Below are 115,343 nucleotides of genomic sequence, written 5' to 3'. Positions count from 1 at the left end.
TGATATTGTGCACTTAATCGTTGCCAAGCAAACTTTTCACAGCCCAATATCCAGCAGTGGTGCTTGCGAGTTTCCATAATTATAGTGGCAAAGGTCACTAACGCTTGCGCATTACCCATCATCCTTAACATCAACTTGTGCAAATCATCGATAACAATTAACTGTGCTGGTAGTTGATTTATAGCAATGATGATGTCCGTAATGCTGGTGTCGGTCATTGCTGCGGGTGGTTGCATGTCAAAGCAGTAGCATACATTTGCAATAGCATCGCTGGCATTTAGTGGTGCTTGGTAAAAGCTCATTATTACCCCTTTTTCGGGCAACGGTTTAACTTTAGATGTTGAAGCATCTTGTTGTTGTGTGTTGATGCTTGCTAATAATGAGGGGATCTGACCTAAAAATGCAGATAAACCTGCGCCTGCTGGTGCCACAATGGCGCTAATTTCACCATGGTGGTTACGCCATAAATTAATCACGTCAGTGATTTGTTTTATTTGCGATTCGCGAGCAATAAAATCTTCTGAAGTGTAAATGAAATGCGAAGATAGGGTTTCATTAACGGTTTTTTCACTTATTTGCGATTGATATTGGTTTGCTATGGTTTTGAGTGAAACAAGCCCTTTCTGTGCGTCATCAGATTCAGTTTTAAGGGTAGCTTTAGGTGCAAAAAAAGTATTGACCCATTGACTCAATCGGTTAAAAAAACGCAAGTTAATGTCCATTTACACTCTCTTTTTTACTTTGTTTTTAACGATTTATTTTATCTTAACATGAAGCTAACAAAATCGGTATTTGGCGCATCATTCTTAGTGGCTATCTGACCAAAGCTTATTAGCTTAATCATGCAAACAGTCTAAATCGCACGAATATTAGTCAAGGCTAAATCAGAACGCTTGATCTACGTTAATATTTTGATAAAAACCTATTCGAAAGTGCTATTTATCTATTGTCGGACTAATCCTTTATCGTATACTCAGAAAAATATACAGTCTAATTTTTCAAGTGAGAGTGATGAAGTTTCGTTTCCTTTTTGCCTGCACCTTATTATGTGCTACAGCGCTCAATAGCGCGGTATCTTCTGCTGCTCAAGCAGTGCAAAATAAACCCCAACAAGAATTAGCATCGGGTAGCGCGATGCTGGTCGATTTAGCCACCAATGAAGTGCTGTATGCCAGCAACCCTCATCAACCTGTTCCTATCGCTTCGGTAACAAAATTAATGGCAGCAATGGTGACATTGGATGCCAAGCTCCCATTAGATGAAAAAATATCAGTTAAAATTACCGACTCGCCAGTGATGCGTAATATTTATTCGCGGGTGCGTTTAGGCAGTGTTGTTACTCGTGAAACCATGCTGTTGTTAACGTTAATGTCGTCTGAAAACCGCGCGGCCACCTCTCTTGCACATCACTATCCTGGCGGATTTAAGGCTTTTGTGCGCGCAATGAATGACAAAGCGACTGCTTTAGGTATGAGTCAGACACATTATGTTGAACCAACAGGTTTGTCGCCAGATAACGTATCAAGTGCTAACGATCTCATTTTATTACTTAAAGAAAGCCAAACATATCCGTTATTAGGTAAGCTGAGCTCGACCACTAAAAAGCATGTTAACTTTGAGTCGCCACGTTATGCGTTGGACTTTCAAAATACCAACAAACTTGTGTTTAAAAATAATTGGAATATAGCCTTAACTAAAACCGGTTTTACAAATAAGGCGGGGCACTGCTTGGTGATGTTAACCGAAATGAACAAACGAAAAGTCGCATTTGTGGTACTAGACTCATTTGGTAAATATACTCATATGGCGGACGCGAATCGATTAAAAAATTGGCTTGAAACCGGGCGGACTACACCCATCCCAGCATCAGCTAAAGCCTATAAAAAACAACGTCAGGCGACTCAGCACAACAGCATTTAATTGCAAAAGCTGACTAGGACCCGTTGATGTTTGCTGATTGAACCTCTGAAAGATAAACAGCCCTAGTATTAAAGCCCATTTACTTATATTGAATGGGCTTTTTTATTGATACGTTTTTTATATTGGTATTAACGAGCAGTAGGTACCAAAAAGTACCTACTTTTTTATCAATAGCGAAAGCCTTACACTATCGCCATTAATAGGTTGTGAGGTATCAATATGTTGAACATGGATTTTAGCCAGCGAGTGGTGATTAACACTGCAGAACTTGAATGGCAAAATAGCCCTGCAACGGGAGTTGTGCGCAAGCGTCTTGCTCGTGAAGAGGCTGAGCGTGGCCATGCAACCAGCATTGTTAAATATGAAGCTGGCGCTAAATTTAATGCACACCCCCACCCATTAGGCGAAGAGATTTTAGTGCTCGATGGGGTGTTTTCTGACGAAACCGGTGACTATCCCGCAGGGACCTATTTGCGTAATCCTGAAGGGTTTGAACATGCACCGTTTAGTATTGAAGGTTGCACATTGTTAGTGAAGTTACATCAGTTTCAATCTACTGACTCGCAACAAGTGGCTATAAATACCAATGAAACACAGTGGTTGCAAGGGCAGGGGAAGCTACAAGTTATGCCGCTGCATGAGCATGGTACCGAGTCGACTGCATTAGTGAAGTGGCCCGCAGGCACAAATTTTCAACCACATCGTCATTTTGGCGGCGAAGAAATCTATGTCATAAGCGGAGAGTTTATCGACGAGCTTGGTCGTTATCCTGCGGGAACCTGGATCCGCAGCCCGCATTTAAGTCAGCATAATCCGTATGTTGAACAAGACACGGTAATTCTGGTCAAAGTGGGGCATCTGTAAGCTCACTTTTTATTATCCTGATATTTGTTTTTATTGTAGTTGTCGATGTGTTTAGTCCATGCGCCTTGTCTGGCGCATTTTAATTCTGGCTCAATGTCATTAATTTCTATACGATTAAATTATTAAGCAGTTTTACAAAACTAAATCAACTTAACCTGTCATATTCTATTTTTAGCGTCACTCTTTAAGGATAAAAAGTGCACAGTGATGTTTCTTTAACGCGGTTTAAACAGTTTCCACGTTTAATGTGGATATTGTTGTTTGGTTCGTTTATTACCCGCGGAAGTTATTTCATGGTATGGCCATTTTTGGCTGTCATCTTGTATGAAAAATTCGCCTTAAGCGCAACTGAAGTTGGCCTGGTACTGTCTTGTGCAGCATTTATTGCAGTGTTCACTAGTTTTATTGGTAGTGCATTATCAGACCGAATTGGTCGTCAAAAGCTAATGTACCTTACTGGTATTTTATACATTATTTCATTTTCATTATTGGCCGAAGTTGATTCTGTCAGCGGTTACGCCATTGTGATGACCCTATGCTCAATTGCCACCTCATTATGGCGACCGCTTACCTCAGCTACCATCGGCGATATTATTGACGCCCCCCAAACACGTGAGTTGGCGATGCAGTCTTTATATTTTATCGTGAATGTTGGCTGTGCTGTGGGACCTATGCTAGGTGTGTGGTTAGGTTTAACGGGTCAGCAGTCAAGTTTTTACATTACTGCGGTTGCATTTGCTGTGTTGATTTTGTTGTTATATTGGGGGTTTGCACACCAAGCTAAACAACGCGTTAATTGCACTATTGAGCAAGTGCCAGATGAGCTTATTCCTGCCATGGGAGACCCTGTCGTAGCCGTTAAACGTAAACCTGCACATGTGAGTCGCCAACAAGTTGTCGCAATATTATTACAAGATAAGTTACTACAATGCCTTATTTTGGCCAATATATTGTGTATGTTTATTTATGCACAAATGGACAGTTCGTTAATTCAATATCTCACCCGTGCTAATGCTCCAAATTTATTGCAGCTCATTTCAGCAATGATTTTTACCAATGCGTTAGTGATTGTGTCGACTCAATTTTTATTACTGCGTTTAATGGCGGGTTACAGTTTAATTCATCGTATTCAGTTTGGGTTAGTGCTGTTAATGGCTTCACAAGTTTGGTTAGCCTATAACCCAATCGATTTATTTTGGGGATGGATTGGTGCCATTGTGATAATGAGCTTAGCGGAAACTATTTTATTCCCCACTATGAATGTACATATCGATCGTCTTGCTCCTAAACATTTACGAGGTGCTTATTTTGGCGCGTCGTCATTTTACGAAGTGGGTTTTGCCATTGCACCATTGGGCGGCGGGATCATACTCGATCATCTTGGTGGCTATTGGTTGTTTATCATTGGCGCAATATTGTCGCTGGTGGTGATTTATTTGTACGGTATCTTGGAAACGTTACCGCGGCCAGATTTTGCAGCTATGAAGCTGAAATAATATTGCGCGTTAATAGCTTGGTGTTCATTTGGGCAAACACATTGCCTATTACAGTAAATTGAAACAATTGGCCTCAACCGCTCAGCTTATCAATATTTGCTAATTTAACTGTATCACCTGCTTATTAAGTCTTTTTCACTATTGAAACTGCCGCTATTTTGTTATTGTTTTACTTATTATTTTGGCAAAGTAGAGTAAGGTTTATGGCTGTAATATCAATAAGTGAATTTATAACATCGTTAGACGAACGAGCTGATGAACTGCGTTTTGAAGAGACAATGGCATTGATTGATGCGCATTACGATTTTACCCCAAGCGCTTTTAAAAATGGTGATCAACTAAATGATGCTGGGCAAAACTCTGGCTCTTGTAAAGTGTTCGCATTTGGACAAATCCAACAATTAACACAACAACAAACGTTAATATTATTTGGCCAGCATTATCGTGATGTTGTGGCCACGCCTCAGGGCGGCGATCATCAAAATATTCGCCAGTTTATGCAACACGGTTGGGACGGTGTCTTGTTTTCACAATTGGCATTGAAACAAAAGTAGCAATGATACGCGAACATTAATAATCAATAATATACTTAGAGTCGACAAGCGCGCTGTATACGACTACCTTTGCATCCATATCAACCATATCGTTAAAAGTATTTGGTTTTTTAACGATAAGGTATATCGCTGGTTTAATTTTGTAATCAGCGCATATTTAATCGTAAAGGAATTTATCTTATGAATCGTCATATCATCCCATTGATTATTATCAGCACCTTATTGGTGTGCTCTTCAGGTTACAGTTTCGCAAAAGACAACGACTCGCAGGGTAATAGTGGTAAGAATAAATCTGACAAACATGAAAAAAAGCATGATAAAAAAAATGATCACGAACATGAAGAGAGTTATCAAACCTATTTTAGTAACGATCGCCAAGTCATTATTAATAATTACTATTATACCAACCGTGATGCTAAGCATTGTCCACCAGGCTTAGCCAAAAAAAATAACCGCTGCCAACCACCGGGCATTGCTAAGCAATGGCGCAAAGGTTACTCATTACCTGCTGATGTTGTTTACTACGATGTACCATCTGCGCTTACTGTTCAGCTAGGTCGTACACCAGAAGGACAAAAGATTGTCCGTGTTGGTACTGATTTGCTATTGATTAGCATTGGTACGGGTATGGTGATTGATGCAATACAAGACCTTAATGATATTTTTTAATATTTGAACGGCAAAAGTGAGTGAGCTAGGCTTTTTACAGATAGCTTACATCGCTAAACAATTTTTAGTTGGGCCAACTATTGGCTTTACTGCATCCAGACTTCACCTCTTTACCAAAGGTTCATAAAAGCGTTTGCTTAGTGAGCTAAGCTTTTTATCTGAGTCACCCCGCCATATTAGTATCGTACAATCTAGAGTATCTATATCTGGCTTATCTTCTGTATTTTTAATCATGGACAGAATCTACAGTGTTGATGTGTTAAGCCTCTCAAATAACCCATTTGATTGATATCAATCTCAACTGTTACTTTTAACTCGGCGTCATTGTGGGAAAAACTATTAAATACAGATGTTCCTCCTTACACTACAAATAGCTTAATTACCTCGAGTTATTTAGATGAAACCGATAATTTGTCGCAGTGCGTTAGAAGCTGTTTCGTTAATTGAAAACAACGAAACTTTATGGACTCACTCTATGGGGGCTACACCAAAGCTTCTGCTTGATGCTCTGGCCCAACATGCGTTAACAAAGCATGGTTTAACATTATTGCAGTTGCATACCGAGGGTGCAGAGTCGTTAAGTGATCCCCGTTTAAAGGATCATCTACGCCATCGTTGTTTCTTTGCTGGAACACCCACACGCTCGCTGTTGCAACAAGGTGAGGCTGATTATGTGCCAATATTCTTGTCTGAAGTGCCCAAGTTGTTTCGTTCCGGCGAACAGCATATCGACACCGCTATCGTTCAAGTTTCCCCACCAGACAAACATGGTATCTGTTCGTTAGGTATATCGGTTGAGGCAACGTTAGCGGCCTGCCAAATGGCGGGTAAAATTATTGCTCACATTAATCCCATGATGCCTCGCACCCACGGTGATGGGTTTATTCATTACAGCAAGTTCGCGGCTGTATTTGAGCAAAGCATGCCGCTTCCACAACATTTAATCGACTCAAGTGATAAAACTAGCCAAGCCATAGGTCAACATGTGGCCACCTTAGTTCGCGATGGCGATTGTTTGCAAATGGGCATAGGCGCGATCCCTGATGCAGTATTATCGTGCTTAACCGCGCATAAAGATTTGGGCGTTCATACCGAACTCTTTTCAGATGGCGTGCTGAATTTAGTTGAATTAGGCGTAATCAATAACAGTCGTAAAAAAGTTCATCCAGGGAAAATCGTGACAGGTTTTGCGCTTGGTAGCCAACGACTTTACGATTTTGTCGATGATAATCCCTCTGTGATCTTTATGGACATTGAGCAGGTGAATGACACTGCGATAATTCGTAAAAACCCCAATGTCATGTCGATTAACTCGGCGTTACAAGTTGATATATCGGGTCAGGTTTGTGCTGACTCTTTAGGAACAAAAATATACTCAGGTGTGGGCGGACAAATGGATTTTATACGCGGAGCAGGGCTGTCAGAAGGGGGGCGTTCTGTTATTGCTCTTCCTAGCACGGCTGCCAACGGCACAGTCTCGCGGATTGCAACGGTACTCTCTCCTGGGGCTGGTGTTGTGACGACTCGTGCCCATGTTCATTATATTGTTACCGAGTATGGTTGTGCATATTTACGCGCTAAATCGTTACGTGAACGCGCTCGGGCATTAATCGATATTGCTCACCCTAAGTTTAGAGAACAATTATGCCAAGAAGCATTTAAAATGTGGCGTCTAAGGGTTTAATTTTTGTAACTAGATGTTGGTGTTTTTGGCTTTTGGTGTTGATTTATGCTGTTGTTTTTATTGTTATTAGTTTGGATAGTGATTCTGCGTGGCAATTGCTGTAATAAATAAAGCTTATTGTTAGCCTAATGTGAATAATGTCATCTGTAAGGCTGGAATATTTTGTCGTTGTTGATCTGTAACGACAAATATTTTTACACTTATTGTGTATATCGCAATTCATAAACTAATTATGTGCTGGAGCATAGTTTTTTGGTCATTCTTAGCTGATAAATCTCATGGGCGTATCATTTTATTTACTCCCTCGAGCCACCTGTAAAGTTTTTTGTACATTAGTGGCTTGTTATTCAATATTTGTCTTGTTTTATTCACTGTTAAATCTACTGTGAATCTGTAAACTGCGCGCCTTCGAGGTGTTGTTGCATTGCGCATCACCGACTTAAATGATGTGTCAGCACATTGGTTAAAGAAGGATAAAAATAACATGCAATTCCCAACACACCGATTTTACGAAGACATTATGGCTTTGTTTTGCGCAGGTGTAATGGTGTCTTTAGGTGTAACTCTCTATAACAGTAATCAACTGATTACTGGAGGGACTGCTGGTATTGCAATTATCGGTATGCACTTGTCATCGTTAAGTTTTGGGGTGCTATTTTTCTTGGTCAATGTGCCTTTTTATTACATTGCATGGACCAAACTCTCTAAGCGTTTTACTATCAATACGTTCATTTCAGTATCCATCATTTCAGTGATGACAGATTACATGCCGATGCTTATTCATATCGATAATGTTCATCCCGTATTTGCCGCATCAGTTGGCGGAATGTTAATTGGTGTTGGCATGTTGATTATGTTTAGGCATAAATCGAGTTTAGGTGGTTTGGGTATTTTGGCGCTTTATTTACAAAACAAATATTCAATCCGAGCCGGAAATTTTGGATTATTAATCGACACCATTATTTTAAGTTCTTCGTTGCTGATGTTCCCTGTTGAAGTGGTCTTCTTGTCGGTAATGGGGGCTGCTATGTTGAATGTGCTGATTGCCATTAATCATAAGCCCGGCCGTTACCAGGCCTATGTTGAGACTAAAGTGAAAAAGAGTGCATCGGCTTTTAAGCCCGAAAAGATTTAGTGCTCTTAACATGTCCGATTATATTTGTTTAGCAATACTGTCTTCATTGTTGAAGTTAGAGCCACTGTTGTAGCGAATTGCCACTATTCTCAGTCACATTTCATGATTTTTATTTCAATCCAATGTAATTGTTAGTAAAGTTTGAGTTAACATATTTATTCTATTGATATTTGTGTCTCATGAAGCGCGAATGGGGCTATGTATAACAGGTTTAAGAGTGCTGCAATATGAAAAAATTAAACACTTCACGTCAAACTGGTTTTACCCTGATTGAATTGGTAGTGGTTATCATTATTTTAGGCATTTTAGCCGTGGTGGCCGCACCCAAATTTATTAATTTAAAAACAGATGCTCATATCGCCGCAATAAATGGGGCTGTAGGGTCGATCAAAACTGCAGTAACCTTATTTAAGACCAAAACATTAACTTCCGGTAGCGCAATGACGGATACGGTTGAATTTTCAGGGGTTAAAGGCAGTAATTATCAACCTTGGGCCGCTGCTGCTAACGCCAGTGGTAGTGGTTTTAATGCCGTATACACCACATCGCCAGAGATTTTTGAAGCCGCAGGTTTAGACATGGATGAATGGGCTTATCGTATTTATACGTTAAGTGGTAGTTATGTTGTCGCCGCAGCACCAAGGTTGGCTTTGGACATCTCACAGCCGACATCTGCACAAGTCATAGCAACCAATTGTTATTTCCAATACCACTGGAAGAGTACTGGCGAACCGGAGATCACGACTGTTACCACTGGTTGCTAGTGGGTATTGAGTACTACTGTTCACATTATTGAGAGGGGTCTGCTTGCTTAGAAGGCCATAGTCATAACATCTAGCTCAACCTGGACTTTAAATATAAAGGATATTTTATGATAGATTTTAATAATAAAGGCTTTTTTAAGCTTAAGCAAAACTCTGATTTTGCAGAAAAAGTGAAGGATTTACTGTTAGATGATGAGCAAATAGTTGATTCGTATAAAACGATGCGCGATGGCGTCGTTTTTACCAATAAGCGAATTATTGCAGTTAATGTTCAAGGTATTACTGGTAGCAAGAAGGATTTTACGTCTTTGCCGTACAAAAATATTGTGGCCTATTCAATTGAGACATCTGGCACTTTTGATCTAGATTCTGAATTAGAAATATACTTCTCAGCTATTGGCAAAGTAAAATTCGAGTTTACTGGTAAGTCCTCAATGCTGGAAATATCAAAAATAATTTCTGGTTATTTGTTATAAGCATTATTTGTAGCGTAATAAAATATACATCGATAATTCGATTAACACATCAACAAGGTTTATGATTTAATCGTCTCAATAATGAAGTTGATGAGGTCAAATCATGATAATTGCTTGTCCACACTGTTCAACCTTAAATCGTGTCCCAGAAGAACGTCTTGCTCAACAGCCTACTTGTGGTCATTGTAAAAAGCCTGTCTTTATTGGTGAACCGGTAGAGTTAACCGCGACTAATTTTGCTCACCATGCTAATAAGTCCGAATTACCACTTGTAGTCGACTTTTGGGCCAGTTGGTGCGGTCCGTGTAAAAACTTTGCCCCTGTGTTTACTCAGGCAGCTAATACGTGGGAGCCACAATTCCGTTTTGGTAAGCTCAACACTGAAGAGCAGCAAGCATTGGCTGCGCAGTTTAATATTCGGTCTATCCCAACACTCATGGTATTTAAACAAGGCAAAGTCATTGCGCAGCAATCAGGTGCGATGCCTGCATCATCGTTTAATCAATGGTTAGCGTCGCTAAAATAAGCACTACAATTGTTTAAAGCCGCACAGAGTTTGTTATAAAAAACGCGATAATATTTCGCGTTTTTTATTGATTTTAGCTAAGAGCCACTCGATTTTACTGTGAGTATTTAGATTGAGTTCGAGAATGTTATTTTTATTTCTCTAGTCAAATCAGGCATTCATGGTAACTTATTTTGAATTGAATTGAATTGAATTGAATTGAATTGAATTGAATTGAATTGAATTGAACTGAATCCAATAACACTTATTATCATAATGGAATATGAATGCGTAATTTACTTGTCGTTTTATTGCTCGCCTTAACGGGCTGCGCCAGTCAGCCTGAACCTTTCAGTGTGGTGATAGATCCACTCTCAGCAAACACAATTGTTTATAGTGGTGAAATCAACGCCGATAATGTCGGCTCTTTTGAACAGCTTATAACTAACAGCCCAACAAAAATAGAATCACTGATCATCAATAGTGGTGGCGGTGAAGTATTCGCAGGCATTCGATTTGGTGAACTGGTATATCAATACGAGTTAAAGGTGATAGTAGACAAAGTCTGCGCATCATCTTGTGCTAATTATATTGCTACTGCCAGTAATGATGTTACGGTCAAACAAGGTGGCCTATTAGGTTGGCATGGCGGTGCATTGCAGCCACTCTACTTATCTTTACAGCAATCCAAAAATCAAGTTGATAAATCTAACTTAGAAAATGAACAATTTATTACGAAATGGCGTCAAGCTGAACTCGACTTTTTCAACAAGGTAAAGGTGAATCAGATTGTGACTGTGATAGGCATGATGCCAGGGTTACACGATAAAAGAGACGCGCAGTTATTTAGTTATGATCAGAAAACCTTAAAGCGATTAGGCTTACACATTGCCTATGAAGGTGAGCAAGCAACTCATTCAAGTTCTGGTGAGTACGTAGTGCAAATTTTTAGTTTATCGCCGGAGGTATTAGATTTGTTGTTAATTCAACATAGTAAGATTTTAGAACAAGAAAAACTTGGCTTGTTATCACAAGGGATTTGGTAATAATGAAAAAAATACTAGTCATTTGTTTACTGGGTCTCGCGTTACTTGGCTATTTAGATAACAACCTTCCAACCACAAAAATAGTCAAAAACGCTTATGCGGGTGATACCGTTGACAGTAACAGTGCGCTACAAAATGCCATTGATAATCAACAAAGCAATGCTCAAGTTACTGGGGTTGGTGAGGTGATAAAAGTGCTTGCCGATGATCTAAAAGGTAGTCGTCACCAACGATTTATTTTGAAAATAGCCAGCGGAACGACCTTACTTGTTGCTCATAATATTGATTTAGCACCACGTATAAACGGCCTAAATGTGGGCGACAGCGTTGAGTTTCACGGCGTGTATGAGTTTAATAATAAAGTCGGGGTTATCCATTGGACTCACCACGATCCGCGCGGCCAACACCCAGGTGGCTGGTTGAAGCACAATGGTAATGTGTACCAATAAACTACTTTAATGGTATGCAACAAGAAAAAGTAGCGATAAAGCATTCAGCGTAATATCCGCAATATTATTTAGCCAATGACTAAGCTCATAATTTGATAATATTTTATTAACACATGGGTTTTATATTATAAGTCCATACAAGAATAGAATTACTACATTGAATGTTTTGAGTGTGTTTGTTACATCCAATAGGGCTATAGATAACAATAGGTTTTTTGGTTAAAGTTAGCTTATAAATAGGATGGGGTGTTCTATTACATCCCTATATTATGATTGATTTTTTTATCGAATGAGCAAAAGGTTGGGAGGATGTTAAAAAATATTATTGATAAATATCGTTATTTTCTATTACTTACTGTTTCGTTATGTTTATCTGTAATCGTTTTTTTTTCATATGCTTATCCTGAAGGAGATGAAACTGTGTTCGGATTTATGAAACGATATGAAGTTGAGTTATCGGCTCCTGTGAAAGGCCGTATTACTCATAATGGCATTCCAGTTTCGGGTATGGAGATTATTAGAGAGCTCTCCTATGGTGGCTATGACAAGGGAAAACCGATTATTGACTATGCATTAACCGATACAAATGGTGAGTTTTCATTTAACGAGGTTAAAGTTAAGTCAAATGCCCCTGGTAATATTTTTGGGCAAAATGCACGTTTGAAACAACATATATTTATTAAGAAAGATCGCGATGAGATAAAAAATGATGGTGATGCTTCATATTGGCTTTGGAGGATAAGTAAGAACTGGGTTTCAGTACCGTATTTAAATCAGTATTTAATGCAATTAAATGCTGATTTACAAAATAAAGAATTGCAATATGAAGTTGATTTAACACAGTTTGGTTTAATTCGTGATCAACCTGTTGTTTCGATATGTTATTGGAAAGATGAATTATTCTCAACTTATTATGGGGATAATCTAGACGAAATTGAAAGTTTTGATGACTTAAAAAGCAATATCATTAATTAAAGTTTAACTTAATTATTTTAAGGATGAAATATGAGCGTAATCTCTCCAAAAATCGCTTCTCGATTAGCGTTACTTGCTTATGATGTCGAAGATACTCCAAATAATTTAGATGTACCTCGCGATGTTAAAAAACATTTTAAGTTCAATCTTAGTAATGTGCAGCAAGCATCATCAGGAGGTTTCTTTTGGCGCGAAACGACAGGCTTTTTACTCATTGGCCAAGGACATAGTCAGCAACATAAAGGCGACCATGTAATCGCAATACGAGGAACAAATACTTTAGCGGATGCGGTAACCGATATAACCGCCCACTCAAAAAGTAATGAATCAGGTAGCTTAGTTCATACTGGCTTTCAAACAACATTTGAATCTTTTAGAGATGGATTAGCTAAATACCTAGATAAACCTGAAGTGTTAAATAGTCAAGGTATTATCCATTGTATTGGCCATAGTTTAGGTGGTGCATTAGCGACTTTAGTCGCGAATTGGGTTAAAACTAAATATAATAAAACCGTTTATTTATACACCTTTGGATGTCCTCGAGTTGGTTATAAAGACTTTGCGATTAAAAGTAGCGCTCGAATTGACAAAGTATATCGCTGTGTCCATGGTTCTGATCCTGTCCCTAAAGTCCCTGTTTGGCCTTTCTGTCATGTACACATTAATGGCAATGAGTATGTACCTGTGAGAGAGCAAGGTTTAAACCATAAAGCACATAGTATGGATACTGCACCCGGTTATGTTAATACTACGAACTATGAGCAATGGGATGATATGTACAGCCAAACCGCTGGTTCTATGTATCAGCGAGTCATCCTTAATTATGAAAATAGATTACAAACGACATACTCTTCCCATTGGGCAGGTAAAATTGCTGCTGCTTTAATGACACTTATCATTGATGGTGGTGGTACGGGGTTGATTGCGGCAATACAAGCTGGTGGGACAACAATTGCTACGGCTTATGATCTCATGGCAAAATTTGCTTGTGATCTTGCAAATGTTGTTGGCTTTGAAGATCAGTTAAAAGGATTATTAGGCCATATGATTGTTTTTGCAGGACAGCCTGCTGTTACCGTGATTAAGTATACTTTTTCATTCATAAAATGGGTGTTTGATATCACTTTGGCTCGGTTATATGACAATGCCAAAAAAGCATTTAGAAGTGTATAAATACCTTAGAGTTTTAATATAATTAATTCTGGTCGCAGAAACTCTATTTATCGCCTAATGTTTTTATCTTCATATTTTAGAAAACGATCCAGTATAACAGGATCGTTTTTACCCTGGTCATGCTTTATTTCGGATCACTCTTTACTCCGGGTCATAGTCCAATATTGGCGCTAGCCACTTCTCTGCTTCTGCCAACGTCATACCTTTGCGCTTAGCGTAGTCTTCAACCTGATCTTTGCCGATATTAGTCACGCCAAAGTAGCGTGACTTAGGGTGAGCAAAGTACCAGCCTGATACCGCAGCCGTTGGGTACATGGCAAAGCTTTCGGTGATGTTCAAATCTATAGTTTCATCGGGTTTGAGTAAATCCCATAACAAGCCTTTCTCTGTGTGGTCTGGGCATGCTGGGTAACCCGGTGCTGGGCGAATACCTTTATAGCGTTCACGAATGAGTGCTTCGTTGTCTAGCACTTCATCGGCGGCGTATCCCCAAAACTCTTTACGAACACGTTCGTGCATGCGCTCGGCAAACGCTTCGGCTAAACGGTCTGCTAAACACTTGAGCATAATGGCATTGTAGTCGTCATGATTGGCTTCAAAACGGGCTACGTGCTCATCAATACCGTGGCCTGCGGTAACCGCAAAGCCACCCATATAATCGGCGACGCCGCTGTCTTTTGGCGCGACAAAGTCAGATAAACAAAAATTGTCGTTACCCACTCGTTCAAGCTGCATGCGTAAATGATGAGTCGTCATTTCAACTGTGGTACGGCTTTCGTCGGTATACAGTTCAATGTCGTCATGATTAACCGTATTGGCTGGAAATAAACCAATCACCCCTTTGGCAGTTAACCATTTCTCTTTGATGATGGTGTCTAGCATGGCTTTACCATCGGCAAACAGTTTACGTGCTTCTTCGCCCACGACGTTGTCATTTAAAATTTCTGGGTAATGCCCGTGTAGTTCCCAGCTTCTAAAAAACGGCGTCCAGTCGATGCGCTCTACTAAGTCTTCTAACGGATAGTCGTCGAACACCTGACGCCCCAGTACATTTGGGGTAAATGGGGTGTAATTTTCCCAGTCGTGTTGGCAACGGTTTTCACGTGCAGCTTCAATCGATACGATGGTTTTTCGCTTAGTTTGAGACAAGCGTTTTTCTCGCATGATGTCGTATTCGGCATAGGTTTCGTCAATAGTGGCTTGGCGAGTGTTATTATTAATAAGTTTAGACACCATAGGCACAGCGCGTGAGGCATCGGCAATGTAAATCGCGCCGTGTGGATAATGTGGCGCAATTTTCACAGCTGTATGAATTTTAGAGCAGGTAGCTCCGCCAATAATAGCCGGAATGGTTAAGCCTTCACGGTGGAAGGTTTTAACGTTATGCACCATTTCATCCAAGCTTGGAGTGATAAGTCCTGACATACCGATAATGTCGATATTGTGCTCTTTCACGGCGTCGAGGATTTTATCAACCGACACCATAACGCCCAAATCGAATACTTCAAAACCATTACACGCTAATACAACGCCAACAATATTTTTACCAATGTCATGTACATCGCCTTTTACGGTAACCATCAAGATTTTACCGTTCGATTGGCCTTCTACTTTTTCAAGTTCGATGTACGGGTTTAAATAGGCGACAGCTTTTTTCATTACCCGGGCTGATTTGACCACTTGCGGTAAGAACATTTTGCCGGCGCCAAATAAGTCACCAACCACGTTCATGCCATCCATTAATGGCCCTTCAATTACATCGAGTGGCCGGGTGGCTTCAAGACGTGCGGCTTCAGTGTCTTCATCGATAAACTCGGTGATACCTTTAACCAAAGCATGCGATAAACGTTTCGATACTGGCCAGCTGCGCCATGCTAAGTCTTCTTTTTTAGCGACTTGTGAGCCGTCACCGCGATATTTCTCGGCAATATCTAACAGTTGTTCTGTGTTGCTAGAATCGGCCACTGGACAAGGTAAGTTTTGTACGACATTTTCAACTCGAAGTTTTAGCTCAGGATCAATATCATCGTAAATAGCCAACTGACCGGCGTTAACAATCCCCATGTCCATACCGGCTTGAATAGCATGGTATAAAAACACTGCGTGAATCGCTTCACGTACTGGGTTATTGCCGCGGAACGAGAAAGACACGTTCGACACACCACCTGATATCATTGCGTGTGGCAGTGTCGATTTAATGTCTTTGATTGATTCGATAAAGTCGACAGCATAGTTGTCATGCTCATCAATACCGGTGGCAATGGCAAAAATGTTCGGGTCGAAAATAATATCTTCTGGGGCAAAGCCAACCACATCAACCAAAATACGATAGGCACGGGTACAGATTTCTGTTTTACGGGCGCGAGTGTCTGCCTGGCCTTGTTCGTCAAACGCCATAACAATGGCTGCTGCGCCATAACGTTTAACTAATGTGGCTTGTTTAATAAAGGCTTCTTCGCCTTCTTTCATCGAAATTGAGTTAACAATCGACTTGCCTTGCACGCATTTAAGACCCGCTTCAATCACTTCCCATTTTGATGAGTCGATCATGATAGGCACGCGCGAGATGTCTGGCTCTGAGGCGATTAAATTTAAAAACTTGGTCATCGACGCGGCGCCGTCGAGCATGCCTTCGTCCATATTGACGTCGATAATTTGTGCGCCATTTTCAACTTGTTCGCGCACCACATCGAGTGCTTCTTCAAATTTTTCTTCTTTGATTAAGCGTAAAAACTTAGCCGATCCTGTTACGTTGGCACGTTCACCGACGTTCACAAATAATGAGTCTTTATCAATGGTTAATGGCTCTAACCCTGATAAACGACAAGCAACTGGGATCTCAGGAAGCTGTCTTGGTTCATGTCTGAGAACTGCTTCACGAATCGCATTAATGTGGGCCGGTGTACTTCCACAACAGCCGCCGACAATATTAAGCATGCCTGCTTCTGCCCACTGAATAATGACCTCGGCCATTTCTTCAGGGGTTTCATCATAACCACCAAACTCGTTGGGTAAGCCCGCATTGGGGTGGGCAGAGACATAGCATTCGGCAATGCGTGATAATTCTTCAACGTAAGGGCGTAACTCTTTTGGGCCAAGAGCACAGTTAAGGCCAATTGATAACGGCTTAATATGACGCAGCGAATTATAAAATGCTTCGGTGGTTTGTCCGGTAAGGGTACGGCCTGACGCGTCAGTAATGGTGCCAGAGATCATCACAGGTAAGCGTTCGCCAATTTGATCGAACACTTTTTCAATGGCAAATAATGCCGCTTTGGCATTTAAAGTATCAAAAATGGTTTCGACCATAATAATGTCGGCACCACCTTCAACTAAGGCGCTGGTTGATTCAACATAGGCTTCAACTAATTGGTCAAAGCTGACATTACGAAAACCTGGGTCGTTAACATCTGGGCTAATAGAACAGGTACGGTTAGTTGGGCCAAGCACTCCCGCTACATAGCGTGGGCTGCCTGTTTGAGCGGCTACTTCATCAGCGGCCTGGCGAGCCACTCGGGCACCTTCAAGATTGATTTCGGCCGACAAGGCTTGCATGTCATAGTCGGCCATGGCGATGGTGGTGGCGTTAAAGGTATTAGTTTCAATGATGTCGGCACCGCCAAGCAGGTATTTGACATGTATTGCTTTAATCAACTCGGGTTGGCTGAGTACTAATAAGTCATTGTTGCCTTTAACATCGCAATGCCAATCTTTAAAGCGTTCGCCGCGATAATCTTCTTCTTCCAACTTATGATTTTGGATCATGGTGCCCATCGCACCGTCTAAAATCACAATACGCTCTGCTAACAATGCGTTAAGTTGTTCAAGTGTTTGACTGTGAGAAGTCGACTTCGCCATAAACAGTTACCTTTTTATCACTATGTTGCTTGATACCTTGATAAAGATAAGCATACCCTTAATTCAATCTAAAAGGGCGATATCCTCATTGAGTTCATCAATGGGTTGATTTAAATGCTTATCTGCTCAGAATGCGTTTGGACATATAAACGTATAGACGGCTATAATACGCGAGTTTTTATCACAAGGGCAAGGCTGAGGTTGATTTAAATGAAACAAGCTAAAATCATTTTTTTACGCCACGGTGAGTGTGAAGGCGGTGAAATTGCTCGTGGTCAAATTGATGTTGCACTTACAGCGTTGGGGCGCGAACAAATGCACCAGGCCTTTAATGGTGTACCTTTACCCATTAAGCAAATATTTAGTTCTCCTTTAGTGCGCTGCCAATACTTTGCCGATGTGCTGTCACAGCAGTTATCCATACCTGTAACGACATTGCCAGCCTTGCAAGAGATCAACTTTGGCGTCTGGGATGGGCAAACTTATGATGCGATTTATCAAGCGAGTCCAAGCCAATTTGATGCGTACTGGAAAGACCCTTGGCACGTGGCTAATACACCCGAAAACGGTGAAAGCTTGGTGGATTTTTCTGTACGAGTGCAACAAGGATTAATGGCGGTGGTCGACAGTTTGTGGCAAACACTTCACCTTGCAAGTGAGCTTGAGGTTAATCCTCAGCAAGCACTGGTTGTTACTCATGGCGGGGTAATGCGCTGCATTATGGCGCATGTGCTTAATACTAGCCAAAACAACGGATTATTCGCTAACCTAGCCATCCCCTATGCTGCTATTATGTCTATTGATGTGTATTGGACTGAGCCTAGCGACAGTAATGAGCCTTTAACGAAAAATTCAGTGTCTCAACCTGAGGTTAGCTTTAGGTTAAACTGGCCGCAACAAGTGCATATGGCGGTGGATACACGTTAATCATTATGTAATTCAAGGTATTGGGAATTGGGATAAGCCCAAACTGTACCCGCAACTGTAGATATTCAACTCACCGTTAAATATGAGTCAGATACCAGCTTTGAATTGCCTCAACCCCCATACCTAAGCGGGTGACTTAGGGGAGTTATTATGTTTATTTTTATTGAAGTATTTGGGGCATGGCAAGGTGTAAACCATGCCTGAGTCTGTATTAGATGTAGAACACCTGTTTTGGCAAGTTAACGGTAAAACTATTCTTGCCGATATTCACTTCAGTTTACCTAAAGGGCAAATGCTAGGGTTAATTGGCCCTAATGGCGCCGGTAAGTCGAGCCTATTGCGTTGTTTATACCGATACATTGAGCCTACTAGCGGTAATATTACGCTATTTTCTAAAGATATTAGCGATTATTCAGCTAAGTCATTAGCGCGTACTGTTGCTGTTGTGCAGCAAGATACGCCGCATTATTTCGATCTGACTACAGAACAATTAGTCACTATGGGGTTAACGCCACATAAAGGCTTATTTGATGCGACAACTCAGCATGATCGCGAGCTAATTAACAGTGCTTTAGCTAAAGTGGGTCTAAGTCAACATGCCCAGCAACCCTACGAGCATTTATCGGGTGGAGAAAAACAACGTGCACTTATTGCTCGCGCAATTGTGCAACAGCCGCAAATTCTTATTTTAGATGAACCCACCAACCATTTAGATATTCGTTATCAAATACAAATTTTAGAATTAGTTGCCTCCCTAGGGATCAGCGTAATAGCCTCAATTCATGATTTGAATTTAGCCAGCGCCATGTGTGACAAATTACTGTTACTTAATCAGGGTAAGCTGATTGCTAAAGGTCATCCGACGTTGGTGCTAACCGAGCGGCAAATTAGTGATGTGTTTGGTGTGTGCTGTGAGGTTAATGTTCATCCTCAGCATGCAAAGCCGTTGATCAGTTATTTTTATGGTTACCAAACTACCAATAGAGCGAGTCAACAAGATGAGTAACCCATCTCAAACACGATATTATGGCGTGTTAGTCCTCATTGTAATTGCGACCTTATTAACGCCGCTTTTTGCTGCAAGTTTTGGTGCCGCTAGTATTTCATTTGTTGATGTCATCAATGTATTTAAATCCTTGTTTAGTCATACCCCTGTGCCAGCTCCGGTAGAGATACTTGATGGCATAACTGCAACGGATAATGTTTCGTCAGTCAGCAGTTTAAATCAGCGGATTATATTGGAACTGCGTTTACCGCGTATTTTGCTAGCGTTTGTAGCTGGTGCCGGTTTATCTATCGCGGGGAGTGTGTTGCAAACCGTCACTCGAAATCCACTTGCCGATCCGTACTTATTTGGCATTAGCTCTGGGGCGTCATTTGGTGCGGTTGTGGTTATTTCGCTGTTTAGCCAAGCGGGAATATTTACTCAGTTGTTTGACGGTGCGCTAGTGGTATCGTCGTTAGGCGATCAGGCTTGGTGGTCTTGGTCGATGCTCAGTTTACCTGTAGGGGCTTTTATTGGTGCCAGTTTATCTGTAATGCTCGTGGTTGCGATATCGGGTATTGGCCGTACCAGCCAGGTTGAGCGCATGTTGTTATCTGGGGTTGCCACGTCATTTTTATTTGGCGCGTTAACCAGCTTACTGTTGTATTTTTCCAGTCCACAAGCTGCTGCATCGGTATTATTTTGGAGCTTAGGCAGTTTTGCAAAAGCCAGTTGGGCCCAATTATGGCTCCCTACAGTAACGGTTGGCGCAAGCTTACTGATTATGTTGGCCTTTAAAAGACAAATCATGGCGCTACAAGCGGGTGATGAAAGTGCTCATACCCTAGGGGTTAATGTTGCCAAGCTGCGTTTAAGTATGCTGTTGCTGTGCTCACTGATTACCGCAATGCTGGTGGCAAGTTGTGGTGGTATTGGTTTTGTCGGTTTGATGATCCCACATACGGTCAGGCTATTGTTTTCAGGGCGTCAGCCGATGATACTAACGGCTGTGTTGGGCGGTTTATTTATGGTATGGATTGATGTTATAGCGCGCTGTTTATTAACTAATCAAGAATTGCCTGTGGGTATTATTACGGCAGCACTTGGCAGTGTGTTCTTTTTGTTTATTTTACGTCATCGTCGATAACAGGATTAATCAAGTGAAGCCAGAATCTGTACCGCAATCAATAGCACTGTCTTTATTTTCAATTACTGCGCCGAGTCGTGAATACGATGACGTTATTGAACATAAAATTAATCAAAAAACTAAGCCACTTGGTGCGTTAGGACAACTTGAGTCATTGGCATTGCAAATTGCACGAGTGCAATACAGTCGTGATAAAACATTAATGACTCCTCAAGTTGCAGATGTCGCTTTGCACATGATTAAACCGACGTTGTTAGTGTTTGCTGCCGACCATGGTATCGCTGCACACGGCGTGTCGATTGCCCCGAGCGAAGTGACCACCCAAATGGTGCATAACTTTATTAATGGTGGTGCGGCAATTAATGTGTTTTGCCGTCAAGTCGGTTATGCGTTAGAAGTTATTGATTGTGGCATTTTACAACCATTAGACACAGACAGTGGTGTGGTTAATCAACGCTTAGGCGCGGGAACCCAAGCCATGCATTTACAACCGGCGATGTCGTTAGCCCAAGTTCGCCTAGGGTTTGAGATGGCCAAGCAATTGGTCGCAAGACATGCCGATAATGGCACTACGATTATTGCGTTAGGCGAAATGGGCATTGGCAATACTAGTGCCGCAGCGGCGGTAATGGCAGCAGTACTTAAGCTTGATGTTGAATTGTGTGTAGGGCGCGGCACAGGCATTGACGATGCGACGTTAATAAAAAAAATCACATTAATTAATCAAGCAATTGATTTGCATCGTAATGAACTCGTGTCGTTTGAAGCTATTTTAGCGCATTTGGGCGGTTTTGAAATCGTGCAAATGACCGGTGCCATACTGGCGGCCGCAGAGCAAAAAATATTAGTGGTTATTGATGGTTTTATCGCTACTGCTGCAGCATTAGTTGCGCTAAAATTAGCACCACAATCAAACGATTATTTAGTGTTTGCTCATGAGTCGCACGAGCAAGGGCATAAGTTAATGTTACAAACCTTACAGGCAGCACCTTTATTGTCGTTAGGGTTAAGGCTAGGAGAAGGAACCGGCGCAGCATTGGCCCTACCATTAATTCAAGCCGCAATGAATTTTTACAATCAAATGGCCAGTTTTGAAAATGCTGGCGTTAATAATGTGGTTTAAGGGAACAAGATGTCTGGCGATATAAAATGGTTGCGGCAGTTAAATTTATTTTTTGTGGCGATGAGTTTTTTTACTCGCATCCCTATCCCGTCTTGGGTAGTGATCGACAGTGACAAGCTCAATAAGGCCAGTCGATATTTTGGTTTAGTCGGTTTACTTATCGGCTTAATTTGCGCGTTAGTGTTTTGGTTAGCGCAATTAATGTTACCAGCCAGCATTGCGATTTTATTGTCGATGGTAGCGGGCGTACTCATTACCGGCGCATTTCATGAAGACGGTTTAGCTGATACCGCAGATGGTTTTGGTGGTGGTTGGACAGTCGAAGACAAACTACGCATCATGAAAGATTCGCGCCTAGGCAGTTATGGAGCCCTATCGTTAGGGTTGGTGCTATTACTTAAATGGCAATTATTGGTTGAACTTGCGCTTTATAGCCCAATGGCTGCTGTAAGTGCCCTAGTTGCCGGACACACCCTCAGCAGAGTGGTGGCATCAAGCTTAATTTTTAGTGAGCAATATGTTCGCGATGACGACACAAGTAAGTCAAAGCCAATTGCCCAAGACCAGCAATTAAATGATTTATTTATTTTAATCGCCAGCGGCATTTTTGTATTGTTGTGGCTCAATGGCCTAGCCGCTTTTGTGTTGTTTATTACCCTGTGGTTAGTACGTATTTTGTTAGGTGGCTTTTTTCGCAAACAGATTGGCGGTTACACTGGCGACACGCTGGGTGCAGCGCAACAAATTAGTGAAGTCTGCTGCTATTTAGTGATATTAGCAGTGGGTTTAAGCTAATGATTCATTTGGTGTTAGGTGGTGCGCGCAGTGGCAAAAGTCGATTTGCTGAGCAGCGTGTTACCGAATACGCTGCCATTGGTTACTCATGTGTTTATGTTGCAACCGCAACAGCGCTAGACCAAGAAATGGCTCAACGTATTGCCAAACACCAGCAAGATAGAGTGTCCAGTGTCCATAGCTGGACACTACACGAACAAGCTTTTGACGTTGCCCAAACACTAACGGCAATTGATAAGCCGCAACAAGTCATCTTAGTCGACTGCCTAACGCTTCTGTTAACCAACCATTTACTTGACCCAAATCCCACTCGTTGGCCTAAGCAAAAAACGTCATTGCTCGAATGCCTCACTCAATTACGCAGTGATGTGGTGTTAGTGAGTAACGAAGTCGGCTCTGGGATTGTGCCAATGGGCGAGCTCAATCGTCAGTTTGTGGATGAGGCAGGGTGGCTAAATCAAGCTATCGCTAATATTGCAGATCAAGTGACATTGGTGGTTGCAGGCCTGCCTTTAGCATTAAAGCAATAATACTTCAGCGCACATACTCGATATACAACAAATACCGATTAACCAGATCCATTAGCCGCCAAGTGCACGTATTGTTGGCGTAATAAAAGCGCATTTGGATATGAGCACACTGACAGGAATACAGACATGACAACGGATAACCAAAAAACTGAGCAAACCAACACAATTGATGCCACTAAAGCACAGCGTCACAAAGCGCGCCAGCAAAAAGTAAAGCAAGGCGTAGATGCTCAAATTGCTGCAGCACAAGATGAAAAGGGCATTTTGTTAGTGCTCACTGGAAATGGTAAAGGTAAATCAACTTCAGGTTTTGGTTCGGTTGCCCGCGCTGTGGGTCATGGCCATAAAGCGGCTGTGGTGCAGTTTATTAAAGGCACCTGGGCTTGTGGTGAGCGTAATTTATTAGAAGGCGCAGGGGTTGAGTTTCATGTCATGGGAACCGGTTTTACCTGGGAAACTCAAGACAAAGAAAAAGACACTCAAGCCGCAATGGAAGCCTGGGTTGAAGCCGAAAAACTACTTAAAGATGAATCGATCAATATGGTGTTGTTAGATGAATTAACCTACATGGTGAGTTATCACTACATCGAGCTTGAGCGAGTATTAACGGCGTTAAAAAATCGCCCACCAATGCAGCATGTCATTATTACCGGCCGCGCCTGTCATCGCGACATTATTGAGTTAGCCGATACAGTCAGCGAGGTTCAACCGATAAAGCATGCGTTTAATGACGGCATTAAAGCGCAGTTGGGTTTTGATTATTGATTTATTGCTGTCGCTGAACCCATACATTGACATAAAAATGATTTTTGTAATTTAATTACAAAAAATCATTTCCATTTATATCAACTGTTTAAGATAAAATTAAAGCATAGTCTGACAAATTTGACAAATAATAGGCGCGAAGTACAATAAATGTACTTTAATCGTTCGAGTTTTGCTCATGTATATTCTAAGTTTGCGCAAACCATCTCCTAACAAAAACGTATTTAAATTCGCTAGCAAAATTTAGATGCCTCACCGGTGTTAGAAGTTTGGCAAATATATCAACATGAGCATTAACATGATTAGAGAGCTAACAATTCAATGTTGAGTTAGCTCTATATAGCCGTTTTAATCATGATTAGAACGGTATGTTAAGGCGCGATTCCCCCTCAGAAAAAACTAACTTCCCTTTACTGTATACCGCTTCAATAGCCAGTGTCTGCGCATTCAATAAATTAATATCGCCGTCCATATCAACAGCGACCCTGCCTTTGCATGTCAGCCTTAATATGTTTGCCGGTGACTCAGTTATTGAGGCTAAAGCAAGTTCAATAGGCACGTTGAATAGTTTAACAGCATCAACCATAGCTTGGTGTAGGCTGCTAACTTGGCCCATCTGTAAATCAACTAGGTTACCTTTAGTATCAAATACCGGCAGACTAGCATTACCATCTGAGCTCATGGTCAGTTGGCTAATTGGAGTCTGTTTTTCTAGTGCTAATGCTAATGCTTTTGCAGCGGGAACTTCCCCCTGTTGAATAATTTGTGCCGTAGTGCTGGTGGTGAAGTCAATAAACCCACCCTTAAGGGCAAAATCAATCCCTGCCTCTAACAGCGCTTTGCTGCGGTTAATATGGGTTGGGTAGTACTGGGTAATTGGGATATCAAACTGACTAATCACCTGTTCAAGTAACTCTAGTTTACTGGGCTCATCCCCCACATGAATACTGACAATCCCGACTTTACCAGCCAGCATGCCAGCTACTCTCGCTTCTGATGTGAGTCGGGCCATTTCGTGTGAGGTTATTTGCGAGCTGCGATGATCAGCAATAGCCACTTCACCGACACCAATAAACTTATCAATTAGCATAATGTCGTGCTTAACAGATTGGGTAATGGTGACCATAGGCAAGTGGTAAGAGCCGGTATAACAAAATACTGATAAACCTTGCTCTTCCAATGCATATGCTTTGGCGAGAAGATTTTCTAAACTGCGGGTTTGAGCATCAGTCCCCAGTACGCCTATCACAGTAGTTACGCCGCCTTTAATGGCATCGTTTATATGCATTTCAGGGGTGCGAGTTGTGTATCCGCCTTCGCCACCGCCACCAGTAATGTGTACCAGTGAGTCTACAAATCCTGGGGTTAATAGCCGTCCTGTTGCATCAATGACAGTAATGAATGAATTGGCGGTGAGTTCAATATTATCTTCAATGGCAATAATTTTACCGCCGCCCAACAGAACATCTTTTTTACCCAGGTACATTGGGGCATAAACTTGTGCATTTTTAAATAATTGCATGAAAACCCTTAGCTAAAATTGATGCTGACGGCAACAATCATAAACGTGATCGAAATGCTGACCAGCAGCAACATAAATCGCCATATAAATTTGGCCCAAACAAACCAATCTACTTTAGCTACACCAAGACAGCCAATCAGCGCGGCAGATGTTGGGATGATGATATTGGTTAAGCCGTCACCTAATTGAAAGGCTAATACGGCAATTTGACGGGGTAAGCCTAAAATATCAGACAATGGCGCCATAATCGGCATAGTTAACGCAGCTTGGCCAGAACCCGATGCGATGAAAAAGTTAAATATGGATTGAAATAAGTACATAAAAACCGCTGAAACGGTTTCAGGTAATTGTCCTAAAAATAGACCAGTATAGTGCAGCAGGGTGTTTAATACAGATGGAGTGTCCGCTTGATCGCCGCCTAATATAATCACGATGCCCTTGGCCATGCCGACAATCATTGCCGCCGGCAATAATTCTTGTGCGCCTTTTTTAAAGGCATTGGCAACATCATTAACTTTAAGGCGTTTACTGAGAATGGCGATTAAACCTATCGCACAACCTAAGGTAAAAAACTGACTTGCCAGTTCCGGAATATAATAACCTCTGGCAATAACACCCCAAATAACCCAAACAATACCCAGCATAAAAGTGGTGAGAATAAGGCCATCGGTTAAATTGAATTTAACTTTTACCTGCGGCTCAGTTGAAAAAACTTCTTCGTTAAAGCAGGGGGTTAGTTCAGGGTTTCGTTTTATTTTTTGGGCGTAGTGCATAGTAAATGCAACACCGACAGAGGTAAAAATAAACCACATTATCACTCTAAACTCTAAGCCTGACATTAACGGAAGGTCAGCAATACCCTGAGCTATTGCAACACTAAAAGGGTTCATCCAAGATGCGGCAAAACCAATTTGAGTCGCCACATAAGTGACTAAAATTGTCACAATACCGTCGTAGCCTATGGCGCGCATTAAGGGTAACAGCACAATACAAAAGGCAATGGCTTCTTCGCCCATACCAAATATCGCACCGCCTGCAGAAAATAATACAAATAGAATAGGAATAAAAGCCAGTTCAAATTTTTGGGTTTTAGCGATTAACGCCAAAATACCATTATCAACCGCATTGGTTTGCATGATGATACCAAAGGCGCCGCCAGTAATAATGATAAACATCATTACTCCAATGGCTGAGCCCCATTTGTCACCTGAAACCATGCCTTCAAAGGCAAAATTGAGGAAGCCAATTTCACCCTGTTCGGCAAATAAAGGTACGCCCTGATAGTCGCTAGCAAACTGAAAGCTACCGGCAATTAATGCTGATTTATTGGTTTCAGGATTAATAGCCACTTCAAAAAAACCAGCAGGGACAAAGTGGGTGGTAATTGCGGCAAATAACACAACAAAAAACAAGATGATGAAGGCATCTGGCATTTCTCGAGCAGTCTGTAACTTCATATGGTTATACTTTTTATTTTGGTGATAGAAAATGTAGGCCGTGCTATGCACGACCTACAGGGCTTAAGTTATTTAAAACTTAAAAGTATAACGTACATTCCAGCGGCGTCCGAGCCAATCATGTACCGAGCTGGCATAGCCATTAGTGGGTGAAGAAGCATAGGGCGGCTCTTCATCGGTTAGGTTGCGGACCGATAACAATACATTGTGATTTTCGTTAAGTTCATAGCCAATACTGGCGCTAAAGGTTAACCAATCTTCAACGGTTTCATTATCAAACTTAAAGTCACCGTCACCCATGGAGCTAATATAATGACCTGAAATGTTGGCATTCCAGTTATCAACTTCCCAGTCTGTGCCTAAATCAATAACACGTTCAGGGCGCGCGGTTTCAGATGCACCACTGAGCTTGCCTAATAAGTCTTCAACAGGACTAGTCGGTGTCACTTGGCGTTCAAACGAGAAGGTTTCGGTACCAGCTACATAGAACTTAAACTCACCTATTGTTTTGGTGTCTAAGCGATAGTTAACGTTATAATCTAAGCCGTCAGTACTTTGATTGCCAACGTTAAAATAACCTGTGCGTAAGAAGCTAATATCACCTCGTCCATCAACGACACAGCCAAAATTATCGCCTAATTCAGCAATACTACCGACCACGTTAGCAGGATCTTTAATACAGGCATCCAAAGTGGTATTCGCGTCAATATCAACAATGTCGTCATGCTCATAGCGCCAATAATCGACAGTCAATTGCAATTCATCGGTCGCATTCCAGGACATGCCCACATTAATCGCTTGCGACTTTTCTGCTTCTAAGCCTTTATTGCCTAAGGTTTCTTGGTCAAATTCTAATTCGCCTAAATCGGCACCAGCTGTGCCACATAATGCGTTATAAGCTTCATCTGCACCGCAATTAATATATTGGCTGCCTAATGAAGTACCTGCCCCAAGTTGCGATAACGATGGCGCTCTAAACCCCGTGCTCCAAGATGCACGTAATACCAGCTCATCAATTGGGTTGTAACGTAACGATACTTTAGGGTTTACATCACCACCAAAATCACTGTAATGGTCATAACGTAAGGCCGCTATTAAGTCGAGTGATTCAGCTAATGGGAAGTTAAACTCACCATATGCAGCGTATTGAGTACGATCTGCAGCGGCGTCACTGGCACCCAAGCCAATAATTTCATTATTCACAGCATTCACTGAAGGTTTATCAAAAATGTCTTCTTTTCTGAACTCGCCACCAAATACTGAACTTATCATACCCGCAGGCAGCTCAAATAAGTCTCCAGCGAAGTTAAAATCGAGTGATAAAACTTCAGACTCACCCTGACGCACACCAGGATCACGTAATGCCGCTATTTGGGCTGCACTGCTATCTTGGCCTAAATTAAATGGATTAAAGCTATCGTTTGCCACCGCTGCATCTAGACGATTGGCATTCATGTAGCCCGATACGTTTTTAATTTCATTGGTCGATTTACCGTAGCTCAGTGCCGACTCAACACTCCAATTGGCTATATCCCCTCTAATACCCGCTAACATGCGGTAGCTTTGCGTGTCATATTCTTGAATTCGACGCTCAGGGAAACGTGTTCTTACAGTGATAAAATCACTCACGCTGCCATCTAGCATATCGATATCTTGAACGTATTGAGGAACATTCACCGAATCACCTGCCACATCAACCGTATAGCCCGCTGGAGCTTCATAGGATGATCCATTATTTTGTTGAAACATACCTTCAGCAAAAAATTCCAAACCACTATCAAGTCGATAGATATGATTCAGGGTGGCGCCTATGTTTTCATAGTCAGGTTGAATGGCGCGTTGAATCACGTAGTCATAGTTACAGCGACTACCGCTTTTTTGGGTGTCGTTACCGCACCAGTTTTCAGCGTAGTCATCCCCGTCAATTGACATACGCGTATTAGACTCATATGTCACGTTAACTGGTCTATCACTGTTAAAAATTGGATTGCGGGTAGCATAGTCAACCACAATGGTTGTATTACTATTAGTTGTTTCAAACCCACCCGCATAAGTCAGATTGGTTTTGCTGGCATCGTGGTCTGAAGTGTCATTACCATATTGGGCACTTAATTCATGGCCGACAAAATCTTTACGTAGGATAAAGTTAATCACCCCTGCGATAGCATCAGAACCATAAATCGATGAGGCGCCATCGGTTAACACATCAATCCGTTCGATTGCAGTAAGCGGGATGGAGTTAACGTTCACAAATGAGTCTGAACCGTTTGAAAATGAATCCACTGCAACACGTCGACCATTGACTAATACTAGGGTAGAGCTTGAACCTAGCCCGCGTAAACTGACCCCTGAAGCGCCAGCAGGAGCGCCATCTGCTCCTGCTACGCCGCCAGACTCAGAGAATGTTCCAGCGCTCGATGCCTGGGGTAAATCACGTAAAAACTCACTGACAGATCCATAGCCTTTTTTGGCTATTTCATCCTGGCTAAAACTTTGTAAAGGGTTAGCCCCTTCCATATCGACGCCTTTAAGGCGTGACCCCGTCACTTCAACCCGTTCTACGGTCTGTTCTGGTTGTGATTTTTCTAATTCGTTGGCAACGGCTAAGGCAACAGGTGATAACGCCATGCCAAACACGGCGCATAAAAGTACTGAACTTCTCATGGTAAGCTCCCGATAAATCTCTAATTGTAATTTTTAGACGTAACTACACTGCGCGTGAGTCAATACGCTTGGCATTAATAAATGTTTGCAGGCAGTACAACGTCAATCAAATGATTGAGAGGGGAGTAAGACGGCTAGACAAAACTCCACCAAACACTAACGTGTTCAGTAGGTTATTCGTCCCACCATTCAGACAGATACCAATTACGGAAGTGGTATCTTTGGAAAAGAGTTGCTGAAAATATCATGTTATAAAAAATAATCTTTTGTTGTTGATATGTTAAGAGGCTATCCGTAATATGATGCTTGAGTCAATACGTGGCAGACACTTTTTTTTGAGTGCAACCATGAAAATTATTTCTAAAATTAAATTATTTATATTTTTTAGCACCTTAGCTTTTAGCTCATTACTGCAATTATTGTTTGTTGGTAATGTATGGGCAAATCAAGACGTTTCACCAAAGCTAGAAAAACCATTATCGCCTGGGTTTGATTTGATGTTAGTTGGGGGCGGCTTAAAAACCTGTAGCTCACTTTCACCTCATTCCTGCGTCGACAGCATCACTTTTTCACCTAATGCCAAATTATCAATCCAATATCACTTCAGTCTTGATTGGCTTGAGCGAGCACTGAATGATGCTAGCTTGCAAACATTATCTTCAAATCAAACTAACAATCTGCGCAAAGCCAGTCGAAAAGCTGCAAAAAGCAGCGTTAATTTAAACCAGTTAAAAGATGCTGTGTATCAGGTTGATAAGCATTTATTGGATGAGTTAACTGATCAGCAATACTATGCTTTACTCGATTTATTAGAACAAGAACAACACTCTATTGATGGCAGCCCCTTGCAAGAACAGGTCAGGCTTGATGCCACAACCAAGCCTTATGGTCCGGCTATTTATCGACTATTTACCTTGCAGGCTTTACTAAAAAAACAGCAGAAAAATCCCGATGCGACACGCCCATTAATTGGTATTGTAACCGCTTCAGCCCGAGACCCGTTTGAGTCCATTTCTTTCTACACCAGTGCTTTTGAACAAGCTGGCGCTGATGTTATTTGGTTGCCCTTAGATGCGGCTTTGCAAGCTGGTATACATCATAATCAATGCGACAAATTGCCAATGTTGCGTCAGCAACTACAAGGCAATTTTGATAAAGCTCGGCTTTATCCTGATCACACACAATTACAACAACGTCTATGTGAGTCACCTGAAAAATTGTATGAGTTACTGGAAAGTATTGATGGCTTATTTTTAAACGGTGGCGATCAAAGTTTAACCTTAACGGCATGGTTAACGCCGGATAAAAAGCCGTCTAAAGCGTTAGCTGTGATTAAAAATCGCTTGGTCAATAAACAAATCGTGATTGGCGGGACGAGTGCGGGAACAGCTGTGATGACAGCGGCAAATATGATCACTGGCGGCACTAGTGACGGCGCAATTCAGCATGGTGTATTGAGTGCCAAACCACCGAGTGAGCGATGCGAAATGAATCAGTGTGATGGGGATATACCCCCAACGGCAGTGACCTATCGTGCAGAGGGCGGGTTAGGGTTATTTCCTTTTGGGATAATGGATACGCATTTTTCTGAGCGGGATCGCCAAATAAGATTGTTAATGCTAACCGCCTCCACTGATAGTGAAATGGGATTTGGTGTGGATGAAAATACCGCACTGTTAGTCAATATTGCTGATAAACATCTGTCGGTTATTGGTGAGCATGGTGTGTGGGTTATCGAGCAAACTCAAGCCCGTAAAGATGATAATGGCAAATCGATATTTAAAGGGGTGTCTCATTATTTAACTTCAGGCAGCCAAGCCGATATTGATAACAAACAGCGTCTGGCTAATATTGAATTCGCCAATCGGGTGGTTTCAGTTAATATGGCTGCCAATTATCCAGCTTACCAACAGTGGATTGTGCAAGCTTGCCGTGAGGGACGGCTATCGCGCAAACTTATCGATGATGTTGAACTTATCCTCCTCCCAAGCTCAACAACTGGGTGCCAATCAGTGCTAAACAATCAGCAAAGCTATCAAGGTATTAAGCTATTATTGCAGCAACAAGATGATTAATGATCACCTAGCTAAAACTGTTAAGGTAATAATATAAGAGTGTTTTAGCTCAAAAACAGAGAAAGTCATGCATAAAACCGCAAAAATACTTCATCAATGGTTGATGTTATTTTTGGGGATACAGTTTGTTATCTGGTCGGCTACCGGTAGATATATGTTGTATTTTGATATCTATTATATTCAGGCAGATTGGTGATACGGCATTTAGATTTTCCTATCTGATATCGATTCCTATGACTTGTTTGGAGGGGCTGAACGCAATAAACTGGAAAGGAAACACCCATTTTCTAAGTAAATAATAGCTTGATTACACTAACGTACTTTGGTCCAAAAGTGAGTTACCAAGAGGACGTCTCTTAACTGCAATAAAATTACAAATCGTAGTTATAGCCTATTGGGTGGCACACCGATTTGTCAGACTATGGGTATATTTTATGTCAAAGTATGGTTACATCTTTTCGCTAAGCTATTGAAAGCTGGAAGCTGCCTATGTCAGGCTTTGCTTCCAGCGAAAATTGCTGTTGTTTGATGTGATGTAGACCGCTGAATAAACAGTCAAGCCTCTTCTCATTTTATGGGCAGAGGCTTTTTTTGATTTTAACCAGTAAGAAGGCTCACATTTTTGTGCTGATTGTTATAAGTTGATGGGAACTATCGAGTTGGAGTATGTATTGTGCCTTTTATTGCGGAACAAAGTAACGGAATTATCAATGGTTTCATTTGCAGCAAATTAGGCATATTGATGAGGGATGAAACTCATCTATGCCTCATTCCTTGCTAGGGATGCCAATTCGCCAATTTCAACTTACTGAATCATTTTCAGTCTATTCGGGTTATAAAGGTTTGCTCGTCATCCACAAAAGCGACAAAGCCGCCGTGATAGATAAATACCCGACCACGCCCCTCAACTATGCAGGCAAGCTGTGGGTTCAAATCTTCTTCGTTACCCTGTCTTTGAAACGTCCCGATATCGGTGATTACGCCGCTGAGAGTAGGCAAATATCTATAAGTTCGCTTTGCTTGACCAACCAGGTTCAATTCGCTGGCGGTAGAGAAGCAAGAGGGTATCGTACCGGCTTCTTCGATAAACATAGTTTTCAGTTCTTCAAAAGCGGTGATCACTAGCCAGTCGATGCCGTTAACATGATGGATAAACATTGAGTTTCTCGTAATTCTTTTACGGAGATTTTAACATTATCAGAGACAGAACGTAGTAGAGATTTAGTAATTCTGTGCAATTTACGGTTATTCACTAGGCCACTTTTAAAACGTCTTTGTCCAGAAATGCGTTAGATGCCTCAGCTTGAAATGCCAAAATTCAACTCTGAACTTGAGGCGTCGTATTTGGCCCGTGCAGTGTGGAATGGAACCTTGCGCTCTTAAGCGCTATTGGTCGCAGGTCGTAAAGCACAAAAAGTACAAAGCAAAGCAAACTAGGATCCCAGCTCAAAAGCACTGCCTAGACGAGAAGGGGGTTCACGGTTTGTCCCAAAATGAGTCAGCCGCTGGCTAATAATATCCATTTCGCACTATCCACTTAATACTATCCACTTAATACTATCCACTTAATACTATCCGCTTAATAATATCCACAATTCAACACTGAATATGAGGACGCTAATTGTGGGTGCTGTACGCAATCGGATTGCCAAACGCGTGCGAATAAACCAATGATTGCTGGATTACTGGATTACTGGATTACTGGATTACTGGATTACTGGATTACTGGATTACTGGATTACTGGATTACTGGATTACTGGATTACTGGGAGATAACTCTAGGGGTAAACCAACGTGCGGTGATTTGTGCTAACTCGCCATTTTGTTTAATCGTATTTAGCGCCTGGCGCATGTTGTCAGCAAGTGTTTCGTTGGTGTCTTTGTGGGTTGAAATACCAATGGGCATGTTTACCACGGGCAGTGCGGCGGTAAAATCGCTGGTTTTATAACCCATTTTTTTAACGTCTTCACGAAACCCGACTTCATTATTGTAAATCAAATCTACGCGATCAAAATTTAGCATTTTTAGAGCAGCTAGCTGACTTCTAACTATGTATACACTTGGGTGTTTATCGTCAAGTTTAAGCCTATCTAACGAAGCATCATTGCGTGATAACGCCATAGAATAGCGATTGATATCGTCAATAGTGTTGAGCTGAATATCTGGGCGATTACTTTTCTTGTAGATCATGTCTTGCACTGTGTAAAAGTCACCAATCCATTTAAAATAAGCTAAACGCTTGTCGGTATTAGCAATAGAGAAAATAAAGGTATTGGGTTGGCTTAAGGCATTATGATATGCGCGGCTCCAAGGCATGATTTGAATATCGATATCAAAATCAAGATACGGTTGAGCAGCCTGTAATATATCAATTGAAAAACCGACCAGCTGACCTTGTTGATTCTGAGATTGAAATGGCGGGTAAGGTTCAGTATAAAAAGTCACTTTCTCTCTTGCCTCAGCAATAGAAGGCGATAGGAGTAACATGGCGATAACCACAAAAGTGGCAATAAGCTTAAACATTAAATTAGGCTAACCTCGAGTAATTTAGCGGCGAATGTTAAAGCATGTTGATAAAGATAAAAACGTATTAAGCCATTATAGCTCTTGTATTGGTGTCATGTTTATTTTACTAATTAGAGTTTTCAGTCTAATCAAGTTGGCTAACTGTATGTTGTGTTAGTTTTTTATCATAAAGTGACAATATCACCGCGGTGTCATCACACGACATACTCATCAGCCCATTCTTTCAGTCGCTCTAAAATATCTAATGCGGTGCGGCCAAGATCCGTAATGGCATAAGACACTGCGATAGGGCGATCATTAATCACGTGGCGAGTCACTAAACCTTGGGCTTCGAGCTCTTTAAGGCGTTGGTCGACCATTTTTTTGCTCGCACCGCCCAACATGCGCGATAAATCGTTAAACCTAACCGGTTCATCCTGTAAGTGCCACAAGATGGACGCTTTCCATTTTCCGCCTAAAACTCGCATTCCACGTTCAACTGAACAAGGTTCGGTACATGGGTTGATTACTTTTTTTTGACCGTTATTCATTGTTTCAATTGTTGTTTTCATTATGTTCACTTGATTTAATCTAGGTTACTAAAAGTATACTGGTTGCTTTTATATTCCACTGTATCAGAATAGGCGGTAATTAGACTAGTACCATTAAGGAACATTTCTCCATGGCTGTATTAACTTCTTATGATGCAGGTAGCTACCATAAAGTGGCAGGAAGCAACACGGTTCAAGCTAAGGCTGTCGGCAGTGTTGAAGCTTTAGCTATATCTCAGCTACCCGAGGTTATCGCTCAAGCCCAAACGGCACAAAAAGCATGGGCGAACTTAGCGTTAAGCGAACGTCAGCAGTATGTGGTAAAAGCGTATCAACAATTGCACGCGGTTCAAGATGAGCTGGCGACGTTAATTGGCCAAGAGATGGGTAAAGACTATCGTCGTGCTACTTATGAAGTTGGGGGCGCAATTCAAAATGCACCTTACTTTGCTGGCGAAATCGGTGATGCCTTAGCAACAGAGACGCTTGGTAACAACACTCAATTGCAATATCGACCTTTAGGCATTGTTGCGGTCATTTCGCCATGGAACTACCCGCTAGCGATGGCAAACAACTTACTGTTACCAGCGTTAATTGCCGGTAATAGTGTGATTTTAAAACCGTCTGAACAAACGCCGTTAGTCGCGCAATTGTTTGTTGATACCTTAAATAAAGTGCTGCCAGCGCATGTGTTGCAAGTAGCACAAGGTGATAAAGCAATCGGGCAGGCACTTGTTGGTGCTGACATTAATATGGTGGCTTTTACTGGGTCTCTGGCCGCAGGTAAGCATATTATGGCCAATGCAGCTCCGGGGTTAAAACGATTAATGATGGAGCTTGGTGGTAACGACCCGATGGTTGTCATGGCCAGCGCCAATATTGATGCTGCAGTGCGTTTTGCGGTGGCAAGTTCGTTTGAAAATGCCGGGCAAATGTGCACCTCAACTGAGCGTATTTACGTGGATGAACGTATTGCCGATGAGTTTGAGCAAAAGGTGGTGCAACTGGCTAGCCGTTATCAAGTGGGTAAATGGGATCAACCGCAAGTGAATATTGGCCCTATGGTTAATCCAACTCAACACCAAAAAGTATTGCAACAATTGCAAGACGCTAAAGCTAAAGGCGCACAGTTTCTATTAGGTAGTGATGATTATCCGTTACCGTTTATTCAACCAACTGTAGTCAGTGGTATCACACCTGATATGCAACTTGAGCGTGAAGAAACCTTTGGCCCCGTGGTGGCTATCAGCCGATTTAGTGACATTAATGATGCGATTACACGTGCTAATGACAGTGTTTATGGTTTAAGTGCGGCTGTATTTGGCGGACAAGATGCAAATGCGGTGGCCGAACAACTTGAAGCCGGCATGGTGGGGGTTAACCAAGGTGGTGGGGCAGGTAATGCACCATGGGTTGGCGCTAAGCAAAGTGGGTTTGGTTTTCATGGTACGGCGGCGGGCCATCGGCAGTTTGCCCAGGTCAGAGTGATGAGTTATTAGCCATCTAACATTAGTTATTTAAGATTAGTCATTTAACATTAGCCATTAGCTTATTGGCGGTTTATCTAAGCTATATATTGAATATTAAGGTCAGTTATTAATGAACAGCACAAATGAAGAATCAACGTTTTTTGTGGTCGCCCATGAGCCAGGCGCTGAGCATCCAGCACTACCAACCTGGGCAAATTATCAGCCTAATGTGGCTGCTATCAGCGAGGTTGCAGCAACTGTGGCAACGAAGAAAATGTTAGAGGAAGTCCCTGGAGCATTTCAATTACTGAATGTATTGTCAGCCGATGAGTGTAAACGCTTAGTTGCGGTTAGTGAGTCAATGGGCTTTTTGCCCGATGCCGCCGTGTCGTTACCGCGCAATGTGCGTCATAATGACAGCTTAACCTGGGTGGTCGATAACGCGACAGAGCAAGCGGTTTGGAACAAAGTTAAGCATCTGATGGATGATAATTTAGGTATTTTTGGCGGTAAAGCTGCATTAGGTTTAAACAATCGCTTTCGGTTTTATCGTTATAACCAAGGTGATTATTTTAAGCCGCATTCAGATGGTTCGTGGCCGGGCAGCCAAGTTATTGATGGCGAGCTTGTGCGTGATGCTTTTGGCGATCGTTACAGCCAACTTACATTTTTGATCTTACTGACAGAAGATTTTGAGGGGGGCGCCACTCGCTTTTTGGTTAATGCAGACAATCCACACTTACCAGCAAAACGTGGTGATAATGTTAAGCAAGTTGATGTAAGAACACCTGCGGGGAGTGTGTTGTGTTTTCCTCATGGCATGCATCCGTTGCATTGTATTCACAGTTCAGAACCTATTTTTTCTGGGGTTAAATACATTATCCGTACCGATGTGTTGTTTGAGTTATAGCATTGGCAATTTGTTGCAAAGGTTACTGCAACAGGTTGGCTTGACGATAAGCCTGCTTATTGGTGAGTTGTTGTGCTTTAAGCGGGGTAAAGCACAAGTTTCGCTCAGTTCGAGTGACGGTGTCTTTACTCGGTGCATCTGTTGCATTCACTAACTCAGTACAGTCTGCTTGTTCTCCATGCTGCAATTATCTGAATGCCAGCACTGAGTGTGAAGATGTTGACCATCCACTACATATAATCGCAGCACAATTTAAACAAGCCATTGTCGAACTTATTCGTACACAATTAACTCAAGATGCAGATTACATAGCGTTGTTCGTTGAGTAAGGTGATTGTGATGGTTCCTATCAGAGGCATAAAAATGCTGCGTTAATTGCGAAAGAAATAGCTGAAAATATGTTGTTTTAGTGTCTTATTAATCAAATATGACTCTATGTTTAATCATTGTTAACGTTAACTGATATTAGCAAAGTTATTGAGGATTTTTGAGACGATTTGTATTCATAAAAGAATGCTGCTATACCGCGAGGATACAGGGTTTCATTAACTGGATTTAATGTTATTCAGTGCTTGCTATTTTTGTTACTACACTGTTTAATTGCGCCAATTCTACCCCCGTATTATGGAGGCGTTAAATGAAAGTTGTACTGTGTAGTTTGTTAGTCGTTGGTGTTATGGGTATCACTGGTTGTGCCTCACCTCAAAATACTTTTGCTTCTAAAGTGAAAGCAGAAAGTGAAAAGCATCTTGATGTGTCTCAGCAGTGGGAGCAGGGCCAAAAAGACGTCAAGAAAGGTGAAGAACTGCTTGCTGATGGCCGCAAAGCCATGAGTAAAGGTAATACGCAAATTCGTGAAGGCGAAAAGCTGATTACTCAAGCTAGAGCTGATGCACAAAAGCAGCGTCAAGCTTTTCAATCTATGGCAAGCTCATTAACCGGTGCTCAAAATGGCAAGCGTGCTGCCGATTTAGTTGAACGCTTAGATGATATTGCTGATGCTTGGGAAGATGCAGACGAAATGTATGTCGACGGTAAGGAGCTTATCGAAGACGGCAATACCAATGTGGCAGAAGGGCAAAGCGAAACTGAACAGGGCCAAGCTCTGGTTACCAGTGGCAAAACCAGAATGCAGCAGGCTGAGTCGACTTACCAGCAACGTACAGGTCAAGGCCTTGTAGAGCAAATGCATATTGAAGAGCCGTCGCGCGAATTTTAATCTGTAACGCTATTGCTAAGCCGTTAATCGTTAACTTAGATGTACTTTGAACATAACAATTAACTGCAACAGGTATTAAAATGAAAACCGATATTGTTAATTCAATATCGGTTTTATTGTTTTAGCATTATCGCCAACCTTACTAGCTGTAATTAACGTTATTCAAAAGTCAGCGTTATTCAAAATCCGCTTTAACTTCAAATGCTAAGGCTTCACCAGATTCTGGGTGAGCTAACGCTAAATATTGAGCATGTAAATGCAAGCGGTTTGCTGCAACGCCATATAGGTCGTCACCGACAATCGGCATGTGAAGACCATCATGATGAGCGCAATGCACACGTAATTGATGGGTGCGCCCTGTTTTAGGGTATAAGTGCACTAATGTTCGATTACCTTGATGTTTAAAAACCTGCCAATACGTCTGCGCATGTTTGCCGTGTTCATAACACACTAGCTGTTTAGGGCGGTCATCTAAATCTACCCGTAATGGCAAACTTATCTCGCCTTCATTTTGGCTCGGCACACCTTCAATTAACGCGATATAACGTTTAGTTACGCTGCGCTGTATAAATTGTTGTTGCAGGCATTTGTTGGCTTCTTTGGTGAGTGCAATCACCATTAACCCAGATGTCGACATATCAAGGCGGTGAACAATCAGCGGCCCCGTGGCATTCGGGAATTGTTGCTGCATACGGCTAAACACACTGTCGGTAATGTTTTTACCGGGTACCGATAATAACTCTGCCGGTTTATTGATAATTACCATCGCAGCATCTTGGTAAGTAATCTCAATGGTTAAGTCTTTACCTGGGTTTAGCAGTAATGGATCCGCATCAACCTGCATGCCCGCTAGCATATGGGTTAAAATTGGCCGGCATTTCCCATGGCAAGCAGGGTAGTAATTTTGATGTTGTTTGATTTCTGACTTTGGTGATGCGCCCCACCAAAACTCAGCCATGGCGACAGGGGTTAATTGCTGTTTAAACGCATATTGCAGTAACTTAGGCGCTGCGCATTCGCCCGCACCCGCTGGGGGTAAATGATTAGGCGCATCATTAAAAATATCGTTTAAGTCACGTGCCTGGCCATCAATATTTAAAAACTGATACTGCGCAAACAGCTTTTTTTGCAAGTTGTTAGACAGTTGTTTGCGCTGGCGCTTTAGCTGTTTTATTTGTTGCTGCAGCTCATTTAGTTGGGTTTGCGTTGCCGTGATTTGGCTTTGCCATTGCTGCTTTAATGCATTGAGTTGATGCTTTTGCTGCACACTTTGGCGGCTGAGCTCAATTGATAAGGTTTTATGCTCATCATTGCTGAACTTGGCCTGCGCTAATGCTATATCTGCTTGCTCACGTTGTTGTTTACGTTGTTTACGCCCTTCAATAATGGTGTTTCGTTGGTGTTCAAGTTCTCGTTCTGCTTGCTGTTGTTGCTGCTCGAACTGTTGAGTTAAGTTGGCCAACAAAGGATCGCTTTCATGCTGGTGGAGTAATTGATTTATCTGGTTAATCTGTTTGTTTTCAGCGTTAAAAAAGCTGTCTTGAGTCAGCATGTCAAATACAGGAGGCACAAAGGGCGGCAAGATATTTTGCTCGGCTAATTTGCCTGAAAACGCCGCTAAAAATCCCAATTTTCCTTGTGTATTTTTCACTACCAACACACCAAACATCTTGCCAATAACCATGCCGCGATCATTGTCGCTGTCTAAACCAAAATTATGCTGCCACGAGTTTACTTCAAGCATACTTTGTTGCAGTTGCTCAGCGGCTTGCATGCAAATTGAGTGAGGTTGATAATAAAATGGAAAGGTAAATGACTTGGGTAAGCTGTGATGGGCAATACTGTCATTAAAAGCAATAAAACACGGGTCGTTAACAGTCATCACATACACTCACAGCTAAAAAGGCGACTATTTTACCCCGTAGTGGTCTGCGATGCATCTAGTAAGTTTTCTAGGGAAAAGGTGATTTTGATAGGAATGAGATGTGCAATTATTAATCGAAACAGGATACCAATATTTTTGGCATCCTGATGGGATAAGCACTTAGCTACTTAACGTGATATCTAAATAACACTAGGTTATCTAGGATGACATTGCTTGACCAAATGAACGACGCACCCGCGCCTGAAAATAGCGGTTGAAAATTCATATAGGCTTTTTTGTTGTCTACGCCAATTTCTTGTTCGGTAAATTCAACTGACTTAGGCCAACTGATATATTGATTGTTGGTCTGCCAGTCTTGAGGTATTTGCCAGTGCAGCGAATAAGCCTTGCCATAGCTATTTCTGCCTTCAGCATTACAACTTTTTGTTAACCGTTGTTGACCCACTTCAGTTGCGCAACTTAAGTCATAAATAGGGGCGGTATAAAACGTTTGCGCAGACCACTCTGCGTTAGTTGTGGTGCCATCAGAGAAGCTGGCTATTAAGCCACCGTCGCCTGGATGATATTGTTTACCGCGATTATTCTCGGTTCCTAATCCTGAGTTTTCTTCCCAATCGACGACTTTAATAGCGATATCATAAGGCTTTTTAACTTTAAATCGGACGATATTGGAATTAAATGGCGTAAAAGGAATTGGATCTACGCCGATTAGTTTGCCGTTAATAAATAGTTCAAAGTAATTATCGGCAAAAATATAACCGGTTACCACCTCGCCATCTTTATCGACTTCGATAACTGGCACTGCCGATAAATCGACTTCAGCTATTGATGCCGGTATTACCCCTGAACATTCATTATAAAGGTCAGTCGTGAAGTATTGTGGTTGGTATTGAAGCGATGCTGGCACTGAAAACTTTTGGCCATTCTCGGTTTTTACACCAATAGGTGATGAGCGCGATTGACCATGTTGGCAGGTAAATAAGTTAGCTTTTGTTATGGTTGCTTGGCCTTCAATAACATGTGCAGTGCCGTTGTAGCTCAATGGTGCTGCGATTGTTGCAAAAGAGGCAAGTATCAATAACGGTAATATTTTAAATTGCATAGGGTGTTCCACTTAAATGCATTGTGTCGACAATACTAAGCTTCCACTTTATCTGGTTCAATTAAATACCAATAAGTTTACATTTAATTACCTTATATAAAGACATGTATCAAACTGCGTAACCTGGTGTCGGTAAGTTGAAGTGTTTTTTGTATCGCGTAAGTGAATATGCTCGCTAATAATGGCAATGCATTGTTATTAAATAAAGGTAGGCAAAGTAGTAGGGCCTATTTATCTTTCAAGGTTGTTTTTGCAGCGAATTACTGGCCATTGCTAACATATTCAACTGTGCGGCAGAGACTTTGAGGTGTCGTTATTCTGCATAACGCAGTAAAAATGGCCAACAAATGCTGCCCGAAGGGTTCGGCTAAAAACGTTTTACTCTTTGCTGAATGATGCTTTGCAAATAAAGAGTTGCTTAGATGACTAGGCATCAATCCATTCGCCTCGAACAAAACGTTTTTAACTCGAGTGAAATTCAACCAACAAAGATCAGCAGGCCCTAGCACCTCACCTAATTATTTGATTAATTTGTGCTTATTAGTCTTTTGCTACTCTGTGCAGTGCACACAGTTTGTTGCCATCTGGGTCGCGAAGGTAGGCTAGGTATAAGTCCATCCCTGCGCCTGAACGTATGCCTGGCGCGTCTTCACAGGCTGTGCCGCCATTGGCAACGCCCGCAGCATGCCATGCATCTGCGAGTGCAGTTGTTTCAGCAGCAAAACCAAGAGTTGAGCCATTACCGTGACATGCTGGCTCGCCATTAATTGGCTTAGTTAATAATAAAATGCCGGTTGGGGTCATGTAAACGCAACGTCCCTTAGGGTCAATTTTTCCTGGTGCAATACCTAAAGCGCCTAAAGTGGCATCATAGAATTTTTTTGACGTTTCAATATTATTAACGCCGAGCATAACGTGACTAAACATGGTAACTCTCCTTGTGTAAGTTCAACTGAACTATAAATTAACGACTGTTTTTTTGTATGGTTTTTAATGCTGTATTTTTAAATCAGTGTTGACGTGAGACTCGCGTGACAGTAACTCTATTGTGTGGCTTAGCAATGACGTATTGCCGATTTTTCCATGACCAGGGACGACCATTTTTGCCTCAGTAAATTGTGCTTGTACCTTTGCCACTGTCACAGGCCATTGTTTTAGGTCTGCTTCGCCGGTATAGCCTAGAGTGCGTGAATTCAATGATTTTATTAAGCAGCCACCAAATAATATTTGTTGCTTTGGCAGCCCAACTACTAGGTTGTCGACCGTGTGTCCTGCACCTAGATAATAAACTTCAATGAGTTGAGGTTGCAAAATGTGTTTATTATCAACAAACGTATGCGTTGCTGTGGACAGTCGATTTGCCGTTAATATGGCCTGAGTGTCATTCGACACCCAGGTGGCAATGCCTTTGCTATTGAGGTAACCCACACCGCCAGCACGATCTTCGTGGGAATGGGTAGAGATACTCGCTACAGTGGTTAAACCTTGCAGGGTAATCCAATCAACAAGCTTAGCGGTATCGCTATCTGTCCAGGGGGTATCAATAATAAACGCCTGTTTGTCTTGCACCACCACTAGGCCATTCGACTCAACTAATCCAAAGCCGCTGACCTGTTTATATGACTGGTGTAAATATACATCTGGCACAAGGGGAGAAATGTTGAGTTGGGTGGATTGCATAAGTGTTGTTTCTGGCTTGTTCTGAGCGGTTTGTTGTTCAGCTTCATGGGCAAATGAAGGTGCACTGAACATGAGCATCGTTAAACTAATGATAGAGCAAAACCGCCAAAAATGATTTAACGTCATGATGATGCCTTGGTTGAGTAAATGTGCAATTTAACAGACATCATTACTGTGTTTTCAAAGAGTACTGTTAGCTCTGGTATACAGAAAATAGCTGGCCAACGTTCACTTTAGCCTTGAGTTTAGCCGCCAGTAAATACATACCTGCTAATTTACGATGAATAAAAATAGCATCGGTTGGTGGAGTATGCCATTCATTTTGTTGGGTGCTCATTGCTTTGCCTGCCTCGGTGATGCGTTTGGCTAAGGTACTTTGGCCAAAATCGTATTCGCCATCAAAATATATTGGCTCGCAAGCCTGATAGAAGATATCAATGATTAATTGTTTATGTGCTGGGTCTATCGCATCTTGAAAAAAGCCAATTTGTTGCGCGGCAGCTGCCATTTGCTCTTTGTCGTGCTTAAGTGCCCCTTCCATCAGTTGTCGATAACCTTGTGCTAATTTATCGCTAATACTGCGCGTGGCACCAAAGTCGAGTAGGACAATTTTTTCGCTGTCGGCCTGATACTGAAAATTGGCAAAGTTAGGGTCCGATTGCAGTAACTTAAACTCAAATAACTCCTTAAAACACAACTCCATTAAGCGACTGGCAACGAGGTTGCGTACCTCTTGTGAGGCCTGGGCGACGGACTCAATGGGCGTGCCTTCAACAAATTGCATGGTTAAGATGTTGTTGTTGCTTAGTGCTGAGTACACTTTAGGCACGATAAAGTGCGGGTTGTCGCCAAGTTTTTGTTGATAAAGCCCGATTTGCTCGGCTTCAAAGTGGTAGTCAGCCTCGTTGTGTAATTGTGCTTTTGCCTCGGCTAATAAAGTATCAAGTTTAACATTTGCAGGGATCAGTCTTGATACTTTTAATAAGGTGGCAACGTTGTCAATGTCGCTGTCGATACTGTCTCGTACGCCGGGATATTGAATTTTTACCGCTAACTTTTCGCCAGTATCTAAATAGGCTAAATGCACCTGGCCAATAGACGCAGCGGCAAAAGGGCGCAACTCAAATTGAGCAAATGGCGCTAACCAATCTCGGCCCCATTGTTGTACCAGCAACGTGATTAGTTGTTTGTGCGGCATGACTTTAGCATCCGAACGCAGTTTAGCTAGCACTTCGGCTAGCTCTGGTGCAACGAGATCACCGGCATCCATTGACAACATTTGGCCTACTTTCATGGCCGCGCCGCGCAGTTGCGATAATTTTTCGGCCACATGGCCAATGTTCGATGGGGTCATCACCAGTTGTTGTAATTTAGGCGACTGACCTTTACTGAGTTGTTTTGCCCCTTCAAATAATACGTTACCCGCCAAACGCGATGCCAGCCCACCCATTTTAGATAAACGGGACAGACGGCCACTGGGGACTTTCACTTCATTATTTTTCATGGCAACTCACTATGCTTTGGGTGGTGTCTAATATTAAAGACATGTGTTTAGGCATTCAATGCTCTATGTCTGATGCAATACAATACGCAGCTGTGGGCTATTTCGTTCAGTATTGGGTTCAGTCGTCAGTGTGAGTTGTGATAATCTCACTGTCATTAGGATAATCAATTTAAATTGATAAAATAATAATTAAAGGATCATGATGTGAGCGTTATTGAACAATATTTATCTCAGGCAGAGTCTCTTTTTCAATCTAAAAATTACTCGTCGGCCAGAATGTATGCTCGCAAAGTGGTTAAACGTGACCCCAACAATGCTTCAGCATTAACCATATTGGGATTAATTTATTTGCAGCAACAACAACTGCAAGAAGCTGAATCTCATCTTAAAGCGGCGCAAGCACTGGTGCCCGCTGCCGTGAATGTGCTGGCAGGTTTAGTGAGTATTAGTGAAGTAAAAGAAGACCATTTTGCGGCTTTACAATTGTTACAGCAGCTGTGTGATCTTGAGCCGACTTCGCATCAGTATCGATATAAGCTGGCGATGGTTGCCACTAAAGTGGGTAACATGGCACTGGCTGAGCAATGTTTTGACTGGTGTGTCAGCAATAATATGCCTGAACCCGCCGTAATGCTTAATTTAGGCCACATTCATAAAGCCAAAAGTAACACAGATATCGCCGCCGACTTTTACAAAAAATACATTAACTTAAGCGGTAATCAATATGGTGTCGGTTACTGGAGCCTGGCCGACTTAAAGCGATATCAATTTAGCGCCGATGATATTAGCGAGCTTGAACGCTGCGCAGGTGATACTCAGTTAAGTGTTAGCAATCATAGCTTGATCCAATTTGCGTTGTGTAAGGCTTATGAGCAACACGAACAAGTTGATAAAGCGTGTCAGGCGATGTTAAAAGCCAATGAGTTAATGTCTTCTCAACGACCTTTTAAGCAGGCTTTGTTTTCAAATTTAGTGTTCTCATTGTTAAAACACCTGCCATCAGCACAGATTGATCGACAGACAGTACATAACCAAACACCGATTTTTATTGTAGGCATGCCGCGTTCTGGCACCACATTGGTGGAGCAAATTTTAGCGTGTCATACTCAGGTCGGCGCCACGGATGAACTGCCATTTATGGAGCGTTTTGCGCTGCAACTGGAAATGTCGGGCGGCTATCAAGCGCGGCTAAATAATTTAACTGCCACTGAAATTAATGCCTTTAAGGTAAAGTATTTGGCTGAAGTGAATCACTATTTTAACGATGCACCTGTGTATGTGATTGATAAAAACCCAAATAACTTCTTGCATATCGGCTTGATTAAAAGCCTGTTTCCTCAAGCCAAAATCATCAATGTGGTGCGCAATACGGTCGATAATGGCTTAAGTGTGTTTAAACAATATTTTAGTCATGGCCATGACTATTCATACTCGCTCGATGGCATCAGCACATATTGGGGCCACTACTTGGATATCATGGCGCATTGGGACACGCTATACCCTAATGAAATTCTGCATGTGTGTTTTGAGCAGTTGGTTAATCAGCCAGAGGTGCAAATTCAACGAATGCTAGATTATTGTGGCTTAGAGACTCAGGCGCAGTGTTTTACGTTTTATGAGTCAAAGCGTGCGGTATTAACGCCAAGTGCCAGCCAAGTGAGACAGCCGATGAACCCTAAAGCCATTGGTCAAAGCGATAAGTACCGCGACTATCTGCCAGCTGACATTGCCAAGCTAGACGCGATAGCTCAAAAAGCGGCGCAGCAGTTTTTTGGTTAACGATGATGTGACTTTATTCGTCAATACATAAACGATGGAATGTTAATAACAAAGGCGCCGATATGGCGCCTTTGTTATTTGATGATTTTTGGGGTAAGTAGGTATTAACTCATTTTACCGTGGCAGGCTTTATAGCGCTTACCGCTGCCACAAGGGCAAGGGCTATTGCGTGTTGGCGGTGCTGCAATCTCTTGTTGGGTTGCCGACGTCGCCGAAGGTTCCATTACGCTCGGTTGAGGTGAAGGTCTAGTCTTAGCTTGAGCGGCTTGAGTCGGTGGGCTTTGACGAGTTTGGCTTAGCTCAATATTCATACACGCCACAATCACTAATTGCTCAAATGCTTTAACGGCAGAGCCAGAGTAGGCTAATTGCAATGACGGCACCTGTTGCATGGCTTTTTTCATAGTTAGCTCACGCAGGGCATGATACTGCGGCCAACCTTGTTGCTGGCATTCAAACTGCAGCCATAGCATGCGCCAATCGGCAACAAATTCGGCAATTAATAGGTTAAACGCATCAATTTCGGCGGCTGGGTTTTGTGGATTATGCTTTACTTCTGTAAGCAACTCGTTAGTTAAGTATTCCACTTCAGCGACCGGCATAATAATAGGCGCATTATATTGCTCGGTGATGATTTCAGGCTGGGCTTCTGGCTGATAATCGATACTGCTACAAGCTAATGGCGGCGTTTGCGGCGCAACAATTGCCCGGGAATGGTTAAATATTGTTCGCCAGAATGCACTTGAACCTGCCAGGTCTATCACTAAATGAACCCGATATTGATCGCTGTTATTTTCAACTTTATGGTATTTCCACGAGTCGAAAATCCAACATTCTCCAGCTCCCATATGTACTTGCTTGTCATGACAGTAAAACTGAACCTGTTCGGTGGTGGTGATAGGAATATGCACCCGAACCCGTTTATACCAATGGTAATTAATGTCTGAATGCAATGGCACTTGCGCGCCAGGCGCTAAACGCATTAAGCGTGAACGACTCAATACTTCACCAAATGAGGCCAATATTTGCTTAATGTAGGGGCTTTTTTCAAGGGCGGCAGTTGGTTTCATTGGCCCTTTAAAATCGTTATTAAACTCGCCATTGACTGATATTAATGGAATGGCCGAATTGCCTTGAAATCCCTCGTGGTGAGTCACCCAATCATCTTCGGTAAATTGGCTAATTTCTTCAATGAGTTTAGGCACATCAAAGCGATAAGGGAGCTGATAAAATTCATGAGGTAACTTCATTATATGACTCTCTATAAATTAACGTAATGCGCCATGGCATTGTTTAAAGCGTTTACCTGAGCCGCATGGGCATGGGCTATTACGTGGCACCGTTGCAACATCGATCTTAGGCGGTGGTGGCGGTGGTGGCGGTGCAACATCATGTGCTTGCCATTGTGCTTCAAAAACAGGCTGACCGTGTGCGCTCAAATGCTGATTAATGTGACCAAGCGTATTGGTTATATTGGGCCACACTTTTTCAATGTCGTGATAATTGTCTAGCCACTTATTGGCTTTAGGCGTGGTAATGGTATAGCGCGAATGCGGTAACGGTTGGCTGCATAAGCTGGCTAAATCTGGGTCAAACTCAATGCCGGTGAACTCACACAGTGCTTTCACTGTTTGCTCAGGTTGAGAAATTAATTGGTCATACGACAACATGCACCAACGCTCGGGTGGCAATGTTTGCAATTGACTCATAATGGCATCGTTAGCCGCTTGCCATTGAAACGCCGCGATATTGTGCAACGGTTGTTGGTTAAGTTGTTGCCAGTTTGGCGGTAATAACAGTGACCAGTGACGTTTATCCCAACCTGGTAGGTTAGGGTAGGTGACAAATTTGTTAGAACGCCAGGCTTGCATAATGCTGCTGATATTTTCTTTGGGTTCACGCACTAGGTATATAAATAACGCATCTGGAAATAGCGCGTTAAAAAAATCAACTCGCAAGCTGTTTTTTGGGGTTTTCTCAAGCAGTCTAACCGATGATGTTTTAGGCTTTTGGCCTTTACTGTCCCGCAGCTCATCACTAAAGCGTTGTTGTAATTGCTGAGCTAACTCATCGTCAATATCGTCAGCGCTTAAGGCGTTGGAGTTAAACTGACGATAGGCAATATTGAGTTTAGGAATGGTTTCAATCAATGCATGGCTTTCACCGCCAATAGTATGCAGCGATTGGCTTTTTGACAACACTTCAAACAGTAGGGTACTGCCTGAACGTGGCGCGGATAAAATAATAATGGGCCGATCAAATGAGTGCATAGCAGTATGATGTTATTGTTATATTTGTGCTTAACATCATACTCATACTGGCATCATATGGCTACTTTATCAGCTTGAGTAATGCCTTAAAGCGCTCGCCTTGGGCCACATGTTGTAACTCAAACAATAGCGACTCAACGTTAGTGAGTTTTGCGCCATCGTTTAGCATCATTTGTACTCCAAGGGTTTTGTTTTCTAATTCTCTTGATGACACCGCATCGTTAACCACATGCACTTGAAAGTCGTTGGCCTGTAAGTCTTGGCAGGTTTGGTAAACACACACGTGGGTTTCTATCCCTGCTAAAATAACGTTGCGACGGTTTAATGTGTTGAGTTGTTGCTTTACCTCATCACAATGCCAACCGCTAAAGTGCTCTTTTGCGATAGGCTGAGTGGTTTTTGACAGTATTTGCGTCAACTCATCACTGGTGTGGCCTAGTTTGTCAGGCAGTTGCTCTAGCCAAATAATTGGAATATCAAAAAGTTGCGCCCCTTGAATTAATACAGCCAGTTTTTGATGTAATTGTTCAGATTGCTGCATCACTTGGGCAAGCTTGCCTTGCACGTCAACAATCATTAATACACTTTGCTCTGCAGTTATCATAAAGCCGTTCCTTTTGCTTAAGGTTAATTGTCGAGTATTGGTCATTTTTTGTCGGGTTCAAATTGGCTTTTAGTCTATAGTGATGACAGGACGACTTAGGCAGGGAGCAGGGACTGTGATGAAAAAACGAATTGTAATTTGTGCCGATGGTACATGGAATCGGCCTGAAAAGGATCTTGAAAAAGATCATGCAACCAATGTACTCAAACTCGCCCGAGCGATTAAGCCGCTAGGTGATGATGGCGTGCCACAGCAGGTATTTTATGATTGGGGGATTGGCTCATACCATGATGCATTAATCGGCGGCGCAACTGGCCGCGGCTTACATAAAAACATCATGGATACCTACCGTTATATCGTGCAAAACTACTCTCCAGGTGATGAAATCTATTTGTTTGGTTTTAGTCGCGGCGCTTATACAGTGCGTTGTTTATGCGGCTTAATTAATAACTGCGGTATTGTGACTCGCCCAGACGCCAAATTGATTCAACAAGCATTTGACCACTATAAAATGAAGAGTAAACCGTTTGCGCCAGAAGGTGAGCGTTCAGTTTCGTTTAGACAACAGCATTCTCATCCATCGCGCGAAGTGGCGTTTGTCGGCGTGTGGGATACCGTGGGCGCCATGGGGATCCCGGTGTCATTTTTAGGACTTTTTGAAGACAAAGATGAGTTTTACGACACCAAGCTTGGGCATAATGTTAAAGTGGCGCGTCATGCTTTGGCACTGGATGAGCATCGTAGTGATTTTGAACCCACAATTTGGCAACCTCGCAGTGGCATTGATATTCAACAAGTGTGGTTTGCGGGAGCTCACAGTAATATTGGTGGTAGTTGTGCACCGAATAAGGATGGCAGCACCTTGTCGGACATTGCGTTACAGTGGATGTTAAACCAAGCCAAAATGTTTGAGTTAACGGTTGAGCTGCATTTGTCTGATACTTTATTGCCTAATCCTATGGCAGATATTAATGACTCTTATCGCAGCTTTTATCGAATTAAAAAGCGTTTTTTACGTGAACTTGACCCTGAGTTAGTCCCGATTGTTTTACATAAATCAGTTAAAACACGTTGGTTGAATGACAATAATTATCGACCTAAAAATTTAGTTAATTATATTGATCACTATGGTTGGCCAGATAAACTGGTCGAATAAGCCGTTTTATCATCTTTGATCTGTTACTTAAGTTGTTAAGGATATCCCTTTGTTACGTTTATTTGTTTCGTTGTCGATGGCGTTTTCGTTATTTATGTTATCAAGTGTACTCTCAACTGCTTTTGCAACAGTGTCGGTTAATGAGCTGTCTGTAAACGGCGCAGTGCCAGTAGCGACAGCTAAACGGATCGTTGCCTTGTCGCCGCAAAGTGTTGAAATGCTTTATGCCATTGGCGCGGGAGATGCCATAGTCGCCACAACAGATTATGCCGATTACCCAGCACAAGCTAAAAATATCCCCAGCATTGGCGGGTATTACGGGGTGCAAATTGAGCGTGTGATTGAGTTAAACCCAGATTTGGTTGTGGTGTGGCAAAGCGGCAATAAGATGGAAGACATTAAGCAACTGCAAGATTTAGGCTTTAACCTTGTTAATAGCGATCCTAAAACGTTAGCTGATATTGCCACTGATCTTGAACTGCTCGGTAAACTCACCGGACATTCAATTAAGGCGAAGCAAGTTGCAGATGATTATCGTCAACAATTAGCTGATATAAAACAGCAAAATCAGACTAAGCCTGTGGTAAAAGTGTTTTATCAATTATGGTCAACGCCATTGATGACGGTGGCGAAAGGCAGCTGGATCCAAAATTTGATTGATGTGTGTCATGGTGAAAATGTGTTTTATGACGCTGCGAGTGAGTACCCACAAATTAGCATCGAAAATGTGCTACTCACTGGCGCCGAGGTGATTTTACAAAGCCAAGATGAGGGCAACGTATTAGGCATTAACTGGGCCGATTGGCCAGAGCTTCCTGCAGTTAAAAAGCAGCATATTTATCAGTTCGATGCAGATTTACTCCACCGCGCAACCCCAAGAGCCATTTTAGGCGTTAATGCAGTTTGCGAGGCGTTGGATAAAGTAAGAGGGTAGATGGTTAAACTGGTGAGTTTGGCACTGTTTCTTATGGTCTGCGGCCACTAACGTCGTTGCGCTTCGCTCACACCAGAGCAAACGGTTAAGCATCATATGATGAGTAAAAAAGTTACTTATCGGCCTAGTCCAATAAATGATTTAAACTCTGCAAACATTTTAAAGCATGAATACAAAAAACGTTAACCGCGAATTGGAGGTGACATGGAAAGTCTAGACGATATAAAAGTACTAACACGTGGCAAATCCGTAATCATTGCAGGAGTTTGCTCAGGTATTGCTGAGTATTATCATTTACGAAAAAATAGCATTAGGTTAGCATTTTTGTTAACTAGCCTGTTGTTTGCTATTCCCGTATTCGCTTATATTGCCTTGTGGTTAGTGCTACCAAAATATCCGACGACAGACGCGATGGCTCGAGACTTACGACGAAAGAAACGACAACGAAAATAAGGCACTTTGTTTTTGATGACGCTGTCGAAAGATGTTGTCTTAAAGCAGTATTCAAATGATGGGTGGCGCGGTATTGTTTGCACTCTACAAGCCATTGCAAAGGACTTTTAACAGTTGGCTTCCTTCACTTCGCTACACATTTTAGCAAGCTATCATCAGCCCCTGAATGCGGCGTTGATGCTGTAGAATTTCTATTTTTATTGAAAAACAGCCAATTTTTAGGGTTCCAGGTGCATTACCTAGTGTCTTAAAAGCGCTTAGGATTGATTTGAAGAGCTCGTTTTTTATTTGAATTTGTATGATAGAGTTATTCTACATTCTCGTTAAGTAGCAAGGACTAGCTAGGTGCAAGATTATGACATTTATAAGTACATTTCCTGTGATGATGTCGAATCAAGGAAAGCATTTATTAAAGACTTTGAGAAAGAACTTAAAGAATTATCCAATGTATTTTCTGAAGCTTTGAATTTATTAGAAAAATCTCCATGTAATCAAGATCCTTCGACTAGAGCTTCAACCGTTACAGGATATATTTTTTTAGCTATTGAATCAGCCGTAACAGCAACTCAACTACTTGTTTTAGGGCATATTGCCCCTGCTGGAAATTCCATGAGAATATCTTATGAGTCGCTTTGCTATTCAGCATTATTAAAAAAAGAAACTAAATTGGTGGTTGCAAATGGTAAGCATAAATTTAGTTTTTATGACGATTACCTAAAAAAGAAGAGCCACACAAGAGCAGATAAAGTAATTGATATGGTGGTAAAAAATAAAGAAGAACTGGGTTTAAATCAAGGTGGCGTTGATTTCTTAGTTGGTGCTAAGAATTTTTATAACGGCTATAGCCATGCTTCTTTTATGTTATTACATTCAAAAATCAAACCATCGACTAGACAGTTATATATTGCTGGTGGTTACGAAAATGAACGTTTAGATATTTTTACGGAACAGCTTAAGTTCATAAAAAGGTATAGTAAAAATTTAAATGGGTGGATTCAGGCTGTAGCGTACAATGCTACTTAACACATATGATCCTTCCGCCAGTCAATAGGCGAGCCTAACGTATTTGACTGCTTTTGCAGTCAGATACCTTTAGTATCCAAGATGGTCAATTAACAAATTCATCTACTTCGTCTGTCATTTAGCTGGTCAAATCATCGTACCTCAAAAAACGCTTAAAACCCGTCTCAATTATCCCTAAAGCGCACTAGAACACCAACAAAACTACCTGTGAAATAATAATCTAAACACCACTAAACAATTGAATCAAAATAAAAACTCAGATATTGTTTATCCATTAATCAAAATGAATTTGAAAACGAGTAATCCTACAGACTCGTTATGTATTTAAAGGAAGCTCGGAGAAGCATTCATGGAAATAAAGCAAAAGAAATTTTCTAACCACCACACATATACTTTTGAATCTGAATACGTGAATTTCGCATATAAAGATAAATCAGGCTCTGGAGATTTTGACTTTAACTATGCTGACTTTCCGGAAAAGTCTTCGATAACAATAGAGCAAAACGAGTGGTTACGAAATGTAGGTATATTGTGGTGTTTGCTAGGGTGTTACAGAATTGGGTCTGCCGTTTATAGCGGATCTTCTCTTTCTGGAACAGGTTTATGGCTAGTTCTTGGTATTATATGTTTAATTTGGTTCGCTCTTACTAAGGTTAAATATTCGGTCTTCAAAACTGAAAGAGGCAATGTCTTTGTAATTCAGGATAAAAATCATGAGAACATCGTTTCGGAGTTAAATAAACGTAAAAAGGATCAACTATTAGCTTGGTATGGTGAGGTAAACCCTGAAAACGATAAAGAAAATGAAATCGAAAAATTTAGATGGTTAGAACAACAAAATGTAATGACAAATGACGAAGCTGAGAAAAAAATAGCAGAAGTAGAATTTGCGCATAAGGATCCTGATTTGAAACCTCAAGAGTTAAATTAAATACCTAACAAGCCAATTATCAGCCCCCTTATTGGGGCGTTGAAATTTAGTGGGGTCAGGGTAAACTTTTATAAAAAGTTAATTGAAACACTGGTTTTTCTAAAACGTTTCTGTCCAACAACGAGTTAGCCTTACTTAAAAATGCCAAAATTCAACTCTGAACTTGAGGCCGTTGAAGAAAATGACGTGAGCCCAGACATGGATGTCTGGCTAGCTTTGGAGGGGAAGGGTTGTTCCTTGGCATCCATGCCACCACGACATTCGTGAATCCTTCACATCAGACTCCCATCTGAAGCGTTAGCATTTTCACTCTTTATTGCAAAATGGGCCGAGGCAGGATTCAAATACGGTTTAAAGCTGGATAATTTTCCGTCGCAATTTTTTCGCTGCTGTTGTTTGGTTAAAAAGCGGAAAATGTTGCCTGAACGGCAGGGGTGATCCAAGAGGGGATTGCTGTTGATCCCCTTTTGGCCAGTGCAGGGTGGAACCTTGCGATCTAAAGCATTCGTGGCCACAGGCCATAGATACATAAGTACATAAGTACATAAGTACATGAACACAAAGCAAACCAAGTGTCCGCTCGGACACTTTCCCTATTACCGGACAGTTTTTAATGCTGTCCGCGGACACTTTTAACGTGTTCGGCTCTTATGTTTTATTTCTATCCTCATGAAAAATAAAAATAAATAATTGTTGGCATGGCTTGTGCTTTATCTTAGGTATAAACGTGAAGTGGTACGTGCGGTCAGCGTGTTACCTAAGGATTTGAGATGATTAAAGACACTAGCAGCCAAGATACCCTTGTAGCGCCGAAGTTAGGGCGTAAATTTCGCCTGCCCTTGATGATAGGTTGCGGTGCCATTTTGATGAGCGCGTTGGTGTGGGCGAGTTTTAGTCATGACAGTAATCAACGTTCAGTTGATGGTGCCGATTTACGTTTGGCAACCTTAACCCGTGGCACTTTGGTTCGTGATATTGCTACTACCGGTAAAATTGTCGCCGCCAATGCACCCATTTTATACAGTACTGAAGAAGGTGTGGTGACGCTATTAAGCCAACCTGGTGATGAAGTTGAACTCGGGCAGGTGGTGGCCAAGGTTGAAAGCCCACGTTTGCAAAGCGAGTTGCAGCAACAGCAATCATTACTTGAAGGTATGCAAGGCAGCCTTGAGCGGGCTAAGTTAGATGCCCGCCGTGAGCAACTGCGCGTCAGCCAGATTTTAGACATGGCCAAAGTGGATTTAGAAGCGGCAGATCGTGAAAGTCGTCGTGGTGACCAACTGATTGAGTCCAGTTTGATCAGTCGAATTGATTTTGAAAAAAGCAAAGATGATTTACATAAAGCCAAACTGCTGCACAAACATGCTCAGCAAGAAGTTGAGTTAATGCGCGACACCCTCAGTTTTGAAATTAAAAACCGTACCCTTGAAGTTCAGCGTCAGGCCTTAGTGGTGCGCGAACTCACACGACAAGCGAATGCACTGAATATTGTCGCGCCAGTGAACGGCATTATTGGCAACTGGCTGGTGGAACAAAAAGCCCGTATTGGTGCGAGTCAACCGATGTTAACCGTGGTCGATTTAAGTGCCTTTGAAGCTGAGCTTGCTGTACCCGAGTCTTATGCTGATGAGTTAGGTTTAGGGATGGATGTTGAGTTGAGTTTTGGCAACGTTAATGTAGTGGGGCAATTGTCGTCAATTTCACCTGAAGTACGTAATCGTGAAGTGACTGCAAGGGTGCGCTTTGCTGACAGTAACACATTATCGTTACGTCAAAATCAGCGTTTGTCTGCCCGAGTCTTACTGGAAAACAGACCTAATGTATTAATCGTCAAACGCGGTGATTTTCTCAATATGGGCGGAGAAGTGGCTTACCAGGTTAACGAGGCTATCGCCCAAAAGAAAGCCGTTAAATTAGGCGCTCGCAGTATGAGCCAAGTTGAAGTACTTGAAGGTGGTGAAGAAGGTGATGTATGGGTGATATCTGGCACCGAAACCTTTAAAAATGATCCCACTATTCAAATCAGATAGCTAAGTCGATAAACAAGCAAATTAACAGACACTTAACTGAGTAAGGACATTCCATGACTTTTATTCAACGTAGACAGCTTATCGCGCTAGTGGCGTTATTTATTCTTGCAATAGCCGTGAGTTATCGCATTGATAATCAAACAGATTGGTTATCGGTTAGTTTGCAATTAATTGATATCAGTAGCCATGCCAGCACGCGATTAATAGACATCAATTCAGCGGTTAGCTTGCACATTAATATTAACGACATGCTTAAGGTTAAGCTGCAGTTTTAACCCTATTCAATTTGAGCATTCAATTTAAGTATTTGAATTTTGACCAGTAAGACATTCGCAGTAGAAGCACTGGAATGCAACAACCTAATAAACCAAGGAAGCCATTATGTTATCCATGAAAAATATCAGCAAAGTATTCAAAACTGACTTAGTTGAAACCCATGCGCTACGCGATTTTAACCTTGAGGTGAAAGAAGGTGAGTTTGTTGCGGTAACAGGGCCTTCTGGTTCAGGCAAAACCACTTTTTTAAATATTGCTGGGTTGCTTGAAGGCTTTAGCTCGGGCGAATACAGCCTTGATGGCGTTAATGTATCGAATTTAAGTGATAACCACAGCGCTAAAGTGCGTAATGAAAAAATTGGTTTTATCTTTCAGGGTTTTAATTTAATTCCTGATCTTAATTTAGCCGAAAATGTTGAAGTGCCATTGCGTTATCGCGGTATGAATACCAGCGAGCGTAAGCGTCGAGTCGAATCAGCATTAGAGCAAGTCGGGCTAGGTGCGCGGATGAAGCATTTACCGACACAACTATCTGGTGGACAACAGCAGCGGGTTGCCATTGCACGTGCATTAGCAGGCGAGCCACGCTTTTTACTTGCTGATGAACCGACGGGTAATTTAGACAGCTTAATGGCGCGCCAGGTAATGGAGCTTTTAGAGAATATTAATCAACAAGGCACCACGATTATTATGGTGACCCATGACCCTGAATTGGCCCGTCGGGCTCAGCGCAATATTCAAATTGTCGATGGTCAGGTGTGTGACTTTTCGATGTATCAACCTGCGGCTACTGGCACGCGTTAATTGCATAAAGGGAATATTATGTTTTTTTATTATTGCGATTTAGCCTGGCGAAGTATTCGAAAAACACCGATGTTATCGATGTTAATGGTTTTGGCCATTTCGATTGGGATAGGCATTACCATTACCACGCTAAATGTGTATAAAACCATGTCTTATAATCCGGCTGGCGAGCGTAGTGAAGTGATTAATTCGGTGCAGCTTTGGAGCCAAGGCTTAGATACTTGGGATGAGTTTATTTCAAGCATCACCTACACAGATGCAATGAACTTGCGTAATAACGCTGAACTGAGCGTAAAGGCGGCAACTTATAGAACCGGTTTAGCGTTGCAGTCTGATAACCCCAAAATTGAGCCTGTTTTACAAAGTGTGCGTGTGACAGACAGAGATTTTTTTAAGATCTTTTCGGTGCCATTTTTATATGGCAGTTATTGGGACGCCAACGTTGATTTACGCCCCGCGTATCAAGTGGTGATTAGCCAAAAGTTAAACTTACGCTTTTTTGAAGGCAAAAACAGTGTGGGCAAAACGGTATTTTTAGACCGTAAACCTTACCAGATAGTTGGGGTTATTGAGGACTGGAATCCACAACCTAAATATTACGACCCGCTCAATGGGGCTTTTAATGATGCAGAAGAAATATTCATTCCTTTTTCGTTAACCGCTCAGGAAGAATTTGATGTGTGGGGTAATACCAGTGGCTGGCAGTTCGAGCCAATGCTCACTTACAGCGATCGCTTAGCATCAGAGAAAGTGTGGATTCAGTTTTGGACAGAGCTTAATAGTGAAGATGAAAAGCAAAATTACCAAAGCTGGTTAACCCGTTATGTTGAGCAGCAACGCGCTATTGGTCGTTTTACTGATACCGCTAAAACCCCTGCGGAAGCCGTGCAAATTAGCGATATCGATAAATGGCTTGAAGACAACAATGTGGTACCCAAAGACAACAAAATTCTTGTTGGTTTAAGTTTGTTGTTTTTGAGTGTTTGCCTGGTCAATATTCTTGGATTGTTACTGACTAAATTTCTAAAGCGTGCTCCAGAAGTGGGTGTTCGACGCGCTATTGGTGCCAGCCGTGGGCAGATATTTAGTCAGTACATGGTCGAGGTGGGCATGATTGGCTTTATTGGTGGAGTGGTAGGGCTGTTATGGGCTTGGGGTTCGTTAACCGCGCTGCACAGTTATTTTTCAATGGACCAAAGTGTTACGGGGCTTGATGCCAGTATGTGGGTTATTACACCGTTAATTGCTATTTCTACCGCTGTATTGGCAGGGGTTTATCCTGCATGGGTGGTGTGCCGCACTAAACCGAGTGTGTATTTAAAAACTCAATAACGGATTAAATAAGGACATCACCATGTTTCATATCAAACCGATTTTATCCAGTTTAATGCGCAGTAAAAGCGCGCCGATTTTATTACTGTTGCAGATCATTTTATCCGTTGCGATTGTGTCTAATGCCAGCTTTATCATTAACGAACGTTTGTCGTTAATGCAGCGTGAATCGGGCTATGCAGAAGAGCAGATATTGACATTTAGTATGTACAACTTTGATCCAGCAATCGACAACATGAAGCAAAACCAAGTGGACCAACAAATTTTGCGTTCGTTGCCTAATGTGATTGATGCCAGTTATAGCAATATGTTGCCGTTAAGCGACAGCGGTTGGATGGACCGCTATGTTGACGGTCCTGATGCTGACACGGCTAAAGGCACTCCAGGATTTGCTTTTTATTTAGGTAATGAGCACTTACTCAATGTGATGGGCGCTAAGTTAATTGCCGGGCGAAATTTTACCGCCGATGAAATTAATACCAGCCTAGATGACAGCGGCATGATGGCGTTAGTATCGCAACCCCTCGCTAAGGCATTTTGGGGCGAAGAATCACCATTGGGTAAAACCATGTATCAGGGCGCACAAGCCGTCACCATTATTGGTGTGGTCGATAAGTTACAAGGGGCTTGGATTGACCATGAAAACTTTGAATACAGCGTGATCCAAAATATCGATTTTGGTGGCAGTAGCAGTAATAAGTCTTATATGGTGCGGGCATTACCAGAACACATTCCTGCGTTAGAAGAAACCATACGTAAAGCACTGCATGCAGAAAATCCAAACCGTGTGTTAGATCATTTTCAAACGCTCAGCGAGATGAAAAATCTCACCTACAGTAACCATCGTTTAATGGCGACAGTATTAAGTATTATGGTGATATTACTGTTACTGATTACCGCACTAGGATTAACGGGTATGGTGATGTTTAATATTCAACGCCGCACCAAACAAATTGGTACTCGTCGTGCTCTAGGCGCTAAAAAAAGAGACATCATTCAATACTTTATGGTTGAAAACTACATGATATGTATAGTGGGTGGTGTGATTGGCGGCATGTTAGCATTAGTCTTGGGCCAGCAATTAATGTCACTGTATAGCTTACCTATGGTGCCAGTGATTTATCCTATCGTGTCGGTGATTGGCTTATTGGTTGTCACAACGCTCGCGGTGATCATACCGGCAACTAAAGCTGCGAATATTTCACCCGCCATGGCCACGCGCAGTGTGTAAGTAGTGTCAATACAGCGCGAGCGCGTAACAATAGTATGACAATGAGTCGTTCTGTCATGCTATTGTTAATGATTTTGTAATGCACACATACTGTTGTGTAAATCGATTTTTGTATAGTAATAACCTAATTGGACTCAAACATATTCTAATGGATAATATTTTAATTGTTGATGACAATCATGCCATTTGCCAAGCGCTTGCGTTAATGATTGAACTACATGGTTACCATGCTATTTTTTGCCATTCACCCGATGCGGCAATTGAGATTGTCACCAATAAAGAGATCTGCTTAGTTATTCAAGACATGAACTTTAGCCGCGATACCACATCGGGCGAAGAGGGCAAACAGCTGTTTTATGCATTGCGTCAGTTACAGCCTAATTTACCGATTATTTTAATGACCGCGTGGACCCAATTAGAAACCGCTGTCGAGTTGGTTAAAGCAGGGGCAGCTGATTACATGGGCAAACCGTGGGATGACGCTAAGCTGCTCAATAGTATTAGCAACTTATTATCCATTTATCGATTATCTCAGCAAAATAGCCAATTAACCCGGATAGACAGTGAGCGCATGTCGGTCATTAATGGCGCCGATTTATGTGGCCTAATTTTTGGTAGTGGTGCAATGCAGCGCTGTGTTGACTTGGCGTTGCAAGTTGCGCGCTCCGATGTGTCTGTGATGATCACTGGCCCAAATGGCGCGGGTAAAGACAAAATAGCCGATATTTTACAGGCCAATTCGCCACTAAAAGATAAACCTTTTATTAAGGTCAACATTGGCGCTTTACCAATGGATTTATTAGAGGCCGAATTGTTTGGCGCAGAAGCAGGTGCCTTTACGGGCGCTAATAAAACCCGTATGGGCCGATTTGAAGCTGCCGATGGTGGCACATTATTTTTAGATGAAATTGGTAATTTGCCATTATCTGGCCAAGTGAAACTATTACGGGTATTACAAACCGGTGAGTTTGAACGTTTGGGCAGCCATCAAACTCGCAAAGTGAATGTGCGGGTGATTAGTGCGACTAACGCGGATTTAGCCGACGACATTGCTCATGGGCGTTTTCGTGAAGATTTATTTTATCGCTTAAATGTCATTGAGCTAGCCATAGCACCATTGAATCAACGCCAGGACGATATTTTACCGTTAGTGAAACACTTTATTGGTGCCAATTTTAGCCTTGATAAGTCGACCCAGCAGGCGTTAATTAATCATAGTTGGTCGGGTAATGTGCGTGAATTAGAAAATGCCTGTAAAAGGGCGGCGCTGTTAGCTAAGTCACCACAATTAACGATTGATGATTTTGGCTTGATGGCTACAGCTAATGTCGGTGCAGCAGCCCAACATGCGCTTGACGTTGAACATCCTCTTGGCCAGCAAGATCAGAGCCTCGATGCTACTCAGTCGATTTGCGAACCTGATAAGCAACAGCTAGAAGACGCCTTAGTGCAATACAATGGCGTCATTGCCAGAGTGGCTAAATCATTTGGACTAAGCCGACAGGCCCTTTATCGTCGTATGGAGAAATACGGCCTTAAGGCGGCTAAATAATGATGTTATCACTGCGCACTAAATTGCTGTTCAGCAACATGTTGAGTTGTCTTTTAGGAGCTATTTCAGGCGCTTTAGTGTGGCTGACATTGGGAGATGGCACCCTATGGTTGGCTACTATTGTGATGCTGGCGGTGTGTTATTTTTGTAGCATGTGGCTAACAAGACGGTTAAGTGAAAGTTTGCAAGCGCTAGAAATTGGCTTGCTGAATTTTAAAGATAACGATTTTAGTGTGTCGCTGCATCCTTACGGCGAACCACAATTAGATGCGCTAGTGAGCTTATATAACCAAGCGTCGGCAAAATTGCGTAGTGAGCGACAGTTTATTTATCAGCGCGAGTTAATGCTCGACAAGGTGATTCAGAACTCACCTAATGTCATGCTATTAATTGATGATTCCCAGCGAGTCATTTACGCCAATGGCGCAGCAAGACATTTGTTTAATCAGGGGGTGAAAGTCGAAGGCATGTTGTTACCTGATCTTGTGGTGATGTTACCCGACACGCTTAAAGCGGCGTTAAGTAGTGAGCAAGAAGGTCTGTTTTCGATGGGCGGTAGCGGGGTAGATGGTGTTGATAGTCATTCTAATACTGATGCTGACAGTAGCGACGTTGAAACTTGGCATATCTCTCGTGGCCGCTTTACTCAAAACAATCAGCAACACCATTTAATTCTGCTTAAACAACTCACCAAAGAACTTAACCGCCAAGAAGTGGCTGTGTGGAAAAAAGTGATTCGAATAATTAGCCATGAGCTTAATAACTCGGTCGCTCCTATTGCGTCTATGGTCAACTCCGGCAAGTTTTTAACTCAACACTTAGACGACAGTAAGTTGCAATTAATTTTTGATACTATCGAAAATCGCACTACACACCTGAGCCAATTCATTTCCCATTATGCTCAGTTTGCTAAATTACCACTGCCACAAAAAACCTTGATTGATTGGGCTAAGATGACTCAGCAATTAGCGCAGCAATATCCATTTAAGCTGTTATCCCCTTTGCCCACTATGCCAATCAAGCTCGATGCAGTGCAATTAGAACAAGTCTTTATCAATCTGCTTAAAAATGCCCACGAGTCTGGCGCGGAGGCCGACACTGTGTCGTTAATGTTTGAGGAAGTGACCCATCCAGTTAACGGGTTATTAGTTAAAATTGAAGACCAAGGTAGCGGGATGTCGACAGAGGTATTGTCGCAAGCCTTGTTACCTTTTTATTCAACTAAGCAGTCTGGTACTGGTATTGGCTTACCTTTGTGCCGCGAAATAATTGAAGCTCACGGTGGCCGAATTAGCATGCAAAACCGTGTAGAGGGCGGCTTAAGCGTCAAAGTATGGTTGCCTGTACAGCAGGGCTAACACTGACTAATGATCAATAAAGTCTGATAGTTTCGAGTTATATTTTCCAAAAGAGAGTTGAAACCTTAAAGCATTTTTCAAATATGGCCGAAGGCCATAGGTATAAAGCTAAAATAACACCTGGATTCCGGCTCAAAGCATCGCCGGAATGACCCGTATTTGGCCCGTGCAGGGTAGAACCTTACGACCTTAAGCAATTAGTAGTCGCAGGCCATAAAAAGCACAAAGGTTGGCCCTTTTGCCAACCCACAGCAAATCCATAAACGCTACAACAAATCCTTCATCCTATGATAAAACATTCCTGCTGCAAGCAACGGTGAACGCAACATTGGTCCACCTGGGAAAGTCATGTGCTTAATGTCATTAAACACATCAATACGTTGTGATTGCTGACTAATCGCTTCGGCAATTAACCTTGCTGCCATGTGAGTGGCATTAACTCCATGGCCAGCATAGGCTTGAGCAAAGTAGATGTTGGCTGCGTCAGGCAGGCGGCCGATTTGTGGCATACGGTTAGCGCCGATACCCATCATGCCGCCCCATTCATAATCAATTTTAATGCCCTTTAGTTGCGGGAATACCTTTTCAAGATTTGGTCTTAACGCTGCTTCAATGTCTTTTGGATCTTTACCTGAATACGTGCATAAACCGCCGAATAATAAACGGCGGTCTGCAGATAAGTGGAAATAATCTAAGGCGACGCGCATGTCGGCAAAGGCCATGTTTTGCGGGATAATATTGGCACATTGCTGCTCAGTTAATGGTTCTGTAGCCAGTAAATAAGTACCAGTGGGTAATACTTTACCGCCTAAATAAGGACTGGGTTTATTACCAATATAACCATTGCCTGCAATGACTAAATAATGACAAGTTACCTGGCCTTGTGCGGTGATGACTTTGGGTTTGTCACCTTTAATGATTTTTTCTGCCGCGCTATTTTCAAATAACTGAGCGCCTAGCTCTTGTGCTACTCGGGCTTCACCTAAGGCTAAGTTTAGCGGGTGTAAATGACCACTACCCATGTCGACAAGTGCGCCTTGGTAAAAGTCTGAGCCAATCACCTCACCAATTTGGCTACGATCAAGCAGTTTGATTGGTTTTTGATAACCTTGAGCTTTGAGATCCTGGTACTCTGTTGCTAAGTCATCCATGTGTCGTGGTTTTACTGCTAAGTCGCAATAACCCATTTGCAGGTCGCATTCAATGTTATGCTCGGCAATACGTTTAATCACAATATCAACAGCTTCAAAGCCCATTTGCTGAATGGATTTCACTCCTTGTTCGCCAATTTCATTGCGAAACTGCGTAGCATCATGGCCTATTCCGCGAATAAGTTCACCGCCATTACGACCTGAAGCCCCCCAGCCAATGCGTTTAGCCTCTAATAAAGCTACGCTGTAACCACGTTGCCTAAGCTCTATCGCGGTATTAATTCCGCTAAACCCACCGCCGACAATACACACGTCTACATCAATGTTTTCTGTTAATGTTGGGTGGTCGACTATTCCAATGGCACTGGCAACGTAAAAGGAGTCTGGATAATCTTGGCTATGAATAGGGGATTTTGCTGGCATAAAGACTCCATGTTATTGATTAAGGCCGTATCAATAACAGTTAAACAAACAATGATTGAGCATGTTCATGCCCTAAGTGTGCATTTTATTTAACACTCATTTGATGTAAAATACAATTCCTTTGATTTATGCACGTTATCGTGATTAATTGATGTCGAGTGTTGTGGATGTGTTAATAATCTACAACACTAAATGTCAGCATGTACCCACACTAACTAGGAGAACGAATTTGGACATTGGTGCAAGCCTCAAAGCTGTTCGCAAGTTGAAAGGTTTATCTCAGCGTGAGTTAGCTAAGCGCGCAGGGGTGACCAACAGCACAATTTCAATGATTGAAAAAAACAGTGTTAGTCCATCTGTCAGTTCATTAAAAAAAGTGTTGGCTGGGATCCCAATGTCATTAGTCGATTTTTTCTCAATTGATGATGGTTCTATCGGTGATCAAAAAGTAGTTTATCGTGCCAATGAGTTACTCGATATTGGTACTGGCGATTTAGTCTACAAGTTAATTGGCCGTGATTATCCAAACCGTGCTATGTCATTAATGAGTGAAACTTATCCGATAAACTCTGACACTGGAGCAGAAATGTTACAGCATGAAGGTGAAGAGGGCGGGATCGTGGTTGAGGGTAAACTCGAAGTGACCGTTGGCAATGAAGTGTTTATTTTAGAAAAAGGTGACAGCTATTACTTTAATAGTGAACAACCACACCGTTTTCGCAATCCTTTTGATGAACCCTGCCGCATAGTGAGTGCCACCACACCAGCTGACTTTTAGCACCGATACCGACATATAAATCAAAATGGATAAATGTTGTTAACCTTAATTCGTGACAACAGATGGCTCCTAATAACCCTTTGTCTTGCTAACGGTTTGATTTTTGATATAAAAATACCAACAATACACTTGCTATTGATGCGGGAAATCGCACAGTGAGCAAGACAAAAGGCAAGTTTTACAGGCTCGCAATAAAAGCATTAAACGTGAGATTATCGCTTCATCGTTTATTATTCGTTGTTTGTTTGCTTTTACCCTCTACCTGAAAATCATCACTTCATTTTGTCTCAAATTAACGGTTAATCAGAGCATGTTTAACTTAAGGTTATTGTATTCTAGTTTTCGTTTATTCATCTTATTACGAACTTATTGCCTCACTCATGTGAAGTAATGTAAAGGTTAATGCTAGGTTTATGATGGCTCTGCCTAACAGTTTTTTTAAGCTTTGTGTAAATAATATAAAGCAATGAAAGCCCCTTTTTTGTGCATTTCGCGCTCCATTTTGGGGCGTTCACCTTCCGTTCTATTGTGTTAAGCGCGCGGTAATCTTTTTTTGATACAGAGGTGAATTTAAAGTTATCAATATGTTTTAATAGCGTTTTATTCTTATTAGGCGAAAAGTTATTTTTATCATCAGTAATCCTCTTGCCTAGGTAAATAAATCCGTGTAGTGTGTGAAAAAATGAACACGCAAAATAATAAGTTCATCACTCTTCTTTGTTAAAGGTGAGATATGTCTCAATCAACTCTTCCCCTCATTGGGGTAGTAGCATGTAATCAACAAATCGGTTTACATCCGTTTAATATCGTGGGCGAAAAATACTTGCTCAGCGTAGTCAATGGAGCCAAAGGTTTTCCCTTGGTTATCCCATCATTAGGTATTGATTTACCAACAAAAGATCTGCTTTCTCGCCTCGATGGTATTTTGTTTACTGGCTCTCCGTCTAACGTTGAACCCCATCATTATCAGGGCAAGCCTAGTGAGACTGGCACACACCATGATGCAAAGCGTGATGCAACCACACTACCGTTAATTAAAGCCGCTATTGATGCCGGGATCCCTGTATTAGGTATTTGTCGTGGCTTTCAAGAGATGAACGTTGTTTATGGTGGTAGCCTGCATCAAAAATTGCATGAAGTTGGCACATTTATTGAACATAGAGAAGACAAGCATGCACATTTAGATGTGCAATATGGATTATCACATCAGATTAATTTGGTTACCGGTGGACTCCTTCACGATGCATGGGGCTGTGACACTGCAGAGGTCAACTCTGTTCATACTCAAGGCGTGGAGCGTCTAGGTGATGGGTTACAGCCAGAAGCATTTGCTCCGGACGGATTAATTGAAGCATTTTCAGTGAAAAATGCGAAAAATTTTGCATTAGGTGTCCAGTGGCATCCAGAATGGAAAGTAACCGAAAATGCATTCTATACTGCAATTTTCGAAGCATTCGGACAAGCCTGTAGACAACATGCGGCAACACAAGTGAGATAAAAATGGATAAGTTAATCGCTTTTTTGAAAGACAATAAAATTACCGAAGTAGAATGTGTTATTAGTGACCTGACAGGGATTGCACGCGGAAAAATTGCGCCAGTTGATAAATTTATCGACGAAAAAGGTATGCGACTTCCTGAAAGCGTGTTGCTGCAAACGGTTACTGGTGACTACATTAATGATGAGATTTTCTATTCATTACTTGATGATGCAGATATCGATTTTGTTTGTGTACCAGACGAAAATGCTGTTTTTATGTTGCCTTGGACGGTTGAAGCTACAGCGCAGGTTATTCACGATTGTTACGATCGTATGGGTAACCCAATTGAGTTGTCAGCACGTAACGTATTAAAAAAGGTACTTAAACTTTATGAAGATAAAGGTTGGGAACCCGTTATTGCTCCAGAAATGGAATTTTATCTGACTAAACGTTCAGACGATCATGATTTACCATTAAAGCCACCTATTGGCCGTTCTGGTCGTCCAGAGGCTGGACGTCAATCGTTCTCTATTGATGCAGCTAATGAATATGATCCATTATTTGAAGACATGTACGACTGGTGTGAAGCGCAAGGTTTAGATATTGACACCTTGATCCATGAAGATGGTCCTGCGCAAATGGAGATCAACTTCAGCCATGGTAATCCATTGGCACTTGCTGACCAAGTATTTGTATTTAAACGCACTCTAAGAGAAGCTGCATTAAAGCATGATGTATGTGCAACCTTTATGGCTAAGCCTGTCACCGACGAGCCTGGTAGTGCCATGCATATTCACCAAAGTGTGATTGATAAAAAAACCGGCAAAAACATCTTCACTAAAGAAGACGGAACTCAAAGCCAGTTATTTTTAAATTACATTGCAGGATTACAGACATATATTCCTGAGTTATTACCGTTAATGGCGCCTAATGCCAACTCATTCCGTCGTTTTTTACCGGGCACATCAGCACCTGTAAACTTAGAGTGGGGTGTAGAAAACCGCACTTGTGGTTTACGTATTCCTGAATCGTCGCCGCAAAACCGTCGTATAGAAAACCGTATTCCTGGTGCAGATTCGAACTGTTATCTAGCAATTGCGGCTAGCTTGTTATGTGGTTTTATTGGTATGGATAAAAACTTACGTCCGTCGACTCCTGTGACAGGCCGAGCTAACGAAAGCCGTACTAATAACGAAAACTACTTACCAGTGACATTAGAAGAAGCGCTAATGGCAATGCAAGAAAGTGAAGCGTGTATTGAATATCTAGGTCAACCATTCACTACAGCGTTTGTTGCGGTAAAACAAGCTGAGCTTGAGAACTTCCGTCGAGTAGTGAGTTCTTGGGAACGTGAATTCTTATTGTTAACCGTATAGTGATGGTTAACAAAAAGTAAGTTATTCGCATGAGCAAACGTTAAAGAGCCAACATTAATGACGATGTGCTCTTGTTGTAAATAAACAGCTAGTAAATGCCTTGTGTTTGCTAGCTGCTTAAAAGGATATAAGTATGTCGACCCCATTAGTAAGCCAGCAGCAAAAGCTCGACAATTTACAAGCGGCAGATAAGCAGCATTTTATCCACCCGTTTACCGATTCAAAAGGCTTAGCGGAAAAAGGCACCCGAATTATCGAGCGCGCTGAAGGGGTTTATTTATGGGACATCATGGGCCATAAGTTGCTTGATGCAATGGCGGGTTTATGGTGCGTTAACGTCGGTTATGGTCGTCAATCTATTGTTGATGCCGTTGCTAAGCAAATGCAACAACTGCCGTTTTATAACAGTTTCTTCCAATGTTCACATCCACCTGCAATTGAGTTGGCACAAAAAATTGCCTCGCTTGCTCCTGCCCACATGAACAATGTGTTTTTTACTGGTTCAGGTTCTGAATCAAATGACACTAATTTGCGTATGGTGAGACGCTATTGGGATCTGAAAGGCAAACCAAACAAGAAAACTATTATTAGCCGTATTAATGCATACCATGGTTCTACTGTTGCTGGGGCCAGTTTAGGCGGCATGTCAGGTATGCATGAGCAAGGTGATTTGCCTATTCCTGGTGTTGTGCATATTGCCCAACCTTATTGGTACGCTGAGGTTAAAGGCTTGTCTGCTGAAGAGTTTGGCTTACAAACCGCGCAAGCGCTTGAGGCTAAAATTATTGAGCTCGGCGAAGACAATGTCGCAGCATTTATTGCTGAGCCGTTTCAAGGTGCAGGCGGCGTGATTATTCCGCCATCAACTTATTGGCCTGAAATTAAACGTATTTTAGCTAAATACGATATTTTATTTATTCTTGACGAAGTGATAAGTGGTTTTGGCCGCACAGGTAAGTGGTTTGCTGCTGAATACTTTGATTTACAACCTGATTTGATTTCAATTGCTAAGGGCATGACCTCGGGTTATGTGCCAATGGGCGGTGTGATTGTTTCAGACAGAGTGGCGGATGTGATTAAACAAGATTGTGGCGAGTTTACCCACGGTTTTACCTATTCAGGTCATCCTGTTGCTGCCGCTGCAGCATTAGAAAATATCCGTATTATTGAGCAAGAACAGCTGGTTGATCGTGTAGCTACCGATACGTCACCTTATTTACAGTCGGCTTTACAGCAATTAGCTGAGCATCCGTTAGTGGGTGAGGTTCGTGGTATTGGGTTAGTTGCCGCCATTGAACTGGTGCAAGATAAAACCACTCATCAACGATTTGATTCTAGCGTGGGCGTGGGCACGTTTTGCCGCGACGCGTGTATTAAGCATGGTTTGGTGATGCGCTCTGTTGGCGACACCATGATCATTTCACCGCCATTAACTATCAGTCATAGTGAGATAGATGATTTAGTGGCTATGGCAACGCAAGCATTGAACGATACTTATCAGTATATTCAAGCTAAATAATGCCAGTAAGAGTGAATGAATATTGTTAAATAGTGATTTTTTAACCAAAAACATTTCTACGCTCTAGTAATCGAAAATGATTTTGATAAAATCCGCAAAATTATGGGAGCGCATGCCGTTGCTGTAATCATACCGATGCATAGTTAAGTTGTAGCATTGGATAATTTCTTTCAGTAGAAAGAAGATTTTACACGCTGGTATTGCTAGCGAAAAAAACTAACGTCAGCGCCGTTCTGACCATTATCCAAAAGGGAGAAAGTATGAAGCTACTAAACAAACTATCCACGTTGGCCCTCATTACTGCAAGTGTGTTCTCAAGCACTGCTATTCAGGCCGAGGAAGTGGTCAAAATGTATAATTGGTCAGATTACATTGCCGAAGATACATTAGCTAATTTCGAAAAAGAAACCGGTATTAAAGTCATTTATGACGTTTTTGACAGCAACGAGGTGCTTGAAGCTAAATTATTATCTGGCCGCAGTGGCTACGATATTGTTGTACCTTCAAACCACTTTATGGCCAAGCAAATCAAAGCGGGTGCGTTTCAGAAGTTAGATCGTTCAAAGTTGACTAATTATGCCAATTTAAAAACTGACTTAATGAAACAGTTAGAAAAAGCCGATCCGGGCAATCAATATTCTGTGCCTTATTTATGGGGTACCAATGGTATTGGTTACAACGTTGATAAAGTTAAAGCCGTTTTAGGTGAAGATGCACCATTTGATTCTTTAGAGCTTATTTTTAACCCAAAATATGCTGAAAAAATTGGTTCATGTGGTTTCTCTATGCTTGATTCTGCCGACGATATGTTGCCACAAGCATTGATTTATTTAGGATTAGATCCTAACAGTAAAAATGCAGCCGACTATGAGAAAGCTGCAGAAGTATTGGCTAAAGTACGTCCATTCGTAACGTATTTCCATTCTTCTCGTTATATTTCAGACTTAGCCAATGGTGACATTTGTGTAGCATTTGGTTTCTCTGGTGATGTGTTCCAAGCTGCAGCACGTGCTGATGAAGCCGGTAATGGCAACAAGATTGGTTATTCTATCCCTAAAGAAGGTGCCAACTTATGGTTTGATATGCTAACCATTCCACAAGATGCCACTAACGTCGATAACGCACACAAGTTAATTAACTATTTACTGCGTCCTGATGTTATTGCGCCAATCAGTAACTATGTTGCTTATGCCAACGCTAACGTTCCTGCGCAAGCACTCGTTGATGAAGCCATTCGTAACGACCCAGCCATTTACCCACCTCAGTCGGTAATTGATAAGTTATACATTGGTGATGTTCGTCCATTAAAAATTCAACGTGTGGTGACACGCGCTTGGACCAAAGTGAAATCAGGTCAATAAACCGAAGCACTAGGGCGAGGTAACTCGCCCTACTTTTTACAGTTATTTGTAAACTTTATATGGCTAATTTAGCCTCTTTACGAAATGGTTAAGTGTGCGCACAACAACCTAGATTGTTATGGTACACATACTCCAAAAGGCGGAGCAGTATTATGGTAAACACCTCGGGCGTCACCAATAAACCAACCACAAAGACGCAAGAAAAAGTCCTGCTTAAGATTGAGCGTGTAAGCAAACTGTTTGATGATGTGCGTGCCGTTGACGATGTGTCATTGACGATTAATCAAGGCGAGATTTTTGCCTTATTAGGTGGCTCTGGCTCTGGTAAGTCAACACTGTTGCGCATGTTAGCGGGCTTTGAGAAGCCTACAGAAGGGCGTATTTTCCTTGATGGTGTCGACATTACCGACATGCCGCCGTATGAACGTCCTATTAATATGATGTTTCAATCTTATGCGTTATTTCCGCACATGACAGTAGAGCAAAATATTGCCTTTGGCCTTAAGCAAGACAAAATGCCAAAAGCTGAGATTGAGATACGCGTAAAAGAAATGCTTAAACTGGTGCACATGGAAAAATACGGTAAACGTAAACCGCATCAGTTATCGGGTGGTCAGCGCCAGCGTGTGGCTTTAGCTCGCTCGCTTGCTAAGCGCCCTAAATTGTTATTGCTCGACGAACCAATGGGCGCATTAGATAAAAAACTGCGAACCCAAATGCAATTAGAAGTGGTCGATATTTTAGAAGCCGTAGGTGTTACTTGTGTAATGGTAACTCACGACCAAGAAGAAGCCATGACCATGGCAGGCCGCATCTCAATTATGCATGAAGGCTGGATTGCGCAAACTGGCAGCCCAATGGATATTTATGAGTCTCCTGCTAGTCGCTTAGTGGCAGAATTTATTGGTACCGTGAATTTATTTGAAGGTGAGATTATTGCCGATGAAGTCGATCACGCCATTATTAAGTCAACCACGCTCGACCGTGAGTTTTATATTGGCCATGGTATTTCGACCAGCCTAGAAAATAAAAACATATTTTTAGCACTGCGTCCTGAAAAAACTATTATTACTCGCGAAAAACCAGCCAGCCAGTATAACTGGGCCTATGGTGTTGTGCACGACATTGCCTACCTTGGCGGATTGTCCGTGTATTACATCAAGCTCAAAAACAAGCAAATTGTACAATGCTCAATGATTAACCGCGAACGCCGCGCTGACCACCCAACGTGGGAAGAAGAGGTGTACATCAGTTGGGAAGACAGCAGCGGGGTTGTATTAAACTCATGAAGAATCCACTGAAAATAATTAAAGGTCGTTATTTGACCATGGGGGTACCTTACCTATGGTTATTGATGTTCTTCGCATTGCCGTTTGCTATTGTTTTAAAGTTGAGTTTTTCGTCAGCGGCCATTGCTATACCGCCTTATGAAGCCACATTCAGTTACGCTGATGAGATGCTTAATATTGCACTGAATTTTGGTAACTATTTATTGTTACTGCAAGACTCAATGTATTACATGGCGTATCTCACCTCATTAAAAATGGCGTTTGTAGCTACACTAGGTTGCCTAATTTTAGGTTTTCCTATGGCTTACGCTATTGCTAGAGCGCCGGCACGTTTACAAACGGTGTTTTTGTTACTGGTGATGTTGCCGTCTTGGACGTCGTTCTTAATCCGTATTTACGCCTGGATGGGGATTTTAAGTAACAACGGTTTAATCAATAACGCCTTAATGTGGTTAGGGGTGATTTCTGAACCTATCCAAATGCTCAATACTAACTTTGCCGTGTATATCGGGATTATTTACGCCTACTTGCCGTTTATGATTTTGCCTTTGTACGCCACATTAGTGAAATTGGATTTAAGTTTAATTGAGGCTGCATCAGATCTTGGTTCTCGCAGCATTAACACGTTCTGGAAAATCACTTTGCCGTTATCAATGGGCGGCGTCGTTGCCGGTTCAATGTTGGTGTTTATTCCGGCGGTAGGTGAGTTTGTTATCCCTGAATTATTGGGAGGTCCAGATTCATTAATGATTGGTAAAGTGTTGTGGCAAGAGTTCTTTAATAACCGTGATTGGCCAGTGGCTTCGTCATTAGCGATTGTGATGTTAGCGCTGTTGATTATTCCGATAACCTTATTCCACCGTTATCAGTCACGTAATATGGAGAACGATGTATGAAGAAGCTAAGTTTCTCTAAAGTGATGCTGTGGTTTGGCTTACTGTTTTTGTATGCGCCGATGTTTATTTTGGTGATCTACTCATTTAACGAGTCGAAACTGGTTACCGTTTGGAGTGGTTTTTCACCAAAATGGTACGGTGAGTTATTTAAAGATACCCAAATTCTTGAAGCCGTATGGACCAGTTTGCGTATCGCATTCTACAGTGCGACCATGGCCGTCATAATCGGTACGATGGCGGCATTTGTGATGACTCGTTTTCGTCGCTCGTGGGCAAAGTTGACTTTGTCTAACATGATCACTGCACCATTGGTTATGCCAGAAGTTATCACCGGTTTGTCGTTGCTACTGCTGTTTGTCGAAATGGCTGATTTGTTAGGCTGGCCAGCAGAGCGGGGCATGTTAACGGTTTGGATTGCCCATTCAACTTTCTGTGCGGCTTATGTGGCAGTTGTTGTGTCATCAAGACTACGAGAATTAGATCTATCAATAGAAGAAGCTGCTATGGACTTAGGTGCTACGCGCTTAAAAACCTTCTTTTTAATTACCGTTCCGATGATTTCACCAGCGTTAATTGCAGGTTGGTTCTTGTCGTTTAGTTTGTCGTTGGATGACTTAGTTATCGCAAGCTTCGCGTCTGGTCCTGGTTCAACCACATTACCTATGGTGGTGTTCTCATCAGTACGTTTAGGGGTATCACCTAAAATTAATGCACTGGCGACAATTATCATCTTAAGCGTGTCCTTAGTGGCGTTCTTGTCGTGGTACTTAGCAAGGCGTGCTGAGAAAAAATCTAAAGAAGCGATGGAATAATATTGGTTATTTGATTGCGAGAAAGCCACGCTTTTTGAGTGTGGCTTTTTTTTAACGTTATGAACTGTAGGGTGTTAAATATATTCTACAAAGTGTCAATAATTACGTTTTAAATGCTAGTTTTTGAATATGCTTAAGTGTACGATGAACTAGTTGTATTTCGTTTTGAATCCATAAAGGAAGCGCTATGTCCGCCACACCTCACGCTAGTTCATATTATGCTGCGTCGGCTAATGATAAAGTCGAACGCCCTCGTTTAGAATCTTCAATAGAAACTGATGTTTGTATCATTGGTGCTGGATATACCGGGTTGTCATCGGCGCTGCATTTATTAGAAAGCGGCATGAAAGTGGTCATCCTTGAAGCGGCTCGAATTGGCTGGGGTGCATCAGGTCGAAACGGCGGACAAATCGTCAATTCTTTTAGCCGTGACATCGACAGCATCGAAAAAGTCGTTGGTAAAGAACAGGGCAAATTATTTGGTCAAATGGCGTTTGAAGGTGGCCAGATTATTCGTGAGCGTATTGCCAAATACAATATCGATTGTGACTTAAAAGATGGCGGTGTTTTTGCCGCAATGAACGCCAAGCAAATGGGCCATTTACAGTCGCAAAAAAAGCTATGGGAAGCGCATGGCCATAACAATCATTTAGAGATGCTCGATAAAGACGGCATTCGTAATGTAGTGAATACCGATTTATATGTGGGTGGTTTACTTGATAAAAGCGGTGGTCATATTCACCCGCTTAACCTTGCGTTAGGTGAAGCTCGTGCGGTTGAATCGTTAGGTGGACAAATTTTTGAAGACTCTGCGGTGATTAGCGTTGATGACGGTGAGTCGCCAATTGTGCACACCGCACAAGGGCAAGTTAAATGTAAGTTTGTGGTGGTAGCGGGTAATGCCTATTTGGGTAAATTATTACCAGAGCTACAAGCTAAATCAATGCCGTGCGGTACTCAAGTTATAACCACTGAACCACTGTCTGACGACATGGCTGCCAGTTTATTACCGCAAGACTATTGCGTAGAAGACTGTAACTACTTATTAGATTATTACCGTCTTACTGGCGACAAGCGACTTGTTTTTGGTGGTGGTGTTGTTTATGGCGCTCGCGACCCAGCCAACGTTGAAGCCTTGATTATGCCTAAACTGTTAAAAACATTTCCGCAATTGAAAGGGGTTAAAGTTGATTACGCCTGGACGGGTAACTTTTTAATGACCCTGTCTCGTTTGCCACAAGTGGGCAGAATTGGACATAACATTTATTACTCGCAAGGCTGCAGTGGTCACGGGGTTACCTATACTCATTTAGCGGGCAAGTTAATTGCCGAAATGCTTAATAACCAAGCGACACGCTTTGATGCATTTGCAGCTTTACCGCATTACCCGTTCCCTGGTGGTCATGCTCTGAGAGTGCCGTTTAGTGCATTAGGTGCTTGGTACTACACTATGCGAGACAAGTTTGGTATTTAGTTTTTATGCTTTAGTGAGCAAAAGTTATTTACATGGAACCAGTATTTTATTGAATGAGTAGGAGAGCGTTGTGATTTTAAATGATCCAAGCTTATTGCATGAGCAATGTTATATCGATGGTGTTTGGGTTGACGCCGACAGTGGTGACAAGATTGCCATCAACAATCCTGCAACCCAAGAACTCATTGGCCATGTGCCTGTGATGGGAGCAGTAGAAACTCAAGCCGCCATTACAGCAGCCAATAATGCATTACCTGCATGGCGTGCGTTAACCGCTAAAGAGCGCAGCCAGAAATTAAGACGTTGGTTTGAGTTGATGCACGAAAATGCTGAAGACCTAGCGTTGATTATGACCACTGAGCAAGGTAAACCATTGGCCGAAGCCAGAGGCGAAGTCACTTATGCCGCCTCGTTTATAGAATGGTTTGCTGAAGAAGCTAAGCGTATTTATGGTGATACCATTCCTGGGCATCAAGCTGATAAAAGACTGACGGTAATCAAACAACCTGTGGGGGTTACTGCGGCTATTACGCCGTGGAATTTCCCTGCCGCGATGATCACCCGTAAAGCTGCACCGGCACTTGCCGCGGGTTGTACTATGGTGGTTAAGCCTGCGCCGCAAACTCCGTTTACTGCATTAGCATTGGCAGCGCTTGCCCATCGCGCGGGTATTCCGGCGGGGGTATTTAGTGTGGTTACTGGTGACGCTATTGCCATTGGTAATACTCTATGCGATAGCCCTATTGTGCGTAAGTTATCGTTTACTGGTTCAACCGCCGTTGGTATTAAGTTAATGGAGCAATGCGCGCCTACACTTAAAAAACTGTCGCTTGAACTAGGCGGTAATGCACCGTTTATTGTGTTTGACGATGCCGATATCGACGCCGCTGTTGAAGGCGCAATGATTGCCAAATACCGTAATGCAGGCCAAACCTGCGTATGTGCAAACCGCATTTATGTTCAAGCTGGTGTATATGAGCAATTTACTCAAAAGTTTGCCGCTGCGGTCGCTAAACTTAATGTTGGCAACGGCGCAGATGATGGGGTAAATATTGGCCCATTGATTAATGAAGCCGCAGTTGCAAAAGTACAGAGCCACTTAGCTGATGCACTATCAAAAGGCGCCAGTGTTGTTGCTGGTGGTAAAGCGCATAGCTTGGGTGGATTCTTTTTTGAACCAACCATTTTACGTGATGTTGATAAGTCGATGTTGGTGGCTAAAGAAGAAACATTTGGTCCATTAGCACCATTGTTTAAATTCGATACCGTAGATGATGTGATTAAACAAGCTAACGACACTGAGTTTGGTTTAGCGGCGTATTTTTATGGCCGCGATATTTCGCTCGTCTACAAAGTTGCTGAAGCGCTTGAGTATGGCATGGTGGGAGTTAATACTGGATTAATCTCGACAGAAGTGGCGCCTTTTGGCGGCATTAAATCGTCAGGATTAGGCCGCGAAGGCTCTAAGTTTGGTATCGAAGAATACCTAGAAATGAAATATATCTGCATGTCAGTTTAAGAGAGTGGGTTATGACTAAAACAAATGATGGACTAATGGCACGTCGCCAAGCGGCTGTGGCTCAAGGTGTAGGGCAAATCCACCCTATTTTTACTGAACGTGCTGAGAACGCAACAGTATGGGATGTTGAAGGTCGTGAATACATTGATTTTGCAGGCGGCATTGCGGTGCTCAATACCGGTCATTTGCATCCTAAAGTCAAAGCGGCTGTAGCTGCCCAGTTAGATGCCTTCTCGCATACCTGTTTTATGGTATTGGGTTACGAAAGCTATATTGCTGTGTGTGAAAAACTTAATCATTTAGTCCCGGGTGATTTTGCCAAGAAAACCGCGTTATTCACTAGTGGTTCTGAAGCGGTTGAAAACGCCGTTAAAGTGGCTCGTGCTTACACTAAACGTGCCGGTGTTATTGCATTTACTTCAGGCTATCACGGTCGTACGATGGCGGCATTGGCCTTAACCGGTAAGGTTGCACCGTACAGCAAAGGCATGGGCTTAATGTCGGCTAATGTGTTCCGCGCTGAGTTTCCGTGTGAAATGCATGGCGTGTCTGAAGATGATGCGATTGAGTCAATTGAACGTATATTTAAAAATGATGCTGAACCTGCTGATATCGCTGCGATTATACTCGAGCCTGTGCAAGGTGAGGGGGGATTTTACGCCGTTACGCCATCTTTTATGAAGCGCTTACGTGAGTTGTGCGACAACCATGGCATCGTGCTAATTGCGGATGAAGTCCAAACCGGCGCAGGCCGTACTGGTACCTTCTTTGCGATGGAACAAATGGGTGTAGCTGCTGATATTACAACATTTGCCAAGTCTATTGCTGGTGGTTTTCCACTGTCAGGTATTACCGGAAAAGCTGAAATTATGGACGCGGTAACCGCAGGTGGTTTAGGTGGTACTTATGGCGGTAGTCCAATAGCCTGTGCTGCTGCACTTGCGGTAATTGAAGTATTCGAAGAAGAGCAGTTACTGACTAGAGCCAATGATGTTGGTAACAAGCTGAAAACGGCATTAAAAGATATGCAGGCTAAGTACCCACAAATTGCAGATGTGCGTGGTTTAGGAGCCATGATTGCCATTGAACTGATGGAAGACGGCGTACCTGCTCCACAATATAGTGCTAAGATTTTGGCTGAAGCACGCAATCGTGGTTTGATTTTATTGTCTTGTGGTACCTACGGTAATGTTATTCGTGTGTTAGTGCCGCTAACGGCCCCTGATGCGCAAATTGATGCAGGTTTAGCGATTATGGATGGTACATTTCAAGCTGTGTTTCAGTAACCGGTTATATTGCACAACATAATCATTTAAATCCCGCTTTTGGCGGGATTTTTTTTGCATTTTTCGATATGTTTAAAAATGCGGACTACACTTAAAAAGTCTTGTAAACACTGGGAGTTGAATTGAATGAAAGCACTATCCATTAGATCAAAGTTGTTATGGATCACTTCGGCATTGTTTATTGCCACTGTTATTACACTCTCAGTCAGTTTATGGATAGTACTAAAAGATAAAAACAATATTCTAGCCGCAGAAGTTGAAGTGGCTTTACAGCAAGAAATTAACGACAAATTATCTGCTAGGGCAGGAGAGTATGGTGAGCGTGTCGCAGGTTTTATTAACGAAGCGTATCGTATTCCATATTCATTTACAGGGCTTATTGAGCAAACGTCGAAAAAAGATCCATTAACCCGTGAACGACTCGAGTTATCGCTCGCTGCAGTGCTACAAAAAAATGCACAAATCTCATCAATGTATGCCCAATTTGAACCCAATGGTTATGATTTTCTTGATGATGTTTATCGTCAAGGTAGTAGCCACAGTGTGCCTAATGCCGGCACATTAGAGATATATTACACCCGCAGCGAAAATGGCACTGTTGAACAACAATCGGTTGACGATGCCGCTGAGAAATATATTGAAACTCTTAATGAGTTTGGTGTACGAGAAGCTGAATGGTATTTGTGCGCCAAAGACACCAAAAAACCCTGTTTAATGGAACCATACTTATACGAAATTACCCCAGGTAATAACGCATTAATGACTTCGCTGACTGTGCCTGTATTGGTCGATAATCAGTTTAAAGGTTTGGTGGGCGTCGACATTAACTTACCGATGTTTCAAACCATGATAATGCAATTGTCTAAAAGTTTGTACCAGGGCCAAGCCAAAGTCACCTTGGTTAGTCAAAAAGGCTTTGTGGTTGCAGCAAGCCATTATACTAAATTCGCTCGGCCATTGAGTGAGTCGGTTCAGCCTGAATTTGCCAAAAAGTTATTAGCATTAAACAACACCTCTGGTTTTGTTAATGAACCAGACAGCATTGCAGTTGGCTACCCTATTGCTATCCCTATTGCTAATGCAACATGGTCGTTGATTATTGAAGTGCCTAAAAGCCAGGCCTTTATGGCCGTTAATAACATGAACGATTCAATGACCGAAATGGAAATGTCATTAGGTGGCTTGTTATTGATGATTGGCATCGCAGTCACAGTTATTGCCGTGATTATTATTAGTTTGGTTATCCGCAGCATTATAGCGCCGTTGAGTATGATCCAAACACGGGTTGAAAACTTGGCTAGTGCTGAAGGTGATTTAACCCAAACGATTGAGGTCGACGCACATGCTGAATTGATTGCGCTAGGCGGTGGGATTAATCGTTTTATTGCAAAATTACGCCACTTGATTTCCGAACTTAAAATACTTGCTGATAGCTCGCAACAAGAAAGTATTAAGTCAGCTGAAATCGCTAAACACACCCGTGAAAGTGTAAATCGACAATATAGTGAAATTGAAAGTGTGGTCACTGCTGTGAATCAAATGAGTGCGACAGCCCTAGAAGTGGCTAAAGCCTCAGAGCAAACTGCAATGGAAACCGAGTCGATGACAATCAATGTTAAAGATGGTGAGTCGCGTTTAACTCAAGCCATGGTGTTTGTTGAGGACATGTCTAAAGAGTCAGCCCAGGCGCAGCAAGCGGTTAATTTAGTGTCGCAAAGTAGTAGCAACATTAGTCGTATTTTAGAGGTGATTAGCGCCATTGCTGAGCAAACTAATCTTTTAGCACTAAACGCTGCGATTGAGGCGGCACGAGCAGGAGAGCAAGGTCGCGGTTTTGCTGTGGTTGCCGACGAAGTGAGAACATTAGCTTCGAGAACCCAAAAATCGACTGATGAAATTAGTACTTTGATTGATTCACTGCAAAAAGAAGTGAAAAATGCCTCGAACATTATTGATAAAGGGGCACAAGGCGCGAATAAAGCCGTTGAGCAAACTCAATTAGCCTTGCAATCGTTAAATGCTATTGTGTCGCAAATTGATGAGATATCGAGCCAGGTGACCCACATTGCGACTGCCGCTGAAGAACAAAGTGCCGTCACTGAAGAGGTGAACCGCAATATTACCGGTATTTCTGATTCCGCCTCTGAACTATCGCAACTTGCCGACGAAGCTCAGCAAAGCAGTGACAGTCTTGCCGAACTAGTGCGTCAGCAACATCAACAGCTTGGACGTTTGCGTACTTAAGTTATTTTTTGATACTTTAATGATACAAAGGTGGCCAGTGAGCCACCTTTGCTATTATGATCGCGATATAATTTGATGATCAAAATGTTATGTCTGAATTTATTGCGCCACCCTGTCACGGTGTTATTGAGGTGTTATACCAAGATGAACACATCCTGCTCATCAACAAACCATCAGGACTGTTGAGCTTGTCGGGCAAAAATCCGTTAAATAAAGATTCTGTGCATTATCGTTTAGTACAAGATTTCCCTAGTGCGACCTTATTGCATCGACTTGATTTTGGCACCTCAGGCATTATGCTGGTGGCGTTAAATAAACAGGTTAATGGCTTGTTGACTCAGCAATTTCAGCAACGCACTATCAGCAAAACTTATACCGCAATACTTCACGGTGTTTTACCGGATGACGAGGGGGAGGTTGATTTACCCATTGCCAAAGATGTCGATAATTTTCCGTTTATGAAAATTTGCCATGAAACTGGAAAGCCTGCTCAAAGCCACTATCGAGTGATAAGTCGAGATCTTCAAGAATTATCCACCAAGGTGACATTTCGCCCCATTACAGGCCGCACTCATCAGTTACGTATCCATAGTCTTCATTTAGGACATCCGATACTTGGTTGTGACTTATACTTTAATGCTCAGTCACGACATATGTCGTCGCGGTTACTCTTGCATGCCACTACCCTAACTTTTATTCACCCAATTTCCCTTGAGACTATCAATTGTGTTTGCCCAAGCCCGTTTTAAACCAAAAACTGATTTATGGTTAGTAAAAACTGATGCATAATCAATCTATTATTTTTTTAGTAATGGGTGATTAACATGGTGGTGCCATGGATCGATTCGTTTGCCTTTATTGTTTTTTTAGTTGCCTGGGTTGGTTACACAGGTTTTGCTCGGCGTAAAGCCAAAACCACTAACTGTATTGCTAGGGTGATGCATCAACAACGGATTATGTGGATGTCGCAAGTGATTGGGAAAGAGAATCGCGTTGGTGAGGCAGCATTATTAGCCAACCTAGAGCGTAATATTGCCTTTTTTGCTTCAACGACCTTACTGGTATTAGCGGGTGTATTGACGTTGTTCTCACAAGTTGAAAAGCTGGAAACCGTCATAGCTTCAATTCCATTTACCGCCCCACCTAATCATGCATTAGTGCAGGTTAAACTCGGCTTGTTGGTGGGCATTTTTGTCTTAGCGTTTTTCCAGTTTACCTGGTCAATGCGCCAATATGGCTTTGTTAACGTTATGATTGGCGCGGCACCATTAGATAAAACGGGTACAGATAAAAACCTCATCGCTTACGCAAGACAAATGGCAGTCGTACAAGATCAAGCCGCTCATTCTTACAATTATGGTCTGCGCTCATATTACTATTCAATGGCAGCATTGTGCTGGTTTGTTAATCCGTGGATGTTTATCGTAGCCAGTTTATTTGTGGTATATACCCTATACCAACGAGAGTTTAATTCTAAAGCGGTCGTGGCCATTACCGCTGCACAAACGCATTTAGAAAAAAGCCCTTTACACATTCATAAAGCGTAATGCTTATATTACCCACATGGCACCATGTGAATCATGGTGCCAAACAGTTGCTTATCTTGTTTCGCTAAATCATAAATGCCACATACGAAAAAGCCGTAGCAATGAAACATTGCTACGGCTTATCTGAATTGGTGGCCCCTCCCAGACTTGAACTGGGGACCTGACGATTATGAGTCGTATGCTCTAACCAACTGAGCTAAGGGGCCGACTTACGATAGTCGTCACTATCGAAAGCGGGTGAAAGTATACGAAGTTTGTTCGCGCTTGTCACCCGTGTTTTGAACACTATTTACTTATCTTGTTTCAATTGGTTATCTGTTAAGCAGTTTTGTCGCATTTAAGGCAAATAATGGCAACTGCGATAGCTATTATCTCAAGGTAAATGGCATTAACTCGCTACAACGAATGATATTGTGCTGAATTGTTTGTATTGAAAAGAGAGTAAGAAGCTTTTAGTAATCTAAATAAAAAACATAAAAAAACCTGCCGAAGCAGGTTTTTAACCACAAATAACTCAAATTAGCTTATTCGTCTAAGAAAGACTTTAAGATTTCTGAGCGAGAAGGGTGGCGTAACTTGCGTAACGCTTTAGCTTCAATCTGACGAATACGTTCACGTGTTACGTCAAACTGTTTGCCCACTTCTTCTAACGTGTGGTCGGTGTTCATGTCGATACCGAAACGCATACGCAGTACTTTTGCTTCACGGGCTGTTAAGCCTGCTAACACTTCGTGTGTGGCGTTCTTAAGACTTTCGCTTGTGGCTGAGTCTAATGGTAGCTCGAGAGTGGTATCCTCGATAAAATCACCTAAATGCGAATCTTCATCGTCACCGATTGGGGTTTCCATTGAGATTGGCTCTTTAGCGATTTTTAGTACCTTACGGATCTTATCTTCAGGCATCATCATACGTTCAGCTAATTCTTCAGGAGAAGGCTCACGGCCCATTTCTTGAAGCATTTGACGTGAAATACGATTCAACTTGTTGATGGTTTCGATCATATGTACTGGAATACGGATCGTACGTGCTTGGTCAGCAATCGAGCGAGTAATCGCCTGACGGATCCACCATGTTGCATAAGTTGAGAACTTATAACCACGACGGTATTCGAACTTATCAACCGCTTTCATCAAACCAATGTTACCTTCTTGGATTAAGTCCAAGAACTGTAAACCACGGTTTGTGTACTTTTTAGCAATAGAGATAACCAAACGTAAGTTAGCTTCAACCATTTCTTTCTTCGCACGACGAGCTTTCGCTTCACCGATAGACATACGACGGTTAATGTCTTTAATGCCTGCGATGGTTAAATCTGTTTCTTGTTCGATTGCACCAAGCTTAGTTACACAACGCGTGACGTCGTCTTCAATCATACGAAGACCTTCTGCGTACGGCTTGCTGCTCTCTTTTTCTTTGTTAAACCAATCTAGATTAGTTTCATTGCCTGTAAATGCTTTGATGAAGTTTTTCTTCGGCATTTTAGCTTGTTCAACACAAAGTTTGATCACTAGACGCTCTTGAACACGTACGCGATCCATCATGTTGCGCATGCTTTTCACTAAACGGTCAAACTGTTTAGGAACTAGGCGGAACTCTTTAAATAATTCACCGATAACAAATAACGAACCGATGGCTTCAGGGTGGTCACGACCTTTTTCAGCAATAATGCCTAAGCTTTTTTCGTAAGCTTCTCTTAATTGAGTAAACTTCTCTTTTGCTTCTTCAGGATCTGGACCTTTGTTGCCTTCTTCCTCTTCTTCGTCATCGTCATCATCGTCGTCGTCATCATCATCGTCATCGTCATCGGTATCAGCGACTTCTGAACCAATATTGGTGGCGGTAGGGGCGACGTCATCGTCGTCAGGATTGATAAATCCAGAGATAATATCAGACAAGCGCAATTCTTCAGCTTCATACTGGTCGAATTGCTCTAAGATCATTGCGATAGCTTGAGGGTATTCACTCACAGAACTCTGTACTGTGTTAATACCTTCTTCGATACGTTTAGCAATAACAATTTCGCCTTCGCGAGTAAGTAGCTCTACTGTACCCATTTCACGCATGTACATACGTACTGGGTCTGTGGTACGGCCTAACTCACTTTCAACGGTTGCGAGTGCTGCCGCAGCTTCTTCTGCAGCATCTTCGTCTGTGTTGTCTTCCGACATCATCATGTCATCGGCATCTGGCGCTTCTTCAAAAACGCGGATACCCATGTCATTTATCATCTGGATAATATCTTCAATCTGATCAGAATCGACCATGTCTGCTGGTAAGTGGTCGTTCACTTCAGCATAGGTTAAATAACCTTGCTCTTTACCTTTAGCGAGCAACAGTTTGAGTTGCGACTGCGGAGTGTGATCCATAGATATCATCCAAGTTTGGGTAACTGATAAAACGATAGGCCATATAGCTATGCTAAGTGGCGCGCAAATCGTCAATTATAACTGTGCAGACTAATCTTAGCTAGTCCGTGGCACCGTTTTGTACGCAGAATATTTATCAATAACTGCGTATTATTTTGCAATGCCTTTCATTATCGCAACTAACTTTGTTAGCTGAACTTTTTCAACTTTAGTCAAAGTTTGTTTAAGGCTTAGCTCTTGGTATAGTTGTTCAATATATTGATTATTCAACCATATCAAGGTTTGCTTAAACTCTGGCAATACGTTTTCATCCGCCACTTGATGATCCCATTGGGCTAGCTTTGTTAGAGTGCTTTTTTGTTCATGCTCTCTATGCAGTTCAAGTAGTTGTGCGCTGTTTAACGATTGCTCTCGAGTCATGTCTAGCAAGTGTCCTAGTAATGCGATACCAGGCATTTGCAGTCGCTCTAATGCAGGCTGAATTGCTAAACCAAAGCCGAGGCTAGGATTTTGAACAAGTAGGGCAATGGCTAACCTTAATGGTGTACCACGGCCTTGTAAGCCTTTCGCATTGAGCGGTTTTACTTTATTAACAGCAAAACCGAGTTTTTTCTTTAAATCATCGGCACTATTCATGCCCAATTTGTGTGCTAGATTTTCTAGTAACAAATTCTGTAGGACGGTATCTTGTACCTTTTCAATTAGCGCAATGGCTTGCTTGGCTAATGCCCCTTTATCGGAGCCATGATTGCTACTTAATGTATCAAACAAGAACTCTGGTAATAACATGGCTTTTTGCATTAATGCTTCAAATGCGTCTTTGCCAATTTTTCTGACCATGGTGTCAGGGTCTTCGCCTTGTGGCAAAAACATAAATTTAACTTGGTCACCTGGTTTAAGTAGTGGCAAGGCTGTTTCGAGTGCTCGCCATGCTGCTTCTCGTCCAGCTCGGTCACCGTCGTAACAACAAATGACTTGTTTTGCACTACGCACTAACAGTTGAAATTGTTCAGCTGTAGTTGAGGTACCTAATGATGCTACTGCGTAATCTACCCCAAATTGTGCCAGGGCGACGACATCCATGTAACCTTCAACAATTAAAACGTGTTGTGGATCGCGGTGTTTCTGTTTGAGCTCATATAAACCATAAAGCTCATTACCCTTATGAAATATGGGCGTTTCTGGAGAATTCAAGTATTTTGGGGTACCGTCACCTAAAACTCTTCCTCCAAATCCGACTACACGACCTCTACGGTCGCGGATCGGGAACATCAATCTGTCGCGAAAACGGTCGTAACGTTTGCCGTTATCGTTGGCTATCAGCATGCCTGCTGTGAGCAATTTATCTTGTGCTGCTTGGTTTTGGCGATAACGACCCAGTAAACCATCCCAGCCATCTGGCGCAAAGCCAATACCAAATTGCTCAACTACTTCGTCGGATAGACCACGAAATGCAAGGTAATCAACTACTTTTTGTTTATCTGTATGCTGACGTAATTGACTCTGATAAAAAAGATTTGCTTCTTCCATCAGTTCGTATAAATCGCGGCTTAATCCTTGGTCGGGTCTTTTTCCTGTACCTTGTTCTCTTGGTACGGGTAATCCGAGTTGACCGGCAAGTTCTTCAATGGCATCAACAAATTCGAGGCGATCGTATTCCATGACAAAATCAATTGCATTGCCATGGGCGCCACATCCGAAACAATGATAAAACTGTTTGTCTCTGCTGACGGTAAAAGAGGGTGATTTTTCACTATGAAAAGGACAACAAGCCGAATGATTTTTGCCGGCTTTTTTCAAAGGAACTTTGCGATCTATTAGATCGACTATGTCAATGCGAGCTATAAGCTCATTGATAAAATCACGAGGTATCGCCATTGATTGCTATTTTTCTCGAATTTACTTTATCAACTAATTTAAACAAACAAGCCGTGCAAGTGCACGGCTTATTCAACATTAAAAAGCGATTACTTCAATTTAGCGCGTATCATAGTACCAATGGCACCTAAATCTGCACGACCTTGAACTTTCGATTTTAATGCTCCCATTACTTTACCCATATCCGCCATGGTTGCAGCACCTACTTCAGCGATAGTTGCATCGATAATCGTTGCGACTTCTTCTTCAGTAAGCTGTTTCGGTAGAAAAGTTTCAATAACTTGAATCTCTTCTGCCTCGGCTGCTGCTAACTCCGGACGACCTGCTGCTTCATATTGAACAATAGAGTCACGGCGTTGCTTGACCATTTTGGTTAATACAGCTATCGCTTGTTCATCAGTCAGAGTTTCGCGGGTATCCACTTCAATCTGTTTGATGGCGGCAAGTGCCATACGAATCGTCCCCAAGCGTACTTTTTCTTTAGCACGCATGGCGTCTTTCATTTGGTCTTTTAGCTGATCGGTTAAGTTCATAATGAGATTAATATAAACGTACGCGACGTGCGTTTTCGCGAGAAAGCTTTTTAGCTAAACGCTTAACTGCAGCAGCTTTTGCACGCTTACGAGCAGTAGTTGGCTTCTCGTAGAATTCACGAGCACGCACGTCAGCTAAAATACCAGCTTTTTCACAAGAGCGCTTGAAACGACGAAGAGCTACGTCGAATGGTTCGTTTTCACGTACTTTAATAATTGGCATACGCCATCACCCCTTAGGTGTAGTTATGTTGGTTGGCTAAGTCTACAGTTCAACACTGTCTGTCATGAGTTTAAAAACAAATGCCAGCACATTAAACAGCAGTGTCTCAACTCAATCCAAAGGCTATTTAAAATGGTGCGGAATTTTACACCGAGCAACGACCATTTGTAAACCCCTGATTGATTTTCTCTTTGCGTTGGGTGTAAGGCACTCATTTTTAATATGTTAGCTGAATTTAATCAAATCTATTAAAGGTTAAATACTGAAACATTGGAGTATTTACCTCGACACGGGTAGAATTGGCGGCCATATTTTTGATGAAGATGAGAGATTATGCGGGTTATTGGTATAGAGACATCCTGTGATGAAACTGGTATTGCAGTGTATGACGATAAATTAGGCTTAATGTCGCATGTGCTATACAGCCAAGTTAAATTGCACGCCGATTATGGTGGTGTGGTGCCTGAGCTCGCATCTCGTGATCATGTGCGCAAAATTGTGCCTCTGATTAAACAGGCTTTAGCACAAGCCAATTCAAGTTTAGATGATATCGATGGTGTGGCGTATACCAAAGGCCCTGGGTTGATTGGTGCGTTGCTTGTCGGTGCATGTGTAGGTCGCTCGCTCGCTTATGCATGGAATAAGCCTGCCGTTGGTGTACATCATATGGAAGGCCATTTATTGGCGCCGATGTTAGAAGATGATGCTCCAGAGTTTCCATTTATCGCACTTTTAGTGTCTGGCGGCCATTCTATGTTGGTGCAAGTTGAAGGTATTGGTCGTTATCAAGTATTAGGTGAGTCGGTTGATGACGCCGCAGGCGAAGCTTTTGATAAAACGGCTAAACTAATGGGGCTAGATTATCCAGGCGGACCACGTTTAGCTAAGTTAGCGCAACAAGGTGTTCCTGCAGGGTATAAATTTCCGCGTCCTATGACAGATAGGCCTGGATTAGATTTTAGCTTTTCTGGTTTAAAAACCTTTACCGCTAACACCATTGCTGCTGAACCTAACGATCATCAAACTCGTGCAAACATTGCTAGGGCCTTTGAAGAGGCCGTTGTGGATACGCTGGCAATTAAGTGCAAGCGCGCCTTAAAACAAACAGGTTATAAGCGGTTAGTGATAGCCGGTGGTGTAAGCGCCAACACGCGTTTACGCGAGTCGTTAGCTGAAATGATGACTAATTTAGGCGGTAAAGTATATTACCCACGCGGTGAGTTTTGTACCGATAACGGTGCAATGATTGCTTATGCTGGATTACAGCGTTTACGGGCTGGGCAGATTGAACCTTTGTCTGTTAAAGGGCAACCTCGTTGGCCTTTAGATACATTACCTGCGGTTGATTAAGCACTAAGCGTCCTTTTAAAACCTAACTTTTCTTAGATGAGTTAGGTTTTTTTATGGATTTTTTTCGAGAAACTTTACTTTCTTCACCAATACGTAGGCGGCCGATGTTGTCTTTATGACGAATTAAAATCAAGGTAGAAAGCATCGCGACAGGCAGAATAAATCTATCGTCTAACCACCAGGTATAAAAAGGCGCAAGTGTGGCAGCCGCCATTGCTGCTACTGATGAGTAGCGTGTGATAAGCACAAACACAATCCAAGTAACGATTAGGCACAGGGCTAAATCGCCACCAATGGGGGCCATAGCACCAAATGCTGTTGCAACCCCTTTACCGCCTTTAAAACCAAAGAAAATAGGAAATATATGTCCTAGACATGCACTGACGGCAATAAACCCTAACGATGCTGCGTCAAGTCCGATTTTGTAGCCAAGGTAAGAGGGCAGTGCACCTTTAAGCATATCGAAAAAGAGTACTAAAACTGCAGAGCTTACTCCGCCGATGCGCAATACGTTTGTGGCGCCTGGATTGCCTGAACCACTTGTTCTAGGGTCAGGTAAACCTCTTATTTTACAAACCAATACGGCACTTGAGATCGAGCCGGCTAAGTACGCGGCGATGATCATCAATATTGTGACAATAACGGTGTTCAAATTGGTTTCCTTACTCTTCTTAGGGTATCATCGCGCATTCGTGTGTAAGACATATTTTTCAGTATCCACTGACACTGTCTTCACGTTAACATTGTTGGTTCAAATGAGTTGATTCAAATGAGTCAGTTCAAATGATGTTATTTGCACAATAGCGCTTATCCTACTGTTTTAATTCATTAGGAAAAAGGCCAAATGTGTATTATTAAGCATATAATCGGTAATAAAGTTTGATTAGGATGATCTTCGGGTCTTTTTAAGTCTTTAAGGTGGATAGTTGCATGGATAAAGTGCTTATACGTCAGTTAGCCATAGAAACCGTAATTGGTATTTATGAGTGGGAAAAAAAGCTTCACCAAACTTTACTGATTGATTTAGATATGGCGTGGGACAATCGTCTTGCTGCGGCCAGTGACGAGTACGAACATGCGCTATGTTATGAAACCGTATCGAACCGCTTAATAGCATTAATCACAGAAAAACCAATTGAATTAATCGAAACCGTTGCCGAAATGATTGCACAATGCTTGCAAGACGAGTTTAACGTACCTTGGGTTAAAGTAGTGGTGATGAAGCCTGGTGCTGTTCCACATGCTGCTTCTGTGGGCGTTGAAATTGAACGTGGGCGTATATAAGTGATTTTCTTTTTACCGTATTAGCAATTAGGTTAGTCAATGGCACGTATTTACATCAGCTTAGGGACCAATATCTCTCCTGAGCAACATCTTAAAGCCGGCTTGCTTGATTTGCAGCAATATTTTGGCGCATTACAACTATCTCGTGTATTTGAAAGCGAGGCTGTAGGCTTTAAAGGCACCAATTTTTTAAACATGGTTGCTGCTGCCGATACACAATTATGCATTGCTGATGTTGTTGCAACGTTTAAACAAATTGAGCAAGCTAATGGTCGCATTAAAAGCGAAAAGAAATTTAGCCCACGAAGCTTAGATATTGATTTACTATTGTATGACGACACTGTTTGTGACGAACCTGTGGAGCTTCCTCGAGGCGAAATCTTATTTAATGCCTTTGTATTGTGGCCATTAGCTGAAATAGCTCCCGATTTGAATCATCCTGTTGTGCAAAAAAATTATCATTCCCTTTGGCAAGCGTATGACAAACAATGTCAAAATTTGTGGCCGATAGTGTTTGATTTTCCAGCAGAATTAAAACCAAGTATGACGTTATCAACCCTCTAAAAAGTGACTCCCCACAAGGAAAAATATGGACACGTTTCAAGTTATTTTGCTGGCATTAATTCAAGGTCTAACTGAGTTTTTACCCATTTCTAGCTCGGCGCATTTAATTTTACCATCACAGCTTTTAGGCTGGTCAGATCAAGGACTGTCATTTGATGTAGCGGTAAATACAGGTTCGTTGTTTGCGGTGGTGATTTACTTTCGCCATGACATTGTCATTTTAGCCAAATCATGGTTTAGCAGTTTTTCTGGTAAGCAAAGCCAGGAGAGTAAATTGGCCTGGTGGATCATTTTAGCCACTATCCCTGCGGTAATAGTGGGTTTCACAGCTAAAGACTTTATTGAAACTCATTTTAGAAATACTTTAGTGATTGCCATTACTACTATCGTTTTTGGTTTATTACTGTGGTTTGCCGATCGTATGTCAAAGGCGCAATTAAACGAGTTTCAGATGGGCTGGAAAAAAGCCCTGCTAATTGGTTTAGCTCAAGCCATGGCGCTGATCCCTGGCACATCTCGTTCTGGTGCAACAATGACCGCAGCGTTAATGCTTGGTTTAACCCGCGAAGCTGCAGCCCGTTTCTCGTTTTTAATGTCGATTCCAGTCAGTTTTGGCGCGGCCTTATTGGTCACTAAAGATTTAGTTGAAAGCCCTGCGGCTATAGATTACCAAGCTCTTGGATTAGGTATAGTCGTGTCGTTTATTGCGGCATATTTATGTATTCACTATTTTTTAAAGTTTATTAGCAAAATCGGCATGACCCCATTTGTTATTTACCGTTTATTATTAGGCGGCTTATTGCTTGGTATGCTCTATCTTTAAGGTGATACCTCAACATTAATTACACACTTTAATAAACGGGTAGCAATACCCGTTTTTTGTTTTCATTATTGGTAACAGTTTGTTATCTCGAGTTAAGGTTTACTATGACTCTACCGCTATTATGCCCAGTGTGCGCTGCACCGATAAACCAACACCAAGCCTCAATGGGGTTTTATTGTGATAATAAACACCATTTTGATAAACATGCCCAAGGTTATTGGCCGTTACTGAGTAACACCAAAACTAAACCTCAAGTTTTGTCGCGCCAGCAAATGCGCGGTCGCCACTTTTTGTTGGAGTCAGGGGTATTTGCACCGCTTATTACGCAATTACAAACAACATTATTAAACGTATTAAATGCTGCCCGTAAGGAGGCGTTTGAGCATCTGGATTACCAGTGTGCCGACGGTTATTACTTACGCCAACTCGTTCCTGCGGTTGCAGAGGCTGGTGTTGCATGTGAGCATTGGGGCATTACCGATGCCGAGAATGCGATTTTTGCAGCGGCTAAAGCGGAAACGCCAGCAAAATTAATTTTAGCTGCGTTGAAAAAACTGCCTTTTGCGACTCAATCAATAGATGTGGTTACTGTGCTAGATTCACTTTTAAAAGGTAAAGAGTGTATCAGAGTATTAAAGGATGATGGCCGAATTGTGATGTTACAACCAGGCGTGCGTCACCTATGGCAAATCAAACAGCAAGTGTATCCCGATTTGGTAGAAAAGCCATTACAGCTTAATTTACCGAATGAGCTTGAGATTGAATCACAGCAACAAGTGAGTTTTACTCAATCTGTAGCAGGTGAACAAGCGCTCACGTTATTAGATATGTCGGTGTTTGGTTGGCGGGCTAATGATGAGTTAAAGCACCGAATCAAAGCGACTGCAATATCTGAACTTGAGTTTGATTGGCAGATTATAACGCTCAAAAAACGCTTATAAATATCTAAAATTTGAAACAGGTAATAATACCATTTCCACTCATTATCTGGTCATTTAGCGGGAGTTCTGTGTCTTCTAGGCAAATCATAAGACTGAAGGCAAATAAGATAGGATTGTAGCCATAGTAGCTCTCGGCAACTGCTCCTGCGTTGCTCTACCTCCTGCATCCATGCAGTCGTCGGCAACTGCTCCTGCGTTGCTCTACCTCCTGCATCCATGCAGTCGTCGGCAACTGCTCCTGCGTTGCTCTACCTCCTGCGTCCATGCAGTCGTCGGCAGCTGCTCCTGCGTTGCTCTACATCCTGCGTCCATGCAGTCGTACGTAAAAATGCTATTAAGCTGTATAGAAGGCATAGAAATCCGCCTTGCAGGAGACGCTCAGACTGCCATTTCTTTGTTGCATTGTCTTAAAAGGGAATAACCATTCTTTCAGCAATGCGCCTCAAACTGGACAGTCTGAGTGACTCGAATTGGTCACATAATTAATGGAAATGGTATAGAAGGTGCGGTGAGATCGTTAGAGTTTAAGGACTAAGGCGCTTCACGGCCAAATACGATAAGAGCTAATCCTAAGATTTCTGTGAGAGTCGTTAGGAAGATTAAATCGTTGGCAATATATTGGTTTAATAATGAAAAGTGGGTGCGGAGTTGCTGAAGGTATGTAGATTTACCGCTTGATTTTTTGTATTGCAGAAATAATTAAGGCTTGACGTTGAAAGCTACCTAAGTAGTAAATCAACAATCAAGCCCTAATAATCAACCTATTAATATAAGCTAATTTTTAATAGCAGTTCTTACTTTTTGTAAGAAGAAGCCATGTTGTCTAAACGGTCGTTAGCACGTTTAGCTTCGGCTTGTGCGTCCATAGAAGCAGCTTTAGCGCCTTTAACATCGGCAGATAGCTTGCTTTGCTCAGACTTTAAAGAACCAACTTCTGCTGATAGTTGATCAACTTTGTTACCTAGGTTTGCTACGCTTTCTTCTAAAGCGGTAGTGTTAGCACAACCACCTAATAAAGCAGTCATCGCAACACCAGCAATCATCAGTACTTTTTTGTTCATGGGTAAATCCCTTAATATATAGGTTGTTAAATAGTGCAACGGCGTGTGCCTTTGCAACGGCGTAATTATGTCACAGTTTTTTTTATTTGCTATAGGCAAATAAAAGAATATTTACTTAAAATAGCGAAATAAATGAAAATTGCAAGTCTACAAGCTTAAAAGGACAATTATTTATCGATTTTATATAAATCTTAGTGATTTATTGCTTATTCACCGCTAAAAATTGCATTTTTTCGCTTTTTATCATAAACGTTTCGACATCCTTTTGTAGCATGATTGTTAGTTTTTAACCAATTGTAATTTAAAGTCATTAACACACTCTATGCGTTTAAGCTGTAATTGGCTTTTTATTTGTGCACCTTGATGGCCCGCCGCAATAATCGACTGCACATCTACCTGGGTTGCCAACTGATAACATTGTTGTAAATATTCCGCTTGTGGATACAAAGCGTTTTCAAACCCAGTGCGACCTCTTATGTCGCCGTGGCAACATAATAATAAATCGGTAAGACGTTGCGGTTTGCGCCACAAATCTGCTTTATCAAACAATTTGACGATAGTCTCGGCTCTAAGTTCAAAAGCATTATGAATATTTTGATGTTGGTCGCTCACTAACAGTGCTAAATCTCGATAATCGTTTGGCACTTTGATACGGGCACATAATTTTTTAATGACGGGTAATCCTTTTTGCCCATGACCATAATGTTTCGGCCATTCTTGTTTAGGTGTAAGTGCTTTACCTAAATCATGCACTAATGCTGCAAAACGGACGGCTTTATTACGACTTAACAAACTTGTTTGCTCTAACACCATTAAAGTATGAATACCGCTGTCGATTTCGGGATGCCATTTCTCAGGTTGCGGTACGCCAAATAATGCATCTATTTCAGGGAATAGCACTGCAAGGGCTTGGCATTGTTTTAGTACCTCAAAAAATATCTGCGGACTTTGGCTGCCTAACGCTTTGTCGCATTCTTGCCATACACGCTCTGGAGTAAGATGTTCAAGTTCGCCACTATTAGCAATATCGGTCATTAACTGTATTGTTTCTGGCGCGACAGTAAAGCCTAAATGATGAAATCGAGCGGCAAAACGCGCAACACGCAGTACACGAAGTGGATCTTCAACAAATGCCTGTGATACGTGGCGTAACGTTTTTGCCTTAATGTCTTCGATACCATGGTATGGGTCATACAATGTGCCATGCTCATCTTGCGCGATGGCATTTATAGTTAAGTCTCGGCGTAATAAGTCTTCTGCTAAGGTTACTTGCTTGTTAGCGTCGCAACTAAATCCTTGATAACCATTACCCGTTTTCCGCTCTGTTCTGGCTAAAGCATATTCTTGTTGAGTTTTTGGGTGTAAAAATACTGGAAAGTCTTTGCCTACTTGTTGATAACCTTGTTCTAGCATTTCTTCGACACTGCTACCGACCACCACATAATCTTTATCTACAACAGTTTGATTAAGAAGGGTGTCGCGTACGGCCCCGCCTACTAAATAAATCTTCATGGCGTACCACAACGTGTAATAATAAGTGGCTTAAATATTATCAGAGTTAGATTTTTACGGCTAACTTTTGACAAGCAAACACACAAGCATTAACGTGAGTCGTCAGTTTCAAATAAGGATTTTTGGTCGAATGTATAAAGCCTTCTATGGATTAAATGATAATCCGTTTTCAATTGCACCTAACCCTCATTATATGTTCTTAAGCGACCGGCATCGTGAAGCATTGGCTCACTTAACTTATGGTCTAGGTGAAACCGGTGGGTTTGTATTATTAACTGGTGAGGTGGGTACGGGGAAAACCACCGTATCACGCTGTTTGTTACAGCAAATACCCGATAACACCGATACCGCTTTTATCCTTAACCCTTCATTGACAGAGCTTGAATTACTGGCCACTTTATGTGATGAACTGGAAATTAAGTATGGCGATAACCCTACGTTAAAACAATTAACAGATTTGATTAGCATGTATTTGCTTAATAATCATAAAAACGGACGCAACACAGTTTTGATTATTGATGAAGCGCAGCACTTACGCTCCGAAGTATTAGAGCAGCTGCGCTTATTAACTAATTTAGAAACCAATACTAAAAAGCTTCTGCAAGTGATTTTGATTGGGCAGCCTGAATTACAACAATTACTTAAACGTCAAGATTTACGTCAATTAGCCCAGCGTATTACTGCTCGTTACCATTTATTACCATTGAATAAAGATGAAATCGCACTTTATGTATTACATCGCTTACAGGTGGCTGGTCGACATGAACCGCTATTTACTCGCAAAGCGATAGCGGCATTACATAAGCATTCTGGTGGTATTCCGCGTTTAACCAATTTATTGTGCGAACGTGCATTGATGGCGGGGTATGGGCAAGCGAAAGTACCGATTGACCATAAGATGGTTAACCAGGCTGCGGTAGAAGTATTGGGTGATATAGATGTGTCATCTGACAAGCGTTGGCCATATGTTGCTGCGGCGGCATTGGTGTTGGCGTTTGGTTTATCTTTTTACTTGTTTAATCGCTCAGCTATTGATGAAAATAGTAATACAGCTTCCGTATTGCCTCCTGCGTCTGCCAATGTCGTAGCATCGGGCATAGATAATTCTCCCATGACAGTTACAACTGCAGTGCAACCACCACTCTCTAGCTCACCAGCTGTTAATGCAGAGCAACAAATTTTACGTCAGGCGATGCTACAAAGCAGTAGTATCGATAATGCATTTGCCGGTTTATTTGGTTTATGGAATAAACAGCCCATTATGGGGTTATCTGCCTGTCAGGCTGCGCAGCAGCAAGAATTAGCCTGTTATCAGCAGCAAGGTAATTGGCATAGTATTATGCGTTTAAATTATCCAGCGGTTGTCTATCTGCAAGATGCGCAAGCAAATGTGTTTTATGGAGTGATAGTTGAGCGTCAAGCTGAGCAGATTTTATTGCAACTAGGCGAGCAGCAGTTTTGGGTAAACAAAGATTGGTTTGACCGACACTTTAGCGGCACATTCGAGATTTTATGGCAACCCGATAGTGTGTTGCCTCGCGAGATTGGTCAGTCTTCAAGTTTGGCGCAAGTTCAATGGCTTGAAAATAGTTTAGCCATGGTTAATCAGCGTCGTGCTCGTTTATTAAGTCAGTTTGACAGTGATTTAGAGCAACAATTAATGCAGTTTCAACGTCAACATGGGTTAAAGCCAGATGGTATTGCCGGCAGCCAAACACTAATTCAACTTAACTTGTATTTGAGTCAGCAAGGCCCAAGGTTAGCTGCCGCTGAGGTACGCCGTTAATGTCTATTTTATTAGATGCTGTTAATCGTAATAAACAACAGCAAGGCGATGTGGCAGACTTAATGTCTACACCTGCTGCTCATTATTCTTCGCCATCGCGGCCAACAAGTAAATTGAATCCATACAGTTTACTTGCTGTTGCAATAATATTGGGTATAGGTGCTGCATGGGGGATGAGCGTATTGTTAGTGCCGCCAGCACCCCGCTCTAAGGTTGACTTACCCGCTGAACCTGAAATACCTGTGAGTGTTAGCCAACCATTGCCTCAAATTATTCAGTCTACACCAGTAAATAAAAGTAATGACGTAGTTTCTCAAACCAATGATGAGATCCGCTTAGCCGGTAAAGTGGCGCTGCCGATAGCCAAACCGTTTAATCAATTCTCTAGTACACCCGCAACACCATATGCTAATGACAATAATGCTAGCAATGGTTATGTAAATGATGGTTATGTAAATGATGCTTATACTGATGGAAGTGATGGCTCTGAGTTAAATGAGGCTTATTCACAACCAAGCACTATGGTATCGAGCAATAATCAAGAGAATCGTTTTAATGACAATGATGTTGCTAACCGTCAATTACAGGCTCAGCAACTACAAGCTCAGCAACAACAAGACCAACAACAACAAGACCAACAACTACGGGCACGTCAGCAAGAGCAAATAATATTAGGTGCTAACGCTAATAGACGAGGATTAGCTGAGCTTGAGGCGTTGCGAATGCAGGTTAATACTGCGGCCCAAGAAGTCGACTTTGCCTCGGTTAAAGCCCCTTCAATCGATGAGCGTAATAATCTGCTGGCTGCTTTTGAGGTTGCACTTAAAGATGTTGAGTTTGAACAATCAGTTAATCAGCAAGTGACGGAAGCCAAGCTTGATCCAATTCCAAGACCGAATAATCAGCAGATCCCGAGTTATGGCGACTTGCCTGCGAGCGTGCAGTTACAAGTACCAGAGTTTAATATTAATGCGCATGTTTATTCGTCGGAGCCTAATAACCGTTGGTTAAATGTCGATGGTGTAGAGTTGCAACAGGGTGACATGATTAAAAATAAGCTAACGATAATTGAAATTCGCCCTCGCGATATCGTGCTTGATATCAACGGCGAGCAATTTAGAGTGCCAGCGATTTAGCCGATATTACTTTTCCAAGTGTATATCGCTGAGATTAATGCTCACACTACTATGTTTCAAAACAACAAAGGCGCTTGAAGCGCCTTTGTTGTTGATTGGTGTTGTAGAAGGATTTTGCTTATGCGGTTCTAGCCATGGATATTGTTAGCTAGAAACAAGGTTAAGCCATAACCGATGCAATAGCATAACAATAAAGCCGGTACATACTTTAAGTAGCTTACAAATGTTAGCTCTTCCACTTTGCTCATGGCGATAATGCCTGACGCAGAACCGATGATAAGTAATGATCCACCAACACCGACAGCGTAAGTTAAGCTTAACCATTGTGCCGTGGTTAACACTGGGTCTGCTTTTAATAACGCAGCGGTTAATGGCACGTTGTCTAATAATGCTGAGCCCACGCCTGTAAAGAAGTTAGAAATGCTTGGGTTGTACATTCCATATACATCAGTTAGCAGGTTAAGGGTGCCAATTTCTTTGAGCATGCCGACGAGTAATAAGATACCTAGGAAGAATAATAATGTGTCAAATTCAACCTGACGTATATATTCGAGCACTTGTACTTCTTCTTTATTGCTTTTACTGGTACGCCCGACTAAGAACATAACAGATAAGCCAAATAAGAAGGTTAACACAGGCGGAATGCCAAATAACACGTTAAGTACCATAGTTAAAATAATGGTAGCGAAGAAAATGCAACCAATGACGATATCGACCGTATTGTAATTTTGCTCAACGGGAGTAGTACTTACACGGCCTTCGGCTTTGAGTGAAAATAACACTGCCAGTAAACCAACACTTATGCCGGCAGGGATGAATAAAATCAATAACTCAGAAATATGCACTTTACCTGCTAAGAAAATCATTAATGTGGTCACGTCACCAGTAATAAGCGCAACACCACCCGAGTTAACCGCAAAAATAATCAATACCGCCATGCGGCGACGCATTTGATTGTCTAAATTGAAAGTGGTTAGTAATCCTAAAGACACCAATGTGGCTGTTACGTTGTCACAAAAGGTTGATAGTACTAACGAAAACATACCCACTTGCAACATCAACATGCGCACCGACACTTGCTGTGGGAATATTTTTTGCACTAATACTTGGATCATTCCTTTAGCATTAAGGTATGCAACAAAGGTCATGGTCGACATTAAAAACAACCATAGAGTGGCAATTTCTAATAAGTTTTCATTGAGTTCTTCGCCTACCAATTTACTGTTTTCTGGACTGCCAGATGCCATAAATAGGGTTATCCAAGCGACACAGCCAAGGAATAAGGTGGTTTTTGCTTTATTAATATGGGTAACTTCTTCGAGCACGATACTTAACAGTGCAAGCACCGCAAGTGAGATAAGAAAGGTATGTAGCATGACTGCAATTCCAACTTTGTGTTGTAGGTAATTAACCTCATTACCGTGAATTTCTGCTAACTTAATGTAAACCGTATTTTAAGGTTCAATTAAGCTTGTTTTTGGCGGTGCGATCACATCACACCGCGGACGATTTCGCAATATAGATCACAGTTTTTTTCGTTAATTCTCGACCAAAGTCGTGGGTAATACCATTGCGCATTAATAAGTGCCCACTCAGAATGCGTCCAGCGGCTTTTGATTAAGGCGTCGCTATGTAGTAATGGTTGTTCCCTTTCAAATAGCGAGAACGTAAAGCAAAAGAGGCTGGGCATTCCTTTTAGGCGAGTTTTAAAAGGGCTTACACTGCGTTGCATGACTTCGAAAGAGAATAACTATTCATTCAGTCATTCGCCTTGTTTAAGCCCTTTTAAATTCTCGCTGAGAGATCACTTACTAACGCGCAATGGTATAAAATAATGAATACGGGGAAAGGGGGTAGGAATTTGTTAACACAAATAAAAATAGGATAAACAACGTGGTTGCTTATCCTATTTTTGTTACCAATTTTGTGCTTAATCTGAAAAGGAGTTAAACCTTAGCGTGATTTACTTCATCGCAGCAAAAATACGGTCTACAGCGGCTAAGGTGTATTCAATTTCTTCATCTCCATGCGCCATAGACAGGAAGCCAGCTTCATAAGCGCTAGGCGCTAAATATATGCCTTCATCTAACATTGCATGGTAAAAATGACGGAAATGTTCCATGTTACATTTAGTAACTTGGGCAAACGAGGTCATTGGTGCAGTGTCTTCAGTAAAGAAGAAACCAAACATACCACCAGCATAAGTAATGCTTAACGGAATACCGTGTTTGTCCGCAGCCGCTTTAAAGCCTTCAGCAACACGTTTGGTTTTATCAGCAAGTGCCTCATACAAACCAGGCTCACATAATGCATCCATTTGCGCTAAACCTGCGGTCATTGCAATTGGATTACCCGATAAAGTACCGGCTTGGTAAACTGGGCCAGTAGGTGCAATATATTGCATGACGTCTTTACGGCCACCAAAAGCGCCGACAGGCATGCCGCCGCCAATCACTTTACCTAAAGTGGTTAAGTCTGGCGTTACGCCATAGAAGCCTTGTGCGCCGCTCATAGATACACGGAAACCTGTCATGACTTCATCGATGATGAGTAACGCACCAAACTCATCACAAATCGCGCGTAAACCTTGTAAGAATCCGTCTACTGGTGGAATGCAGTTCATGTTGCCAGCAACAGGCTCAAGGATGATACAAGCGATATCGTCTGGGTGTTGTTCGAAAATAGCACGCACAGAATCAAGGTCGTTGTAGGTTGCTGTTAACGTGTGTTTAGCAAAGTCTTCAGGAATACCTGGCGAGCTTGGCTGACCAAGCGTTAATGCACCTGACCCCGCTTTAACCAATAAACAATCTGCATGGCCGTGATAACAACCTTCAAACTTTAAAATGTTGTCGCGATTCGTAAAGCCACGCGCTAAACGAATGGCACTCATGGTCGCTTCAGTACCTGAGCTCACCATACGTACCTGTTCCATTGATGGCACCATAGAAATGACCTTTTCAGCCATTCTGACTTCTAATTCAGTTGGTGCGCCAAATGATAAGCCGTTTTCTACTGCAGCTAATACCGCTTGACGAATTTTAGGGTGATTATGGCCTAAAATCATCGGTCCCCATGAACCAACGTAGTCGATATATTTTTTACCGTCAGCATCGAAAATATAAGCTCCATCGGCTTTTTCGATAAATAACGGCGAACCACCAACACCATTAAAGGCACGAACGGGTGAGTTAACGCCACCTGGAATGGTCTTTTTAGCCTGTTCAAATAAGACTTCGGAACGGGTCATGTCTAATCCTTAATATAATGTGCCAATTATCTATCGGCTTTACGTGAATACCAGTTTACTGGGCACTCATACTTTTCGAGTTGGTTTTCAACTCCAAGTGTTAATGCAAAAAGTGCCATACGGATAAGTAAGCCGTTGTCGGCTTGTCTAAAAATAGCCAAACTTGGATGGCTGTTTAAATCATTGTCGAGCTCGTTTGCTTGTGCACGCGAATCTCGTGGTAACGGGTGCATAATCACAGTGTTTGACTTGCAATGTTGCGTGTAAATATTGTGATTTAAGCGAAACTTACCGCGATACTTGTTGGCTTCTTCTTGTGACGGAAAACGCTCTTCTTGAATGCGGGTTAAATATAAAATATCGGCTTGATGTAAATTACCTTCAAGCTGCTCTGTTATTGTGATCTTATGGCCAGCATTTTCAATGTCGGCGATCACATAGTCAGGCATTGCTAGTTCACTTGGCGATATCAATGTGAACTTAATGTCCTTATGCATACAAAGTAATCGCGAAAGTGAATGTACAGTGCGACCATATTTTAAGTCTCCCACCATGGCAATGTGCATACCGTCGATGCCCATGCCTGCATGGCTGAGCTCTTTTTTGATGGTAAACAAATCAAGTAATGCTTGAGTTGGGTGTTCATTTGGACCATCGCCACCATTTATGACTGGCACTCGGCTACCTTCAGCGAACTCTTTTACTGAAAAAGCATCGGGATGGCGCATGGCAATAACGTCTGAATAAGTCGACAACACTCTGGCTGTATCATAAAGCGACTCGCCTTTTGATAGTGATGACGATGCCATTCCGGTCGTTTCACGGACATGACCACCAAGTAGATTAAATGCACAGCCAAAGCTGACGCGCGTGCGGGTACTGGGTTCAAAAAACAGGTTACCTAAAATAGCGCCTTCTAGCACTTTAGTGCGTTTTTCACGCAATGCATAAGGGGTCATTTTATTAGCGACGTTAAAAATAGTGTTAATTGAATCCAGATCTAACTGGTTTACGGAAAGGATATGTGAACCTTCGAACTGCATCATCAGCCTGATTTCCAGAGTGTGGGGCAAAATATCCACCAAAACAGCGTGCTATTTTACCGTTATTTATAGGGTATTTATCGGTTTTTTTTATCATGTGGCTGAGGCAAAATTGTAGCAGAAAATATACAGCAGATAAATATGCTCGTCGAGATTCACTTACTGCGAAATAAAACAAATAGATGACGTTTATTGACGATGTACTCACAGTATATTTACGGCGGAGTAAGTTAATAAAACACCTTTAAATTTGTCCTGAACGGATTTCTTGCAGCAAGTTTGCCCAGCTAATCACCCCAACCACTTTTTGGCCATTAGGATTGTTAGGGCTGTCGCGATAAATATACACTTCACCTGAACGTTTTGCCGCTAATGCTTCATAAGCTTCGTTGAGTGTGGCGCTGTCTGGTAATCCTGGCATAGGGTGGCGAGACAGGGTTGTTGAGTCTTCAAAAGATTGCATTTCAAGGCGTAACATTTCTATTTTGCCTTCGCCATTTCTCACCAATACGGGTCTGCCTTCGGCGCGTTTCAACACTTCGAGCAGCAGTTCATCGTCGTCGTTAACAATCACAAAGCGTCGGTCCATTAATACTCTAACGCCTTTTTTCTGTAAGCCTTGGTTTAACGGTGCAACCTTGTACCCCAACCCCATAATGTCTAATTGTTTTAAGAAAATAGAACTGGTGTTAAAACCCTGATAAGCAACCAAAAATGCCGGTATGGTAATAAACATAGCCGGTAAAATGATTGATGTGTCATTGCTCAGTTCCAGCAAGGCCACTAATGCAGCTAATGGAGCGCTTAAACAAACTCCCATCATGGCTGTCATGCCAATGACCGTATACAAGCCCACATATGGTGCAATCGAGGGAAATAACAAACTACTTAAAAGAGCCAAAATAGCGCCGACTAATGCTCCAATACCATATAGCGGGCCGATTAACCCTCCGGGTACGCCAAAGCCAATAGCTGCTATTGTTGCCAGCATTTTTGCCAGCAATAAGCCAATTAAAAACAATAGGCTCGGATGTTCACTAATGGCTTCATGGATAGCAAAATCGCCAGAACCTAGCGCTTGTGGCATCACTAAACCAATCAATGTGGTGATCGTCGCGGCAATTAATAATCGGTAAATTAGCGGCCATTTTTGACCTCTAGCCGTTACGGATAACAATGAAAAATTAAACAGTGCGGCTACGCAGCCCAGCACCACGCCGCCAATAAGTAAGATTGGATAGTGGTCTAGTGGAATGCGGATAACATTAATCAGCTCATATTCATGTACGTTACCAAACACCAATTGGCTCGATACTGCACCGCAAATAGCCGATAACATAATCGGGAAGAAATAATGGATTTTGTATTCGCGTACTATTACTTCAAATACAAATAACACCGCCGCGAGTGGGGCGTTAAAGGTGGCTGCAATCCCAGCAGCGATACCGCTTGCGCACATAATACGTACGCTATTGTCTGGCAGGCTGAATTTCTCTGCCATCACACTGGCGCTTACCGCACCAAGGTGAATCGCTGGGCCTTCTTTACCCACTGAGAAATTACTCATTAGCGCAATTAAGGCCTGAAAAAATTGTCCCGCTGCAGATTGCAGCGGCACTTTGCCATAATGTAACTTAAACCGATGTAAAACATAGGCAATGCCCATACGGCGGTAACGCTTTGAGCTTAATAATGACAATAACCAAATCAATGCCGCACCAATCAACGGCAGATAACTTCGCCAGTCAGTTACTGTTGAACTGATGGTATTCGTGTCCGAAAGCAGATATTGTTCTGCCCAAAGTAGGCTTAAGCGAAATAGAATAATGACCAGTGAGGCAATTATTGCAAACAGCAGGGCCAGAGCACAAAGTTGCACACTAATTTTGGCTTGAGATAGTTTATCTCTAAATTCATTGTGCAGATATTTGCGCGCAGCTCTTTTGGCGTGAATAATAGCGACTTTATTTATCTTAAATTGCACTGTTTAGCTCTAGGCTCATTGGCATTCGAATTCTTTAAAAGGTTGTTACCTAATGTTAAATTATCACCGTTGGTTAGACAGACTGCAAGTTTTAGAGCGTAAAAATAGGACATCGAGCAAATACTTACTCTGCTTAGTGCTGGTGTCATTTCTATTGGGGGCAGTCAGTTTCAATCTTTGGCTGTCATTTGCCCCAGAGGCGACCCCCAACAGCGCCAGTGGTAAGCGTAAATTACTGCAGCAACTAGAGGAGCAAGCTCAAGTCTTAGCCAGCCGTAATATGGCGCTGAGTATTGCTGAAAACGCCAACAAAGAAATGCAAGATATGTTTAGTCAACAGCTCTCTCAACAAAAAATATTGGAAAAAGAACTCGCGTTTTATCGTAGCGTGATGGTGACCGATGCCGACGTTGAAGGTATTGCCATTAACACAGTAGAGTTAGCACAAGGTGGGAGCGCAGAACAATTTCAATTACGGATCGTGTTAACTCAACTTCAGAAACGCAAAGCGAAAGTGAAGGCTAGTGCAGAAGTTACTTTAATTGGAAATCAAAATGGCAAGGCCAGTTCACTGTCATTAAATAAGTTATTGAATAAAAAATTAGATTTTGAATTTAGTTACTTTCAAATTATGGACAGTGATATTGTGCTACCTGTAGGGTTTAGTTTGCAAAGGATAGCCGTTAAAGTGAAGGTGAGTGCGAGTCGTGGCGTTAAAGGCGGTGCTATTGAGCAAACCTATAACGTACCTGAACTATTGATGGGTGAAAAAGAACTGCGGGTAATACTTGAACAAAATAGTCAGGTAAAGGATAATTCTCAGTAGAAACCGAAGTAAGAGGTAGTAATGACTGAACAAACTGATGCAGCAATGCCGATCCAATTTACCGATGCTGCAGCAACTAAGGTAAAAGGGCTGTTAGAAGAAGAACAGAATCCTGAATTAAAACTACGTGTATACGTTACAGGTGGTGGTTGCTCTGGTTTTCAGTATGGCTTTACGTTCGATGAAAAAGTCAACGAAGGTGACTTCACTATTGAAAAGCAAGGCGTACAACTTGTTGTTGATCCAATGAGCCTTCAATACCTTATGGGTGGCGAAGTGGATTATACATCTGGCCTTGAAGGTTCTCGTTTTTTTGTTAAAAACCCGAATGCAACCACAACCTGTGGTTGTGGTGCGAGTTTCTCGGTGTAACCGCTATATCCGAAACTTCTTGTTGGGTTAAAACAATAATAAAAAAGCCGTCGAGAGACGGCTTTTTTGTATCATTTTTTTGCCTGGAAGTTAACCGCTAATAATATTGAAGTTAATACGCGACTTAAACCACACTTTGACTTTAGCATTAAAGCTTATCCACACTTGTAACATTCCCACAGCGATAAGTACGCTATAAAGCATCCAGTCTGGCACCACGGTTTGAAACACACCAAAATCCACGGTGGTAGGCCCAGAGTCAAGATTATCAGGGTCGTACATGATAATCGGTAACATACTGTAGAGCATTAGCTGAAGCAGGCAGTAAACACGTAATAAATATAATGCAGCCTTTTGTCTGCCCATAATGCCTAGCACTAACATCAGCGTTAATATGCATAACATTGCACTGAGTTCTGACAGTGATTGAGCAGCTATTAAACCGCCAACTGAGGTAATGACGTAAACCAGCATTAATGCAATAAGTCGCTTTGGTATGCGTGGTTTACCCGCATCAGTAGTGGTGACTGGCTGAGTTGATTCTTGGGTCATTATGCTCTATTCACTTTTAGTGTCGATTAGTGCTTAGCTTGCGACTTTGGTGTTAAACGCTCGTTCACTTCATATGGTGGAACAACCACACCTAAGTCTTCTTGAACTGGGAATACCGCAATAAATAAATCATCATCTTCCATGCCGCTAACCCAGCGCTCTTGAAACTCAGACAATGGAATCGCCAATGGTTCGCACTCATTCCATTCGTCGACGGCCCAAAGTACGGCAGTTTCTTCCGATGGCCACATCGGGATGCAGTCTTCATCTTCGGTGGTTAGCATGACGCAACCATCTTGATCTTGCAGAGTCCATATGGTTTGCTCTGCTTTAACTTGCTCAATCATATAATCGTAACGGCCTTCTGGCGTAAGATTCATTAATTCAGATACACTTTTAACTTTGTTGCTCATATTGACTCTCATTATTTAGTAAAGGCTTCGCTAAACCCTACTGGTTTGGCAAATTTGCGGTCATCATAACATTGAGGCCCGCATTGAAAAAGTTATCTTGCTCTAAAACGACCACCCAGTACGGCAGGGCGTGATGCCCCTGTGACAGCCGGTAAGTTTGCCGGTAAGTCGTTATGATGACGCATAGCGAGCCAAGCAAAGGCAATTCCTTCAACCCATTTGGCATCTACACCTAAACCTGCTGTGGTGTCCATTTTATAACCTGGGACCAATCGCGCTAAGCGTTGCATTAATTCGGTGTTCAGTGCGCCACCACCACAAACAAACAACTCGCCAGTGGCCGACAGCTTATTAATGTCATTGGCAATGCTGTGACAGGTTAGATCGAGTAATGTTGACTGAATATCTTCTTGATCTAGGTGGCTATAGTCAGCTAATTGTTGTTCAAGCCATGCTTGATTAAACAGCTCTCTGCCTGTGCTCTTAGGCGCAGATAAAGCGAAGTAAGAATGTGATAACAGCTGCTTAAGAAACTCTGGATTCGTTTCACCTGAGGCAGCCCACTCGCCATCTTCATCAAATGCGTGGCCTAAACTCTGGTGAACAAAGTAATCAATTAGGGTGTTGCCTGGACCAGTATCAAAACCGAGAACATCATCGCTGTTGCCTGGCAAATAAGTAATATTAGCGATACCACCAATATTTAAAATCACCCGAGTTTGCCCTTGCTTAGCAAATACTTGCTGATGAAATGCTGGCACTAGCGGTGCGCCTTGGCCGCCGAGGGCAATGTCTTTTCGTCTAAAGTCTGCGATGACATCAATGTTGGTTTCAATCGCAATCGTGTTTGGATCGCCAATTTGCAGAGTAAAGCCCATCTCTAAGTTAGGCATGTGGCGCACCGTTTGGCCGTGCGAACCAATTGCGATAACCTGATCGGCCGTGATGTCGGTTTTGGCCAGCAAATTATTAACGGCCTGGGCAAATAGTTTACCCACACTGCGATCAAGGCGACCTAAGCGGTTTATTTCGTCATCGACAGCGGGTTGGCATAAGCGCTGTAAGCCTTTTAGTAAATGGCTTGGGATGGCTTCAGTGTGGCCTGCAATAAGTGTTGGGTGTTCACCTGAAAAATCGACCAACACGGCATCGACACCGTCCATGCTGGTGCCCGACATCAGGCCGATAAAATATTCTGGCTTAGACATGAAATACTCTCTGTACTGAAGTCGCGAGCAAGGCAGGCAAATTAATTGCTTGCCAATTGCTGCTGTTGATTTGATTTTAGTTGTGCCATTAACTGTTTACTTAAAGACGAGAACTTGCCTTTTTCGCTGCGGTTAATGGGCATAGATTTAGGTAAATCTATGGTGCGTGGATTGCGATGTACACCGTTAACAATAAACTCATAGTGTAAGTGAGCGCCTGTTACTCGGCCTGTTTTACCTAAAGTACCAATGACTTGACCTTGCTTAACGGTTTCACCACGATTCACTTTGCGTTTGGTTAAATGCAGATATTTAGTGGTGTAAGTTTCATTGTGTTTAATAAACACATAGTTGCCATTAAACTGGTTATACCCGGATTCAATCACTTTACCTTTGCCAGCAGCTTTAATGGGGGTGCCGATAGCAGCCACATAATCCACGCCTCGGTGAGCTTTAATTTGACCCGTTACCGGGTGCAAACGACGTGGGTTAAAGTTAGAGCTGACATACTTAAAGTCGACAGGCGAGCGTAAAAACGCTTTACGCATGCTGTTACCGTTTTCTGAATAGTATTCACCGTCGGTGTAACGTACGGCGGTATAGCGTTCGCCCTGGTTAATAAACTCAGCAGCTAAAATATTGCCATTACGTAAAAATTGGCCGTCGGCATATTCTTGATCAAATAATAATGAAAAATGATCGCCTTTGCGAATATCTAAAGCAAAGTCGACGTCCCAACCAAAAATATTGGCGAGTTCCATTATGTGATTACCAGACAAGCCAGCGTCAGCTGCGGCATTCCAAAAATTGCTTTTAATGGTAGCGGTAATAAATGAGGTACGACTTTGCACTTCTTTGGTGTTTACTACTTCTTTGTATCTGTCATTGTTATGACTGATCACCAAGGTAGACACTTTATCCATGCGATAGCTTAGTTCTTTTAATTCACCTAAATCATTTTTGCTGATGGCAATTTCTTCACCAGGCATAATTTTAAGCAAATTCTTTTTAGCTAAAGGCAGTTGAGTGATGTCATACACATCTTTAGCGGTTAATCCTGCACGACTAAATAAGCCACCTAACGTGTCGCCTTTTGCCACTTCATAATATTCAACGGTGTAATCATCGTTGCTCGCTTGCTGTTTTATTTTTGCTTTTTGCTTAGCGAGTTGGTTATCAATGTCATTGAGTACGCCATCTACACCATTTGGACGAGTTTGCAGCATCGCGAGATGTTGTGTAAATGCTTCATCGTCAGCGGTTTCAGATACTGTTGGACGTTTTTTGACGTTTTGTGGTGATAATGTACTGTTATCAAAAACATTGTCGGCAATTTCTTCTTGCGCAACGTCTTTTTTATCTGTGGGGGCTGTAGGCGTTCTAAAGGCCAGCGGTGCAGAAAAACCTGTATTGTTTTCTATGGTGTTTTTATCAGTTGATTGGCTCACTAATTGGGTTTGTTTAGAGGCTTGAGCGTCTTCCGATGGAAACATCAGAATAATAGTGGTCAACATCACTAATAAAGACAGTGTGATTTGATGTGCTTTTGGCAACAATGTGAATAAAGTTAGAAGCTTTGCCATTGACTCAGGTACCAATTTCTCTCTAGTGTTGTTATCTGCTAAGTGTACACTCTTTCATTTGCCGTGGCTAACAAGTAACATAGACCTCTTTATTTTTTGTGCAAGCCCTGGGAGTTGCAGTAGAGATGGCGAATTTAGATCAAGTATTGGCAGAAATTAAGCGCGGTACCGATGAGATATTACTTGAAGCGGATTTGCTTGAGAAACTGAAAGAAGGGCGCCCATTACGCATCAAACTAGGTGCAGATCCTACCGCTCCAGATATTCACTTAGGTCACACGGTTATTTTAAACAAAATGCGTACTTTTCAAGAGCTTGGTCACGAAGTGATATTCTTGATTGGCGATTTTACTGGCATGGTTGGTGATCCAAGCGGTAAAAACAGTACACGTCCTCCGTTAACCCGTGAACAAGTGCTTGCTAACGCTGAAACGTATAAAGAGCAGGTCTATAAAATTTTAGACCCGGCTAAAACACGTATCGAATTTAACTCTAGCTGGTTAGAGCCATTAGGTGCAGCTGGGATGATCCGTTTAGCATCGCAACAAACCGTAGCTCGTATGATGGAACGTGACGACTTTAAAAAGCGTTATGCATCAGGCCAGTCAATTGCGATTCACGAATTTATGTACCCTTTGCTACAAGGCTATGATTCAGTCGCTTTAAAAGCTGACGTAGAATTAGGCGGTACTGACCAAAAGTTTAACCTGCTTATGGGCCGTGAGTTACAAAAGTCAGAAGGTCAAAAGCCGCAAACTGTCATCATGATGCCATTACTGGAAGGGTTAGATGGCGTTAAAAAAATGTCAAAATCAGCCCACAACTATATTGGCGTGAGTGAACCTGCTAATGAAATGTTCGGTAAAATCATGTCGATTTCAGATGATTTGATGTGGCGCTATCTTGAGCTGTTATCTTTCCGTCCGCTTGAAGAACTTGCACAGTTTAAGTTAGATGTTGAAAACGGCACTAATCCACGCGACATAAAGATTTTGTTAGCAAAAGAAATTATTGCGCGCTTCCATGATGAAGAGCAAGCCCAAGCTGCACACCAAGCGTTTATTGACCGTTTCCAAAAAGGCGCGATACCAGATGATATTGAAGAAGTGGTATTAGAAGCTGGTGAAGGCCTAGCCATTGCTAACTTACTTAAAGATGCTGGCCTTGTTGGTTCAACGTCAGACGGTATGCGAATGATTAAGCAAGGTGCTGTGAAGATGGATGGCGAAAAAGTGGAAGACAGCCGTCAAAGCTTTAATGCCGGTCTAGAAGCTGTGTTCCAGGTGGGCAAGCGTAAGTTTGCTAAAGTGATTTTGAAGTAAGCCTTTATTCGTAATCAATAAAAAACGGCTTACTAAGCCGTTTTTTTATGTCTGCGATTTAAGCTGAGATCAGGTTATTGAATCTTTACTGAGATTCGAGTTGATCAGACATGGTTTGATAGTCCATTAAATCCATCTGTTCTATCAAGCGTTCAGTGTTGTTATCAAATTTAAGCGTCGTGACACCGGGAACTGCGAGATCGATAATTTTACCCGGTTTGCCGAATTGGTCACCGGGGCCTCGTAAACGATAACTGCCTATAATGACCACCAGCGAACCGGTATTAAACATATGCTCAATGTTTAAACGGTATTCAAGTACACCTTCATGGGCGCGTTGTAAAAAACCAATAATTTGTCGCCCACCTGTATAGGTTGTATTCGCTGTTTTGTCGAAAAAAATGGTTTCACGAGAATAAAAACGTCGTAAGGTTGAATAGTCATGATCGGTTAATGCTTCCATGTATTTCATGGCAAGTTGTTGTTCTTTGGGCATATCACCAATATTAGCGCTGATTGAAAAACTGCTGAGTAAACAACATAATAGCAATATTATTCGCACATTAAATTCTCTTTGTTTTTAAGTCGAAAGCCGGTAAAGATAAATGCCAGCGGATAGCGCTTAACCGAATAATCAAGGTACTAATCATTGCGATAAACATTGATGTGATACTGTCCATGCCCACTGCCAAGCTTAAGGTATAACAAATACCACCGACGATGGAAGCGGTTGCGTAAATTTCGGTACGTAACACCATCGGTACCTGGCGGCATAGTAAATCACGAATAATACCTCCACCGACACCAGTAATTAATCCCATTACTACCGCAATCATGCCAGAAAGCCCCATTAATAACGCTTTCTCGGCGCCAATCACCGTAAACAATGCTAACCCTAATGCATCAGCAACCGGCAAGGTTAACGCTGGTAACTTATGTGGTTTGCGCACTAGCACTAAACAGGCTAACACAGTCGCTAAAATCACGATGATATAGTTTGGATCGCGGATCCAAAATACCGGTGTCGCGCCAATTAATGCATCTCGTATACTACCACCGCCAATTGCAGTTACTGAGGCTAGTACAATGACGCCAAACGGGTCCATTCGATGTTTACCTGCGGCCAGTGCGCCTGAAAGAGCAAATACAGCGGTACCACACAGATCGAAAATATAGATCCACTGGCTCATTTACTTAACTCTTTGAGGTGAATGTTGAGGGCATCAACGGAGATGCGAATTTCAATCACCGATAAAATCAATGAATAGAGCAACAGCAATAAGCTTAGGCCAAACACCACTGAGCCAGTTTGGTTAAAACCAGTGTAAATTAATATCATGCAAAGCACGCATAAGGCAAAACTACTCACACCCGCTTCTTGCATTTTTCGAATAATAATAATGCGCTGACGTAAGTTTTTTATTTGGTCACCCTGCACAGGTTTTTTATCGTTACTCAATTGACGGATTAATGCCGCCAGCGAAAAAAATCGGTTGGTATAAGCCAGCAGTAATAATGAAATAGCCGGGAAAAGCAATGCCGGAGTGGTTAATGATACATGTAAATTGTTGAGCAACATGGTATTCCTAAGCAGGTCTTTAAGCAGGTAATAATCAACTGTCGATGACTATAGAGGATTTACAGTTGTAAATATGTAAGCCTTTTGCCAGATGTTGATGTTAACAATCGATTATGACGTTACGTCGTAATATGTCTGCAATAAGCAAGTATGGGCGTATTATCGCTAAATACTAACGTGTTTAAAACAGTATTTACACGTTTTAAATAAATCTTAATCCAGTCCAAATTAATGGCAGTAATAAGGTTAAGCTAATCCAGAATAAGTTGGCTGTTTGAGTCACTGTGATGGCTTGATGTATGTGGCGATAGTCAGGCAGTGGTCCTGCTTTCACTTTGGGGAGGTCAACACGAATGGTTTTACCATTGTTGATAAACTGTTGCGGCCCACCAAGTTCAATCTTAAGTAACTTAGCAGCTAAAGAATAACTGCCATAATGATTATTAAGCTGCTGTTTATTGCCTGGGGCTGGCAGCATAGACGACACGATAGAAGTTAATCCGAGTTGCCCAAATTGAATCGCTAGCGAGCAATGCCATAGCAGGGTAGGAATAAAAAATATCACCCGATTGAATTGCCCAACAAAACTTGAAAAAATATGAAAGTGCGGGTGATAAGTCGGCCAGCTATGTTCGAGCTGCCTTAACATTCTCACGACTAATGCCATAGTTGCACCACCTAGCGCAAAAAATAATACCGTGGCTAAGGTGCCGTAGATTGGGGTGGTAAACAATTTTTCGATAGTTGTTTTACTGAGTCCTACAGCAGACAGGACTTGAGTGTTTTGGCTGACCCATGGTGTGAGTAATGCTTTTGCATCTTGTTTATTATCCGTTTTGATAGCCTCTGCTACTTTTTCTGCAACGGGTTTAAAAGCGGAATCGCATAAACAAAAGTACACAATAACCAGTTCAAAAAACCATGGATAGGCAGCAAGGCTAAGTAAAAAGCTAACAATAATTCCACTGGGAACGATTAATAATAATGTCGCCAAAATACCGGCTGTAAGTTGCTGGCTTACGGCGCGCTCAGGATGATTGACCTTAGCTGCAATCAATACTGCTATGCGATTAAACCAAAGCAGCGGTTGTAAATCTCTGGGAATAGGGGCAAAACGCGCAAGTATTAAAGCGCAAAATAAAATACAACAACTTTGTAATAATCCACCGTCCTGGCTCAACAATTGCGGATTGAATAATTGATTAATCATAAAGACTCAATAGTTGGGCTACTAAAGCTAATGGGGTGTTGTTTTGTTCCGTCTAGCGTTAAAACGACTGGTTCAGCATCCGTACTAATGAGAAACTGAACCAGTATATACAAATAACTTATAGCTGTTGTAACAGTGCAATTACCATCATGGCTGAGTGCATGCCAGCTTTGATAATGTACGAGTCGAAATCAACGGGTGAGTCGTTATTGGCGTTGTCTGACAGTGAGCGAATAACCACAAATGGCACGTTAAACTGGTGACAAACTTGCGCAATCGCAGCTCCTTCCATTTCACATGCTGCCATGGTTGGAAAGTTTTGGCGCATTACTTTGGTGCGAACAGGATCGCAAATAAAGCTGTCGCCAGTGCAAATTAAGCCTTCAATGGCTTTTACTTCGCCAAGTTCAGCCACTGCTTTTTTCGCGGCATTCACTAATGTTTTGTCTGGTAAAAATGCGGCTGGCTGTTGTGCCATCTGACCAATTTCGTAACCAAAAGCGGTAACATCAACGTCGTGATGACGCACTTCAGATGAAATCACAATATCGCCAATGGCAAGAGAATCAACAAAACCACCTGCAGAACCGGTATTGATCACATGTGTGACAGCAAACTTTTCAATCAGTAACGTCGTCGCAATACTGGCGGCAACTTTACCAATACCAGAGCGTGTCACGACCACTTCTTTATCGCCAATATTGCCACTAATAAATTCGATACCAGCAATAGTGGTATGCACAGGGTTTATAATTGCTTGAACTAAATGAACGACTTCTGGCTCCATAGCGCCAATAATACCGATTTTCATGGATAAACCTTAACAGAATGAACTAATTCGAATGAGTGCTAATATATCATGAGCCTGATGAATTAGTGAAAACAGACCACTTGTTTATAGATAAATATCACTATGACTAATCACCAACGCGTTACTTTACATTTGACTTATATTACGTAAGTTATTCATATTTTTAATTTAGGCTATCTGTCTTAGTAAAAATTAATGTTGCTTGTCCATTTATGCCAACTTAGACGATATGAACATTTTTTTGATGTTGAAATATCAATCCTTTTTGGCTTACGTGGGCATAAAACTGCTCAGCTGGGATCGGTTTTGAAAAGTAAAAGCCTTGGTACTCTTTGCATCCCATTTCAGCCATAATCTTAACTTGTTCTGCAGTTTCTACACCTTCTGAAACACATTTAATATCTAATTCTTCACACATATTGTGGATCGCTCTAACTAAACTTTGTTGGCGAGCAGAAGTCGTGACTTGGCTGATCAACGAACGATCTAACTTCAGTTTGTTTATGGGATAATCAGCTAATCGGGCAATGTTAGAGTACCCTACACCAAAATCATCTACTGAAATGGTAAATCCCCAGGTTTGTAAGGTTTTCATCAACATTAAAGAATGTGCTTGATTAGCTTCTAAGGAGGTTTCAGTTAGTTCAAGTTCAATTTGTTTAGGGTTGATGTTGAAATCAGCTAAATGTTTGACTAGTTTAGACATAAAGTCACTTTGGCTGAAATCTATTAGCGATATATTAATGGCTACAGGTACGCAGTTTAGTCCTTGTTTAGACCAGTTATTTATTTGTGAACAGACTTTTTGAACCACTAAATCGGTTAAGCGGCTAATCATTCGGTATTCTTCTGCGATGGGAATAAAGATTGCGGGTGACACATTTCCTAGAATTGGGCTGTGCCAACGTGCAAGAGCTTCAAGACCAATACAGTTACCTGTATCGGTCACTTTGGGTTGGTAGTGTACATCCAGCTCACCTTGTTGCAATGCTTCATCGAGTAACATCGATATTTCATGTTTTTCTAAAAAGCTTTGAGAGTTTGTTTCATTGTATAAACTAAAGACGTCATTAGTATTAGCAAGTTTTAATGCCTCAATGGCATGTCCGACGATAATATTACTGGCATTACCATTTGAAGGGTAATGTGCAATACCGAACAAGAATGACTGAGCGGATTTACTTCCTAATAGATTGTAATCTTCATCGAGTATTTGTTTGATTTTAGGCAATGTAGAATAGAGGTCATTTTCATTTCTGCTTCCTAAAATAAACGCAATTTTACCTGGACCAATATGTGCACAGAGTAAAGGGCCGTTGACTCTATTACGCAAACGTTTAAACGCTGATTTTGTAATAGTTTGAGAGTTTTGGTTGCCAAACTTAATACTGACATAATCATTGCTGGTACTTTGAGCTACGACCACATAAAACCCTTTTTGATGTCTAGCAATGAGTCGATCACACTGCATTTCGAACCAATCTCGGTTAGGCAACATCGTCTGTGGGTTGCGATATCGAAGACGTTTATTTTCCTCCTCCATAGCTGCAAGATTATCTTTAATACTTTCTTCAGCGGTGCAATCGTGAAATTCATAAATACAAAAATTTGAACCTGTGACTTGTTGGTGCACGACTCGTTGGAAGGTATTTTTAAAGGGGATGACTTGTTCTTGTTTATCTATATCGCAGGTTTTTAGCTTAGGAATAATAGATAAAAACTCTATATCTTTGCCATTAAGTTTATTGGGTAACCCCAATAAATCGACTGCCGATGGATTGGCATCGGTAATAATACCCGAGTCATCGACAATAATTTTGGGGATAACCGATTCTGCAAAAAAGGTACGGTAAAGCTCATTTTTGCTTTTTAGATACTCATTAGAGTTTAAGGTGGCTTTATTCAGGCGCTTTGCAGCCACAATCGTTCTAGCAACAGCTAATGGTACACAGATATTGAAAAACAAAAACACTACACCAGTTATGTACCAACTAGCATCGGGAAGTTGTTGATTAATGTTGGTGTATTGGGTTAAGTCAATGTCGTGCAAAATAATATAAAAAGGCACCAAATTGAGTATTGCATAGCCCGTAGCAACTCGGTATCCAAGTAACATAAGCGCAATCGCTGGGCAGACAAACATTAACATACTGCCAATTTTAGCTAAAGTGAGCTCCGGTATTGATAAGCTCATTGCCAAACTGGCCAAAACTAATGCAATAAGCAGAAGATGTGCACAAATATGGTAGAAGCGTTTACTGGCAATGAGAAGTAAACTCAAAGCCGATGTAAAACCAAAGGTAAGTCCAATAACCCATAAGTAGTTCAGTTCAATTGCAGAGTTAAAGGTATCAAAAGCGGTTGCAATGCACAGCAATAGGCCTGAGGATAATATTATCCTGAGTGCGCTTATTCGCCAGTTTGGGATCAACTCATTTGCATTATTATCATCGTCTAGCAG

101 protein-coding genes, 1 tRNA gene and 1 riboswitch (2 of these 103 running past the window's edge) are annotated in these 115,343 nt (G+C 42.0%); of the genes, 62 read left to right on the top strand and 40 right to left on the bottom strand.

The window, feature by feature from the left end; translation table 11 throughout:
• Positions 1 to 722 carry the 5' portion of a hypothetical protein gene (locus IEY40_RS10220; RefSeq protein WP_188955791.1) on the bottom strand. Its footprint begins 682 nt before the window's first position, so 722 of the gene's 1,404 nt are visible here — the first part of the coding sequence; it begins with the start codon at positions 720 to 722; its stop codon lies off the left edge, out of view.
• Between the two features lie 289 nt (positions 723 to 1,011).
• On the opposite strand from IEY40_RS10220, the gene pbpG reads away from it, so the two are divergent.
• The 14 genes from pbpG (at position 1,012) to IEY40_RS10150 (ending at position 13,710) form a co-directional block, all read left to right on the top strand.
• Complete coding sequence (pbpG, locus tag IEY40_RS10215; RefSeq protein WP_188955789.1) at positions 1,012 to 1,920, top strand: D-alanyl-D-alanine endopeptidase; 909 nt, start codon at positions 1,012 to 1,014, stop codon at positions 1,918 to 1,920.
• 219 nt (positions 1,921 to 2,139) lie between these two features.
• Positions 2,140 to 2,784, top strand: a complete 645-nt coding sequence (locus IEY40_RS10210) for a cupin domain-containing protein (RefSeq protein WP_188955787.1) — start codon at positions 2,140 to 2,142, stop codon at positions 2,782 to 2,784.
• A 197-nt stretch (positions 2,785 to 2,981) separates the two neighbouring features.
• A complete protein-coding gene (locus tag IEY40_RS10205) occupies positions 2,982 to 4,280 on the top strand; it encodes an MDR family MFS transporter (protein WP_188955785.1) in 1,299 nt (432 codons plus the stop codon).
• Positions 4,281 to 4,483: 203 nt separating this feature from the next.
• On the top strand, positions 4,484 to 4,834 hold the full coding sequence (locus IEY40_RS10200; protein WP_188955783.1) for a HopJ type III effector protein: 351 nt from the start codon (positions 4,484 to 4,486) through the stop codon (positions 4,832 to 4,834).
• Between the two features lie 180 nt (positions 4,835 to 5,014).
• Complete coding sequence (locus IEY40_RS10195; RefSeq protein WP_188955781.1) at positions 5,015 to 5,503, top strand: hypothetical protein; 489 nt, start codon at positions 5,015 to 5,017, stop codon at positions 5,501 to 5,503.
• 397 nt (positions 5,504 to 5,900) lie between these two features.
• Entirely contained in the window at positions 5,901 to 7,187 is a 1,287-nt protein-coding gene (locus IEY40_RS10190) for an acetyl-CoA hydrolase/transferase family protein (protein WP_188955779.1), read from the top strand.
• Positions 7,188 to 7,671: 484 nt separating this feature from the next.
• A complete protein-coding gene (locus tag IEY40_RS10185; protein ID WP_188955777.1) occupies positions 7,672 to 8,322 on the top strand; it encodes a YitT family protein in 651 nt (216 codons plus the stop codon).
• Positions 8,323 to 8,549: 227 nt separating this feature from the next.
• Positions 8,550 to 9,086, top strand: a complete 537-nt coding sequence (locus IEY40_RS10180) for a type IV pilin protein (protein ID WP_188955775.1) — start codon at positions 8,550 to 8,552, stop codon at positions 9,084 to 9,086.
• Between the two features lie 107 nt (positions 9,087 to 9,193).
• Positions 9,194 to 9,562, top strand: coding sequence for a PH domain-containing protein (locus IEY40_RS10175; RefSeq protein WP_188955773.1), 369 nt, complete (start codon positions 9,194 to 9,196; stop codon positions 9,560 to 9,562).
• 103 nt (positions 9,563 to 9,665) lie between these two features.
• On the top strand, positions 9,666 to 10,088 hold the full coding sequence (gene trxC, locus IEY40_RS10170; protein ID WP_188955772.1) for a thioredoxin TrxC: 423 nt from the start codon (positions 9,666 to 9,668) through the stop codon (positions 10,086 to 10,088).
• A gap of 266 nt (positions 10,089 to 10,354) precedes the next feature.
• Positions 10,355 to 11,113, top strand: a complete 759-nt coding sequence (locus tag IEY40_RS10165) for a hypothetical protein (protein WP_188955770.1) — start codon at positions 10,355 to 10,357, stop codon at positions 11,111 to 11,113.
• A gap of 2 nt (positions 11,114 to 11,115) precedes the next feature.
• The gene (locus IEY40_RS10160) at positions 11,116 to 11,562 is read left to right on the top strand and encodes a DUF3465 domain-containing protein (RefSeq protein WP_188955768.1); all 447 of its coding nucleotides are present in this window, start codon (positions 11,116 to 11,118) and stop codon (positions 11,560 to 11,562) included.
• A 309-nt stretch (positions 11,563 to 11,871) separates the two neighbouring features.
• A complete protein-coding gene (locus tag IEY40_RS10155; protein ID WP_188955766.1) occupies positions 11,872 to 12,537 on the top strand; it encodes a DUF6795 domain-containing protein in 666 nt (221 codons plus the stop codon).
• A gap of 30 nt (positions 12,538 to 12,567) precedes the next feature.
• Positions 12,568 to 13,710 carry a lipase family protein gene (locus IEY40_RS10150; protein WP_188955764.1) on the top strand — a complete coding sequence of 381 codons (1,143 nt, stop codon included), beginning with the start codon at positions 12,568 to 12,570 and terminating at the stop codon, positions 13,708 to 13,710.
• Between the two features lie 141 nt (positions 13,711 to 13,851).
• Here the strand turns inward: IEY40_RS10150 and metH are convergent, their stop codons facing one another.
• A complete protein-coding gene (gene metH / locus IEY40_RS10145) occupies positions 13,852 to 17,568 on the bottom strand; it encodes a methionine synthase (RefSeq protein ID WP_188955762.1) in 3,717 nt (1,238 codons plus the stop codon).
• A gap of 210 nt (positions 17,569 to 17,778) precedes the next feature.
• On the opposite strand from metH, the gene IEY40_RS10140 reads away from it, so the two are divergent.
• The 7 genes from IEY40_RS10140 (at position 17,779) to cobO (ending at position 23,840) form a co-directional block, all read left to right on the top strand.
• Positions 17,779 to 18,495 carry a histidine phosphatase family protein gene (locus tag IEY40_RS10140; RefSeq protein WP_188955760.1) on the top strand — a complete coding sequence of 239 codons (717 nt, stop codon included), beginning with the start codon at positions 17,779 to 17,781 and terminating at the stop codon, positions 18,493 to 18,495.
• A riboswitch (cobalamin riboswitch) is annotated at positions 18,494 to 18,612 on the top strand. (Overlaps the previous gene by 2 nt.)
• Positions 18,613 to 18,691: 79 nt before the next feature.
• Complete coding sequence (locus IEY40_RS10135; protein ID WP_188955758.1) at positions 18,692 to 19,501, top strand: ABC transporter ATP-binding protein; 810 nt, start codon at positions 18,692 to 18,694, stop codon at positions 19,499 to 19,501.
• Positions 19,494 to 20,627, top strand: a complete 1,134-nt coding sequence (locus IEY40_RS10130) for a FecCD family ABC transporter permease (protein WP_188955756.1) — start codon at positions 19,494 to 19,496, stop codon at positions 20,625 to 20,627. The genes IEY40_RS10135 and IEY40_RS10130 overlap by 8 nt, the downstream gene beginning before the upstream one ends.
• A 40-nt stretch (positions 20,628 to 20,667) precedes the next feature.
• Positions 20,668 to 21,750 (top strand): nicotinate-nucleotide--dimethylbenzimidazole phosphoribosyltransferase, encoded by a 1,083-nt coding sequence (cobT, locus tag IEY40_RS10125; protein ID WP_188956022.1) that lies wholly within the window; start codon positions 20,668 to 20,670, stop codon positions 21,748 to 21,750.
• Between the two features lie 9 nt (positions 21,751 to 21,759).
• Positions 21,760 to 22,545, top strand: a complete 786-nt coding sequence (locus tag IEY40_RS10120; RefSeq protein ID WP_188955754.1) for an adenosylcobinamide-GDP ribazoletransferase — start codon at positions 21,760 to 21,762, stop codon at positions 22,543 to 22,545.
• Positions 22,545 to 23,075: a bifunctional adenosylcobinamide kinase/adenosylcobinamide-phosphate guanylyltransferase gene (cobU, locus tag IEY40_RS10115; RefSeq protein WP_188955752.1), complete on the top strand. Its 531-nt coding sequence runs from the start codon at positions 22,545 to 22,547 to the stop codon at positions 23,073 to 23,075. Before IEY40_RS10120 ends, cobU begins: the two co-directional genes overlap by 1 nt.
• A gap of 126 nt (positions 23,076 to 23,201) precedes the next feature.
• Positions 23,202 to 23,840 carry a cob(I)yrinic acid a,c-diamide adenosyltransferase gene (cobO, locus tag IEY40_RS10110; RefSeq protein ID WP_188955750.1) on the top strand — a complete coding sequence of 213 codons (639 nt, stop codon included), beginning with the start codon at positions 23,202 to 23,204 and terminating at the stop codon, positions 23,838 to 23,840.
• Between the two features lie 358 nt (positions 23,841 to 24,198).
• On the opposite strand, the gene iadA is transcribed toward cobO, so the two are convergent.
• The 3 genes from iadA to IEY40_RS10095 all read right to left on the bottom strand — a co-directional run bounded on the left by iadA (position 24,199) and on the right by IEY40_RS10095 (position 29,483).
• Entirely contained in the window at positions 24,199 to 25,362 is a 1,164-nt protein-coding gene (iadA, locus tag IEY40_RS10105) for a beta-aspartyl-peptidase (RefSeq protein WP_188955748.1), read from the bottom strand.
• A gap of 8 nt (positions 25,363 to 25,370) precedes the next feature.
• On the bottom strand, positions 25,371 to 26,819 hold the full coding sequence (gene yfcC / locus IEY40_RS10100) for a putative basic amino acid antiporter YfcC (RefSeq protein ID WP_188955746.1): 1,449 nt from the start codon (positions 26,817 to 26,819) through the stop codon (positions 25,371 to 25,373).
• A 72-nt stretch (positions 26,820 to 26,891) separates the two neighbouring features.
• Positions 26,892 to 29,483 (bottom strand): TonB-dependent receptor, encoded by a 2,592-nt coding sequence (locus tag IEY40_RS10095; protein WP_188955744.1) that lies wholly within the window; start codon positions 29,481 to 29,483, stop codon positions 26,892 to 26,894.
• Between the two features lie 347 nt (positions 29,484 to 29,830).
• Between IEY40_RS10095 and IEY40_RS10090 the strand changes: the two genes are divergently transcribed.
• Complete coding sequence (locus tag IEY40_RS10090) at positions 29,831 to 31,558, top strand: cyanophycinase (protein ID WP_229777070.1); 1,728 nt, start codon at positions 29,831 to 29,833, stop codon at positions 31,556 to 31,558.
• A gap of 819 nt (positions 31,559 to 32,377) precedes the next feature.
• Here the strand turns inward: IEY40_RS10090 and IEY40_RS10085 are convergent.
• The 3 genes from IEY40_RS10085 to IEY40_RS10075 all read right to left on the bottom strand — a co-directional run bounded on the left by IEY40_RS10085 (position 32,378) and on the right by IEY40_RS10075 (position 34,636).
• A complete protein-coding gene (locus IEY40_RS10085; protein ID WP_188955740.1) occupies positions 32,378 to 32,716 on the bottom strand; it encodes a cytosolic protein in 339 nt (112 codons plus the stop codon).
• A 604-nt stretch (positions 32,717 to 33,320) separates the two neighbouring features.
• The gene (locus IEY40_RS10080) at positions 33,321 to 34,082 is read right to left on the bottom strand and encodes a substrate-binding periplasmic protein (RefSeq protein WP_188955738.1); all 762 of its coding nucleotides are present in this window, start codon (positions 34,080 to 34,082) and stop codon (positions 33,321 to 33,323) included.
• A 197-nt stretch (positions 34,083 to 34,279) separates the two neighbouring features.
• Positions 34,280 to 34,636 (bottom strand): winged helix-turn-helix transcriptional regulator, encoded by a 357-nt coding sequence (locus tag IEY40_RS10075; RefSeq protein ID WP_188955736.1) that lies wholly within the window; start codon positions 34,634 to 34,636, stop codon positions 34,280 to 34,282.
• Between the two features lie 110 nt (positions 34,637 to 34,746).
• Here IEY40_RS10075 and IEY40_RS10070 point away from each other — a divergent pair, with 110 nt between their 5' ends.
• Positions 34,747 to 36,114 carry an aldehyde dehydrogenase family protein gene (locus tag IEY40_RS10070; protein ID WP_188955733.1) on the top strand — a complete coding sequence of 456 codons (1,368 nt, stop codon included), beginning with the start codon at positions 34,747 to 34,749 and terminating at the stop codon, positions 36,112 to 36,114.
• A 100-nt stretch (positions 36,115 to 36,214) separates the two neighbouring features.
• Positions 36,215 to 36,994, top strand: a complete 780-nt coding sequence (locus IEY40_RS10065; protein ID WP_188955731.1) for a 2OG-Fe(II) oxygenase — start codon at positions 36,215 to 36,217, stop codon at positions 36,992 to 36,994.
• A gap of 22 nt (positions 36,995 to 37,016) precedes the next feature.
• Here IEY40_RS10065 and IEY40_RS10060 read toward each other — a convergent pair whose 3' ends face one another.
• Positions 37,017 to 37,181, bottom strand: coding sequence for a hypothetical protein (locus tag IEY40_RS10060; RefSeq protein WP_188955729.1), 165 nt, complete (start codon positions 37,179 to 37,181; stop codon positions 37,017 to 37,019).
• 450 nt (positions 37,182 to 37,631) lie between these two features.
• Here IEY40_RS10060 and IEY40_RS10055 point away from each other — a divergent pair, with 450 nt between their 5' ends.
• Positions 37,632 to 38,213 (top strand): hypothetical protein, encoded by a 582-nt coding sequence (locus IEY40_RS10055; protein ID WP_188955727.1) that lies wholly within the window; start codon positions 37,632 to 37,634, stop codon positions 38,211 to 38,213.
• 175 nt (positions 38,214 to 38,388) lie between these two features.
• On the opposite strand, the gene IEY40_RS10050 is transcribed toward IEY40_RS10055, so the two are convergent.
• The 5 genes from IEY40_RS10050 to IEY40_RS10030 form a co-directional block, all read right to left on the bottom strand.
• Complete coding sequence (locus tag IEY40_RS10050; protein WP_188955725.1) at positions 38,389 to 40,095, bottom strand: RluA family pseudouridine synthase; 1,707 nt, start codon at positions 40,093 to 40,095, stop codon at positions 38,389 to 38,391.
• A gap of 166 nt (positions 40,096 to 40,261) precedes the next feature.
• Positions 40,262 to 41,200 carry a hypothetical protein gene (locus IEY40_RS10045; protein WP_188955723.1) on the bottom strand — a complete coding sequence of 313 codons (939 nt, stop codon included), beginning with the start codon at positions 41,198 to 41,200 and terminating at the stop codon, positions 40,262 to 40,264.
• A 540-nt stretch (positions 41,201 to 41,740) separates the two neighbouring features.
• Complete coding sequence (locus IEY40_RS10040; RefSeq protein ID WP_188955721.1) at positions 41,741 to 42,127, bottom strand: VOC family protein; 387 nt, start codon at positions 42,125 to 42,127, stop codon at positions 41,741 to 41,743.
• A 63-nt stretch (positions 42,128 to 42,190) separates the two neighbouring features.
• The gene (blaDIM, locus tag IEY40_RS10035; protein WP_188955719.1) at positions 42,191 to 43,006 is read right to left on the bottom strand and encodes a DIM/SIM/IMP family subclass B1 metallo-beta-lactamase; all 816 of its coding nucleotides are present in this window, start codon (positions 43,004 to 43,006) and stop codon (positions 42,191 to 42,193) included.
• A 67-nt stretch (positions 43,007 to 43,073) separates the two neighbouring features.
• Positions 43,074 to 44,384 (bottom strand): ABC1 kinase family protein, encoded by a 1,311-nt coding sequence (locus IEY40_RS10030; RefSeq protein ID WP_188955717.1) that lies wholly within the window; start codon positions 44,382 to 44,384, stop codon positions 43,074 to 43,076.
• 204 nt (positions 44,385 to 44,588) lie between these two features.
• On the opposite strand from IEY40_RS10030, the gene IEY40_RS10025 reads away from it, so the two are divergent.
• Entirely contained in the window at positions 44,589 to 46,163 is a 1,575-nt protein-coding gene (locus IEY40_RS10025) for a tetratricopeptide repeat-containing sulfotransferase family protein (RefSeq protein ID WP_188955715.1), read from the top strand.
• 104 nt (positions 46,164 to 46,267) lie between these two features.
• Here IEY40_RS10025 and IEY40_RS10020 read toward each other — a convergent pair whose 3' ends face one another.
• The 3 genes from IEY40_RS10020 to IEY40_RS10010 form a co-directional block, all read right to left on the bottom strand.
• A complete protein-coding gene (locus IEY40_RS10020) occupies positions 46,268 to 47,413 on the bottom strand; it encodes an aspartyl/asparaginyl beta-hydroxylase domain-containing protein (RefSeq protein WP_188955713.1) in 1,146 nt (381 codons plus the stop codon).
• Positions 47,414 to 47,431: 18 nt separating this feature from the next.
• Positions 47,432 to 48,433, bottom strand: coding sequence for a sulfotransferase family protein (locus tag IEY40_RS10015; RefSeq protein ID WP_188955711.1), 1,002 nt, complete (start codon positions 48,431 to 48,433; stop codon positions 47,432 to 47,434).
• Positions 48,434 to 48,494: 61 nt separating this feature from the next.
• Complete coding sequence (locus IEY40_RS10010; RefSeq protein WP_188955709.1) at positions 48,495 to 49,037, bottom strand: isochorismatase family protein; 543 nt, start codon at positions 49,035 to 49,037, stop codon at positions 48,495 to 48,497.
• 118 nt (positions 49,038 to 49,155) lie between these two features.
• On the opposite strand from IEY40_RS10010, the gene IEY40_RS10005 reads away from it, so the two are divergent.
• From IEY40_RS10005 to IEY40_RS09950, 12 genes are all read left to right on the top strand, one after another.
• Positions 49,156 to 50,193: a T6SS phospholipase effector Tle1-like catalytic domain-containing protein gene (locus IEY40_RS10005; RefSeq protein ID WP_188955707.1), complete on the top strand. Its 1,038-nt coding sequence runs from the start codon at positions 49,156 to 49,158 to the stop codon at positions 50,191 to 50,193.
• A gap of 49 nt (positions 50,194 to 50,242) precedes the next feature.
• The gene (locus tag IEY40_RS10000) at positions 50,243 to 51,127 is read left to right on the top strand and encodes a cobalamin-binding protein (protein ID WP_268244199.1); all 885 of its coding nucleotides are present in this window, start codon (positions 50,243 to 50,245) and stop codon (positions 51,125 to 51,127) included.
• A gap of 204 nt (positions 51,128 to 51,331) precedes the next feature.
• Entirely contained in the window at positions 51,332 to 51,580 is a 249-nt protein-coding gene (locus tag IEY40_RS09995; protein WP_188955705.1) for a PspC domain-containing protein, read from the top strand.
• A 345-nt stretch (positions 51,581 to 51,925) separates the two neighbouring features.
• A complete protein-coding gene (locus IEY40_RS09990; protein ID WP_188955703.1) occupies positions 51,926 to 52,603 on the top strand; it encodes a hypothetical protein in 678 nt (225 codons plus the stop codon).
• Between the two features lie 349 nt (positions 52,604 to 52,952).
• A complete protein-coding gene (locus IEY40_RS09985; RefSeq protein WP_188955701.1) occupies positions 52,953 to 53,534 on the top strand; it encodes a hypothetical protein in 582 nt (193 codons plus the stop codon).
• A 770-nt stretch (positions 53,535 to 54,304) separates the two neighbouring features.
• Positions 54,305 to 55,564 (top strand): efflux RND transporter periplasmic adaptor subunit, encoded by a 1,260-nt coding sequence (locus tag IEY40_RS09980; RefSeq protein WP_188955699.1) that lies wholly within the window; start codon positions 54,305 to 54,307, stop codon positions 55,562 to 55,564.
• 53 nt (positions 55,565 to 55,617) lie between these two features.
• The gene (locus IEY40_RS09975; RefSeq protein WP_188955697.1) at positions 55,618 to 55,839 is read left to right on the top strand and encodes a hypothetical protein; all 222 of its coding nucleotides are present in this window, start codon (positions 55,618 to 55,620) and stop codon (positions 55,837 to 55,839) included.
• Positions 55,840 to 55,945: 106 nt separating this feature from the next.
• A complete protein-coding gene (locus IEY40_RS09970; protein WP_188955696.1) occupies positions 55,946 to 56,644 on the top strand; it encodes an ABC transporter ATP-binding protein in 699 nt (232 codons plus the stop codon).
• Positions 56,645 to 56,662: 18 nt separating this feature from the next.
• Positions 56,663 to 57,976, top strand: a complete 1,314-nt coding sequence (locus IEY40_RS09965; protein ID WP_188955694.1) for an ABC transporter permease — start codon at positions 56,663 to 56,665, stop codon at positions 57,974 to 57,976.
• A 22-nt stretch (positions 57,977 to 57,998) separates the two neighbouring features.
• Positions 57,999 to 59,207, top strand: a complete 1,209-nt coding sequence (locus IEY40_RS09960; RefSeq protein ID WP_188955692.1) for an FtsX-like permease family protein — start codon at positions 57,999 to 58,001, stop codon at positions 59,205 to 59,207.
• Positions 59,208 to 59,355: 148 nt separating this feature from the next.
• Positions 59,356 to 60,759: a sigma-54-dependent transcriptional regulator gene (locus IEY40_RS09955; RefSeq protein ID WP_188955690.1), complete on the top strand. Its 1,404-nt coding sequence runs from the start codon at positions 59,356 to 59,358 to the stop codon at positions 60,757 to 60,759.
• 2 nt (positions 60,760 to 60,761) lie between these two features.
• Positions 60,762 to 62,117 carry a sensor histidine kinase gene (locus tag IEY40_RS09950; protein WP_188956018.1) on the top strand — a complete coding sequence of 452 codons (1,356 nt, stop codon included), beginning with the start codon at positions 60,762 to 60,764 and terminating at the stop codon, positions 62,115 to 62,117.
• Positions 62,118 to 62,383: 266 nt separating this feature from the next.
• Here the strand turns inward: IEY40_RS09950 and IEY40_RS09945 are convergent, their stop codons facing one another.
• Complete coding sequence (locus IEY40_RS09945) at positions 62,384 to 63,691, bottom strand: NAD(P)/FAD-dependent oxidoreductase (RefSeq protein ID WP_188955688.1); 1,308 nt, start codon at positions 63,689 to 63,691, stop codon at positions 62,384 to 62,386.
• A 229-nt stretch (positions 63,692 to 63,920) separates the two neighbouring features.
• On the opposite strand from IEY40_RS09945, the gene IEY40_RS09940 reads away from it, so the two are divergent.
• From IEY40_RS09940 to IEY40_RS09875, 14 genes are all read left to right on the top strand, one after another.
• A complete protein-coding gene (locus tag IEY40_RS09940) occupies positions 63,921 to 64,469 on the top strand; it encodes a cupin domain-containing protein (RefSeq protein ID WP_188955686.1) in 549 nt (182 codons plus the stop codon).
• Positions 64,470 to 65,202: 733 nt separating this feature from the next.
• Entirely contained in the window at positions 65,203 to 65,967 is a 765-nt protein-coding gene (locus IEY40_RS09935; RefSeq protein ID WP_188955684.1) for a gamma-glutamyl-gamma-aminobutyrate hydrolase family protein, read from the top strand.
• A gap of 2 nt (positions 65,968 to 65,969) precedes the next feature.
• Entirely contained in the window at positions 65,970 to 67,325 is a 1,356-nt protein-coding gene (locus IEY40_RS09930) for a glutamine synthetase family protein (RefSeq protein WP_188955682.1), read from the top strand.
• Between the two features lie 133 nt (positions 67,326 to 67,458).
• Positions 67,459 to 68,844, top strand: coding sequence for an aspartate aminotransferase family protein (locus tag IEY40_RS09925; protein ID WP_188955680.1), 1,386 nt, complete (start codon positions 67,459 to 67,461; stop codon positions 68,842 to 68,844).
• A 260-nt stretch (positions 68,845 to 69,104) separates the two neighbouring features.
• Complete coding sequence (locus IEY40_RS09920; protein ID WP_188955678.1) at positions 69,105 to 70,205, top strand: polyamine ABC transporter substrate-binding protein; 1,101 nt, start codon at positions 69,105 to 69,107, stop codon at positions 70,203 to 70,205.
• 152 nt (positions 70,206 to 70,357) lie between these two features.
• Positions 70,358 to 71,494, top strand: a complete 1,137-nt coding sequence (potA, locus tag IEY40_RS09915; RefSeq protein WP_188955676.1) for a polyamine ABC transporter ATP-binding protein — start codon at positions 70,358 to 70,360, stop codon at positions 71,492 to 71,494.
• Positions 71,491 to 72,390, top strand: a complete 900-nt coding sequence (locus IEY40_RS09910; protein ID WP_188955674.1) for an ABC transporter permease subunit — start codon at positions 71,491 to 71,493, stop codon at positions 72,388 to 72,390. The genes potA and IEY40_RS09910 overlap by 4 nt, the downstream gene beginning before the upstream one ends.
• Positions 72,387 to 73,202, top strand: coding sequence for an ABC transporter permease subunit (locus IEY40_RS09905; protein WP_160052984.1), 816 nt, complete (start codon positions 72,387 to 72,389; stop codon positions 73,200 to 73,202). Before IEY40_RS09910 ends, IEY40_RS09905 begins: the two co-directional genes overlap by 4 nt.
• A 187-nt stretch (positions 73,203 to 73,389) precedes the next feature.
• Positions 73,390 to 74,676: an NAD(P)/FAD-dependent oxidoreductase gene (locus IEY40_RS09900; RefSeq protein WP_188955673.1), complete on the top strand. Its 1,287-nt coding sequence runs from the start codon at positions 73,390 to 73,392 to the stop codon at positions 74,674 to 74,676.
• 70 nt (positions 74,677 to 74,746) lie between these two features.
• Complete coding sequence (gabD, locus tag IEY40_RS09895) at positions 74,747 to 76,195, top strand: NADP-dependent succinate-semialdehyde dehydrogenase (RefSeq protein WP_188955671.1); 1,449 nt, start codon at positions 74,747 to 74,749, stop codon at positions 76,193 to 76,195.
• Positions 76,196 to 76,206: 11 nt separating this feature from the next.
• Positions 76,207 to 77,481, top strand: a complete 1,275-nt coding sequence (gabT, locus tag IEY40_RS09890) for a 4-aminobutyrate--2-oxoglutarate transaminase (RefSeq protein ID WP_188955669.1) — start codon at positions 76,207 to 76,209, stop codon at positions 77,479 to 77,481.
• 126 nt (positions 77,482 to 77,607) lie between these two features.
• Entirely contained in the window at positions 77,608 to 79,725 is a 2,118-nt protein-coding gene (locus IEY40_RS09885; RefSeq protein ID WP_188955667.1) for a methyl-accepting chemotaxis protein, read from the top strand.
• Positions 79,726 to 79,814: 89 nt separating this feature from the next.
• Complete coding sequence (locus tag IEY40_RS09880) at positions 79,815 to 80,474, top strand: RluA family pseudouridine synthase (RefSeq protein ID WP_188955665.1); 660 nt, start codon at positions 79,815 to 79,817, stop codon at positions 80,472 to 80,474.
• A 75-nt stretch (positions 80,475 to 80,549) separates the two neighbouring features.
• Positions 80,550 to 81,272, top strand: a complete 723-nt coding sequence (locus tag IEY40_RS09875; RefSeq protein WP_188955662.1) for a DUF599 domain-containing protein — start codon at positions 80,550 to 80,552, stop codon at positions 81,270 to 81,272.
• Positions 81,273 to 81,401: 129 nt separating this feature from the next.
• On the opposite strand, the gene IEY40_RS09870 is transcribed toward IEY40_RS09875, so the two are convergent.
• The 5 genes from IEY40_RS09870 to rpsU all read right to left on the bottom strand — a co-directional run bounded on the left by IEY40_RS09870 (position 81,402) and on the right by rpsU (position 86,272).
• Positions 81,402 to 81,478, bottom strand: a tRNA-Ile gene (locus IEY40_RS09870).
• A gap of 318 nt (positions 81,479 to 81,796) precedes the next feature.
• Positions 81,797 to 83,638, bottom strand: coding sequence for an RNA polymerase sigma factor RpoD (gene rpoD / locus IEY40_RS09865; RefSeq protein ID WP_229777069.1), 1,842 nt, complete (start codon positions 83,636 to 83,638; stop codon positions 81,797 to 81,799).
• A gap of 150 nt (positions 83,639 to 83,788) precedes the next feature.
• Positions 83,789 to 85,516, bottom strand: coding sequence for a DNA primase (dnaG, locus tag IEY40_RS09860; protein WP_188955658.1), 1,728 nt, complete (start codon positions 85,514 to 85,516; stop codon positions 83,789 to 83,791).
• 89 nt (positions 85,517 to 85,605) lie between these two features.
• Complete coding sequence (locus tag IEY40_RS09855) at positions 85,606 to 86,049, bottom strand: GatB/YqeY domain-containing protein (protein ID WP_188955656.1); 444 nt, start codon at positions 86,047 to 86,049, stop codon at positions 85,606 to 85,608.
• Between the two features lie 7 nt (positions 86,050 to 86,056).
• Positions 86,057 to 86,272, bottom strand: a complete 216-nt coding sequence (gene rpsU, locus IEY40_RS09850) for a 30S ribosomal protein S21 (protein ID WP_006080725.1) — start codon at positions 86,270 to 86,272, stop codon at positions 86,057 to 86,059.
• 333 nt (positions 86,273 to 86,605) lie between these two features.
• On the opposite strand from rpsU, the gene tsaD reads away from it, so the two are divergent.
• The gene (gene tsaD, locus IEY40_RS09845) at positions 86,606 to 87,622 is read left to right on the top strand and encodes a tRNA (adenosine(37)-N6)-threonylcarbamoyltransferase complex transferase subunit TsaD (protein ID WP_188955655.1); all 1,017 of its coding nucleotides are present in this window, start codon (positions 86,606 to 86,608) and stop codon (positions 87,620 to 87,622) included.
• Between the two features lie 22 nt (positions 87,623 to 87,644).
• On the opposite strand, the gene plsY is transcribed toward tsaD, so the two are convergent.
• Positions 87,645 to 88,274: a glycerol-3-phosphate 1-O-acyltransferase PlsY gene (gene plsY, locus IEY40_RS09840; protein ID WP_188955652.1), complete on the bottom strand. Its 630-nt coding sequence runs from the start codon at positions 88,272 to 88,274 to the stop codon at positions 87,645 to 87,647.
• A 278-nt stretch (positions 88,275 to 88,552) separates the two neighbouring features.
• On the opposite strand from plsY, the gene folB reads away from it, so the two are divergent.
• The 4 genes from folB (at position 88,553) to IEY40_RS09820 (ending at position 91,234) form a co-directional block, all read left to right on the top strand.
• Entirely contained in the window at positions 88,553 to 88,906 is a 354-nt protein-coding gene (gene folB, locus IEY40_RS09835; RefSeq protein ID WP_188955650.1) for a dihydroneopterin aldolase, read from the top strand.
• A 39-nt stretch (positions 88,907 to 88,945) separates the two neighbouring features.
• Positions 88,946 to 89,470 carry a 2-amino-4-hydroxy-6-hydroxymethyldihydropteridine diphosphokinase gene (gene folK / locus IEY40_RS09830; protein WP_188955648.1) on the top strand — a complete coding sequence of 175 codons (525 nt, stop codon included), beginning with the start codon at positions 88,946 to 88,948 and terminating at the stop codon, positions 89,468 to 89,470.
• A gap of 25 nt (positions 89,471 to 89,495) precedes the next feature.
• A complete protein-coding gene (locus IEY40_RS09825; RefSeq protein WP_188955647.1) occupies positions 89,496 to 90,293 on the top strand; it encodes an undecaprenyl-diphosphate phosphatase in 798 nt (265 codons plus the stop codon).
• A gap of 104 nt (positions 90,294 to 90,397) precedes the next feature.
• Positions 90,398 to 91,234 carry a putative RNA methyltransferase gene (locus IEY40_RS09820; protein ID WP_188955645.1) on the top strand — a complete coding sequence of 279 codons (837 nt, stop codon included), beginning with the start codon at positions 90,398 to 90,400 and terminating at the stop codon, positions 91,232 to 91,234.
• Positions 91,235 to 92,028: 794 nt separating this feature from the next.
• On the opposite strand, the gene IEY40_RS09815 is transcribed toward IEY40_RS09820, so the two are convergent.
• A complete protein-coding gene (locus tag IEY40_RS09815) occupies positions 92,029 to 92,295 on the bottom strand; it encodes an Lpp/OprI family alanine-zipper lipoprotein (protein WP_124017059.1) in 267 nt (88 codons plus the stop codon).
• A 279-nt stretch (positions 92,296 to 92,574) separates the two neighbouring features.
• A complete protein-coding gene (locus IEY40_RS09810; RefSeq protein WP_188955643.1) occupies positions 92,575 to 93,807 on the bottom strand; it encodes a multifunctional CCA addition/repair protein in 1,233 nt (410 codons plus the stop codon).
• Between the two features lie 130 nt (positions 93,808 to 93,937).
• Here IEY40_RS09810 and IEY40_RS09805 point away from each other — a divergent pair, with 130 nt between their 5' ends.
• Entirely contained in the window at positions 93,938 to 95,593 is a 1,656-nt protein-coding gene (locus tag IEY40_RS09805) for an ExeA family protein (protein WP_188955641.1), read from the top strand.
• Positions 95,593 to 96,729, top strand: coding sequence for a general secretion pathway protein GspB (locus IEY40_RS09800; protein WP_229777068.1), 1,137 nt, complete (start codon positions 95,593 to 95,595; stop codon positions 96,727 to 96,729). The genes IEY40_RS09805 and IEY40_RS09800 overlap by 1 nt, the downstream gene beginning before the upstream one ends.
• Before the next feature lie 128 nt (positions 96,730 to 96,857).
• Here the strand turns inward: IEY40_RS09800 and nhaD are convergent, their stop codons facing one another.
• From nhaD to IEY40_RS09780, 4 genes are all read right to left on the bottom strand, one after another.
• Positions 96,858 to 98,105, bottom strand: coding sequence for a sodium:proton antiporter NhaD (nhaD, locus tag IEY40_RS09795; protein WP_188955639.1), 1,248 nt, complete (start codon positions 98,103 to 98,105; stop codon positions 96,858 to 96,860).
• Between the two features lie 587 nt (positions 98,106 to 98,692).
• On the bottom strand, positions 98,693 to 99,979 hold the full coding sequence (hemL, locus tag IEY40_RS09790) for a glutamate-1-semialdehyde 2,1-aminomutase (RefSeq protein ID WP_188955637.1): 1,287 nt from the start codon (positions 99,977 to 99,979) through the stop codon (positions 98,693 to 98,695).
• 26 nt (positions 99,980 to 100,005) lie between these two features.
• Positions 100,006 to 101,025, bottom strand: a complete 1,020-nt coding sequence (locus IEY40_RS09785) for an aspartate carbamoyltransferase (protein ID WP_188955635.1) — start codon at positions 101,023 to 101,025, stop codon at positions 100,006 to 100,008.
• Between the two features lie 241 nt (positions 101,026 to 101,266).
• Entirely contained in the window at positions 101,267 to 103,006 is a 1,740-nt protein-coding gene (locus tag IEY40_RS09780) for a chloride channel protein (protein ID WP_188955633.1), read from the bottom strand.
• Positions 103,007 to 103,058: 52 nt separating this feature from the next.
• Here IEY40_RS09780 and IEY40_RS09775 point away from each other — a divergent pair, with 52 nt between their 5' ends.
• Positions 103,059 to 103,832, top strand: coding sequence for a DUF6776 family protein (locus IEY40_RS09775; protein ID WP_188955631.1), 774 nt, complete (start codon positions 103,059 to 103,061; stop codon positions 103,830 to 103,832).
• A gap of 21 nt (positions 103,833 to 103,853) precedes the next feature.
• Positions 103,854 to 104,204 carry an iron-sulfur cluster insertion protein ErpA gene (erpA, locus tag IEY40_RS09770; protein ID WP_160053015.1) on the top strand — a complete coding sequence of 117 codons (351 nt, stop codon included), beginning with the start codon at positions 103,854 to 103,856 and terminating at the stop codon, positions 104,202 to 104,204.
• Positions 104,205 to 104,294: 90 nt separating this feature from the next.
• Here erpA and IEY40_RS09765 read toward each other — a convergent pair whose 3' ends face one another.
• The 4 genes from IEY40_RS09765 to IEY40_RS09750 all read right to left on the bottom strand — a co-directional run bounded on the left by IEY40_RS09765 (position 104,295) and on the right by IEY40_RS09750 (position 107,960).
• Positions 104,295 to 104,756 carry a hypothetical protein gene (locus IEY40_RS09765; protein WP_188955629.1) on the bottom strand — a complete coding sequence of 154 codons (462 nt, stop codon included), beginning with the start codon at positions 104,754 to 104,756 and terminating at the stop codon, positions 104,295 to 104,297.
• A 26-nt stretch (positions 104,757 to 104,782) separates the two neighbouring features.
• Positions 104,783 to 105,169, bottom strand: coding sequence for a DUF2750 domain-containing protein (locus IEY40_RS09760; protein ID WP_188955627.1), 387 nt, complete (start codon positions 105,167 to 105,169; stop codon positions 104,783 to 104,785).
• A 92-nt stretch (positions 105,170 to 105,261) separates the two neighbouring features.
• Entirely contained in the window at positions 105,262 to 106,377 is a 1,116-nt protein-coding gene (locus tag IEY40_RS09755; protein WP_188955625.1) for an anhydro-N-acetylmuramic acid kinase, read from the bottom strand.
• A gap of 41 nt (positions 106,378 to 106,418) precedes the next feature.
• Positions 106,419 to 107,960: a peptidoglycan DD-metalloendopeptidase family protein gene (locus IEY40_RS09750; protein WP_188955623.1), complete on the bottom strand. Its 1,542-nt coding sequence runs from the start codon at positions 107,958 to 107,960 to the stop codon at positions 106,419 to 106,421.
• A 125-nt stretch (positions 107,961 to 108,085) separates the two neighbouring features.
• Between IEY40_RS09750 and tyrS the strand changes: the two genes are divergently transcribed.
• Complete coding sequence (gene tyrS, locus IEY40_RS09745) at positions 108,086 to 109,282, top strand: tyrosine--tRNA ligase (RefSeq protein ID WP_188955621.1); 1,197 nt, start codon at positions 108,086 to 108,088, stop codon at positions 109,280 to 109,282.
• 85 nt (positions 109,283 to 109,367) lie between these two features.
• Here the strand turns inward: tyrS and IEY40_RS09740 are convergent, their stop codons facing one another.
• The 6 genes from IEY40_RS09740 to IEY40_RS09715 all read right to left on the bottom strand — a co-directional run.
• Positions 109,368 to 109,844 carry a nuclear transport factor 2 family protein gene (locus IEY40_RS09740; RefSeq protein WP_188955619.1) on the bottom strand — a complete coding sequence of 159 codons (477 nt, stop codon included), beginning with the start codon at positions 109,842 to 109,844 and terminating at the stop codon, positions 109,368 to 109,370.
• A gap of 1 nt (position 109,845) precedes the next feature.
• Complete coding sequence (locus tag IEY40_RS09735; protein ID WP_188955617.1) at positions 109,846 to 110,472, bottom strand: trimeric intracellular cation channel family protein; 627 nt, start codon at positions 110,470 to 110,472, stop codon at positions 109,846 to 109,848.
• Positions 110,469 to 110,861, bottom strand: a complete 393-nt coding sequence (locus IEY40_RS09730; RefSeq protein WP_160053023.1) for a DUF2721 domain-containing protein — start codon at positions 110,859 to 110,861, stop codon at positions 110,469 to 110,471. Before IEY40_RS09730 ends, IEY40_RS09735 begins: the two co-directional genes overlap by 4 nt.
• A 202-nt stretch (positions 110,862 to 111,063) precedes the next feature.
• Positions 111,064 to 112,071, bottom strand: a complete 1,008-nt coding sequence (locus IEY40_RS09725; RefSeq protein ID WP_188955615.1) for a cobalamin biosynthesis protein CobD/CbiB — start codon at positions 112,069 to 112,071, stop codon at positions 111,064 to 111,066.
• A gap of 118 nt (positions 112,072 to 112,189) precedes the next feature.
• Positions 112,190 to 112,882: a 5'-methylthioadenosine/adenosylhomocysteine nucleosidase gene (locus IEY40_RS09720; protein WP_188955613.1), complete on the bottom strand. Its 693-nt coding sequence runs from the start codon at positions 112,880 to 112,882 to the stop codon at positions 112,190 to 112,192.
• Between the two features lie 220 nt (positions 112,883 to 113,102).
• A protein-coding gene (locus tag IEY40_RS09715) for a sensor domain-containing protein (protein ID WP_188955611.1) crosses the window boundary here: on the bottom strand, positions 113,103 to 115,343 show its 3' portion. It continues 24 nt past the right edge of the window; 2,241 of the gene's 2,265 nt are visible here — the last part of the coding sequence; its start codon lies off the right edge, out of view — the gene reads right to left on this strand; it ends in the stop codon at positions 113,103 to 113,105.

Origin of the sequence: Shewanella ulleungensis (genome assembly GCF_014648315.1) — a bacterium.
GTDB classification, from domain to species: Bacteria; Pseudomonadota; Gammaproteobacteria; order Enterobacterales; family Shewanellaceae; genus Shewanella; species Shewanella ulleungensis.
Note: the sequence above shows the minus strand (reverse complement) of the source record. Positions and strands in the feature narration are given on the sequence as shown.

Excerpts from the sequence above, each read along its gene's own strand:
- potA (WP_188955676.1), top strand. The coding sequence starts at position 70,358 with ATGGTAAACACCTCGGGCGTCACCAATAAACCAACCACAAAGACGCAA.
- IEY40_RS09855 (WP_188955656.1), bottom strand. The coding sequence starts at position 86,049 with ATGAACTTAACCGATCAGCTAAAAGACCAAATGAAAGACGCCATGCGT.
- IEY40_RS09975 (WP_188955697.1), top strand. The coding sequence starts at position 55,618 with ATGACTTTTATTCAACGTAGACAGCTTATCGCGCTAGTGGCGTTATTT.
- IEY40_RS10050 (WP_188955725.1), bottom strand. The coding sequence starts at position 40,095 with ATGACTGTTAACGACCCGTGTTTTATTGCTTTTAATGACAGTATTGCC.
- IEY40_RS09955 (WP_188955690.1), top strand. The coding sequence starts at position 59,356 with ATGGATAATATTTTAATTGTTGATGACAATCATGCCATTTGCCAAGCG.
- IEY40_RS09805 (WP_188955641.1), top strand. The coding sequence starts at position 93,938 with ATGTATAAAGCCTTCTATGGATTAAATGATAATCCGTTTTCAATTGCA.
- IEY40_RS09995 (WP_188955705.1), top strand. The coding sequence starts at position 51,332 with ATGGAAAGTCTAGACGATATAAAAGTACTAACACGTGGCAAATCCGTA.
- IEY40_RS10175 (WP_188955773.1), top strand. The coding sequence starts at position 9,194 with ATGATAGATTTTAATAATAAAGGCTTTTTTAAGCTTAAGCAAAACTCT.
- IEY40_RS09985 (WP_188955701.1), top strand. The coding sequence starts at position 52,953 with ATGGAAATAAAGCAAAAGAAATTTTCTAACCACCACACATATACTTTT.
- gabT (WP_188955669.1), top strand. The coding sequence starts at position 76,207 with ATGACTAAAACAAATGATGGACTAATGGCACGTCGCCAAGCGGCTGTG.
- IEY40_RS10095 (WP_188955744.1), bottom strand. The coding sequence starts at position 29,483 with ATGAGAAGTTCAGTACTTTTATGCGCCGTGTTTGGCATGGCGTTATCA.
- IEY40_RS09810 (WP_188955643.1), bottom strand. The coding sequence starts at position 93,807 with ATGAAGATTTATTTAGTAGGCGGGGCCGTACGCGACACCCTTCTTAAT.
- IEY40_RS09925 (WP_188955680.1), top strand. The coding sequence starts at position 67,459 with ATGTCGACCCCATTAGTAAGCCAGCAGCAAAAGCTCGACAATTTACAA.
- folK (WP_188955648.1), top strand. The coding sequence starts at position 88,946 with ATGGCACGTATTTACATCAGCTTAGGGACCAATATCTCTCCTGAGCAA.
- tyrS (WP_188955621.1), top strand. The coding sequence starts at position 108,086 with ATGGCGAATTTAGATCAAGTATTGGCAGAAATTAAGCGCGGTACCGAT.
- IEY40_RS10195 (WP_188955781.1), top strand. The coding sequence starts at position 5,015 with ATGAATCGTCATATCATCCCATTGATTATTATCAGCACCTTATTGGTG.
- IEY40_RS09980 (WP_188955699.1), top strand. The coding sequence starts at position 54,305 with ATGATTAAAGACACTAGCAGCCAAGATACCCTTGTAGCGCCGAAGTTA.
- nhaD (WP_188955639.1), bottom strand. The coding sequence starts at position 98,105 with ATGCTACATACCTTTCTTATCTCACTTGCGGTGCTTGCACTGTTAAGT.
- IEY40_RS09905 (WP_160052984.1), top strand. The coding sequence starts at position 72,387 with ATGAAGAAGCTAAGTTTCTCTAAAGTGATGCTGTGGTTTGGCTTACTG.
- IEY40_RS09760 (WP_188955627.1), bottom strand. The coding sequence starts at position 105,169 with ATGAGCAACAAAGTTAAAAGTGTATCTGAATTAATGAATCTTACGCCA.
- IEY40_RS10185 (WP_188955777.1), top strand. The coding sequence starts at position 7,672 with ATGCAATTCCCAACACACCGATTTTACGAAGACATTATGGCTTTGTTT.
- IEY40_RS09880 (WP_188955665.1), top strand. The coding sequence starts at position 79,815 with ATGTCTGAATTTATTGCGCCACCCTGTCACGGTGTTATTGAGGTGTTA.
- IEY40_RS09900 (WP_188955673.1), top strand. The coding sequence starts at position 73,390 with ATGTCCGCCACACCTCACGCTAGTTCATATTATGCTGCGTCGGCTAAT.
- IEY40_RS09945 (WP_188955688.1), bottom strand. The coding sequence starts at position 63,691 with ATGCCAGCAAAATCCCCTATTCATAGCCAAGATTATCCAGACTCCTTT.
- IEY40_RS10070 (WP_188955733.1), top strand. The coding sequence starts at position 34,747 with ATGGCTGTATTAACTTCTTATGATGCAGGTAGCTACCATAAAGTGGCA.
- IEY40_RS09950 (WP_188956018.1), top strand. The coding sequence starts at position 60,762 with ATGTTATCACTGCGCACTAAATTGCTGTTCAGCAACATGTTGAGTTGT.
- IEY40_RS09820 (WP_188955645.1), top strand. The coding sequence starts at position 90,398 with ATGACTCTACCGCTATTATGCCCAGTGTGCGCTGCACCGATAAACCAA.
- IEY40_RS09725 (WP_188955615.1), bottom strand. The coding sequence starts at position 112,071 with ATGATTAATCAATTATTCAATCCGCAATTGTTGAGCCAGGACGGTGGA.
- rpoD (WP_229777069.1), bottom strand. The coding sequence starts at position 83,638 with ATGGATCACACTCCGCAGTCGCAACTCAAACTGTTGCTCGCTAAAGGT.
- metH (WP_188955762.1), bottom strand. The coding sequence starts at position 17,568 with ATGGCGAAGTCGACTTCTCACAGTCAAACACTTGAACAACTTAACGCA.
- IEY40_RS09785 (WP_188955635.1), bottom strand. The coding sequence starts at position 101,025 with ATGATGCAGTTCGAAGGTTCACATATCCTTTCCGTAAACCAGTTAGAT.
- IEY40_RS10020 (WP_188955713.1), bottom strand. The coding sequence starts at position 47,413 with ATGAAGTTACCTCATGAATTTTATCAGCTCCCTTATCGCTTTGATGTG.
- IEY40_RS09875 (WP_188955662.1), top strand. The coding sequence starts at position 80,550 with ATGGTGGTGCCATGGATCGATTCGTTTGCCTTTATTGTTTTTTTAGTT.
- IEY40_RS09885 (WP_188955667.1), top strand. The coding sequence starts at position 77,608 with ATGAAAGCACTATCCATTAGATCAAAGTTGTTATGGATCACTTCGGCA.
- IEY40_RS09935 (WP_188955684.1), top strand. The coding sequence starts at position 65,203 with ATGTCTCAATCAACTCTTCCCCTCATTGGGGTAGTAGCATGTAATCAA.
- IEY40_RS10165 (WP_188955770.1), top strand. The coding sequence starts at position 10,355 with ATGCGTAATTTACTTGTCGTTTTATTGCTCGCCTTAACGGGCTGCGCC.
- IEY40_RS10015 (WP_188955711.1), bottom strand. The coding sequence starts at position 48,433 with ATGCACTCATTTGATCGGCCCATTATTATTTTATCCGCGCCACGTTCA.
- IEY40_RS10065 (WP_188955731.1), top strand. The coding sequence starts at position 36,215 with ATGAACAGCACAAATGAAGAATCAACGTTTTTTGTGGTCGCCCATGAG.
- tsaD (WP_188955655.1), top strand. The coding sequence starts at position 86,606 with ATGCGGGTTATTGGTATAGAGACATCCTGTGATGAAACTGGTATTGCA.
- IEY40_RS09800 (WP_229777068.1), top strand. The coding sequence starts at position 95,593 with ATGTCTATTTTATTAGATGCTGTTAATCGTAATAAACAACAGCAAGGC.
- IEY40_RS10120 (WP_188955754.1), top strand. The coding sequence starts at position 21,760 with ATGTCTGGCGATATAAAATGGTTGCGGCAGTTAAATTTATTTTTTGTG.
- IEY40_RS10055 (WP_188955727.1), top strand. The coding sequence starts at position 37,632 with ATGAAAGTTGTACTGTGTAGTTTGTTAGTCGTTGGTGTTATGGGTATC.
- IEY40_RS10140 (WP_188955760.1), top strand. The coding sequence starts at position 17,779 with ATGAAACAAGCTAAAATCATTTTTTTACGCCACGGTGAGTGTGAAGGC.
- iadA (WP_188955748.1), bottom strand. The coding sequence starts at position 25,362 with ATGCAATTATTTAAAAATGCACAAGTTTATGCCCCAATGTACCTGGGT.
- trxC (WP_188955772.1), top strand. The coding sequence starts at position 9,666 with ATGATAATTGCTTGTCCACACTGTTCAACCTTAAATCGTGTCCCAGAA.
- IEY40_RS09735 (WP_188955617.1), bottom strand. The coding sequence starts at position 110,472 with ATGAGCCAGTGGATCTATATTTTCGATCTGTGTGGTACCGCTGTATTT.
- IEY40_RS09930 (WP_188955682.1), top strand. The coding sequence starts at position 65,970 with ATGGATAAGTTAATCGCTTTTTTGAAAGACAATAAAATTACCGAAGTA.
- IEY40_RS09730 (WP_160053023.1), bottom strand. The coding sequence starts at position 110,861 with ATGTTGCTCAACAATTTACATGTATCATTAACCACTCCGGCATTGCTT.
- IEY40_RS10210 (WP_188955787.1), top strand. The coding sequence starts at position 2,140 with ATGTTGAACATGGATTTTAGCCAGCGAGTGGTGATTAACACTGCAGAA.
- IEY40_RS10040 (WP_188955721.1), bottom strand. The coding sequence starts at position 42,127 with ATGTTTAGTCACGTTATGCTCGGCGTTAATAATATTGAAACGTCAAAA.
- IEY40_RS10190 (WP_188955779.1), top strand. The coding sequence starts at position 5,901 with ATGAAACCGATAATTTGTCGCAGTGCGTTAGAAGCTGTTTCGTTAATT.
- cobO (WP_188955750.1), top strand. The coding sequence starts at position 23,202 with ATGACAACGGATAACCAAAAAACTGAGCAAACCAACACAATTGATGCC.
- IEY40_RS10180 (WP_188955775.1), top strand. The coding sequence starts at position 8,550 with ATGAAAAAATTAAACACTTCACGTCAAACTGGTTTTACCCTGATTGAA.
- IEY40_RS10080 (WP_188955738.1), bottom strand. The coding sequence starts at position 34,082 with ATGTTTAAGCTTATTGCCACTTTTGTGGTTATCGCCATGTTACTCCTA.
- IEY40_RS09750 (WP_188955623.1), bottom strand. The coding sequence starts at position 107,960 with ATGGCAAAGCTTCTAACTTTATTCACATTGTTGCCAAAAGCACATCAA.
- IEY40_RS10200 (WP_188955783.1), top strand. The coding sequence starts at position 4,484 with ATGGCTGTAATATCAATAAGTGAATTTATAACATCGTTAGACGAACGA.
- dnaG (WP_188955658.1), bottom strand. The coding sequence starts at position 85,516 with ATGGCGATACCTCGTGATTTTATCAATGAGCTTATAGCTCGCATTGAC.
- IEY40_RS10045 (WP_188955723.1), bottom strand. The coding sequence starts at position 41,200 with ATGCAATTTAAAATATTACCGTTATTGATACTTGCCTCTTTTGCAACA.
- IEY40_RS09815 (WP_124017059.1), bottom strand. The coding sequence starts at position 92,295 with ATGAACAAAAAAGTACTGATGATTGCTGGTGTTGCGATGACTGCTTTA.
- hemL (WP_188955637.1), bottom strand. The coding sequence starts at position 99,979 with ATGACCCGTTCCGAAGTCTTATTTGAACAGGCTAAAAAGACCATTCCA.
- IEY40_RS10130 (WP_188955756.1), top strand. The coding sequence starts at position 19,494 with ATGAGTAACCCATCTCAAACACGATATTATGGCGTGTTAGTCCTCATT.
- IEY40_RS09960 (WP_188955692.1), top strand. The coding sequence starts at position 57,999 with ATGTTTCATATCAAACCGATTTTATCCAGTTTAATGCGCAGTAAAAGC.
- pbpG (WP_188955789.1), top strand. The coding sequence starts at position 1,012 with ATGAAGTTTCGTTTCCTTTTTGCCTGCACCTTATTATGTGCTACAGCG.
- IEY40_RS09720 (WP_188955613.1), bottom strand. The coding sequence starts at position 112,882 with ATGAAAATCGGTATTATTGGCGCTATGGAGCCAGAAGTCGTTCATTTA.
- IEY40_RS10155 (WP_188955766.1), top strand. The coding sequence starts at position 11,872 with ATGTTAAAAAATATTATTGATAAATATCGTTATTTTCTATTACTTACT.
- IEY40_RS10005 (WP_188955707.1), top strand. The coding sequence starts at position 49,156 with ATGAAAAAACGAATTGTAATTTGTGCCGATGGTACATGGAATCGGCCT.
- folB (WP_188955650.1), top strand. The coding sequence starts at position 88,553 with ATGGATAAAGTGCTTATACGTCAGTTAGCCATAGAAACCGTAATTGGT.
- IEY40_RS10160 (WP_188955768.1), top strand. The coding sequence starts at position 11,116 with ATGAAAAAAATACTAGTCATTTGTTTACTGGGTCTCGCGTTACTTGGC.
- rpsU (WP_006080725.1), bottom strand. The coding sequence starts at position 86,272 with ATGCCAATTATTAAAGTACGTGAAAACGAACCATTCGACGTAGCTCTT.
- IEY40_RS09825 (WP_188955647.1), top strand. The coding sequence starts at position 89,496 with ATGGACACGTTTCAAGTTATTTTGCTGGCATTAATTCAAGGTCTAACT.
- cobU (WP_188955752.1), top strand. The coding sequence starts at position 22,545 with ATGATTCATTTGGTGTTAGGTGGTGCGCGCAGTGGCAAAAGTCGATTT.
- IEY40_RS10075 (WP_188955736.1), bottom strand. The coding sequence starts at position 34,636 with ATGAAAACAACAATTGAAACAATGAATAACGGTCAAAAAAAAGTAATC.
- IEY40_RS10135 (WP_188955758.1), top strand. The coding sequence starts at position 18,692 with ATGCCTGAGTCTGTATTAGATGTAGAACACCTGTTTTGGCAAGTTAAC.
- IEY40_RS09755 (WP_188955625.1), bottom strand. The coding sequence starts at position 106,377 with ATGTCTAAGCCAGAATATTTTATCGGCCTGATGTCGGGCACCAGCATG.
- IEY40_RS09775 (WP_188955631.1), top strand. The coding sequence starts at position 103,059 with ATGTTAAATTATCACCGTTGGTTAGACAGACTGCAAGTTTTAGAGCGT.
- IEY40_RS09970 (WP_188955696.1), top strand. The coding sequence starts at position 55,946 with ATGTTATCCATGAAAAATATCAGCAAAGTATTCAAAACTGACTTAGTT.
- erpA (WP_160053015.1), top strand. The coding sequence starts at position 103,854 with ATGACTGAACAAACTGATGCAGCAATGCCGATCCAATTTACCGATGCT.
- IEY40_RS10090 (WP_229777070.1), top strand. The coding sequence starts at position 29,831 with ATGAAAATTATTTCTAAAATTAAATTATTTATATTTTTTAGCACCTTA.
- IEY40_RS09920 (WP_188955678.1), top strand. The coding sequence starts at position 69,105 with ATGAAGCTACTAAACAAACTATCCACGTTGGCCCTCATTACTGCAAGT.
- IEY40_RS09910 (WP_188955674.1), top strand. The coding sequence starts at position 71,491 with ATGAAGAATCCACTGAAAATAATTAAAGGTCGTTATTTGACCATGGGG.
- IEY40_RS09765 (WP_188955629.1), bottom strand. The coding sequence starts at position 104,756 with ATGACCCAAGAATCAACTCAGCCAGTCACCACTACTGATGCGGGTAAA.
- IEY40_RS10010 (WP_188955709.1), bottom strand. The coding sequence starts at position 49,037 with ATGATAACTGCAGAGCAAAGTGTATTAATGATTGTTGACGTGCAAGGC.
- IEY40_RS10150 (WP_188955764.1), top strand. The coding sequence starts at position 12,568 with ATGAGCGTAATCTCTCCAAAAATCGCTTCTCGATTAGCGTTACTTGCT.
- IEY40_RS09965 (WP_188955694.1), top strand. The coding sequence starts at position 56,663 with ATGTTTTTTTATTATTGCGATTTAGCCTGGCGAAGTATTCGAAAAACA.
- IEY40_RS10030 (WP_188955717.1), bottom strand. The coding sequence starts at position 44,384 with ATGAAAAATAATGAAGTGAAAGTCCCCAGTGGCCGTCTGTCCCGTTTA.
- blaDIM (WP_188955719.1), bottom strand. The coding sequence starts at position 43,006 with ATGACGTTAAATCATTTTTGGCGGTTTTGCTCTATCATTAGTTTAACG.
- yfcC (WP_188955746.1), bottom strand. The coding sequence starts at position 26,819 with ATGAAGTTACAGACTGCTCGAGAAATGCCAGATGCCTTCATCATCTTG.
- IEY40_RS10085 (WP_188955740.1), bottom strand. The coding sequence starts at position 32,716 with ATGTTTATCCATCATGTTAACGGCATCGACTGGCTAGTGATCACCGCT.